This window comes from Clostridium psychrophilum, assembly GCF_018861705.1.
GTDB classification, from domain to species: Bacteria; Bacillota; Clostridia; order Clostridiales; family Clostridiaceae; genus Clostridium_AD; species Clostridium_AD psychrophilum.
Genome location: NZ_JAHLEC010000003.1, coordinates 1 through 105,016, shown reverse-complemented (window position 1 = coordinate 105,016; position 105,016 = coordinate 1). Strand labels below are relative to the sequence as shown.

Sequence of the window (105,016 nt, the reverse complement as noted above, 5' to 3'; positions counted from 1 at the left end):
AACAATTATACCAAAAGAGAGGGGGTCATTGTTTTTTATATTAAAAACAGTTATAACCCTTGCAATAGCAAGGTTTCAAATAAATAAAGCAAAGATAGTGTTTACACTATCAGAAATAGCAAGGGAGAAACAATATGAAATTTTTTATAGGTTCGTTAGTGGGTTCTGTTATAGGGTTTATAACCAATTGGTTAGCTATAAAAATGTTATTTAGACCACACAAAGAAATTAGACTTTTTAATATTAAAATACCATTTACACCTGGTCTTATTCCAAAGGAAAAGACTAGAATTGCTAAAAATATAGGAGAATCTGTTGGCCAACATATTTTAACAAAGGAAACAATTTGCAAGTCTTTATGTAGCGATGATATGAATAAACAATTGGATTCTTGGGTACAAGGGAAAGTAAACATTATTAGTAATAGTGAAAGTACTGTAGGAAATGAGATAAAAAAACTATTAGGTGATGAATATTGTAATATTATAGAAAACAATAGTAGCAATGTATCTAAATTAATTTTTGATTATATAAATGAAGAAGAAGTTAAAAAAGGAATTGCTAAATATGTTTATACAGAGATGATGCAAGTATTGAATACACGACCACAAATAATTTGTGAGAGTGATTTATATAATTCTATAAAAAATAAAGTTATGAGTGCAACTATTAATTATAAGAATTCTGACAATTTTTATAATAAAATTCAAATGATATTAAAAGAAAATATAGCTAAGTTAGTGGCTTTAGATAAAAAATTTGATGAAGTTATACCTAGACAAATAACTAACATTATTAAAGTATATGTTTATAGTAAAAAGTATAATATAGCAATGGGAATAAAAAAATTTTTGAAGGAAGAAAAAAACAGTCAGAAATTGAGACAAATTGTTGGTGAAATAATAGGTACTAAATTAAGCCCAATGATAGCTATGTTTATAACTGTAGATAGTATTTATGACAAAGTTGTAGTAGGTATAGATGGGTATTTAGATGATGAAAAAAATCATAATGACATTGCATTAACAGTTAATGAGATAATAGACAAGCTACTTGAAAATTCAATAAATGGAGTGATTTCTGAATTGCCAAAAGAAGGAATCGATGATAGCATAGAACCATTAATTAAATTTTTCACAACTAATGTTGTAGATGAAAAGCTTATTATAGATACATTTAATACTATTCAAGACAATTTTAGCGAGCATGTATCTGTTGAACAGATACTAAAGAAAACAGGTATAGACTATAAAAGCGCAATAGAAAAATTTATAAAGAGCAGGATAAATGCTATAGTGGAAAGCAAGTCTATGAAAATTAAAGTTGCAGAAATATTGTCTATAGTAAGTAATAAATTGCTAAATATAGAGATGAAATCAATATTTAAAGGAAATGGTAAAAAAGTATCTAAGTCAACTTCTAAGATAGTTAGAAAATTATACAATAGATTTATAGAAAACAGAGCATCTGACGTAATTGAAGTGTTAGATGTGTCAAAAATTGTTGAAGACAAAATTAACGAGTTTGATGTAGCATTTGGGGAGAAAATTATACTAGAAATCGCTAGTAAAGAGTTAAACGCTATAACTTGGCTGGGGGCACTGTTAGGTGCAATTATGGGCATCTTGTCGCCTATATTAGGTTCACTCTAGCACATAAAATTAAAATCAAAAGTTGCTTTCATATGAAAGTGACTTTTGATTTTTTTATATAGAATCTTCTATACAATTTTGCAAATAGTTTGGTATTTATGATATAATACCTAACAGATATTTAGAGTGGGCTTAAAAATTTATTAATAAATAAAAAAGGTGGTGAAAGCTGTTATTAAACTTTTAAGTTAATAGGTTTAATTGCAGTACATATTATGATATTTGATTCACATGCACATTATGATGATGAAGCGTTTGATAAAGATAGAGAAAAAGTACTAAATGGGTTAAATGATAAAGGGGTAATAGGTGTATTAAATTGTGGGGCGTCACTAGAAGGCGCAAGAATGTCAGTAGAATTATCAAGTAAATATGACTTTATATATTCGGCAGTAGGAGTTCACCCAGAATATGCAAACATTGTTAATGAGAAAACTATTAATGAACTAAGAGATTTAGCAAGTTACCCAAAGGTTAGGGCTATAGGTGAAATAGGACTCGATTATCACAATGATGAAAATCCAGATAGAGAGATTCAAATGAATGCTTTTAGACTTCAAATGGGGCTTGCAAAAGAGCTTAAATTACCAGTGGTTATACATGATAGGGATGCTCATAAAGATACTTTGGATATATTAAAGGAATTTCCAGAGGTGATAGGCACAGTTCATTGTTTCTCAGGAAGTGTTGAATTTGCAAGAGAGTGTTTAAAACTTGGATATTATATAGGTTTTACTGGGGTAATAACATTTAAGAATGCAAAAAAAACATCAGAGGTTGCAAAGATTGTACCAATGGATAGAATATTAGTAGAGACAGATTGCCCATATATGGCACCTGAGCCTAATAGAGGGAAAAGAAATCAATCAGATTACATTAAATATATTATAGAAAAAATATCGGAAGTTAAGGGTAAAAGTATAGAAGAAATTGAAAATTCAACAATATTTAATATAAAACATTTGCTAAAAATTAACAGATAGTGTAAGATGGTTAAAGATTCAACTTGTGTAATAATTTTACAAAAGAGTGTTTGTACTTAAATTTTAAGGACAAAGATATAATTTTAATGGTAAATATTAATTTTACCAAGTTACCCTCAAAACTGGGTTAGTTAAGTTATTTTTGAATTATAATTTTATGCACAATGATGCATTATCAACAAAATTAAGAGCAATAGGTTGTAGATTTGACATATTTATAGCTTCACGTTATAATACCAAAGTGCTCTTGACCAAGGGAGGGAATATTACAATGAAAAATGCAAAGAATAATTTGAAGAACTTTTTTTCAAATGGTCCAAAGACAGTTTTTGTAGTAATGCTTCTAATAACATGCATTACAGTGTCTATTTTTAATATGAAAAAGGCTATATCTGTTATCGTTGATGGTAAATCTATTAAAGTTACAACCTTAAACAGCAATGTTACTCAAATATTAAAAAGTAATAATATAGCTTTAGGGTCAAAAGATCAAATAACGGTGAAATTAGACAGTAAAGTAAAAGACGGAGACAAAATATATATAAAAAAAGCTGTAAATGTTAAAGTAACAGTTGATGGGAAAACTCGCAATATTCAAACTGCTGAAAAGACAGTGGAAGATATGTTAAAATCTGAAAAAATTGTATTAAGTGATAAAGACAAAATCACCCCATTAAAAAGTGATTCATTAAAATCAGGTCTCGTAGTAAATATAACAAGAGTAAGCACTAAGAAACGCACAGAGACTAAAGCGGTTAAGTTTGCAACTGAAATTAAGCGTAGTGGTGAATTGAAAAAAGGTGTCAAAAAAGTCAGTCAGAAGGGCAAAGCAGGCCAGAAGGTTATTACTTCGACAGTTGTCTATGAGAATGGCAAAGAGGTATCTAAAAAATTAGTTAGTGAAAAAGTTAATTTAAAGCCTGTTAAAGAAATCATAGTCTTAGGAACTTCGAATGTTTATACACCATCTCGTGGAGGAGATATTCGTTATACTAAGAAAATGAAGGTCAGGGCAACAGCATATACTGCTGATTTAAATTGCACTGGAAAAGGTCCAAATGACCCTGGGTTAGGTATAACTTGTACTGGGAAAAGAGCAGTAAGAAATCCAGGCGGTTATAGTACAATAGCTGTAGATCCTAGCGTTATTCCATTAGGGACAAAGCTTTATGTTGAGGGCTATGGTTATGCCACTGCAGATGATACAGGCGGAGCTATAAAGGGTAAGGTAATAGATCTTTATTATGATTCCAGTAATGAAAGCTGGGATTGGGGATCACGAAATGTGAATATTTATATTATGAATTAGGAGCATAAGCTCCTTTTTTTGTTTTGTAGTTCACTATTAATAAGTAAAATGGTATTATAGATGCAGGAATGCATTGAAAAACTAAGGGATATTCTGCTTTCTTATGTTTATAGAATAAAAGTAAGTGACTTAGTTAAGCAAAACACGGAGATAATACTTAATGAGTGTTATCTTTTATTGTGAGCAATTAGGAGGATAAAATGATTAAAGAGGTTATAGTGGTTGAGGGAAGAGACGACGTAACAGCAGTTAAGAGAGCAGTAGAAGCTGAGCTGATTTCTGTTGGGGGATTCGGAATTAATGAAAAGGTAATTAACAAGATAAGAGAAGCACAAAAGAGAAAAGGCGTTATAATATTTACTGACCCCGACTTTGCTGGAGAAAAAATAAGAAAAATTATATCTAAAAGAGTAGCTAATGTAAAGCATGCGTATATATCTCAAAAAGAAGGTACTAAAGATGGAGATATAGGTGTTGAAAATGCATCACCAGAAACAATACTAAGAGCACTTGGTGCTGCAAAATATGAAGTTCAAGAGAAAAGAAAAGAATTTGACATACATGACATGATATTTTTTAAGTTAACAGCAGACAGTAGAGCTAAGGAAAGGCGAGATGCACTAGGGAATGAACTAGGAATAGGCTATGGCAACTCAGCACAATTTATAACTAGGCTAAATAATTATGGAATTATAAAAGAAGAATTTATTAAAGCTATAGAAAAAATAAACAAGGAGATGAATTATGGCAGATTTGACGATTAGTGAAGTTATAAAAAAATATAAATTTAGGTATAAGAAAAGCTTAGGTCAAAACTTTTTAATAGATGATTCTGTGCTTGATGACGTCGTAGATGGAGCAGATGTTGGCGCAGAAGACTTTATTATTGAAATAGGGCCAGGTGTAGGTACATTAACTAGAGAACTTTTAAAGAGAGCTAAGAGAGTCTGTGCTATAGAACTAGATGATCAACTTTTACCGATATTAGAGGATGAACTTAAGGAATTTGATAATTTTGAGCTTATACATAAGGATGCATTAAAAGTAGATTATAATGAACTTATTGGGGAAGAAAAATCTGTGAAGTTGGTTGCCAATTTGCCATACTATTTAACAACTCCTATAATCGTTAATTTACTTACTAAGGGATATAATTTTAAATCTTTGACTATTATGATACAAAAGGAAGTTGCGCAGAGAATAGATTCACAGCCTAATTGCAAGGCATATGGAGCTTTTTCAATATTAGTTCAATACTATTGTGATACAGAAATTTTGCGCTTAGTTCCACCATCAGCATTTTTGCCAGAGCCTAAGGTAGAGTCCATGGTTATTAGATTGGATAGGTTAAGTGAACCTAAAGTTAAGGTGAAAGATGAAGCATTGTTTTTTGCTATAGTAAGAAAATCTTTTAATATGAGAAGAAAAATCTTGTGGAATTCGATAAAAGACATAGGTATTGACAAAGAGGAATTACAAAAATGTTTTGAGAGAGCAAATATTGATCCTAAAAGGAGAGGCGAAACTTTATCGCTTCAAGAATTCGCTAATCTTTCGGATGAAATAGGAAATGTAAAATAAATTTTCAGATGTTGTTCATTTTTTATTATATACTTCATATATTATAATGAATAAGTTTTATATGGAGGTAGAGGAAGGTGACACCTAAAAAAAATTATAGTAGGTACTTTATTATATTACAAGAAGATGAAAAAGGCTATTCATTAGACTCAGACAAAATACCATCGGGGTATGCAAAGCTTGAAATGAAAAACAGTAAATGTAAGATTTCATACTATGTGCAGAACCTAAGGAAAGAGAAACAACCTTATTACATGGTTTTGATATGTGGTAAAAAAGATGTTAACAAAATCATAAAAGTCGGTAAATTGAACATAGACGATCACGGTAGGGTAGACATCTTTTATGAGTATGATATGGACAATATAGCAGAAACTAATATTTCTGCTGAGAAAATTATTGGAGCTGGAATTGTTAAATTTCTTGATGCCAATGTAATTTCAATAATGAGTGGATTCTCAACAACAGATAAACCGAGTGATTGGAAGAACTATAAATTAGCCGATAGTAACAAGGACAAGAAAGAAACAAGATCAGAAGATGTAGTCAATGAATTTGATGAGTATGAACAAAGTATCGAATTAATTAAAGTAAAAGGTAATGAAGCAGCTGAGCATTTAGAAATACAAAAAGATGTACAAGAAAAAGAAGAGAAAAAAAGAGTTGAATCTAAAGATGTTAAATCTTTAGAAGATGTAAAGAATGCAGATAAAGAAGTAGATAACTCTTTAGAAAGTAAAAAAAATATAGATGAAGAAGATACTAAGCAAAGAGTTGAAGCTGAAAATATTGAAATACAAGAGTTGCCGGATGAGAATATAGAAAGTAAAAGCTCAGAAGATAATTATGATATTGATAGACATAAGAATAAAGAATGCAAACCGAATAAAAAGGAAAATAGCGACAGTAAAAAAGAATATCCAAAAGGTGATATGGGAAATTTCTTTAAAGCAGTAGCTAAAGATTTTGTAGAAGTGCCTAACTTTTCAAATGAAATTAAATGGTGTACGTGGTATAAAGTGCCTGTTCATGATTTAGAGAACATGTATGATTTAAGTGACTATAACAAATATACAATAGCCTATTATCCGATGATTTGTTATTATCCATATATTAGAAACTATAAATCTTTTATGTTAGGATATAAATGTGATTCTAATGGGTATATGAAATATATTGTTTATGGAATACCTGGAACAAAAGCTAAAGCGCATCAACCCTATGGAGGCAAAACTGGTTTTGTAACTTGGATTGCGGATAAAGACAATGATGAAATGGGTCATTGGTTGATGTTTTATGATTTTAAAAATTCTACAATAGTAGTACCTATAAAAAAATAATACAGTTAAAAATAAAATGTATGGCTATAAATTAGTCATACATTTTATTTTTTAATATTTTTATATTATATATCATATAGTATATTAATATTAATATCTGGAGGGGTACATTGAAGATTATATTTATAAACAGAAAGAAAGTTGGAATTTTAGTGATAATTGTTGGACTTATGATTACACTAGTAGGGATATCAAAACAATTTGATAACAAATTAAAAACCACCATTCTTGTAGAGAATAATATTAATTTGTTAGATAGTTATGTGGCTTTAAATGGAAACATAACGTATAAATTGCCAGCGGGATGGACATCAAAAGAAAAAACATTTGCTGGAGATGAAATTGTGTATCACAATGATTTTCAATCAGCGGATGCAATAATTCATGGTTTTGTAGAAGTCTGGACAGCTAAACAGGATTTAAAAGTATTTTTACAAAATAGTAAAAACATATCTCAAAAACAAAATGAAATTAAGAATTATAAAATAAATAGTTTTAATATCAATGGCAAAAAAACATATTTAGTACAATACTCTATAAATACAATAGGTAATAATTGGTACAAGGCATATGAATATTTTATTGATAATGGAAAACAGTTTTATAGATTTTCATTTTTTGTGCGAGAAGTTAATTTCAAAGAGACTTATGTAGCTATTTTTGAAAGTATAGTTGAAACATTAAAAATTAATTGAATTACTAAGTAATGTATGTTAGTTGTAAAGTATAAGGAAAAAATTATTATTAATGGCACCTTTTAAATTAATTCTATTTGCTTAATGTATTTTAAAGTATTATAATTTATTTTAGATATATTAGAGTAATAATTTACTACCATGTTATGAGCGAATAGATCGTTTATTATAGAACTTAAAGCTAAGAGGGGCAATTGCTCCTCTTAGCATTTTATTGTGGTAGGCGGCTTAAATAGAAGCTGTAAAAGGGCAATCATTATAAATAGGAGGATGGAAATGAAACCAGTATTATTTGAATTTTCTTTTGTAAAAATTTATGGGTATGGATTAATGATAGCTATTGGAATTATTGCAGCACTTTTTCTATTAACTTATAGAAGTAAGAAAGAACAGTATAATGAAGACGATATATGGAATATGTCTATACTAGTAATTATTTTTGGAATTCTAGGTGGAAAATTACTTTACATAATAACGGATATTAGGTACATAATAGAGCAACCATCAGTATTAAAAGACATTGGCAATGGTTTTGTCATTTATGGGGCTATTTTGGGTGGCATATTAGCTGTGTGGTTATATAGTATAAAAAAAGGTTGGAATACACTTAGTGTATGTGACTTGTTAGTTCCAAGCTTACCTTTGGCTCAAGGATTTGGTAGGATAGGGTGTTTTTTAGCAGGATGTTGTTACGGAAGAGTTACAACATTACCAATAGGAGTGGAATTCAATAATTCACCGTTTGCACCTGCAAATCTACATTTATACCCAACACAAATCTTTTCTTCAGTGTTTGATTTCATATTAGCAATTTTTTTACTTTGGTATAATAGAAAAGAAAGAAAAAAAGGCAGAGTATTTTCTCTTTACCTTATAATATATAGCATAGGAAGATTTTTAATAGAATATTTAAGAGGGGATCCTCGAGGGAATATATCTATATTCTCTACATCTCAATTTATTAGTTTATTTATAGTTATTATTGGAATTGGATTATTTAACATTGAAAAAATAAAAGCAAGGTTATCAAAATAATTTTAAAAATTATAATAGGGATAAGAAATATTAAAAGCAAAACTCAAAATTTCAATGTATTAAGGTGAATAGTAAAAGTGTTATATTAAATCATTTTCTGTATTGCTGTAACAAATATAGCACTTTTAATCATTTACTTATGTTTAAAAAAAATCTATCATTTTGTTATTGAGTATATTAGTAATAGTTCCAATATTTAAATTAATAGTATCTCCAGTTTTTGAATTTTTAGGTAAGCGACCTATACTTACGTCCACTGTAGTTCCATCTGAAAAATTTATAAAAGCTTCCGTACTATTCATATCTATTATTTTTCCAAACATTATAAAATCATCCTCTCATAAAATATAAGCTATCTTTACTTTAGTTTTAGCAAAGAACAATATTATATTCATAAGACTAATATTATTTTACAATACAAATAAAAAATACAGTAGTGGTATCATATGTAAAAATAAAAAACCTATCACAAATTGTGATAGGTTTTTTATTTTTTAAAATTTATACTATAGTAACGTTTGCGGCTTGAGGGCCTCTAGCACCAGTAGTAATTTCAAATTGAACTTGTTGTCCTTCTTCTAAAGATTTATATCCGTCTCCTTGAATAGCTGAGAAATGTACGAATACGTCCTCTTCTCCTTCTACTGATAAAAAACCAAACCCTTTTTCTGAATTAAACCATTTAACTGTACCTGTTTTCATATAACTTTCCTCCTGAATAAAAAAATTTGCAACATCTGTAACATAGCTATTATGATACTACACTTTGGTGTATTTTTAAATAGTTTTTCGAAAAAAAATTATATTTTAACGAAATTATATTACTTTATCTATGATAAACACCTAAAATCAGTTAATTTAAAAATGGCTTATTCTTAGACATAATTTAATATTTTAACAGAAAGCGATTCATTTATTATATCGTCAATAATTAAAGTATTATTATCTATTTTTGAGGCATTCTTCATATTCATAAGAAATGTTTCTACTCCATCTAAGGGAAGGAAAACTTTTGATGTTTTATAATGCATAGGGAAAATTATCTTGGGATTTATTTTCTTAGCTATTTCGGATGCTTCTTTTCCATCTATTGTATAATTACCACCTACTGGAATAAATAATATATCTACAGTTCCAATAGTTTCAATATCATTATTTGTAAGAGTATGACCTAAATCTCCTAAATGGCATAAGGAATATCCATCCATTTTATATAAGAATATTAGGTTATCACCACGTTTTTCACCCTTATTTTTGTCGTGATATGAAGGGATACCTTTTATGTATACATCGTTAAAATTAGACATACCCACCTTACTTATAATCTTACAGTTATCGTTTAAATTTTTAGTATAATTATGATCAAAATGATTATGGCTTATAGTAACAATATCAGGATTACCTTTATAAAGTTCATAGCCTACAGTAGTGTCAAATGGGTCTGTTAAAAGTTTTGTACCTTTAGAATCTTCAAAAAGAAAGCATGAATGCCCAAGCCAAGTTATTTGCATATAAATTCTCCTTCTATTAATAAATTATAAAAAATCACCTCAATAGTATTTATACAATTGAGGTGATTTATTCATAATTTACAATATTTAATTTAGAGTTTTATTATATGTCTAACAAATTCTTTTCATAGTTAGAATAATAAAGTCTAAGTTCTTGAATTTGTTCGTCTAACTGTATTTGTAATGTTGAAAGTTCTTCATAGTTTTCATTGTTAGAAGCTTCTTTTATTTTAGAAAATAGGCTAGTTTTAGAATAAGTGTCTTTCATAAGTGATTGTCTTAAATCACTTACTTTCTGCCAATTTGCTAAATCTAAATCTAAAGCTTTCTCAGCAGAATGAATCATTTTAAATTTCCTAATTTCTTGTGAATAATTGTTTAATAATCTATTGTTGATTTCAGTAACCCATCTAGATATTGTTGCCATTCTAAAACTATTTATTATACTAGTGGTGAATACACCATCAGCTTTAAGAATTTCAAGCTTTTTAGGATATTCATCTAATGCACGAATATTCTCAAAAACAGTTTTAGGAGCTTTTCCAAAATAATCTGCACGTTGTTTTTCTGTATAGAATTCAAATACATCTTCTTCACTTCTATAAGCTCTATCTTTTTCTAGATAATCTGCGTCATCACCTGGTTTCTTAGATAGTTCTTTCAAAAGGTCATCTTCTGATTTATTGTTTTTGATGGCATATACAATACCGTCGAGCATACCCATATACAAAGTAGATAAAGCTAGGTAAGTATTAGTATGTGGACATGGAGCTCTAAGTTCAAATCTTGTAGCAAGCGGATTGTCAAGATCTCTTATTAATGCAAGTAGTATAGATCTATTTCTTGATGGAACATCTACACTGTGACCAAGTGAAGTTACTATACAAATAGGAGCTTCAAATCCAACTTTTAATCTTTTTAAAGAATCATTTGTTGCAGAAACAAATGGGTTTATTACTTCATAATTTTTAAGTATACCCATTGCTGAAGCATAACCTAAAGTGCTTAAAAAATGATTGTTAGCTGAATTAAATATATTGACTCTCTTGCCATTTTTTAATTTTACAGCGAGACCTACATGAGTATGTTCACCGCTTCCAGCTACATCATGTACAGGTTTTGCTAAAAAGTTAACATCTAAACCATTAAGTCTGAATGTTTCTTTTACTAAATTTCTAATAAACATTTCGTTATCTGCGCATTGAACAGCATCTGAAAATTTCCAATCTATCTCAAGTTGTTCCATAATGTGAGTTAGAGAACCAGATTCACCTATTTTGGCTTTTACACCGCCAACTTCTTTATGGCCCATTTCAGGTTCGAAACCATACTCTTCCATTAGTAGAAGTGTTTGTTCGAGAGCTGTTCTAACATTACCTTTAGTTTTGCTCCAATATTGTTCTTTTAGTACTTGAGATGTAGATAGTTCTTCTATATCAGCCTTATCATTAGGTGTTTTTACCCAAAATTCTAATTCAGTAGCTGAAGTGAGTGATAACTTTTCAATATCTTTATATTCAAAATCAAAAGAACTTAAAGATGATGGATTTTCTTTGAATAAATTAAGAACAGTTGTTTTGAATGTTTTAACGGATCTTTTTAATATTGATCTTGAATCCACTGGAATATGATCATGTAATAATGTACATGGAATTTTTAAGGTACCTATTGGTAATTCTGTTTCAGGGTCAATGTTTTCATAATTGTAATCAATGTACCAATTACAATCAACATCTGCCATCATATCTAATTTAGCATTGTTTAAAGTAGCAATTCCTGGCAATACTACAGATGAACCATCAGTTTGAATAGCACCGTTCGCGAAACCGCTAATGTCATCTAAAAATATTTGTATTGGAATTCTTTCATCAGTGTCATTTCCTGATAAGTCGATACCTACAAGGGAAACAAATTTCACCTCAGAGTGCGCAAGTAAAATTTCTTTAATGTCTTTTTCAGAATGTTTTTCTTTAAGAATTGAATAAATTAATTTCTTCAAAATAATATTCCTCCTCTATAATATATATTTAAATTGCTAAAAAGCCACTTAAGTGACTTGATTGACCTCTTAAGATATAGAATGATTTTTTAGTGAAAGATTTGATCGTTATATACTTTTTTTAATAGTTGTAGAGAGCTTTTTTGCTTTTTACATAACTAAATTAGAGTTATAAATAAAATGATTTTATTACAAAAATGAATTCATGTCAATACAAAAGATCATGAATTTTAATTAATAACAAAATAATGATGGTATTTTGCAAGTTTAATATAAGTAATAATTCATTTGTTAAGACATATTTTAAATTAATTTGTATCTTTTTAATTCATTTTTAACTAATATTATATCACATATACTCATTAATAGGGGCTAAATGAGTAATCAAAGTAGTTAATGAAAATTTACTCTTATAGTAATTGCCAAATATTAAAATGTTTACCTTATAATATAAATTTTAAATTATAGATAGATATGGTTTTATAATAGTAGAGAAAAGAAAAACTAAAAAGAAATTGACAATAAAAATCCATTATAATATAATGGTAAGAAGTTCATATTGATTTATAATATATTTATATTATAAATCGATTATGACTAATAAAAAGCGTTGATTAGGAAAAGTATTTAAGCAAGTAACTTACAGAGAGTGGGATAAGGTGAGAACCCATAGCAAATGTTTAGAAAAAATCACCTAGGAGCCGAGAGCTGAAAATCAGTAAGCTTATCCGTATTTCTGCGTTAAAGAATAAAGTATAATTGTACTTGAATTTATATTAATCATGTAGGTGGCATAACGAATTTAACTTCGCCCTATTTAAGGGTGGAGTTTTTTATATTTTAAAAGAGAATTAAATTAATTGTTTAATAAATTTAATTCCCTTTTTAAAAGGAAAGTTCCTTGCATCTAATAGGTACTATTAATTGAAATAAGGAAAGGAGTTTTATTATGTACAAGAAAAATGATACTTCAAAAAGCTTTATGGATATAGAAAAGGATATACTAAAGCTTTGGAAAGAAAAAGATATTATACAAAAGAATTTTGACTTACATAAGGGAGGCAAGACCTTCACCTTTTATGATGGTCCACCAACGGCTAATGGTAAACCACATATAGGTCATGTTTTAACAAGAGTAATGAAGGATTTAATTCCAAGATATAAGGTAATGAAGGGGTACAATGTTCCTAGAAAAGCAGGGTGGGATACTCATGGACTACCAGTAGAACTTGAAATAGAGAAAAAACTTGGAATTAATGGAAAGCCTGGAATAGAAGCATACGGTGTGAAGAATTTTGTTAAAGAATGTAAGGCAAGTGTTTTTAGTTACGTTAATATGTGGAGAGAAATGTCTGAGAGAGTAGGATATTGGATAGACATGGATAACCCATATGTAACTTATCATAATGATTATATTGAGTCTGTTTGGTGGGCACTAAAGCAGATGTGGGATAAGGATTTGTTATATAAAGGTCATAAAGTAATGCCATATTGTCCTAGATGCGGAACTTCGTTATCATCTCATGAAGTAGCGCAAGGATATAAAGAAGTAAAAGAAATGTCAGCATACGTAAAGTTTAAAGTAAAAGGTGAAGATAAATTTTTACTTGTTTGGACTACAACTCCTTGGACACTTCCAAGTAACGTAGCTCTCGCAGTTAATAAAAAATTCAACTATGTTGAAGTAATTAATCAAGATGAGCATTTAATACTTTCTAAAGATTTGTTAACTAAATTAGAAGGTGAGTATGAAATTGTACGTGAATTTAAAGGTGAAGATCTTCTAGGACTTGAATATGAACAAATGTTTAATTTCTACACTCCAAAAGAAAAAGCTTTCTATATAGTTCATGGAGATTTTGTAACACTTTCAGATGGTACAGGGATAGTTCATATTGCACCAGCTTATGGTGAAGATGATAACTTACTTGGTAAGAAATATAATTTACCACTAGTTAATTTGGTCGATGTAGAAGGCAAGTTTGTTGATTGCGTTCTTCCATGGAAAGGCATTTTTGTTAAAGATGCTGATGCTAAAATATTAGAATACTTAAAAGAAAATAGTGTTTTATATAAAGAAGAAAAATTTACTCATTCATATCCACACTGTTGGAGATGTGATACACCACTTTTATATTATCCAAGAGAAAGCTGGTTTGTAAGAATGTCTTCAATGAGAGACAAACTTATAGAAAACAACAATAAGGTTAATTGGATGCCAGATAACGTAAGATCTGGAAGAATGGGAAAATTTCTTGAAGGAGTTATAGATTGGAGTATAAGTAGAACAAGATATTGGGGTACACCACTTCCAATTTGGGAATGTGAATGTGGACATAGAGAACTTATAGGAAGTATCGCAGAGCTTAATGAAAAGGGAATAGATGTACCAGAAGGAATCGAACTTCATAAACCATATATAGACAATGTTCATTTAAAGTGTCCAAAATGTGGTAAATCAATGACTAGAGTTGAAGAAGTTATAGATTGCTGGTTTGATTCAGGATCAATGCCATTTGCACAACATCATTATCCTTTTGAAAACAAAGAAAAATTTGAAGCTAATTTCCCAGCGCAATTTATTTCAGAAGCAGTAGATCAAACTAGAGGATGGTTTTATACATTACTTGCGATATCTACTACCGTATTTGATACTAATCCATTTGAAAACTGTATAGTACTTGGACATGTTTTAGATAAAAATGGACTTAAAATGTCTAAGCATAAAGGAAATGTACTAAGCCCATTTACAGTACTTGATAATGAAGGAGCGGATGCTCTAAGATGGTATTTCTACACTACTAGTGCACCATGGTTACCTTCAAGATTTTATGAGGGAGCAGTTATTGATTCACAAAGAAAGTTCATAGGAACGCTTTGGAATGTTTATTCATTTTATATTCTTTATGCTGATATAGATAATTTTGATCCAACAAAACATGAAGATTTTGTATCTGAAAACATTATGGATAAATGGATGATGTCAAAATTAAATTCCTTAGTTAAGGATATAGATGATCATTTAAGCAACTATAGAATAACTCAAGGTGCTCTTGAACTTGAAGATTTTATTGATAAGCTTTCTAACTGGTATGTAAGACGTAATAGATCAAGATATTGGGTACAGTCACTTACAGATGATAAAATAGGCGCATATATGACACTATATAAAGTTATTACAACTTTTACTAAAATAGCTGCACCATTTATACCATTTATAACAGAAGAGTTATATCAAAATCTAGTAGTTGCGTTTGATAAAAATGCACCTGAGAGTGTTCATTTATGTTCTTGGCCTGAATATAATGGAGACCTAGTTAACAAGGCTTTAGAAGAAGAAATGGATAAAGCTTATAAAATCGTTAAACTAGGAAGAAGTGCAAGAAATACTGCCAATATAAAGAACAGACAGCCACTTTCTAAAATGCTAGTTAGTTCTAAATCTCTTCCAGAATATTATGGGCATATAGTAAAAGAAGAACTTAATGTTAAAAAGGTAGAGCTAGGAGCTGATCTTTCTAAATATGTTAAATTTGAAATAAAACCTAATTTGCCAGTACTAGGGAAGCCATATGGCAGACTAATTCCTGGTATCAAAAAAGCAATAGGTGCTATGAATCAAATGGAACTCGCTCAAACTATAAATAAAGGTAACGTTGTTACTATAAATGTAGGTGGAACAGAAATAGAATTAGATAGCAAAAAATTACTTGTTACAATGCAAGGACTTGAGGGTTATACATTTGCTGGAGAAGGAGAAATTGGAGTTGTATTAATTACTCACATTACTCAGGAGCTTAAAGAAGAAGGAAACGTACGTGAAATCTTAAGTAAAATTCAAAATATGAGAAAAGAAAATGGGTTTGAAGTTGCTGATAAGATTAAGACATACGTAGCTGGAAACGAAATGCTTGAAAGTGTAATCTCTAAATTTGAGAAGCAAATTAAAAGAGATACCCTATCTATGGAGATTGTATACAATGAAAAAAGAGAATACAAGAACGTTAGAATAAACGGTGAAGATTTACAATTAGATTTAGTAAAATTATAATTAATGTTAAAATAGAAAGTATATGATATTAGTCATATACTTTTTATTTTAATGTAGTTATAAGAATTTTAGAATAAGATGAAATAATTGTAAAATAAGATTAAATAATTGTAAAATAAGATTAAATAATATATTATTTGGTGATAATAAAGAATACATAGTAAAAAAAAACATATATTTTTTATTTAATGCTTTATATATCAATGCACACTTGAAATTATAAGGTTTTATCAGTATAATGGTAAGATAAGAAAATAGTAGGAGTTGAGGAATATGGCTGCATCAATAAAAGACGTCGCGAGAGAAGCGGGAGTCTCTATTGCCACAGTATCTAGAGTCTTAAATGACATAGATGTGGTAAACGAAGACACTAAGAAAAAAGTAAAAGATGCTATAAAAAAATTGTCATATAGGCCAAATATAGTCGCTAGAAGTCTAAAAACACAAAAATCTAGCACAATAGGAATAATTATACCGGATATATCAAATGAATTTTATCCTGAAATAGTTAGAGGCTGTGAGGATGTAGCTAATATTTATAATTATAATATTATGCTTTGTAACGCAGATTTAGATGTAGAAAAAGAAATGGAATCTTTAAGAATTCTTAAAGAGAAAATGATAGATGGAGTTATATATATGAGTAATTCCATAGAAAGTAATGTTATAAGTCTAATAAAAGAACTAGAAATGCCGGTGGTTCTTGTAGAAACTACAGATGAGCAGGGAATATTCCCTAGTGTTGCCATAGATAATGTACAGGCAGCATCAGATGCAGTGGAATATTTGATAAATAAGGGTAACAAAAAAATTGCATATGTAGGTTCATCAATTGATAAAGTTAATGCATTATCTAAAAGGTATACTGGGTATGCTAAAGGGCTCTCAAAAATGGGAATAGATCTTGATGATGAATTAGTTTATCTTGGTGGAGTTAAAGCTAGAGATGGATATGAAGGCATTAATACAATACTTGATAAAGGTAAAAAAATAGATGCAGTATTCTGTAATAGTGATGAAATTGCTATGGGAGTAATAAATGCATTAAGAGATAAATCTATTAATGTACCTAGCGATGTTGATGTCATGGGCTTTGATGATATTTATTCAGCTTCAGTATTTTATCCTAAATTGACTACAGTAGCTCAACCGATGTATGATATGGGCTCTGTAAGTATGAGAATGCTTATTAAATCCATAAATAATATAGAGGGTGATGAGAAACATTTTGTATTACCTTATAGAATAGTAGAAAGAGATTCTTGTAAATAAATAAAAAGTCTTATTAAAACCATATAAGTTTTAATAAGACTTTTTACATTCCCCACTATTAGTTAAATCAAGCGGCATAATGTTATAATTGTCTAAGGGAACAAGCTGGAGGTAGAAAAGTTTTGAATATTAGTGAAAAAGTAGAAAAAATATTTTCATATTTGTTAAGTATTAAAAATATGAATCAAAAAACTATTAGAAATATTAATGAATATGAAAAAGTATATTGGCAAAAGGAACTCCAAAAAAATATTGGATGTACTTTTAATTATGATGATAATAATGATTATTGGTTAATTGTAGATGAGAGAGCAGAAAAATTATACAATCAGTTTCAAAAAATATATTTACGGTTAGAAAAAAATAGTGAAGATTTAGAGATAATTTGGTCAAATGGATTATTGACATGGGAAAAAGAAGAAAAAAAAATAGCTCATCCCATTTTTACTACTAAGATGGAAATAAAGTTTGATTCAACTAAAAAGAAATTTAGTTTAAAGCCATATAATAATCAAACGAATGTTGAACTTGAATTTTTAAATGAATATTTAGACGTAAACATAGATAGCTTAATAAATATTAGAAACAAAGCAAAAGACATGGCACTAGATGTAAGATATATTGAAATGGCTACGAAAATTTTTGAGGAGTTAGCAATTCTTTTAAAATCCCATAAGGAGGACTTTTATACTGGAGAACTTAGCGATGAGTCAGATATAAAATTTCAAGATAAAATACAATTTTATAATGCTCCTTGCATAATACTTCGCAAGGTAGACACAAGACTTTGGAATATGGAATTAAATGAAGTATTAACACAAATAAAAGCTGGATTTCCTATTCCTAAAACTATCGAAGCATTGGTTTCAGAAGAAGAAATAGTTCAAGATAGTAAAGATGCTCAGGAATGGTCAGAAGTAGGAGAAGATGTATTATTCCCATTACCTGCGAATGAGGAGCAGATGGAAATAACTAAAAAACTTGCTGAAAATTTTGGAATAGTTGTACAGGGACCTCCAGGTACAGGTAAAAGCCATACTATTGCTAACTTAATATGTCATCTTTTAGCACATGGAAAAAGAGTACTAGTGACAAGTCAAACAGACAGAGCATTAAGAGTTCTATCTAATAAAATACCAGAAGATGTTAGAGCACTGTGTATAAGCATACTAGGAAATGACACTAAGTCACTAGAGGAATTAGATGAATCTGTTAGGAAAATAACAGAAAATTTATCTATGGATACTAAAAAATTACGTACACAAATAAAATTATTGAAATATAAACATAATAATTGTATTGAAACGCAGAAAGATTTATATAAAGAATTAAAAAGAATTGAAGACAGAGAAAATGAAAAGGTAGAGTATGAGGGAAAAGAGTATTCCTTAATGTATATATCTAAATGGGTTAGAAAAAATGAAGCCAATCATTCTTGGATAGTGGACAAGCTTGATTTTAATGAGAAAAATCTTTTATCAAATAAGGAATTCAAAGAATTAGTTACATTATCAAGGGTGATTACAAAAGAGCAAATCCTTGAAATAGGTAATGTACAAAAGTATATAGGGGTACTGCCTGAGAAAGAAAATCTATGTGATAAAATATCAGAGTTAGTTGCATTAGAAAAGATGCAACATGTTTATGAAGACAATATTAAAGACTTAAATAATGTTAATTCTATAGATTATGGGAATAGAAGATTACTAAAACTTGTAGACAATGCTATAGAAAAATTTGAACTGTTAGAAAATAATTGGTTAGGAAATGTTATGACCAATTATTATTTGGATAACAATTCACAAGGGTTGTGGCAACAATTAGTATATAAAAGTAATGAATATATAAAAAATATAAGTAAATATAAACAAGATTTAAATATTCATAAGTTAGAGCTATCAAATGGCGTTGATATAAATAAATTTAAAAATGACTTTGATCTTGTTGCGAAGACAATTAGCGAGAAAGGTAAAATAGGAATCGTATTCAAGTTACTTCATGGAAATCTTAAATACATATTTGAGGACTCTAAAGTGGATTATGAGTTTATAAACAACGATAAGCAAGTACTAGTAGTTAATTTGTATATAAAGTTAACGCTTTTAGAAAGAGAACTTAAAGATATTTGGAACAATACAGTAAAAGATTATGGTGGGGAAATTACAGATGATTCCAAATCAAACTATATAAGTGAGATTTCTAGTGGAATTAGGGGCATTGAAACAGTTATTAATTGGGATAAAGATTTTAAAAATAATATAATTAACTTTTTACCAGACAATAATTTAAGTTGGCATAAAAAAGAATCATATGTTTACCTTAAAAATGGATTTGAGAGCTTAAGTCTTATAAATAAATATAATAAATTAAACTTGGAAATGGAAGCACTAGAGACAACGTTTAATAGCGTTGGGTGTTTAGGAGAACTACATAAAGCTATAAATTCAAGAAACATCAGTGCTATTGAAGGAGTTTATACAGAGATAGACAACCTAATGAGAGAATATGACAAGGTGCTAGAATTAACAAATCTAAGTAATAAATTAGAAAAATGTTGCCCAGAAACACTTAAAAATATGACAAATGACGAAAACAAGACAACAAGTAATTTAGAAGACTTAAATTGGGAAAAGGCATGGCAGTGGGAAAAATGGAATGGATTTTTGTGCAAGCTTGAAGAAGACGATGTAGAAGCATTAGAGAAAAGCATAACTCAGGAAAAAAATAAAGAAAAAACAATAATAAGTGAGCTTGTTTCTAAAAGAAGTTGGTTTAATCAAATAGAGCGGACTACAGAGTCTCAGAAAAGAAGTTTATTTACTTGGATGGAAGCTATAAAAAGGATAGGAAAAGGAACAGGGACTCAAGCAGTAAAATATAGAAAGATTGCACAAAAAGAAATGGAGAATTGTAAGGATGTAATTCCTGTATGGATTATGCCCATAAATAGAGTTATGGAGAATTTAAGACTCACAGATAATTTATTCGATGTTGTTATCGTAGATGAAAGCAGTCAAAGTGACATATCAGCTATAACGGTTTTAATGAGAGCTAAGAAGGCAATCATTGTAGGTGATGAAAAGCAAATAAGTCCAGAGGCTATTGGAAAAGACCATGTTGTTGTTGAAGCTTTAATAAATAAGTACTTGAGAGATATTCCACATGCAGAGTGGTTTGATTTAAAAACAAGCTTATACAATACGGCCTTAAGGGTATTCCCAAGTAGGTTATTACTGAAAGAACACTTTAGGTGTGTGCCAGAGATAATTGGGTTTAGTAATCAACTGTGTTATTCTAATGAAATAATCCCTTTAAGGAGAATAGATGCTAAGGAAAAAGTTGGACCAGCCATAGTAACATGTAAAGTTGCCAATGGACTTAAGGATGAAACTAAAGCTTTAAATGTAAATGAAGCAGAGAACGTTGTAGAGAAGATATTAGAGTGCTGTAATAATGAGAGGTATAATGGAATGACTATGGGTGTTATATCACTCCTAGGGGATATTCAAGCTGAATTAATACTAAACATGTTAGTAGAGAGACTTGGTATGGAGGAAATACTGAAAAGAAGACTAATATGTGGAGATGCTTATTCCTTCCAAGGGGATGAGCGAGATGTAATGTTTCTATCAATGGTTATTGCAAATAACGCTAAATTTACAGCCCTGACAAAGGGATCAGATATAAGAAGATTTAATGTAGCAGCAAGTCGTGCACGGAACCAAATGTGGCTATTTCATTCAGTTGATTTAGAAAATCTTAATAATAATTGTGTTAGGTATTCCCTATTAAAATATTGCCTTGAGGAAAATGAACCTGAGCAAGAAGTTAAATCTTCGGAACACTTATTATTAAATGATTTTGAAGAACAATTAAAAATGTGCATAAAAGAAAGTGGACATATGCTTACACCAAAAGTTAAGATAGGAAAGTATATTATAGATTTTGTTGTAGAAACGAATTTACAAATGTTATCTAGTGAAGGACATTATAAAAAAATAGCGGTTAAGTGTATAGGAATGTCAGAGGATGAAGATTACAATTGGCAAAAACAATATGAAATGCAAATGTGCCTTGAAAGGGTGGGATGGGAGTTTTATAAGATACGTGCCAGTGAATTCTATAGAAATCCTAGCTTAGTTATGGAAAGGTTGTTACAAAAATTAAACAAATAAAAATATGTAAAGAACTTATCTAGATGTAGTTTTTGTCATGGTATTAAGTATATACTTATCATAACAAGGATAATATTATAATAGGATAATATTATTATAATTTATTATTAAGAGGGTGAGAGGAATGACTAGCAAAGTGGAAAACATGATATGGTTGGTATGGAAAAATGATGAAGGTAAATCATTCAAAATAGGTGAATTAAGTAAGGAAACTGAAAAATATTATTTTGAGTATGATACCGAGGGTGTGAAAAAAGCAGAGGCATATGGATTCACTCCATTGCCATACTTCCCTAAGGTAGATGCAAAATATTTTAGAGAAGGCTTATTTCGCTCATTTTTAAAGCGATTACCAATGCATGGTAAAAGGGAAATTACTTCCGTTTTAAAGGAATATGAAATTGAAAAATATGATGATCTTGAACTACTAAAAAAGAGTGGAGGAAAAATGCCGACTGACAGCTTTGAATTTACAGCACCTTTTAGTGTAGATGGTATTGATTTAGCTAAGGAAGATAATACAGTAGATGAAGAAAAAAACAGGTTAGCTGAAAAAGACGATGTTTTAGCCAAGAAAGATGAGACAATATATGATAAAAGTAATGATTTAGATGACAAATAGTGCATGTAAATAAAAAGTGTGTAGAATGGAAAATATGTTTTTCATTCTACACACTTTTTATTTTTTGAAATATAATGATAAATATAGGTAATTATAAAAACTTATTGAGTTATATAAAAAACTCAATGTAATATAGCAACATTGTAAATTGTTTTCACAACATAGCCTTATGTTTCATAAAATAAAATGAGTAATAATTTGGGGTGGTATTTTGTTATATGTACTAATATTAGCAGGTGGAAAAGGAACAAGACTTTACCCATTATCTCGCGCACAAAACCCTAAGCAGTTTTTAAAAATTATTAATGATAAGAGCTTTTTAAGAAGCACTGTGGATAGAATCAAATGTTTAGTTAGCAATGCAAATATATATGTAGTTACTAATGAAGAGTATTTTGATAAAATTTGTGAGGAATTACCAGAAATCAGCAAATCAAATATATTTGTGGAACCTAGTAATAAAGAGACTGCTACATGTATAGGGCTATCTGCTGCTAAATTATTAAAACAGGATAAGGAAGCAACAATGATAGTGTTACCTTCTGATCATTATATAGAAAATGAAAAGGAGTTTAAAGAAACTGTGCTACAGGGAGTTGAAATTGCAAATAAAAAAAGAGGGCTAGTCACCATAGGTGTACAGCCCACAAGACCAGAAACTGGTTATGGCTATATAGAGATGGGAGATAGAGTAAATGCTGACATACCTACATTTAAAGTAGAACGATTTTTAGAAAAACCTAATGCTGAGGTAGCTAAGGATTTGTTGTTAAAAGGAAATTTTCTTTGGAACAGCGGTATGTTTGTATGGAGAGCAGATGTGTATTTGCGTGAGATGGATAAATATTTACCTAAGATGTATAAGCGTTTGATGACTATATATCAAGCATTAGAGACTGATGAAGAAAATGATGTAATAAAAGAACAATATAATGAAATAGATGGAATATCAGTGGATTTTGGAATAATGCAAAAAACTAGAAAGGCATTTGTTATAAAATGCGAGTTTGTGTGGGATGACATAGGAACATTTGCGGCGCTTTCAAGATTCTTAAGTAATTTACGTGGTAACAATGTTTTAGGTAATACATTTATGGAGGAGAGTGAAAATTGCTCAGTATTTGGTAAAGACAGGCTTATAATTGGATTTGGCATAAAAGATCTTATAATTGTTGATGCAGGGGATGTAATACTTGTAATGGACAAGAATAAGGATCAAGAAATTAAGCATTTGGTTAATGAACTTAAAGAAGACAGTGAAACAGAAAAATATATATAAATTCTAATTGGCCCCACCTGAAGGTGGGGTCTATTATTGTCATACGATTAAGTGTACAAAATCAAATTATTGGTTGCTTTTTATAAAAAGCTATCGCTCTTGTAGATGAGAAATTTTTCTATATTCAAGTTTTATGTTAGGTAGTGTTTACATAAGTTTGCCTGGTTTGTAATAGAATTACAAGTATCAGCGAATTTGCTTTTCCTCGCATATATAGCTGCAACTGTCGAAGGGGCATTAATTATAATACACATTATGTTGTACGCTTTTGAAAAAAATATTTTATTTTAAATTCAATATTAAGAGGAGAAATGAAATGATTTTTGATGTTTAACAATATCAAAACAGTTCTAATATTTTATAATTTCATATCCTACAACGGATAATGAAACTATTGCGTTATCTATATCTTTATCTTTAACAAGAATATAGTCTGTATCATATGTAGATACAGCAAACATACTTATTTTTTGCTGTGCCAATACATTACTAATTGAAGAAATAATGCCAATTAATGAAAAATTCAATGGCCCTTCTACCTTTAAAATTCTCCAATTACTTTCACACTTAATATTATTAGGAATACTATCTTGGGTACATACAATTGATAATTCATCCAATGTCTTTGTTATAGATAAAAAAGCGACATATATATTTAATTAATCATACTATAATTACAATAATTTATATATATTAATTATAATTTGTTTGTTAATATTGGATAAAAAAGCACGTTATATATTAGACATCAAAAAAATAGAATGTCGTGAAATATAGAATCTTCACGTCATTTTTAGATATTAACATCATTTCAATTGCAATAATTATTGTGAATAGGAGTAGAGCCACATTTCCGACAAAACAACTTGAAGAGCATTTTGCATTAGTAGACGAAAAATTAATTGAAATAAAAGATAAAATGCAAAAGAAATAAAAAGAGCATAAAGGAATTTTCAAAAAAATATTCAATAAATAATTAGGCTGTGTTTAAAATAATTGAGATTTATATTAATATTCTATATAATTAAGTAAGGACATACTTGTATTTTATTGTTTATCAAAAATTATTATATAAAATGGGGGAATGAGTATGACAGAACGGGAAAAAATGTTAGCTGGGGAATTGTATAATTGTGGTGATGAAGAGTTATTAAAACAATGGCATAAAGCTAAAAATTTAATAAGAATATATAATCAATTAAATTATGAATTGAAAGAAAAACAAGAAGAGATATTAAACGAACTTTTAGGTTCAAGAGGGGCAAATTTATGGATTACAGCTCCATTCTTTATTGATTATGGAAATAATATATATATCGGAAATAACTGTGAGATTAATATGAATTGTACTTTTTTAGATTGCAATAAAATTATTATTGGTAATAATGCACTTATTGCTCCTAATGTACAAATTTATACTGTTTTTCATCCAATAAATGCAACAGAAAGATTCACTTTAAATGAGAATGGTGCTTTTTCATTTTGTAAGTCATTAACTGCACCTGTTACTATAGGTGATAATGTTTGGATTGGTGGAGGGACTATTATTTTACCAGGTGTTACTATTGGAAATAATGTTACAGTTGGTGCAGGTAGTGTCGTAACTAAATCAATTCCAGATAATAAAGTAGCCTATGGAAATCCATGTAAAGTTATAAGAGATAACAATTAAAATAATATATGAGCATAATTTAAAGTTGAAGTTGATTCACATCCTTCGTGTAGGCATTGCAGTTCTTGTGAGTATATTAAATAGTAATATCACAAATGCAACTAATAATATTAAACAAGAAGTTACAACTAAAATAAATTCACAAGTAAATCTAGAACCAATTGTTAAAGAAAAAATGTTGAGTAAAATTAATAATTCAAATCGAAATTAAATATCAGGTTCAAAAGAAGATGTTGTTAATAATATTGATAATCAAGGCAAGATGATGCTAGCTAAGGTCCCTAACAATAAAAAATCAATGGTATTAGCTACCATAAACAAACAAAAAACCAAAGTTAAATATATAATAAACTTTAGTCAAGATATTAAAAATAAGGAACTAAGCAAGGCTTTTGATAATGCTTTCGCAGTTTCCTATTCTATAGTTTTTATATTATCCATAGGTGCATTATTTACTGATAGAAAGCCAACAGATAGTGAACAAACCATGGCATAATAATGTTATGTAACAAAATAGATTTTTCTAAAGGAAACCAAGAAACACTGAAAAATCTAAATGAAAAATAATTTTTAAACATATGGTTTGTTATCCCATTGTATTGCAAAAAACCATCGCTATAAATGTGACTATCTTGTATGATATGGGGTTTGGTATATTAATACATGGGATAAATAAAGAATGAAATAAGTCCTATTGCAGTTAGAAATTTTATTATATATTCTGTTTTAGTTACTGTACCTGCTTTTAATTTATCGTGAAATATAGACAGTAAAAGCAATGCTACTAATGCAATTATCATTACATATATTCCTGGAGGTATATATGGTATATTAAACATATCTATTCCTTCTTTCTAAATTTATAAATTAATTATATATATAAATACTATTCCCTTAAATACATTTTTTAGTTTTATATGATTAAAAAGAATGATTGAGAAAGAACATAAATCAAATAACGAACGTGCTTTTGGAAATCTAACAGAAGTATATGACAGATAGGTTATTATTGAGTGTGTTGCAGTTTACAATTTTTTCAAGGATAAGGGATTTACCGTAGACTGATTGGATTTGTTCTTATGGCTATTGGGTTAATATTCTCATTAATCCTGGTGCATTTATTATTACTGTCATTATAATAGGACCAAACATTGTAATTGATACAATTGCCAATACAGTTTTCTTAAATATTATATTCAAAGTTTACACCTCTTTTTTACATTAGGACCTCTACGAAATAAGGTAGAACCCTTTATATTTTGAATCTCTTAAATCTAATTAAGCTATTAATGGGAAGTTCACTTATTGAATACACTGAATTGTATTAAAAGCCACATTTAAGTAACGAAAATGGTCAGATTATTTTGTCTGACAAGGTGTCCGTTATTTGAATATGGTATATTTTTAGTCTATTAAATTTATATCAGCGTACAAATAAACACAAGCCAATGTAAGAAGTATATATTTTAATGCTTTTTCTTATAAATGTAACGTTTAATTATTTCAGTAGGTATAATGAGCAATATTATTGTTACGATATAATAAATTAATCTATTGTATTCTAATAAAACATTTGTCGTAAACATTAAGACTATTGCAAACCATATTAAAATAGTAAAAAATGATAATATATATTTATGCATGTTAATATCCACTCCCATATTTATAGTATTATACTCAAATTTTCCAGAAAATATATTTCCAATTAATATCATATCATTCTAAGTTTTATACTTGAACCCCAAAAGCATGAAACATCATTAAACAGACATAAACAGATGAAAATAACACAGATTATGTTGTATGGGTCTTAATTCTATTATTAACTAAGTAGCTAATAGATACCAATGGATATAAAAACATACTAATATATAATAAATATTGCGAATATGATGAAGTGATTACAATATGTGGGTGTAAATTTTTTAAGAGATATGTTAAATAAGAAAAATGTGATTTTCAGAATGTGATAACAAAATTGGAGGCTTTTTAGTATGGGAACTTTAGACGACATGTAAATAATTTTTTGTTATTAGGGTTAGTAGCTTTTTTTAATAGTGCTATTATTTATTTTATGTCTTCGCAAGATACTGTTGCTATTATAAGCTTTATTAACATAGTATTTGTGTTATTTGTAGCATGTACATCTGTTAAGGACAAGTTTTAGTCTAAATTTACAAACATTAAATGACGTGAAAGTCTATTAATACGAACTTTGGCTATAAATCATTCTAAAAAAGTATAAGGCATATAATATAAATTTTCGTTATATTGTATGCCTATTTATTTACATATAAAAATCAGTATAATATCAGATGGACAAATAAGCAAAAGCTAATCAAAAAAGCAAAATTATTACGATAGCTTATAATTTTTGGGTGCTGTTTTCGCATTATTTGTATAAGTATATTTTAATATTTTATGTGATTATTTTCATAAAAATTAGTTGGATGCTATTATTTTAAATTTAAGATCCTAAAGATACATTTTGTTTTTGACCTCTCCATCTTCAACTCGATCTTTAACAATAGCATTTACAAATTTTTTTCCATAAGGAAGGCAAAACTGTATGAAAGGACCAGTTAGAAGTGCTGATATTAATGTACCTATACCAAACACTCCACCTAATAGAAATCCTATTATTAAAAAACTAATATCTAATGTCATACGAATCCAACGATATTGGAAGTTAGTTTTATCTTTTATTATAAATGAAACAATATCATTTGGCGCCATACCTACTTTACTTGCTGAAAGTATAGAGAATCCAATGGAGATTAGAGCACAGCCGAATACAACTAAAAGCATTTTTAATACAATATTCAAAGATGTAATTGGGAAAAACGAAATAACTTTTACTCCGAGGTCAATAATGGGACCTACTCCAACCACACATATAATTGTTCCTATATTAATACGGCTTTTTTCAATTAAAAGTATTAGGCAAAATAATATAACCGAAATAATCATATTGGCATTCCCCGGTGTTTTATCTAATATAAAGGCTAATCCTTGAGTGAATAAAGTAAAGGGATCAGAACCGATATTAGTTTTTAAAAACAGGGCTACTCCGATTTGCATTATAATCATTCCTACAAAAAACAGAGCTAATCTTTTGAGTAGATTTAGTATTTTAATCATATTCAACTATATTCACATATCCTTTCTATATTCTCAATCCTTGTACGATTATATGAGCGTTGGTGTTATTTGTGAGGCCTAGTTAATTTTTTCAGTATTTTTGTTCTAAAGTTAATGACGAGCAATTAATTTCCTAATCTCATCAAAGAACACAATAGGTAAAGGAGTAATAATTAGAAATGCCCATTCTTTAATACCAATGGATGCAGTTTGAAAAATACCCTGTAAAAATGGCACATAGATAAGTGCAGTAATTACCACTATTTCAAAAGCAATTCCTTTCAATACTCTTTTGTTACTAAACAACCCAATTTTAAAAATAGATTGCTTTTCAGTACGGCAACATAGCACTGTGCCAATCTGGCAGAAAACAATAGCTGCAAGTGCCATTGTAGTAGCTTGTCTATAAACTAATCCAGAACTTGAAAGTAGCACATTTGGCCAACCATTTAGTTTGTTTACAAAGAAATATGCGCCCATTGATACAATCGACTCAAATAGACCATACCAACAAAATGCTAATATAATAGTTCTTTTATTCAATAATGTATCTTTTAGTGAACGAGGTGGACGATCCATTATACCTCGTTCTGGTAATTCGGTGCCAAGTCCAAGTGCTGGTAACATATCTGTCCAAAGATCAACTGATAGTATCTGCATTACGGTCAAAGGCAGTGGTATCAATCCCTTAGATAATAGAAATGCAACTGAAGGTACTGCTTCTTACATATTACTGTTAAAAATATAAAGAAGAAATTTTCTGATATTGCTGTACACTACGCGACCTAGTTCAATGGCTTTGACAATTTAAGCAAAATTATCATCTGTCAATATCATGTCAGCAGCTTCCTTGGCAACATCTGTACCGGAGATACCCATAGCTACACCAATATCTGCTTTTTTTAGTGCAGGTGAATCATTAACACCATCACCTGTAACAGCCACAATATGTCCCATTTTTTGTAACATACACACTACTCTGTATTTTTGTTCAGGTGCAACTCTGGCAAAAATAACTTCACTTTTCAATGCTTCTTTAAGCTGCGCATCTAGCATAGTTCCTAATTCTAAACCTGATATAATCCTAGGGTGTTCATCTTTAACAATACCAATATGTTTAGAAATACTCTCAGCAGTCAATCCGTAATCACCACTGTCAGTGTAGATTGATCAACTTGAAGATCGCTACTTGTCAGCACACGTGCATCAGCAGATATCTTGTCACCTTCTTCAATGTGCATAATATCTCCTGGTACTAGGTTTTCAGCAAATATTTGTTGTTCCTTATTGTCTTTGATGACTCTAACATATGAAGGAAGCATTTTTTTCAAAGCATCTGTAGCCTTGTTAGCACGATATTCCTGCCAGAAACTGAAAACACCATTTATAACATTAATTAGCCAAATAGCAATACCTAGTTCAGGCATCACAGCCATAAAAGCAACAATGCCACTTAACCATAATAAAATAGCCATTAAACTAATAAAGTTTGACAAGAAAATAATAATGGTGGGTGTTCCCTTTTTTTCAATGATAGCATTCTTACCATATTTCTTTTATTTGTCATTTGCTTCAGATGATGTCAACCCAGCCTCTCTTGTATTCATTGCTTTACATGCATCTACAATAGTAAGTTTATAAATATTATCATGCGATTTCATAAATAATTAGACTCCTTTTCTAAATTTATAATATTAAAACTTTATATACTTTTAACGAATAAGCAATTTTCCAATATATTATTTTGCTATTGGGAGTATGAAAATAGAATGTTATCCTCTCTATAATAATTAATACATCCCACATTATTGGTAATATCCTATATTATAGTTCTTATATTTTGAATTTTCTTGTAAAAATAGAAAAAAAACTATTTTTTTAAGCTATTACTTTAAAATAACTCACATTATAGGGCCTTTTAATGTATTGTATTACTCAGTTATTTAAATTATTTATATATAATTTAAAATATTCCAAATAATATAGATTGACTATATATCTAGCGTTCATATATTATTACATAATATATGAACTTTTATATTACATATTAATAACTTATAATAATGTAATATTATATTGCTATAATATCCCTTAGTAATTAAGCCATGTTTATTACATATATTAAGGCAACTATGTTGGTATAGGATAGTTATAAGGATACAATAAATAACGTGAAATTGAATTTTAGATATATTTTGTTATTTACGGACTTATTTGAGTTAAAAGTTATATTTTATTATATTTTTTAATATACATTATAGAAAATCAATAAAATAGGCGGTGTATTGGGTGTCAGTGAGCGAAATTAAGAAAGAAACTCCTAATAATATTAATGAGTTAGTTAAAATGGCAGATGATAAAGCTAATTGGAGAAAAAGACTTGAAGCAGTAAATGAGTTGAAAAATTGGAAATGCCAAAAATCTCGAGATGTATTAACAAGATTAGCAATGCATGATTTAGTATTTAAAGTTAAAGAAGAAGCTCTTCGTGCAACTCATTCATTAGGCATAACTAAGAATGGTAAACGTTTGAAACTAGGTAAACCCAAGGCACATTTAATCAAAGACATAAATAAAAAATTATATAATGTAGATAATGAATTAAAAGAAAGTTTTGAAATAACTAAGTTTAAAGAGAAATTTAAGCAACTTTATCCTGAACCATATGATGTATATGAGGGAGATAGAGGGAGTAGTTTTGATGAATGGATTTTAAATGTTTTAAAAAACAAACCCAAAAACAAGTCGCAAAACAAATAATTATTATCTAGAATATTTAACATAAAAGCATTTCATATGTTTATATAAGAAATGCCGTGAGATATTTATTTCACGACATTTCTTATTTACAGTTACTACAGCATTAACATTTATGTAAATTTATAAGCCATAAGCTAATGTTAATAAAATGTAGACTATTATAAAGGTAAATTATATAATGAAAATTATGAAAGTTTTGAGATTATAGGGGAATAGGCAATGGTGGGAATGGATATAAGATACATTTACAATCAAGAGTGGACAAAATGTAATTGCATTTAAACTGCATATTGTACTAAACAAACCACAGGAGGAGTTTTATGATATTTAAGTTGATTGATTCAAAACTTGAAATGGGAAAAGAAGATGGGGAAGCAACTCTAAGATATTGGATAAATATCTAATTATATTAAATGATTTTTATCGTTTAAGTTATTATTGCCAAGCACATAGATCCTAGTTTTTATTGCAGAGGAAGTTCTATGTAGTGTTACGGAAATGATATCTAATGAGCAACCTCTTTTATTTAAGTCACAGAGCAACTTATCTTCTAAATTAGTCCATTTAAGATTATTGTGGTTAAGCAATATATTACTGGAATCATATTGGATTTTGATTTTTAACCAAGTTGGCAATGAAGTAGTTATTGAAAACATTTCATTCTTTTTCATGTTATAACAGCTATAATAAGCTCCTATAATTTTCATATTAGCAGTAGTACTATTCCAAAGGGTATTATTGTTTTCTAGAAACTCCAAGAATGAATCGATAGATATCTGATATTTGAATATCTTTCCTACTGGAAATTTTCTAAAATGCAATCGGTCGTTAACCATATAGTGATATATAGTTCTAATTCTTATGTTGAGAATATCACTAATATACGGTGCTGTTAAAAAGCACCCATTACCTATGATTTGCTCTCTTAAATGTAACTGACATGCTTTTAATGAAACTGCAGTCATTGTTCTTTTTAGTTTTTTAGAAATGTTTTGAATGGTCATTAGGCCCCAATATTCTTTTAAAAAATTTATTTCAACTTCGGTCCATCGTTTTAATTTTGTACTCAATTCAAGATACTGAGCTCGTTTTGCTATACTTTGACGAGTTCTGTTTAAATGTTTTGTTAACTTTTCTAAGGGAAAAGAATTATAATTATTAAACATATAGGTATCTTCAATAATAGTCCATTTTCTTTTTAGATTATTGTTTGGGTCCTTACATATATTTAAGCCCATTCTGCCAGCTTTCCGTATAATACTATCATGACTTTTATCTAAGAACTCCATAATTTCTGGCAAAGATTTAATTTCCCAGTTATTTAATAAATAACTTTCATCTTTCGTTTTCCAACTCATTAAAATCAGCATCCCTTCAAATTTAGTTTGAAAACATATTAAACTTTATTTTAAACGTAATTTATATTGAATAGAATTACTATGGTTTAGGGTAACAAATAGCTTTTCGACGTCTAGCTACCATTAAATGAAGGGACCTTTAGAACAGCAAACTTATCTTTTGATAAGTTTGCTACCTTTCATAAAGGTTCTAAATAAAATTAAAATACTTTATAATCCCAATACTTATATTACTTAAAATGAAAATGAAAAAAAGTTCAATTAAGTATAGATTAACATTAAATTATATTTAATATTGTTAATTTAAGCAAATAGAACTAAATTAGAGTTTAAATGTTATTTATTATTTGCCATTGCATTTAATGCATCAGATAAAGTTGTAACTTCCATTAGATTAGAAGTAACCTCTTGAATTGCAGATGATTGTTGCTCTGTTGTTTCAAGTGTAGCATGAGAAGTCTCAATAGTCTTATCAACAGATTCTTGTATTTTAGTTGTAAGAGCTAATATTTCAACGGCAGTTTCTTTTGAGCTTTGGGATAAGGCCCTTATTTCAGTTGCAACGACACCAAAACCTCTACCAGCATACCCTGATCTAGCAGCTTCTATAGCTGCATTTAATCCGAGCATTTTTGTTTCATCAGCTATACTTTTTATAGAGTCCAATATTGCATTTATGTCTGTTGATATTTTTTTTACATTAGTGATTTCATCACTTAAATTATGTTGATTATTTGTTACAGTTACTGAAGAATCACTGAGTTCTTCCATAGTTGAGGATATCTGACTAAAGTTGTTAGTGAGGGTTTGAGACATAGTACTTAGTTTAAGTTTTTCATAGCCCGCTTGTGAAAGTGAATTTGCTACAATATACAACACTTCTGCAGCTGCTGATACTTTTTCTTCACTGGTTAAAACTATCTTATTAACTGCGTCAATATAACCTTCTTCATTAACACCAATCTCATTTGCTGTTTTTCTATATTTCTAGTCTTCTGGAGCTGAAGTTAAAATTTGTCCACCTAATATTGTACCTATTACAGGATTGCCTTCTTTATCTACAGTAACACTTGCCATAGCCATTGCAGTGGCAAGTGTTACTGAAAGGTTTGTAGTAAATTAATATCAACAACATCTTTAATTTCTAGGGCAGTTATATCTAATTCACCATTTGCTAATTTTTTAATCATATAAAATTCCTCCAATTAATTGTAAAAAATTCGAATAATATATAAAATATTTTTATCATATAATAAACAAAATCTATTTTTAAAGACGGTACTAGATATATCTACATTAAATGAAGTTATTTTAAAAAGAAATGACATAACTAAACAGACTCCAATATATTCTAAAGAAGTGTTAGCAATAAACAAGGCAGAAATTAATGCAGAAGATTTAAAACAGTTAGTGAATAAACTAGAAAACGCAGTGGACAAATTTAAAGTTTAATTTAATTAGTATATAAAAAATTAGTCATACACCATTTAATGTAGACGGAATATAACTGTGCATATATCTTAGTTATATTCTGTCTACATTAATATATTACAATATTTATTGTAAAGTATTGTAATATATTCAAATTTGTAGTATATTTATAAGGTAATAAAAGTAATAATTTTTATTACCTTAAAAGTAATAAAAGTATGACTAAGTAATACTAAAATATATATTTAAATAAGAGGAGGAGGGGGTATTATGATTAATCAGGTTCTTTTTTTAGGACAAGACCATGGATATTCAGCATTGAAAGATTCATCTAACAACTGCTTTGTAAGTAGCGTATTAGAAGGTAAAAAGTTAGCTGTAGCTTCAGATGAAATTATTGAAGTGAAGATTGGAGATAAATACTATACTATAACAAACCAAGGTAAAAAGTTGTCGGGCATAAACAAGGTAAGAGATCAAATTGATAGAGTGATAATAAAAGTATTAACATTAGCATCCATATATAAATCGTCATTCGAACATGTAGATAATGTACAGTGTAATCTATGTGTAGGATTACCGATTCAATATTATAACCAGCAATGTGAACCTTTTGAGCAATATATAAAAAGCGCTTGTGATAACCAAGTAGTTAGTGTTAATGGGGGAAAAGAGAAGCTTATAACTATAAACAATATAACAACTATTCCTCAAGCATCAGGTATGCCTTTTTTGTACGAGGAAGAGTTTAAAGACTTGCCTAACAGTGTCGTGATAGATTTTGGACATTACACTATAGATGTAAGTTTCTACAGTTTCATGGACCTTGAGGACGTATATGCATCTATGCCTAATGGTACAAAAGACATTTTTGGCAAACTTTCTAGACGCCTAAATGAAGAATTTGATATAAATATTAATGAAAAAGATATGGAAAGAATACTCCAAAAGGGGTACGTAAAAGATATGGATGGAGCAACACACGACTTGTCTGTATTAGATGCATTAAAAGATAACTACATTTACGATATAATTACTAGTCTTAAAGCTGAATACAGACAAATTGGACAAGCTGATAAAGTCTTTATAATCGGTGGTGGAGCAATCACATTTAAGGATTATATTAAAAAATATATTAAAAATGATGTTGTATTTGTAGAAAATCCTCGATTTGCAAATGCAAATTCATTTCATAAAGTTGCCCAATTATCATTCAATGATTAAGGTGAGGTGATAAAAAATGGATAATAACGTTACTTTTAAACGTGTAAAATCCATAGTTTTTGGTAAACAAGATGAGAACTTGTTTAATGAATTAAATAAGTCAGGATATCTTGATAAAAACTGGAATAGTAAAATAAAGGAGCTTATAAAATCAGATTTTTATGGTAGAAAAGAAAGGCTGGGTACTTTTACTAAAGAACAAGAGATTGGAATAGAAGATATTGTTAAAAAATATATAAAAAATAGCAAAATATCACCTAATGACAAGATTGTGAACGAAGGTGTTTGTGATAAAGACAATAAAGATAAAAGTAAAGAAGCACTTAAAGCGTTAAGTAATCTTAAAAGATTTAGAAAAAAATAAAAATTTAGATATAAAAATGTTAATTTTTAAAATTGATTATACAAAGTATTCCTATAAATAGAAGGAGTTTACTAAGAAAATTTAGTGGGCTCCTTTTATATATAAATATAATTATATCGCTATTTGTTTAAAGCATGATATAATTATATTCTTGACACACAGTATAAAAATTAAGTCGGTTATTGGCTATTTTTCCATTAAAGGTATTATTGAAAAAAATGGTGTGTACACGTTGTGAAATTGCAAATCATCTTTACAAAACTATTTTAAAGCTATATAATTAGCATTAAATTGAAATTTTAACATGCACAAGAATCATAAATTCTAAAATCATATGAAGTAACTAAAGGTCCAAATAAGCAGGATAAGAAGGAGGAAAAAATGAAAAAAGTTCAATCAACACAGAATAATGATCCTAAGTTAGCAACAAAAAAGTTTATGCTAAAGAATGAAGAACAACCTAAGTTGTTTAAAGATATATTTCCATATTCAGAAATTCCTAAGATCGTGTTTGGAAGTGAACAAATTCCAATGTCTATACCTGAGGATATTTGGATTACGGATACTACATTTAGAGATGGTCAGCAATCAATGGATACCTATACTGAAAAGCAGATAGTTAAAATATTTGACTATCTACACAGACTTGATAATAATTCTGGAATAATTAGACAAACTGAATTTTTCTTATATACTGAAAAGGATAGAAATGCTGTCAAGAAGTGTTTAGCAAGGGGATATAAATTCCCAGAGATAACTTCTTGGATAAGAGCGAACAAGGAAGATTTTAAGTTGGTGAAGGATATGGGACTCAAGGAAACAGGAATGCTTATGTCCTGTTCTGATTATCATATATTTAAAAAACTTAATAAAACAAGGCAAGAGGCAATGGATTTGTATGTTTCATTGGTTGAAGAAGCAATCGAAAATGGAATAACTCCAAGATGCCATCTTGAAGATATAACTAGAGCTGACTTTTTTGGATTTGTAATACCATTAGTACAAAGATTTATGGAAATTTCCAAAAAATCTGGTATTAAGATTAAAATCAGAGCTTGTGATACATTGGGACTTGGATTGCCATACTCAGGAACGGAGTTACCAAGGAGTGTACAACATATCATAAATGGATTGATAGTGTATGGCGGAGTTCCTTCAGAATATCTTGAGTGGCATGGACATAATGACTTTTATAATGTAGTTCCAAATGCTACAACAGCATGGCTTCATGGATGCGCTGCTATAAATACATCACTTTTTGGTATTGGCGAGAGAACAGGTAATTGTCCACTTGAGGCTATGATTATAGAGTATGGTCAATTAAGAGGAAATGTAAAGAATATGAATCTTAAGCTTATAAGTGAAATTGGTAAGTATTTTGAAGGCGAGTTTAAATATAGTATTCCACCTAAAACACCATTTGTAGGTAGTGAATTTAATGTAACTAGAGCTGGTATACATGCTGATGGAATATTAAAAGATGAAGAAATATACAATATATTTGATACTGAAAAAATATTAGGCAGACCAATAGTAGTTGCAGTTAATGAACACTCGGGGCATGCAGGTATAGCAGCCTGGGTCAATACTTACTTCAGATTAAAGGGAACGGATAAAATATCTAAAAAAGATAAAAGAATTAATATTATAAAAGATTGGGTAGATGAGCAATATGAGACTGGGAGAACTACTGTAATGAAAAGTGAAGAATTAGAATTGATTACAAAGAAGATTATTCCAGAGTTACATGTGAAAGTACAAGGCACTGAAGCTTGTTAATATAGTTTAGATATTGTAAGCTGTACTTATATATAAAATGGAGGGATATAATGGAATATACTGTTGCGCAAAAAATAATTAAAGCCCATTTAGTTAAGGGTGAAATGATAACTGATCATGAGATAGCAATTAAGATAGACCAAACTTTAACTCAAGATTCTACAGGTACAATGGCATATCTTCAATTTGAAGCTATGGGAATTGATAAGGTTAAGACTAAAAAATCTGTTGCATATATTGATCATAACATTTTACAAACTGGTCCTGAAAATGCAGATGATCATTTATATATTCAGACTGTTGCAAAAAAACATGGTATCTATTTTTCTAAACCGGGGAATGGCATTTGTCACCAGGTTCATTTAGAAAGATTTGGTGTTCCAGGTGAAACTTTACTTGGATCTGATAGTCATACGCCAACCGGTGGAGGAATAGGAATGCTTGCTATAGGAGCAGGAGGCCTTGATGTCGCTGTAGCTATGGGTGGAGGAGAATATTATATAACTATGCCTAAAATTGTTAAAGTGAATTTAACAGGAAAGCTTAGCCCTTGGGTTGCAGCTAAGGATATAATCCTTGAAGTATTAAGACGGTTAACAGTTAAAGGTGGAGTTAACAAAATATTTGAATATGCAGGTGATGGACTAAAAACTCTAAGTGTACCTGATAGAGCAACTATAACAAATATGGGCGCAGAGCTTGGAGCTACCACTTCATTATTTCCTAGTGATGAGACAACTCATAAATTCTTAAAAGCTCAACATAGAGAAAAAGATTATGTAGAGCTTAAAGCAGATAAGGGAGCAGTATATGATGAGGTAGTTGAAATAGATTTGGGTAAAATTGAACCTCTTGTTGCTTGTCCTCATAGTCCTGATAAAGTAGTTCTTGTTTCATCTTTAAAGGACATAAAGGTTGACCAAGTGTTAATAGGAAGTTGTACTAACTCATCTTATGTTGATATGATGAAAGTGTCGAAAATACTTTTAGGTAAAACGATACCTGAAGATATGTCACTTGCTATTGCACCAGGTTCAAAACAAGTTTTAAATATGTTATCTAAAAATGGTGGACTTGGAGATATGATTGATGCCGGTGCAAGAATACTAGAAAGTGCATGTGGACCATGTATAGGAATGGGTCAAGCACCTTCAACTGGAGCAGTATCACTTAGAACATTTAATAGAAACTTTAAAGGTAGATCTGGAACAGTTTCTGCAAGTGTCTATATTGTAAGCCCAGAAGTTGCTGTTGCATCAGCACTTACAGGATATATAACAGACCCAAGGGAACTTGGAGACGCTGTTAAAGTACCAATGCCTGAAGAATTTGTCATTAATGATAATTTAATAATAAGTCCAGCGCAGGACGGTAAAGATATAGTGGTAAAAAGAGGACCCAATATAAAGCCATTCCCTAAAGCAAAAGAATTAATAGGAAATGTTACAGGTAAAGTTCTAACAAAATTAGGGGATAATATTACAACAGATGATATAATGCCATCTAATGCTAAATTACTTCCATTTAGATCTAACATTCCATACCTTGCAGAGTTTTGTTTAACACCTAGCGATGCAGAATTCCCAGCTAAGGCTAAAAAATATGATGGTGGAATAATAGTTGCAGGTTCAAACTATGGACAAGGATCAAGTAGAGAGCATGCGGCACTTGCACCACTATACCTTGGTATTAAGGTTGTTCTTACTAAATCATTTGCTAGAATTCATAAGGCTAATTTAATTAATAATGCTATAATACCATTGGTATTTAAAGATGTTAAAGATTATGAAAATATAGATATGATGGATGAATTAGTTATTGAAGATGCTGCTGAGCAGATCAAAAAAGACACAGTAATTGTAAAGAATATAACAAAGGGATCAGAGTACATAACTCTACCTGAAGTAACAGATAGAGAAAAAGAAATGCTTATACATGGTGGATTAATAAATCTTATGAAAAACAATAGAAAAGGAGTGGTTTAGAACTATGATGCATAATATTACACTTATACCCGGCGACGGTATTGGACCAGAGGTAACAACATCTACCGTTAAAATATTAGAAAAAAGTGGAGTTAAAATAAATTGGGAAATAGTACGTATGGGTGCAGAAGTTATAGAGGAGTTTAATACTCCTATGCCTCCCTACGTTTTAGAGAGCATTAAAAAGAATAAGGTTGCACTTAAAGGACCTGTAACTACACCAGTTGGTAAAGGATTTAAAAGTGTTAATGTTACATTAAGACAGGAATTAAATCTATATGCAAATATTAGGCCTATAAGAACGTTTGAAGGCGTTCCTTCAAGATTTGAGAATGTAGATTTAATAATAGTTAGAGAAAACAGCGAGGATTTATATGCAGGTATAGAACATATGATTACTGATGATATTGCGGAGAGTATAAAGATAATAAGCAAAAAAGCTAGTGATAGAATAGTAGAATATGCTTTTAAAATTGCAAAAGAGCAAAATAGAAAAGAAGTTATAGCTGTTCATAAAGCAAATATTATGAAACTTTCTGATGGACTATTTTTAAGATGTGCAAGAGATGTAGCAGCACAACATAAAGACATTGCATTTGGGGATGTTATAGTTGATGCTATGAGTATGAAGCTTGTAATGAATCCGGAAAAATATGATGTACTTGTTATGCCTAATTTGTATGGAGATATACTCTCTGATATGGCAGCAGGTCTAGTTGGGGGGTTAGGACTAGTTCCAGGTGCTAACATTGGAGAAGAAGGCGCAGTTTTTGAACCAGCGCATGGATCCGCTCCAGATATAGCAGGAAAGAACATAGCAAACCCAACTGCTTGTATTCTATCTAGCGTAATGATGCTTAGATATATAGGAGAACTCGTGGCTGCAACTAAAATAGAGAAAGCTGTAGAAGCTGTTCTTAAAGAAGGAAAACATTTAACTTGTGATTTAGGTGGTAACACTGGAACAATCGAGTTCACGCAAGTTGTAATTGATAAAATGCAGGAACAAGCTAATTAATAGTTGTAAATTTTAATATTTATCAATAAATAACTCATGAGCAGATTGCTTATGAGTTATTTTTTTAGAAGGACTACATGTTAATATGATGTATAATATTTATAAGCAAGTTCGAAACATATATATGTATAGATGTGTATATTTGTAGATATATATGTAGATGTAGATAAATGTAGATATATATCTACATTTATCTACATTTGGTATAATGATTAGAATGGATAGTGAATTTTTGGATGATTAATGAAAGGATAAAGATTTATTATGAGAATAAATAAGCTTTTTAGCAATTATGGTATTTGTTCAAGAACTGATGTTAATAGACTTGTAGAGGAAAACAGGATAATGGTAAATGGAAAACAATGTATTCCAGGACAGTGGGTAGAAATAGAGGATAATATTCTTCTTGATAATAAAAATATTATAGCAAACGATAAAATATATATTGCATTAAATAAACCAGTAGGAATTACTTGCACCGCAGAAAAGTCAGTAAAAAGCAATATAATTGATTTCATGGATTACCCGGGATATATCTTCCCAGTCGGTAGATTGGATAAAAACTCTAAAGGATTAATATTGATGACAAATGATGGTGAATTGGCCAACAACATTTTAGAATCTAAAAATGAACATGAAAAAGAATATATAGTAACTGTAAACAAGCCTTTTAACGATTCCTTTATTAAAGTAATGTCAAAGGGCGTTGAAATTTGTGGAGTTGTAACAAGACCTTGTAAAGTTATTAGAGTTAGTGATGATACTTTTATAATTATATTAACTCAAGGATTAAATAAACAAATTCGTAGAATGAGCAAAGCTCTTGGATATACAGTTACGAGTTTAGAAAGAACAAGAATTATCAATATAAAGTTAAGTGAAATAGATGTTGGAACCTGGCGATACCTTACTGATATGGAGATAAAGCAATTAAAAAATAGCTAGATCAAATATGTTGTTTATATTTTCTCCATAATGTATCTATTAAGAAGTTTAACCAAAAAAAATAATGCTAATAATGATTTTAATTTTTTTAAACAAACAAATTTTAAATTCATTTCAATAGGGGTGACTTTATCACAATGAATGTGATATAATTAATATAATCGATTAAAAATAAACATGTGTTTTCTAGATGAAAATTGAGTTGTTAATAAAAAATTAGGGAAATATTAAGGTATACGTGATTTTTAATCCCTTATAAGGCAGATGAAAAAAATAGACTAGCATGCTGACTGGTTATTTTTTTGAAGATGCCTAAATAGAAGAAAGAGGTGTCCTATCATAAAAAACGAAAATAAAACAGAAACCACTAAAGTTGAAACCAAATCAAACAAATATCAGACGCTAGAAAATATCACTATTTTAAAATTAGTTAAAAAAGACGGAAATACAATTGATTGTAAAATAGATACAAATGATTTGCAAAAGGTATTGGAAAAAGGTCTTTGGTTTGCGGAATGGAATAAAGGTGCTAATAACTTCTTAGCGCAAAATTTGAGTAGTTATTATATTGAAGAAAAGAAATATAGAAGGAAACAAAGTTTACAATCATTTATTTTAGATGTTCATCCTAAAGCACCTGTAAGGCATATTAATGGAGATACTCTAGATAATAGAAGATGTAATATAGAAATATATGATCAAAATACAATTAATGATTATGAAAAATTAGATGAAAATACTGTTGCTGTAATATTAAGAGACAGATACGGTAAAGAGAAGACAAGAACTATAATAGATAAAGAAGATGTAAATAGAGTAATTAACAACAACCGTACTTGGGTTCTATTTAAGAAGGACAAAGAGCCTTATGCAATAGCAAATACTCCAGGTGGGAAAATTTATTTGAATAGATTTATAATGGGTACAACTGAAGATATGGTTACTCATCATATAAATCTTAATACATTAGACAATAGAAAAGCTAATTTAGAAAATAAAAATACTAATGTAGAAGATGTCAATGTAAGTGAAGAAACAGAAAATTAATAAAATTTTAAAAATCAGTATAGAGTAAACACTATACTGATTTTATTTTTTTGATATAGGAGTTGGAGTTATTTTAATTTGAAATTGATTTGTTTTACCCATAATATAAGCTAGTTTGATTATAGATCTCTCGTCTACTGTCATTTCTCTCTTAAACATTTTTTCCATTTGATTTATTAGCTTGGGAAAATCCGCTTTATAAGTTTGGGTATTGGACCTGTTTAACAATGTATGCTTATTTCGAATATATATATTAGGTTTCATTTTTTTACTATAAATTATTTTGAATATCTCGGCAGTATAGTAAGCATCGTTTAAAGCGTCATGAAACTTATTTTTAATAGGTATATTTAGCAATTCAGTTGCATTACTTAGCCCGATATTAATCCCTTTTTTGCAATTAAGTGAGGTTGATGCATATGATTGAATATTAATATATTCTTTGGGTACAAACAAGGCATCTAATTTATAATATTCTATATTTTGGAATAACTCTTTTATGTCAGTTGCACCCCATACGCAGAGTACACTGTTATCAGCTCCAATGAATTTTAAAAGAGCGTTATACATTTCTTTGAAAGATACACCGGCATCTAGGTCATTCATCGTAATTCCAGTAAGTTCTTTAACAAAGGGATTAAGAGCAGGATATACTTGAGGTTTTACTAAGACATTTAGAGTCTCAATCGTCTCTAAATCGTTATTTAGCTTTATAGCCCCAATTTGAATTATTTCAAAAGGACATTTGGGGTTTATTGTATTTTTAATTTCATTTGTAAAGTTGTATCCTTGGTTAAATTCTAAATCAAAAACTATATAATTCATTTAATTACCTCTAAACATATTTTATATTTCATATTATGTAGTATATCATTTAAGGCAACAAAAAACACATTCACTCTTATGCCTTAGCTATAAATAATTGAACATTGCATATAAAGTAGTCTATAATAAGTATGGTGATAATATAATATTATTTTTCAATCAATATTAGAGAAACTCTCTAATATTATTTATATTTTGAAAATTAATAATTTACATATAAATTAAAAGAAATAGATATGGCTCAGTAAATTAATTAACATATGAGAGGAAGTTATATATATGGGAAAAATATTAGTGCTTGCAGAGAAACCTTCTGTCGGTCGTGAACTTGCAAAAGTATTAAATTGTACCCAAGGTGGAAATGGGTATTTAATGGGATCAAAGTATATTGTAACCTGGGCATTAGGGCATCTTGTTACACTTGCAGATCCAGAGGCATATGATGAAAGATATAAAAGCTGGAGAATAGAAGATCTTCCTATGTTACCAAAGGATTTGAAATTGGTTGTTATTAAGGAAACGTCAAAGCAATATAAGATTGTACATGAATTGCTTAAAAGAAGTGACGTAGATGAGCTTGTTATTGCTACAGATGCTGGGCGTGAAGGCGAACTTGTTGCACGTTGGATTATTCAAAAGGCAGGATTTAGAAAGCCTTTAAAGAGGTTGTGGATTTCCTCGCAAACTGAAAAAGCAATAAAAGATGGATTTGCGAATCTTAAACCTGGTAGAGATTATGAAAACTTATTTTGGGCAGCTCAATCAAGAGCGCAAGCAGATTGGCTTATAGGACTCAACGTAACTAGAGCATTAACTTGTAAATATAATGCTCAATTATCAGCAGGAAGAGTTCAAACACCAACATTAGCGCTTATTGTTGAAAGAGAAAATGAAATAAAAAAATTCATTCCAAAGGATTATTGGACAGTAAACGGAAAGGTAAATGACTTTACAGTTCATTGGTCAAGTAAAAATGGAGACTCACGTACATTTGATAAGCAAAAGGCGGAAGATGTTGCAGCTAGGGTAAACAATCAAATGGGAACTGTAGTCGAATTAAATAAATCATCTAAAAAAGAGCTTCCACCACTTGCATATGATTTAACAGAGCTTCAAAGAGATGCAAATAGGAAGTTCGGATATTCTGCAAAGCAAACTCTTAATCAGATGCAGAGATTATATGAAAATCATAAGATATTATCTTATCCAAGAACAGATTCAAGGCATATTACTACTGATATAGTACCTACATTGATGGATAGATTAAAGAGCATAGCAATAGGACCATATGAGAAAGCTGCTAGAAACATAATAAAAGGTAGAATACATACTACAAGTAGACTTGTAGATAATAGCAAAGTGTCAGATCATCATGCTATAATTCCTACGGAGCAACATGTGGATTTATCAAGCTTAAACAAAGAAGAAAGAAATATTTATGATCTAGTCGTAAAAAGATTTTTGGAAGTATTAAGTCAGCCTTTCGAGTATGAGCAAACCACTGTAGTTATAAATGTTAAGGGTGAAAGCTTCTCGGCAAAAGGCAAAATAGTTAAATCAAAGGGTTGGAAAGAAATAAGCAGTTCAGGTGATAACCAGGAAAAGGATCAATCACTTCCACCTATTAATAAGGGGGATGCAGTTAAACTTACTGGAGTTAGGTCTGTGAATGAAAAAACAAAGCCACCTGCTAGATATAATGAAGCAACTCTACTTACTGCTATGGAGCATCCAGGAAAGAATATCGATGATAGAAGTTTAAGAGAGGCCATGGATAACACTTCAGGACTTGGAACTCCAGCAACTCGTGCTGATGTAATTGAAAAATTATTTAACACTTTCTATATGGAGAGAAAAGGTAAAGATATTCATCCAACCTCAAAGGGTATACAGTTAATTGGGTTAGTCCCACAAGAGTTAAAATCGCCTGAACTTACGGCTAAATGGGAGAAGCAACTTCAACTTATAGGCAAGGGAAAAGCTAACTCTATGAATTTTGTAAAAGATATGAGAGAATATGCATCAAAGCTTGTGAAAAACGTTGTAGCTTCTACGACGATATATAAGCATGATAATGTCGCAAGGGTAAAATGCCCCGATTGTGGTAAGTATTTGCTTGAGGTTAACGGTAAAAGGGGTAAAATGTTAGTCTGCTCGGATAGAGACTGTGGATATCGTAAGGGAGTTTCGCAGACTTCTAATGCACGTTGTCCTACTTGTCATAAAAAGATGGAGATTAGAGGCGATGGTGAAGGCAAAATATTTGTTTGCAGTTGTTGTGGTTATAGAGAAAAGCTTTCAGCCTTTACTAAACGTCGTGGGGCAGAAAAAAGTGTTTTAAATAAAAAAGATGTTAGTAGATTCTTAAATCAGCAGAATAAGAAAGATGAACCTGTTAATTCTGGAAATTCTGCTATGGCGGAGGCTTTTGCTAAGCTTAATTTAAAAAAGTAAGATAAAATATAGAAATCTTAATAAGACAAAAGATGACACTAAAGTTACAACTATAATCAATTACGACATAATATTACAAAATATCCAGCAATAAAAGATGCGAAAACCTCACTTAGATGATAACATGAGTATGCAAAGAGAAAAACTTGATTTGCATATTAAAATGAAGAAGGTGAGGTACAAAAGATGAAGAAAAATTTAAGAACATTAATATTGACTTTAGGTATTTTAGCAACAACAGGAATAGGTTCAACAGTGTATGCCCAAGATGTTAACACTGCTAATTACATTGTTAAGGGTAATACCATCAATTGCACTGCTAAGTCAGGAGAAACTATACAACAGATATGTGCTAAGTATGGGATTAAAGCTTCAAATTGTTTAGCTGTTAAATCTCAAGTCCCTTGCAAGGCAACGCCTGCAAAAGCAACACCTACAAAAGCAACACCTACAAAAGCAACGCCTGCAAAAGCAACACCTACAAAAGCAACACCTACAAAGACAGAAGCTACAAAAACAACGACTACTAAGGCAACAACAGCACCGGCTACGACAGCGAATAATAAATTAGAAAAAGAAGTAGTAACATTAGTTAATAAGGAAAGAGCAAAACAGGGACTAGCTCCATTAAAAGATAATTCACAGCTTTCAGGGGTAGCTAGAACTAAGTCTAGTGATATGGCAAAAAATAATTATTTTTCTCATACATCACCAACTTATGGTTCACCTTTTGACATGATGAAACAATTTGGCATAACATATACAGCAGCTGGTGAAAACATAGCTATGGGTCAGCAAACTGCTGCTTCAGTAATGACTTCTTGGATGAATTCTCCAGGACACAAAGCTAATATTTTAAGTAAAGATTTTACTGAAATAGGAGTTGGAGTAGCGAAAAATTCAGATGGAACTATTTATTGGACTCAACAATTCATAGGAAAATAAATAATTTAACATTAATTAATCTGTGTTTCTAGATATTGGATTTTACAATATAGAAACATAGATTTTTTTTGTTTACAAAACACCCTAAATGGATAATAATAGAAGGTGTATGTAAAAGGTTTGCATTAAGTTAACATAATATTATATAAAATTTATGTTACACTTAAATCTGTAATATTAGAAAGGATAGTGATTTGAGATGAAAGCAATTAGAAAAATTGAAAGGCAAATGAACGAGATAAAGGCGCAGGAACTCTTAAATCAATGTAAAGATGGTATGCTTTCTATATGTGAGAATGACAATTAAACTTATTTAATATCACTAAATTATGTATTTATAGCTATACATATATAAATTAAAAGGAAAAATTAAATTAATTAAAATTGAAATAGCTAGTTTTTGCAAAAAAAATTAGACTTTAAAAATATTATTGCATGTAAGATAAACTAAAATAAAATAGAACTTGTTATGGTATTTAAAGGGCTACAATAAGTTAGAAAGAGTGATTAAATGGAATTTTTAGAGAAATTAGAAAATGGAAGCACGAATATAAAAAGAATGGGAATTGTTAAAGCTCTATTTGTAATGTTTCTATCAATTTTATTGGAAGTGTTCGGACAAGTACCTGTAGAAATCACAAATTTGTTTTCAGGAAATTATGAAAAAATTGTTCCTTATGTAATTTTTGTTTTTGGAGTTTTGGTTAAATATTATGTTGTCATTATTTTAATAAAATGGCTTAGTAATGAATCAGAGGATAGTAATTTGAGTAATTATTTAAATTTAACAAGTTTTGCTTATGCAACGTTCATGATTATCGGATTTCGTATGATATTTGATAATAGTTTAAACTTGTGGATAAGTACAATATCTATGCCTCAATTTATTAATGAAGTATTTAATGGGGACACTGTATCGCCAATTATATCCATATTTAGTACCATTGTTATAGCACCTATTTATGAAGAAATTATTTTTAGAGGAATACTATTAAGGGGAATGGCAAGAAAAATAAGCCCTAATATAGCGCTTTTAGTATCTGCGTTATTGTTTGCCGTAGTACATATGAATATTGCTCAAGGTATAAATGCCTTTTTCCTAGGGATTGTTCTTGGACTTATTTATTTAAGATCAGGTTCAATTTATTTAAGCATATTTGCTCATTTTATAAACAACCTTATGGCTCTTTTGGTAACTTCATCATTTTCATCAATAGCAGTGAAATATCCTCTAGAAATTCATGGAATATTTTTAGCTATAGGAATGATATTTTTAGCTATAACTTGTTTTGGACATAACAAAAATAGAAGTAAAAATAGACTTAATATATATAAAGAATTTTTGAAAATGTGAATACTAATTGTTTAAATTAAAATTGTATAAATGAAATATATAATTTATGCATATAATAAATATTATTAATTAATCAATATTAAAAGCAAAAAAGTTGGGCAAAATTAATTATAAGTAGAAATTTATAGCTATTTCGTGAAATTTAAGAAAATTTTAAGGTAATATTAATCAATACTTAATAATAATAGAGTACAATAAATGTATTAATAAGGTTATATTAGATAGGAGTGACTATTATGCCGACTATAAATATGCTGTCATCTGCAGATAAGGTTAAAGGTCAAGGGGTAGGGTCAGCTTACTTAGAACAAGTAAATTTGGTCCAAAATGGATTAGATAAAGAATATAAAGTCGTAATAAACAAAAGAGCAAGAACTGAAATAATGCATTATCATACTATTGACTTAAAGCATTATTTAAGTATACCTTTCGCTAAAAGAAAAGGTGTAACAGTAGGTTATGTACATTTCTTGCCAGAAACTATAGAAGGAAGTATTAAGTTACCAAATTTTATTAAGAAAATTTTTTATAAATATATTATAAGTTTTTATAGAAATATGGATTACTTAGTTACGGTTAACCCTAACTTTATACCTAAACTTGAAGCATACGATATTCAAAAAAAGAAAATCACGTATATTCCCAATTATGTTTCAGATGAAAAATTTTATAATCTTTCAAATGAAGAAAAATATAATGCCAAGGAAAAATTAAAAATCGCAAAGGATGCTTTTGTTGTACTTGGAGTAGGACAAATACAAACAAGAAAAGGTGTCATTGATTTTATAAATATAGCAAAAAAACTTCCTGAGATACAATTTATTTGGGCTGGTGGGTTTTCATTTGGAAACATTACTGATGGATATAAGGAATTAAAAAAAGAAATGGATAATTCACCAAAAAATATATTATTTACAGGAATAGTTGAGAGAGATTTGATGAATGATATATATAACGTATCGGATGTTCTTTTCATGCCATCTTATAATGAGCTTTTCCCTATGTCAATATTAGAAGCAATGAATACCTATACTCCGATATTATTAAGAGATTTAGAACTTTATGAGGGTATATTATTTGATTATTATTTAAGAGAACATGACAATGAAGGTTTTGTGAAAGCTATATTAAAATTAAAGAATGATTCAAGTTATTATGATCAGGCTAAAGAAAAAGCAATAAGAGGACATAATTTCTACTCGAAAGACAGTGTACTGGGTATGTGGAAAACATTTTATAAAAAGGTATGGAGAATAAAGGGCAGGTAAATTAATGCAAGATTAAATTGGTAAAAGATATAGGAAAATTACAAATGCATATAAATGATAATCTGGATCGATTTCATGATAATATGGAGATAGTAAAATGCAATAAACGATTGTTAATTAGACCCGTTTTATATATAATATTTCAACTAACAATAATTTTTATTATCCCTTATTTTATTTATCTTAGTTTTGGTATGAGCTATGCCAACATAAAAAGCGTGATAGCTGGACAACATTTGTAATGATGTTAACAGCATTCATACCATTGCCTGGAGTAGTTGGTGAAGCAAAAGGCGCATTCTACATGTTTCTTAGCTTATTTTTTTCATCTAATAATATAATGGCTGCTATATTATTATGGAGATAAATTACATTTTGCTCATGTATAATCTTCGGCTTTTATGTGTTTATGAAAGAATAAGCAAAATAATTAATGTATATTAAATAAGAGAATTATAAAGAAAATTATAGTATTTAAAGGGGATTGATTATGAATATTGGAATTTTTACTGATGCTTATTATCCGCAAGTAAGCGGCGTAGTTACTTCAACAATGATACTAAGAAGTGAACTAATTAAACTTGGACACAATGTAACAATAGTTACAGTTACATTTCCGGATGTAGAGGAGCAGGAAGGCATTATTAGATTACCTAGTATACCATTCTTCTTTTTACCGTCTCAAAGAGTTGGAATGATATATTCACATAAAATCATGAATAAAATAAAAAAATTAGATTTAGATATTATACACACACAGACAGAATTTAGTATAGGAATATTTGGAAGAATTGTTGCGAAAAGGTTAGGTATTCCAGTGGTTCACACTTATCATACTATGTATGAGGATTATATTCATTATGTATCGCGTGGGATAATGCTTAAGCCTGCTTCTCAATTTGCAAAAAAGGTAAGTAAATTATATTGTAGAGACTGCAGTGCTATAATAGTACCTACAGTAAAGGTAAAAGAAGCATTGAAGCAATATGGTTTAAAAAGGCATATAGATGTAATACCTACAGGTGTTAATATTGAACCGTTTAAAAGAACTAACTATGATGAACAACTTATCAAAGATGAGAAGAAGTCTTATGGCATAAATGAAAATGAGCCAGTTGTATTGTTTATAGGGCGTGTTGCAAAAGAAAAAAGCATAGATGTAATTATTAATAGTATGAATAAGTTAATAAAGAAAATGCCAAATTGCAAATTGCTAATTGTAGGGGATGGACCTGAGCGTGAAAATTTAGAAGAATTAACTAATAATCTCGGGATTTCAAAATTTGTAGTATTTGCTGGGGAGAAACCTTGGGCGGACATAGGTAAATATTATCAAATGGGAGATGTATTTGTAGGTGCTTCACTAACTGAAACACAAGGGCTAACTTTTGCTGAAGCTATGGCTGCACAGATTCCTGTGGTAGCTAAATATGATAAAAATTTAGATGGTATAATTGAGGATAAAATTAATGGAAGGGTTTTCTATAAAGATGAAGAATTAGATGGAATATTATACAAGGTTTTGATGGATAAAGAAGAAAGTAAATCAATGGTAAAAAATGCTTACGATGGGATAGAACCATTATCGTCTAAGTGTTTTGGAGAAAGTGTTGAGAAAATCTATATGGAAGTTGAAAAGCAAAGCTATATGTTAGAAAATCAAAAAGTAACATAATATAATTTATAAGAAGAGAGTTGTAAAAACAATTATCTTCTTTTTATTTTAATTTTTTAAAAATATATTTATTTTATAATGTTTATTTGTTTGGTACAATTAAAGAAATGGAGTTGATTGAAATGAAAATACTATATTATGATTGTTTTTCAGGTATTAGTGGTGATATGAATTTAGGGGCATTAATAGATTTAGGTATAGATAAAGAATATTTAATAAATGAATTAGATAAGTTAAACCTAAGTGGGTATGAAATAGAAGTATCTAGAGGTATTAGAAAAGGCATTGAGGGTACTAAGGTAAATGTAGTTTTGCAAGCAATTCATCAAGAACATTCTCATTGCGATATTGAAGGTGCACATCATCATGAACATATTCATAGTCACGATGAAACAGAACATTCTCATGGGAGTGATGATCATAGTCATATTCATCATGAACATAGGAATCTTAAAGATATAAAGGAAATTATAGAGAAAAGCGATTTAAGTGATAAAGTAAAAGAACTAGGTATGAAAATGTTTATGAAGGTAGCCAGAGCTGAGGCAAAGGTTCATGGAAAACCACTAAATGAAATTCATTTTCATGAGGTAGGCGCTGTAGATTCAATTGTAGATATAGTAGGAGCTGCTATTTGTTTAAACTTTTTAGATGTTGAGAAAGTAATGAGTTCTTCTGTAGAACTTGGTGGTGGTTTTGTAAAGTGTGCACATGGACTTATACCAGTACCAGCACCTGCTACAGTTGAAATATTAAAGGGGATTCCTGTAAAACTTGGAGCTGTACCTTTTGAAACTACAACACCAACAGGGGCTGCAATTTTGGCAGCGAATGTTGATGAATTTAAAGATAACAATAATTTTATTATAAATAAGATAGGATATGGAATAGGAAATAGAGATACTGAAATTCCTAATGTTCTAAGAGTTATGTTGGTGGAGCAGGCAACCAATGAAGCAAAGCAAAAGGGCGAACTAAAAGAACAAAATAAAAATAAATATGATAATGAAATATTTGAGAATATTATTGAATGTAATATAGATGATATGAATTCAGAATTATATGAATATATTATCGACAAACTTTTTAACGAGGGAGCTTTGGATGTTTATTTAACTCCAATCATAATGAAAAAGGGAAGGCCGAGCATAAAAGTAAGTGTTTTATGTAATAGTGAAAGAATTGAAAATGTAAAAGAAATATTATTTAGAGAAACAACTACATTTGGGATAAGAAGTTTTAAAGTAAATAAGACGAAACTTGAAAGAAAATTTATTAAAGTAAATACTAGTTATGGTGAAGTTACAGTGAAAGAAGCTTACTATAAAGGTGAAAAAATAAAAAGTAAATTAGAGTATGAGGAATGCAAAAAAATAGCTCAAAGTACTGGAACTACTATAAATGATGTGTATAAGCAATTAAAGAAAGAAATATAAAATAATATGATAGATAAAAGGGTGGGAAATATATGAATTCAAATGAAACAAAAATATTTCTTAAAGCTATTAAGAATGGTGACATATCAATTGAAGATGGCATAGATAAATTAAAAGATTTTTCATATTCAGATTTAGGATTTGCAAAAATAGATAATCAGAGAGAACTCAGAGTTGGATATCCAGAGGTTATATATTGTGAAGGAAAAACAGTTGAGCAAATAAAAGACATTGTTAAATTGATGCTTACGAAAGACGTAAACATTCTTGGAACGAGGGCATCTAGAACAATGTATGAGGGTGTAAAGCAGGTATGCAAGGACGCTGAGTACAATGAACTTGCGAGGACGATTGTAATTAAGAAGAAAGAAGTAGAAAGTAGGAGTACATATATTGCATTAGTAACAGGGGGAACTTCTGATATACCAGTGGCGGAAGAGGCAGCAATAACTGCAGAAATTTTTGGAAACAAAGTTGAAAGAATTTATGATGTTGGGGTAGCGGGCATTCATAGGTTATTTGAAAACTTAGATGTTATAAGACGTGCTAGGGTAGTTATTACCGTAGCCGGAATGGAAGGTGCTTTAACAAGTGTTGTTGGAGGACTAGTGGATAAACCTGTTATAGCTGTTCCAACGAGTGTAGGATATGGAGCTAATTTTAAAGGGATTTCTGCACTACTAAGCATGCTAAATAGTTGTTCTAGTGGAGTTAGTGTCGTTAACATTGACAATGGATTTGGAGCAGGATATTTAGCAAGTATTATTAATAGGTTATAAATTTAACGACAGTTCACAAGTCGTTATACTACAGCGACCTAAGAGATTATTTAATATTAAAGAAGGCTTGCATATTAATTATGCAAGCCTTCTTTAGTCTAGGTGGATAGATTAGGAGGTAGCATTAGAATTGTATATGTGCTCATAGACTTTAAGAGTACTAAATGCAGTGTTTTGCCACGAAAAATTTTTAGCTCTTATTAAAGCTTTAGAACTAAGATCTGTTTTTAAGCTTTCATTGCTTAATAAATCACCTATGGCAATAGACATTTCCGAAATATCATATGGATTTATTAAAATCCCACTGTCGCCAACTACTTCAGGAATAGAGGTAAGCTTAGACGCTATTACAGGGGCACCACAGCTCATTGCTTCTAGAGGAGGTAGTCCAAAACCTTCATAAAGAGATGGATATATGAAAGCATCACAGCAGTTATAGAATATAGGTAAATGATCTTCGGGTACAAAACCTGTAAAAATTATATTAGATTCTATATTTAGTTTTTTCGCAAGTTTTACTAATTTTCGATCGGGATCTTTATAGTCACCCACAATTACTAAATCATATTTTTTATTTAAATCTTTATACACTTTAGAAAAGGCAGTTATAGCAGATGAGACATTCTTTCTTTCACTGAAACCTCCTAGGTATAGTATAAATGGATTTTTTAAATTATACGCTTTGTCTAGAAAATTTTTACAATGAAGCTTATCTAAAGGTATATATTTTTTATCAGCGGCCAAAGGTGTTACGAAAATTTTATTTTCATCTATTGGGAAAAATTTAAGAATATCTCTTTTTGAAAACTCGGATACGGTTATTATTCCATCCGAACCACCTATAATTAAAGGCATTTCTTTTAAAAATTTAAGCAAATAGCCTCTACCGACTGTCTCTGGCATAACGTATGGAATTAAATCATGTATAGTCACAACTTTTTTGCAACTTATTTCCTGGGAAAAACCTATACCATTTTGTGGCATATGGTATATGTCTATGTTTTCTTGTGAAATGTTTTCTGGAAAGTAGTAATCTTCAAAAAATCTTTGATGTTTTTTAGAAGTCATTACTACTTTACAGTTTTCTTTTTTTATATATTCATAATTGTTACCTGACCAAAAAACATGATAGTTATTTATAATATCTATGTTAAGTAAATTTTTAAGTACATTTTCTGTATAAGTCCCTATACCAGTTCCGCTATATAAATTGATGCCCCTAGCATCAATTGCAATCCTCATAGGTTTCACTCCTTAAAATTATTAGATAAACCCTATACTCATCAATGAAATTCATTAAAAGCACAATATATATTAATATATTATTTTAACCTAAAAAGTGTGCTATATCAGCAAATATAAATAATCACAAATTATTCGGAAATTTCATATATTGCAGTAGAACAATATTTTGGAGGTATAGATTTGGAAATCCAGGAATTAGAGGAGATAGTAAAGAATAATTATTTTCTTCGTATTAATAGTATTAAAAGAATAAAGAATGTTTGCAAAATAGATACTGAAAATGGAATGTATTGCTTGAAAATCATTAATTATGAGTTTAAGCATTTTTTATTTATTGTTGGCGTTATAGAGCATTTACAAAGTAATGGTTTTGAAAATATACCAGAAATTATTCCTACTAAATATAAAAAAAAGTATATAAGTTTTGAAAACAAGTATGCCTATCTAACACCATGGGTAGAGGCAAGGCAATGTGATTATGATAATCCAGAGGATATAAAATTATGTACAGCTAAACTGGCAGAGCTTCATAAAAAAAGTCTAAACTTTAAGGTTACCCCTAATATGAAGCCGAGAATTGCATGGCTAAAATGGATAGAAACTTTTAAAACCAGAGAAAATGAAATATTAGATTTTAAAAGAAGAATAAATGAAAAAAGTCATAAAACAGATTTTGATAATAACTATTTAAATATAATGCAGGGTGAGCTCGCAAGGAGCGACAAATCAATAGATAATCTGTGTAAAAGTGACTATATAGATAAGATGAAAGAGGAGATTAAACATAAGGGATTTTGTCATCATGATTATGCTCATCATAATGTATTGATGGAGAAAGGAGGAGCAATTAGTATTATTGATTTTGACTATTGTATTTTAGATACTCATTTACATGATTTAAGTAGTCTTTTAATAAGGAGAATGAAAAATGGCAAATGGAGTATTGAAAACGCACTATCTATAATGGATGAATATGATGTTACAAATTTAATATATAAAAGTGATATAGAGGTAATGGCAGCATTTATGGAATTCCCCCAGGAATATTGGCAAATAGGGATTCAATATTATTGGGAAAAAAAGAATTGGGGAGAAGAGTTTTTTTTAAAAAAGCTTGAAAAAATGCAAGAAGATGTAGCAGATAAACAAAATTTCATTGAAGAATTTAGAAAAATAAAATATGGGAGGTAATGTTATGGGAAAAAGTAAAAAGGATACAAGTAATGAGGATAGTGAAATAGAAATAATTGAGATGCAGGAATCATCAGTGGAAGATTATGATATGAAGGTTGATAATATGAAAGAGGAAGTTAAAAGGCTTAAAAAAATAAGAAGAAGGCAAAAGAAACTTAATGAATTAGAATTTCAACAAAGAGAAATTTTAAAGAAAATGGACAAAAATTGTAAGAAAAATAAATAATAAAGTAATAGATTTAATTTGAGGTGGTGTGAGTGGCAATAAGCATCTATAATGAATTTTCTGACTATATGGTGTTTAAAGGTATAAAAAAGGTAGATGTAATTGACTTTGGGTATAATGATATAACTGAAGAATTAATAATAAATCAATTTGGTGCTATTTATAATTTTCACAAAAAATCTTTAGGGTTTGATGGTTACCTTAGAAATAGATTAAATAACAATACAGGTAAAACAATAGAAGAATATAAAATTTCTATTAAGAAACTTAGTGGAGATATAAACAATATTAATAAATATGAACCTAAAAATGTTTACGAACAATTGATTATTAAATATGGAAATGGAGCCATTAGTAGAGGCCAAAAATGTATAAAAACTGTGTATGAATCAAATTATTTAGAGATTTTAACAAGAAGTATGAGGCGAGGGGAGATATGCCTCGGAAACACATTTTTTAAAAATATTAGGCAGAATGAAGCCATTGAAGTGGTTAGTTTTGAAAATTGTAGTTACAATATGGTGGAAATGGATTGTTTTTTTTTACTAAGTAAATTAAAGAGAAAAGGATTAAAACTTAATTTTAATAGATTAGTAGAGCAGTTTTGCTATATTGAGGAATTGGATAGGTCTAGCTTAAATTTTATTATAGCATTAATATCTTACCCTCATGAATTCATGAAATGTTGCAACAGATATAGATCAGGTAAAAGAATGTGGAATGAGGATAAGGTCCCTGAAAAAATTATAAAAGCATTAACGCAAGATGGAAATTCATTATTTTAGATTAGTTAAGTTATAATTTGAGAGGTGACAATATGTTAGATATTCGGTACAAAGATAGAGCTTATCTAAGCAAATATGACTTAGATGTAAATTTATTTAACGAATTTGATTTAGTTGTTTATGATGTTATTCCGGTAAGAAAAGTATTTATACTTAATACAGATAAAGGTGATAAGGTTTTAAAAAAAGTAAATTATAGTATAAAACAACTTGAATTTATTAATTACGGCATTGATTACATTAGAAATAATAATTTTAATAGAATTATTGAATTTGAAAAGACAAAATCTAATCTCATATATGTTCCTTGGAAAAATGACATATATTGTATAATGAGTTTAGTAGAGGGTAGAGAGTGTGAGTATAGCAACCCAGTGGATGTAATGCTTACTTCTAAAGCAATAGCAGAGATCCACAAAGCTTCACAAGGACTCATGTATGATGATACATTTAAAAATCTACTTGGGAAAAATGAGGAGAGAAATTTATGTGGTAAAATGATAGAAAATTTCAATAAAAAACTGAAGGAGCTTAAGTTTTTCAATAAAATAGCAACTTTAAATGAAAATAAAAATGAGTTTGATTATATATTTTTGCAGCATGTTAAGTATTATGAGAAAAATATAATACAAAGCTTAAATATACTTAAAGAATCAGAATATTACAATTTATGCAAAGAAAAAGAAAAAGTAGTATTTTGTCATCACGATTTGGCTCATCACAATATATTAATTAATAAGGAAAAAGTATATTTCCTAGATTTTGATTATGCAGTTATAGATTTAAAGTTGCATGACATTTGTAATTTCACGAATAAAGTTATCAAAGATTTTTGTTATGATATAGAAAAATGCCAAAGTATAATAAGCGAATATACAGCAGTAAACCATTTAGATAATAGGGAATTCAAGGTGTTATATGGAATGTTAAGTTTTCCAGAGGATTTTTACGGCATAGCTCGCGATTATTACACAAGAAAAAAACAGTGGAGTGAAGAAATATTTTTAAGTAGATTAAAAAAGAAGGTAGAATATAAAAAAGATAGAGAAGAGTTTTTGAAATCATTTAAAAATTATTATAACTGTTAAATTAATAAGCCCCCATAATGTTAAATACACTATGCGGGGCTTTAAGTTTGTAAAGTTAGAAGTAATGACACTTATTTGAGCTTTCCTAGTATATTTTGGTAAGCGACTAGTGTATCGGTGGCAGTATGTTCCCAAGTTAGTGAAGCAGATCTTTTTAATCCTTTTGTTATAAGAGATTGTCTTAAAGCATTATCGTTAAGCACATCATACATTTTTTCACTTAATTCATTAACATCATATGGATCAACAAGTAGCGTTGAGTCTTTAACAATCTCAGGTATTGAAGTAACATTTGAGGCAATTACAGGCACTCCACAAGCCATTGCTTCAATTGGAGGTAGGCCAAAACCTTCATAAAAAGAAGGATATACAAAAAGCTCACAAGCATTATACATGAAGGGAATATGGTTCATAGATATAAATCCTGGGAAGATTACTTTATCTTCAATATGCAGATCTTGTGCTCTTTTTTTATAAATATCGTATGATTTACCTTTACTTCCTGCAATTACTAATTTAATATCTTTTTTTAGTTTTTGTAAAAGCAAGCTAAAAGAATTGAGTAATCCAAGAATATTTTTTCTAGGACTAAATCCTCCGATATATAGAATATAGTCTCCAGTAATTGAGTAATTTTCTTCAATGATCGATTTACTAAGATTTTTGTCGTATGGTTTATAAATATCCTCACTAGCTAAATAGGTAACATATATTTTATCAGGTGGAAAGTTAAATGCTTTAACAATATCTTGTTTTGAATATTCTGATACAGTAATTATTCCGTCACATAAGGGAATAATATTAGGCAATTTTTCATTGAAAATTTTAAGATATTGTTCGCCAACAGTATCTGGCATTCTATATGGAATAACATCATGCAGCGTAATGACGAAAGGACAATCTTTGTTTGTTGGTAGGCCAATACCATTTTGAGGAACATGGTATATGTCCATAGACTTGTCTACTAATGGATTGGAAATATTTACTTCATTCCAAAAGTTATTCTGATTAACTTGTTTTATATTAGTTATATGAAAATTTTTTTTGAATGGTATGTCTAATTTACAATCATCTGGCACAAAAAGCAAATAATCATTATAATTATCAATTTTATTTAAAGAATGAATGAGTTGGTAAGAATAAGTGCCTATACCAGTTCCTCTGTACCATTTTGCAGCTCTAGCATCAATTCCAATTTTCATTTTAGGACTCCTTAAACACTAATTTAATATATAAATATATCAATATATTTTATTATATTAAAAGAAAGCATAAATGTTGTATAAAATATATAAGTATTTATTCTAAAATAAAATATTAGTAATATAAATTATAGGGGGGGTGATTAATATGATGAGGGAATTTGAAATTGAAAGACAATATGGTATTAAAATAGATAGTATACGTCCCAATAAGGGAGTGTATCTTTTGAAGACGAATGGCGGAACTAAGTGTATGAAAAAAATAAGCTATGGGACACAAAAACTTTTGTTTGTTTATGGGGCCAAAGAGCACCTGGCAAATAATGGATTTGACAAGGTTGATAGATATTTTTTAAATACTGAAGGAAATCCTTATGCATTAGTTAATGAAGATATATACACACTATCGACATGGATAGATGGCCGTGAATGTGATTTTAACAATGAAGAAGAATTGATTGAAGCTTCAAAACAATTAGCTTATATGCATATTGCATCAAAGGGGTATGATCCACCAGAAAATAGTAAGTTAAAAACAGATCTTGGAAGATGGCCTCATTTAATGGAAAAACGGATAAAATCATTCGATAAGATGCAAAGCATGATCAGAAAAAAGAAAAATAATAAAACAGATTTTGATATGAACTATATCAGAAGTGTGGAATCACAAAAGGAATTAGGGATAAGAGCTATGGCAATACTCGATGACTCTAGGTATTTTGATATATGTAGGCAAACAGAAGAAGAAAAAGGATTCTGCCACCATGATTATACTTATCATAATATTATTATTGATAAAAATAATGATACAAATATAATTGATTTTGATTATTGCAAAAGAGAAGTAAAAGCATACGATTTATCTAACTTTTTGATCAAAATGCTTAAAAATCAGGATTGGGACATAAAATATGCTGAAACAGTATTAGAAGCATATAGCAGTGTAAATCCTTTGTCAAAAGAAGAGTACAGACTTATATATGCATTTTTGGTGTTTCCACAACGTTATTGGAGACTCTGTAATAGATACTACTATAATGAAGTTACATGGATTCAAAATACCTTTAACAAGAAAATGGAGGAGTTAATTTCTGAAAAAGAAAAGTTTATGGTATTTATTGAAGATTATAAAAAAGTATTTAATCAGAGGTAGTAGAAATAGCAAAAGTTATTATGCCTATTAAAGTTATGTAGATATAATGTTTACATAACTTTTTTTCGTATTCACCTATTATATATATTCCCATAATATATATTATGAGTTTAAATATGGAGGTGGCATTATGAAAATAGGAGATGTTGTTGTTAGAAAATCTTATGGCGGAGACATTGCCTTTAAAATTATAGATATTGTTCCAGGGGATAATGATGTGTATTTACTTAAGGGAATAAATCTAAGAATAGAGGCAGACTCTCTAATTGGCGATTTGGAATTAGTAGCAGATGACGTAGTTTATGAAATAGATAAAGTATTTAATAAAAAGGTAAATGCATCAATTAAAAGAATATTAATGAATAGAAATGGTGGTGGCTACAGGGGCGATAGAGCAACAGCTATAGATTTTAAGGGCAAAATTAAAGAAATGCAGTCAAAACAAGAAAAATATAAAGACTTTAAAGATAAAGATATGATATTTGGAAGACCAGGTAAGATTTTACATGTTGATGGCGATGCTGAGTATCTTGAAGTTTGTTTAAAAACTTATAAGCAGCTATCCTTGGATGCTGTAGGCAGAGTAATATTAGAAAAAAATCAACCAAGTGAAATAGTGAGGTTAGTTAAAGAGGTAAAGCCAGATATAGTTGTAATTACGGGACATGATGGTATGGTAAAAGGAATAACTGATTATATTGACTTGGACAATTATAGAAACTCAAGGTACTTTGTAGAAGCTGTTATGGCTCTTAGAACATATAATAGTAATTATGATGATCTAGTTATATTTGCAGGGGCATGTCAATCTTGTTATGAGGCAATTTTAGATGCAGGTGCTAATTTTGCGAGTGCGCCTAATCGTGTATTAATCCATTGTTTAGATCCCGTCTTAGTTTCTGAAAAAATTGCATATACCAATATAGAAACTGTTGTAGCGATAGAGGATGTTATACAAAATACTATAACAGGACTTTCAGGTATTGGTGGATTACAAACTAGGGGTAAATATAGAGAAGGGTTCCCTAAATCTCAGTATATATAATTACAATAAATATTATTTAAGTTTATATTTTAAGTGTTAAATAGTTATGATATATCAAAGCTAAGCGAGATAAAGGCTCATAAACTAAATAAAAATCAGTTATATGTAGAATAATCTATTAAAATCAATTTTGTTAACAAAAAATAGATATTGACAACGCTGTTATAGTAGTGATAAAATGAATAGTTACTTGACAAAAAAATATATATGATGTATAATATGAAGTGTGGAAAGAGGTGTTTTCTTTGGAGAAAATAAATGTATTGACTTCAATAAAAGATGAGATTGAAAGTCATGTTGGCGAAAGAGTAACATTAAAAGCTAATGGTGGAAGAAGAAAAATTCTTATAGATAATGGAGTTATTGAAAAGACATATCCAAATATTTTTGTTATAAGACTTGAAAAAGACACCCACAGGACAGTGACATATAGTTATTCAGATGTTTTGACAAAAACGGTTCAAATAGTTTTTGCAGGATAAAGCGATACTGTTCTATAGTATCGTTTTTTATATTTATAAATTAACAGTAGGTCAAAGCGAGTAAATATTCTTATTATTTATTTCCCATTTGGCTCATATGGAATTAACAGAGCATATATTAATTAGAATGCAATTAGTTAGTAATAACAGTGCATTTTACATAATATATGTTTTTGTTTTTTATTTTTAAAATTATGCTGAATTTTGTAATACGAATTTGAAGATTAAATAACATATTATAGACTATATTTATATATATATTATGTAGCAGGTATTTTAGGAGGGTAACAACAAATAAAAGTTACCCCAATAGAAATACGAGGAGGTATAATATGGAAATTAATTTAATAAAAGAGAACATAGAATACGAACAACTTTTAGGAGAAAATACTGTGGATACAGTGGTGAAAGAAGAATTTGTAATACCTGATACTCATCCGGATGTTAAGGAAATTCTTATGTTAGATGTAAAAGCTTTTATAAATTCCAAAGAAATAATTGAGGATAAGGTATATATAGAAGGCCAGATTCAATATAATGTACTTTATATAACAAATAATCAACAACGAACGGATGTGGAAAATGTTATATATAGTTCTACGTTTTCCAATACAATAGATGTAACAGGCGCAATGCCTGAAATGCTGTGTGATACTGAGTGTCTTGTAGAGCATATGGAATGTAGAATAGTAAATGAGAGAAAAATATGTCTTGAAGGTATATTAAAATCAAAATGTGAAGTATATAAAAATTTTAGTTTTCAAGTAGTAAAGGATATAGATGCTGTTAAAGATGTTCAATATTTAAAAAATCCAACAAGTATAGATAAAGTGACAAGAAATTTTACAGGCGAGCTTATTGGGAAAGCTAATATAAAGGTTCCAATGGATAAACCAGAAATCGCTAAGATTGTAAAGTATGATATTAATATTCATAAAAAAGAAGTCAAATTGTATGATGGTAAAATTCAAATAAATGCTTATGCATTTATTAACATGATATACAAGGGCAAGGATAGTCGTGAACTAATTTATATTGAACATGAAGTTATGCTAAACAAAGAATTGGATCTTGATGATGTAAATCCTTATATGGATAATTATACTTCGTTTAAGGTAGATGCTATGGAGTATGACATTAAAGAAGATGATTTAGGAGAAAAAAGAATTATAGATGTAGAATTTATGATAAAAACTAATACGAGAGCTATGCACAAAGAAGAAGTAGATATGATTGAGGATGTATATTCGCCAACAACTAAACTTGAAATGGATAAAAAAGATTTCGATCTTAACGTAATGCAAGGACAATTATTAACAGAAACGTTAGTTAAGGGCGACATAGAATTAGATAGTAATATGGCAAAACCTACTAAGGTTATTATGAGCAATGCTAGTGTTTGTATAACTGATAAAAGGGTAATTGAGGATAAGGTTATAGTCGAGGGTGTAATGAATGTAACGGTATTATATAGGAGTGATGATGAACAAAAATACTTATCTGCGGTTACAGAGGAAATACCTTTCACCTGTGGAGTTGATATATTAGGTGCTAAAATTAATATGAGTAGCATGTGCAAAGTAGCACTCGAGAATATAAATGTAGATATTGAAGCAGGAAATATGGCAGTTAGGGCCGTAGTAAAAGTATACGCACGTGTAAATTATATGGTGAAAAAGAGATTTTTAGTTGATGTTTATCCGGTAGAGGGGGAAGCACCTGAAAAAAAAGCTAGTATTACTATTTATGTAGTTCAAGTTGCAGATACCTTATGGAAAATTGCTAAAAAGTATAATACTACAATACAAGAAATCGCAAGAGTTAATCAAATTGAAGATACTAATGTTATAAAAGTTTCACAAAAACTTATTATACCAGGAAGAATAGTTATATAAGTTGAATGTTTGAACTATTAGAAAACTAAAAAATTATTTAAGATAATAAAACTTCTATGTGTTATAAAACAACATGTAGGAGTTTTATTATTTTATGAGCTTTATTTTAAATTATATGTAGCAATATTAAATTTATTGTAATATACTATTTTTAATAAGAACATTTCATAACAAAAGGGTCGACTTATAAAAGCCGTAAGGTTTATAAGCCAGACTAAACAACTATTAATTAAGCCGATTTTGTGAATCAAGCCACCCTATGTGGATTAAGCCACTCTAAGTGGATTAAAACATGTTAGGGGCTAAAGACACGTTAATGGATTATTAATAAAGAGTTGGAGGACAATCATGTTAGTAAAAGCTTATGGAAAAATAAATATATCTTTAGATGTGATAGGTAAAAGAGAAGATGGGTATCATTTATTAAAAATGATTATGCAAAGTGTAGATTTATATGATTCTCTGTCCTTTCAAAAATGTAATAAGGGTATTAATTTAAGTTGTAATAAACCATACATACCCGTAGACGACAAAAATTTAGTATATAAAGCTACGAAATTATTTATGGAAACTTATGATATTAAGGAAGGGGTAAATATATATCTTAAAAAGAATATCCCTGTGGCGGCTGGTATGGCAGGAGGAAGTGCAGATGCTGCAGCAGTTTTCAAAACGCTTAAAGAAGTATTTAATGTGCAAGTAGATGATGATGAACTTATGAACTTAGGTGTTAAAATAGGCGCAGACGTTCCTTTTTGCATTAAGGGGGGAACTGCTTTGTGTGAAGGCATTGGGGAAATTATTACACCATTAAAACCTTTCAAAAATAATATTTTAGTATTAGTTAAACCTAATTTTGGAGTATCAACTAAGGAAGTTTTTAAAAATCTAGACATTAGTAAGATTTTTAAACATCCAGATACTGAAATGTTAATAAAAGCTATAGAACAAGAAAAGTTACAGGATGTATGTAATAATATGAAAAATCTACTTGAAAATGTTACGCTAAGAAAATACCCAGTTCTCAAGAGAATAAAAGAAGATATGGTTAAAATGGGAGCGATGGGATCAATGATGAGTGGAAGTGGACCAACAATATTCGCCTTCTTCGATGACATGTTAAAAGCTCAATTATGTTATGATAAATTTAAAATCCAATATAAAGAAGTATATATAACTAGAACAATTTAAGCATAATCATATAACAAAATATAAGAACGTGTAGGAACCTTTAGGTTTTTTGCACGTTTTTATATTTATTATCATGCATTTATGTGAATATTTTTTATGAGTGTCGTAAAAGCTAACTAAAGAAAAGCACAATTAATTATATAGGGTGTAATGATTTTAGAACATAATTTTATTAGAAACCATAAAAACATTTTGAAGAGTGGGAGAGTCAACTGAATACAATTACATAATATGGTAACAATATTAATATGAATTATTGTATCTGGGGGGTAAACATGAAAAAATTTATATTAACAAGTATTGTTATAATAACTATAATTTCCATGGCTTTAAATGGGACTAATTCACCTGCAAAAGCCAGCCAAAGCGATATTTCGGCTAAACTTATAAGGTTTCATGTGATAGCTAACAGTGACGATAAAATAGATCAAAATTTAAAACTAAAAGTAAGAGATTCAGTATTAAAATATATATCACCAAAACTTAAAAATTGCACGAGTATAGGACAATCAAGAAGTATTTTAAATAAAGAAAATAAAAACATTAAAAAAATTGCAGAAACTGTAATAAAGCAAAATGGGTATAAATATTACGTAACTACAGCACTTTCAAAAGAAAATTTTCCAGTTAAAACATATGGGAATATCACTTTGCCTCAAGGTAAATATGAGGCATATAGAATAATAATTGGAACGGGAAAAGGACAAAATTGGTGGTGTGTTATGTTCCCACCATTATGTTTTGTAGACATTACCAAAGGAGATGTAGCTTACCAAAAAACTGAGAAAGAGATGAAGACTGTATTATCAAATAATGAGTATAATACAGTTGATAATACTGTAAGTAGTAAAAAAATAATTGTAAAATTTAAACTAGAAGAAATTATAAACAATATATTTAGTTGAAATAACAGAAGACTATTATGAAAATATTAGTTAATAACTGTTAACTACTTGTATAACTACCAGGAGGGAAATATATGAAAATGCTAAAGAAAAGAATTTTGTATACAAGTATTGTAGCTATAATTGTCGTATTTTCAACTACATTTGCTATATTAATGTTTTTGGAGAGGTTAGATTATAGAAACTATCTTCAAGGGCAATATAGTAAAAATATGTATGACCTTGTTAGCTCGGTACAAAATATAAGGGTAGATTTAGGAAAGTCAGCTATTGTTGGTTCTAGGGAGCAAAGTATAATAGCTTTTGAAGAGATATTTAGATATTCGGCTACGGCAAATGATAAATTGCATTCATTACCAATTGATCAAGAGGTAGTTGGTAACACTAGTAAATTTCTAACTCAAGTTGGTGATTATTGTTATTCTTTAGCAAAGGCATCATCAGAAGGTAAGGAACTCAGCAATAAGGAATATGATGTAATTGATAACTTAGAGGCACAATCATACACCCTCCAGGAACAATTAAATGGAGTGCTTTCTTCAATAAATGAAGGCGATATAAAATGGGGCGAAATCAGAAAAAATGGTAGTGGGGTATTTGCTAAAGCAGGCGGTGATCTTGTAACTGAAAAATTTAATGGCATACAAAAGCAAATAGTTCAATATCCTGCATTAATATATGATGGACCATTCTCTGATAATATATTAGCAATAAAGCCTAAGATATTGTCTCAAAAGGAAATAAGTGAGAAACAAGCAATTAAAGTAATAAATAAAACATTTGGATCAGATAAAATTGCAAGCATTGAGAATAAATCGCAAAATGGGAAGACTACAATACCTGCATACACATTTTATATAACATTTAAGGGAAGAGATAAAAGTAATGGTGAAACAGTAATAGAGGTAAGCAAAAATGGAGGCCAAATAGTATACCTATTAGATAATAAGCCTATAGGAAAAACAACTTTGGATATTAAGAAGGCAGTAGATGTAGGAAACAAGTTTATTAGTAAAATGGGATATAAAAATATGAAACCTACATATACGTTAAATTATAATAATACAGCTGTAGTAAGTTATGTATATAAACAAGGCGAAGTATCAATTTATCCAGATCAAGTTAAACTTAAGATTGCATTAGATGACGGCAGCATTATAGGGATTGAGTCAGACAAATATTTAATGTCACATGTTGAGAACAGGAAGATAGCGGCTCCAAAGATTACTGCAGCAAAAGCTCAAGAAAAAGTTGGAAAAAGATTAAAAATCAGTAAAGTTAGTTTAGCAATTATACCTATGGACAGTAATAAAGAAGTTTTGTGCTATGAATTTTTAGGATCTTATAAGGAAAAGAATTTTATAGTATATATTGATGCTAGTACTGGGTATGAGCAAAGAATAATAGAAATAGTTGACACTCCTAATGGAAAATTGACTATTTAATTAATATAGTAAAAAAGGATATATGTTCATATAAGAACATATATCCTTTTTCATGTTGAGTTATTTTTACAATATCAAATATTGAGAGCATACAAGTTACATTGTAAAAATTTAAATACAAAATAATAGATAAAGATGATATAATATGATATAATATTAAAAAAAAATTAGTGTGGATCATATTAAAACACATAGTATATTTATGGTTTTATTATTAAAAAAATAGTTATTATAGTTATAAGGAGAGGGCGTCAATGAAAAAGAAAATAGCAATATTATTTGGTGGACAGTCCACAGAACATGAAGTTTCCAGAGCATCAGCTTCATCAGTATTAAAAAATATTGATCAAACAAAATATGATATATATCCTATAGGAATAACAAAAGATGGTTTATGGTTTGAATACACTGGAGAAATTGATAATATAGAGAACGGAGAATGGGAAAAGGATGAATATTTTAAAAGACCAGAGGGTCAGAAAGTAATATTTAATAAAGAGGTAGATGTAGTATTTCCCGTTCTACATGGCTTATTTGGAGAAGATGGAACTATTCAAGGCATGTGTAAAATATCTAATATACCATGTGTTGGGGCTGGAGTAATGTCTTCTTCTGTTTGTATGGATAAAATATATACAAAATATTTGTTAGAAAAATTCAATGTAAAACAAGCGGATTATGTGGTAATAAATGCGCATGAGTATAAAGAAAATAAAGGTTTGTTAATAGAAAGAATAGAAAAAGAATTGGGCTATGATGTATTCATTAAGCCATCTAATGGCGGTTCTTCTGTAGGGATAACAAAAGCACATAATAAAAGCGAGTTAATAACTGGGGTAGAAGAAGCTTTAAAGTATGATAGAAAGGTTTTAGTTGAAAAGGCTATAAATGCAAGAGAAATTGAGGTTGCTATTCTTGGTAATGATTATCCACAGGCTTCTATACCAGGAGAAATAATACCAGCAAAAGAATTTTATGATTATGAAGCTAAATATAAAAGTGAAGCATCTAAACTATTGATACCCGCAGCTTTATCTTATGATAAGTTACAGATAGTTAAAGAAGAAGCTATAAGAATTTATAGAATACTCGATTGTGCTGGAATGGCGAGAATAGATTTCTTAGTGGATAAGGAAACAGAAGATGTTTATTTGAATGAAGTTAATACTATACCGGGGTTTACTAAAATAAGCATGTACCCTAAAATGTGGGAAGCTTCAGGTAAAACGTATGTTATGCTTATAGATGAACTTATTGATTTAGCAATAGATAGAAATAATGGATAGTAGTTGTATCAAGATATATTAAAGTACAATGAAGAGAGGAGAAGCTTTATGACAACAGCTTTGGCTATGATTTCTGGAGGCCTTGATAGTACTTTAGCAGCAAAGATTGTAAAGGATCAAGGCATAGAAGTCATCGGGATATGCTTTAAATCTAATTTTTTTGGTGAGAAAAATGCATTGAAAATGGTAAAAAAAATAGATATACCATTAAAAGTTGTAGATTTTTCAGATGAACATTTTAAAATGGTAAAGGATCCGAAACATGGGTATGGTAAAAACATGAATCCTTGTATTGACTGCCATGCTATGATGATGCGGTATTGTGGACAATTATTAGAAAAATATCATGCTGACTTTATTATAACAGGAGAAGTTTTAAACCAAAGACCTATGTCTCAAAACAGATCAGCTTTAGACATAGTTAAAAATGAATCGGGTATAGGGGATAAAATTTTAAGACCATTATGTGCTAAAAATCTTAATCCTACCCAAATGGAGATAGATGGTTTAATAGATAGAGAAATGCTTATGGATATAAAAGGAAGAAACAGAAAAGTTCAGATGGAGTTAGCAGAAAAATTCGGTATTCTTGATTATCCGTCACCGGCTGGTGGATGTAAACTTACTGAACCTAACTATTCTTTGAGACTTAGAGATATTTTAGAGCAGAAGAAAAATCCATCTAAGAAAGATTTAGAATTACTTAAAATTGGAAGACATTTTAGAATATCTAAAGATGCTAAAATAGTATCTACAAGAACAGAAAAAGAAGGGGAGTTATTAGAAAAGCTTTTAACTCAACAAGATTTAATGTTTGAGGCTAAGGATTACAATGGAACAACAGTTGTTATAATTGGGAATCCAACGGAAACAGATATTGATCTTGCAGCAAAAATCACAGGAAGATATTGCAAAGGAATGGATGAGAAGGTTGTAACTATAAGTTATGGCGGATATGGTCGGTCTGAAGGCAAATATATAGACATAAAACCTGCATCAGATGAAGAGATAAACAATTATATTTTAAAATAGTGAGGTGCAAGTGAATGAATAAAAACGCGATAATTTCAGTAGTTAGCAAACAATCTGATAGTGAAGAAGATGGTGATTCAATTGAGGTTGTAACACCTGGCAAGTTTTATAAAAAAGATAATTGTTATTATGCAGTGTACGAAGAATCAGAAATTTCAGGAATGAAGGGAACTACTACTACATTAAAAATTGATGCAGAAAAGTTTACACTTATAAGGATTGGAACTACTAATACCGAAATGAATTTCAAAAAATATGTAAGGGATTTAACTTTATATAATACACCACATGGAGCATTAGATCTTGCAGTAGATACCAAGGAATTAAAGATGAATGTTAATGATGATGGTGGAGATGTATTTATAGATTATGATATGATAATAGGAAATCAACAAATTTTAAGTACAACATTACAGATAAACATTAAAGCATAATAAAAGCTATGTTCTTTATAGAACATAGCTTTTATTATGCTTTAATGTTTTATATTATAATTATAATTTTGGTATATGGATAGTTTTTATAAATAATTGTCAATAATCTAATTAACTAAACAATACATAGAAAATAGGAGCGGTTTAGCGAAATTTCAGAAAAAAAGTTTCCCATTTCTATAAATGGGAGGATAACAATTAAGAATTGTTATCTACTCCAGAGAAGTATAAAGGGGTAAATATCCTTCTGAAGTCGTTATACTACAGCTCCGAAGGAGATGATTTAATGTTAAAGTTAAATACTATTGATTACAATAAAATAATAGACGCTATTTGTTACGTAAAAGGTATGGGAAGGCATGAATCACTAAAAATATCGAAAAATAGAGAGTGTAGATATGTTTTATTTTTATTGTTGAAAAAATATAAGTTTGGAGATGTAGAGAGTATTTATAAGAAATTTCTAATATTGAATAAAAGAACTGCTAATTATGGCTTTAAAAAAGCAGAAGAACAATTTTTTATTAATAAGGAATTCAGAGAAATGTATTTTGAAATAGAAAGAGTATTAGGTGAGGGTAAATAAAAATGATGTTAAAAATTAAAAGATTAGTCATAAAAAAATAAAAAACAAAAAAACAAAAAAACACTGGTTAATGACAAAAAAGTGTGATAAGATATTAATATTGTTTTAAAAAAAACCTATACCATTATATTTATAGGGTAATTTCTATTATAAGATTGTCAAGAACATTTGTCAAGTATTAAAAAAAATATTAATATAAACTTTTTTTAATTTTACATAGGTATATAATATTAAAAAGATAAAACAATAACAATTTACAATGAGCAATAAAACATAGGAGGAATAATGATGAGTACTAAGTATATATTTGTCACTGGCGGTGTAGTTTCATCTCTAGGAAAAGGAATAACAGCAGCTTCACTAGGAAGGCTTTTGAAAAATAGAGGGCTAAAGATTTCAATTCAAAAATTTGACCCTTATATAAATGTTGATCCAGGGACAATGAGCCCATATCAGCATGGTGAAGTTTTTGTTACAGATGATGGTGCAGAAACGGATTTAGATTTAGGACATTATGAAAGATTTATTGACGAAAACTTAAGTAAGAGTAGTAACGTAACTACAGGAAAAGTGTATTGGTCCGTTATATCAAAAGAAAGAAGAGGAGATTTCCTTGGTGGTACAGTACAAGTAATACCACATATAACTAATGAAATAAAGGAAAGAGTATATAGAGTATCTAAAGAAAAAGATGTGGATGTTGTTATAACTGAGATTGGGGGAACTATTGGAGATATTGAGTCTTTACCTTTTTTAGAAGCTATAAGACAGGTGAAATATGAAGTAGGGCAAGAAAATGTTTGTTTTATCCATGTTACATTAGTACCATATTTAAGAAAAGCGGGAGAGCTTAAAACAAAACCTACTCAACATTCTGTAAAAGAACTAAGAAGTATAGGTATTCAGCCAGACATAATAGTATGCCGATCTGAAAAGGAAATATCTGATGATTTAAAGGCTAAAATTGCCATGTTCTGTAATTTAGATGAAGACTCTGTAATTCAAAATTTGGATGCTGAAAATTTGTATGAAGTACCACTTATGCTTCACAAAGAGGGATTAGACACTCTAGCATGCAAAAAATTAAAATTAGATTGTCATGAAATAGATAATAGTGCGTGGAGTGATATGGTAGATAGATTAAAGAACCTGTCTGGAAATGTAAAAATAGCACTAGTTGGAAAATATGTAGAACTTCATGATGCATATATTTCAGTTGTTGAGGCACTTAGTCACGGAGGTCTTGCAAATGATACTAATGTAGAAATTAAATGGGTAAATGCTTCTGATGTAACTTCGGAAAATGCAAGTGAAGTATTAGGAGATGTTCAAGGTATATTAGTTCCAGGAGGCTTTGGAGATAGGGGAATTGAAGGAAAAATCCAGGCAACAAAATATGCTAGGGAGAATAAAGTTCCATTCTTCGGAATATGTCTTGGCATGCAGTGTGCTGTTATAGAATATGCAAGAAATGTAGTAGGACTTAAAGATGCTAATAGTTCAGAAATTAATCCACAGACACAGTTCCCAGTAATAGATTTAATGCCAGATCAAAAGGATTTAGATGAAAAGGGCGGAACTATGAGACTTGGGTTATACCCATGCAAGTTAGCGAAAGATTCAAATTCCTATGAAGCTTATGCAGATGAAGTTATATATGAAAGACATAGACATAGATATGAATTTAATAACGAGTACAGGAAAGCAATAACTGATGCGGGACTTACACTTACAGGAACAAGCCCCGATGATAAATTAGTTGAAATAGTAGAAATTAAAGATCATCCTTGGTTTGTTGGGGTTCAGTTTCACCCAGAACTTAAGTCTAGACCTAATAACCCACACGTATTATTTAAAGACTTTATTAAGGCATCAATAGAACATAATAAATAATACAATTGAAAGGCTACTCTAATTGGAGTAGCTTTTTTTCGTTAACTTTCTTTATAAGAAAGTTAAAAGTTATCACAATACTCATAAAAATCAAATGAAAATAGAAGGAATTTAATAAAATTTATAGAATTTAATAATTAAATACTGTAGTGAAATTAAATGGTAATAAACTATGGAGGTGAAGTAATTGATATTTGATACTAATATTGCTATGGCTTTAAAGAATTCAAGTGGTGAGTATAAAATTTATGAATTTACAATATTTGAAATAGAGAATATTAAAATTATATTTCCCTCTGTAAATGTTAAAATTCATAAAGGTAATGAAATATTAATTGTGGTTAAATGTCCGCTATGTGGTGAGAAACATTCTTATTATTATAATGTTAAGGAACTTTTAAAAAGGAATATGGTCATAGGTGGATGTGAGCAAGTTGCATTACCTATTTTTCTTATTGGTAAAAATCAAAAGGTTATAGATAAAGTAAATGAATATAGGCAGACAATAGAGAAAATTTATGCACTAATTTAGAGAAAATAGTAAATAGTTATTTGAAGGCTTCCATAGGTTTTAATATAGTGGATTAAAAATGTTAAATAGGATATAATTACAATAATATATCATTTCAAGAAAATTCATTGAATAGTATAATCGTTTTGAAATTCACATGATATTTATTAAATAGATATTATATATGAAATACCCTTCGGAGGTGCAGATTTTGACAAATAAAGATTTTGAAAATATGACAGTGGTCGAGCTTCGAGAACATTCCAAAGAGCTTGGCATTAAAAATATATCTAAACTTAAAAAAAGTGAACTAATTGAGGCAATAAAGAAGGTAACACCAGCTTCTATGCAAAAAGATGGAGTTACTTTAAGAGAAAAAATCAGTCCTAAAAACTCTTCTACGATTGCAGATAGTACTATAGAAAATTCGAAAAAGCAAGTCGAGATTAAACCAATTCAAAAGCCAGAAATAATCAAAAATGAAAATATTGATACAGGTTTTAAAAATAAAAATGAAAATAAAAAAGAAAATATTGACACAGGTTTCAAAAACCAAAATGAAAATAAAAAAGAAAATATTGATACGGGTTTTAAAAATCAAAACGAAAATAAAAAAGAAAAATTGCAAGAAATGATAAATGAATCAGGCTCAGCAAGAGGAGTACTTGAAATAATTGAAAATAATAGTTATGGATTTCTTAGAGGAAACAATTATTTGTCTGGTCCAGACGATATTTATGTTTCACCATCTCAAATCAGAAGGTTTAATTTAAAAACAGGTGATGAAGTAGAAGGTAAGGTTAGAATACCTAAGGAAGGCGAAAAATTTAAAGCCCTTTTGTATGTACAAGGAGTAAATGGAGAAAATCCTGACAGAGCTGTAGGTAGAAAACCATTTGAAAGATTAACCCCAATATATCCTACACAGAGATTGACACTAGAAACTAATGCAGCTGACTTATCTTCAAGAATGATGGATATTATTTCTCCTATAGGTAAAGGTCAAAGAGGCATTATTGTAGCACAGCCAAAAGCAGGAAAAACGACACTTCTTAAAAAAATTGCTAATAGTATCTCTATAAATCACCCAGAAGTAAAATTAATTGTTGTTTTAATAGATGAAAGACCGGAAGAAGTTACAGATATGCAGAGGTCAATTAAAGGTGAAGTTATTTATTCTACCTTTGATGAAGAACCAGATCATCATACAAAAGTAGCTTACATGGTAATTGAAAGAGCTAAAAGAATGGTTGAACAAGGTCAAGATGTAGTTATTCTATTAGATAGTCTAACTAGGCTTGCTAGAGCTTACAATTTAACTATAACACCTTCTGGAAGAACTTTATCTGGAGGACTTGATCCTAGTGCACTTTTAATGCCAAAGAAATTTTTTGGTGCTGCTAGAAATATTGAAGAGGGTGGAAGCCTAACTATACTTGCTACTGCTTTGGTAGAAACAGGGAGTAGAATGGATGATATGATTTTTGAAGAATTTAAGGGCACAGGAAATATGGAAGTCCACTTAGATAGAAAACTTCAAGAGAGAAGAATATTCCCAGCAATAGATATATACAAATCTGGAACAAGAAGAGAAGATTTGTTACTTACTAAGATTGAAATGGATACTATATATAATTTAAGAAAGATAATGTATAGAGAGGGTAATGCACTTGGTGTAACAGAGAAACTTCTAAATCTATTGGCTACAACTAAGAGTAATAAAGATTTTTTAGAAATGATAAACAAAAACTTTGAATTAGTAGCTAGATAATATAAATTAAAGCAGGCTTTATAAATTATTTTAGCGACATTTTATATCATTAGATGTCGTTAATTGAATTACTTAGATATGTTATAAAAATTTATTTACATAAATAAAAAATGGAAAAGATAATTAAATCTTTTCCATTAATATATTATTCTACATCTTCTTTTTTTATGTTAAATTTCTTCATGAATCTATCAACTCTTCCACCGGCATCAATATTCTTTTGCTTCCCAGTGTAGAATGGATGGCAATTAGAACATACGTCTACTTTAAGTTCTTTTGAAGTAGATCCTGTAATAAAAGTGTTTCCACATGCGCATTTAACAACTGTATCATGATGGTATTCTGGATGTATTCCTTTTTGCATATTTTTCACCTCTTTTAAATAAATATGTATCCGTATTGTCAACATTTAAATTTTATCATATAATTAATAACTAAGTCAATGAAAAAAAAAATTTTTTTGCTTTAATATGCTTTAATATATAGTATATATTTGATAAGATATATATGATAATTTTTTTATTTAAATCAACAAATGGAGGTAAATATATGTATGGACCAAAAGATCATGGATGGGTTGAAGTTATTATAGGACCTATGTATAGTGGAAAATCAGAGGAACTTCTACGTAGGATAAGAAGGACAAAAATAGCAAAACAAAAGGTACAAGTTTTTAAACCCGAAATTGACAATAGATATAGCAAGAGAAATGTTGTGTCTCATTGTGGAAGCAAAGTGGAAGCATTCCCAGTTAAGGATAGTGCTCAGATACTAGAACTATTAGATACGGATACACAGGTTGTTGCTATTGACGAGGTACAGTTTTTTGATAAAGGAATAATTGATGTAATTACAATACTCGCTGATGATAATAAAAGAGTAATATGTGCTGGATTGGATATGGATTTCAAGGGTGAACCTTTTGGACCTATACCTGCACTTCTCGCTATTGCTGAATTTATAGATAAAATTGCAGCTATTTGTGTAGTGTGTGGTAATCCTGCAACTAGAACTCAACGTTTAATAAATGGAAAACCAGCAAGATATGAGGATCCTATTGTTTTGATCGGAGATACAGAATCTTATGAAGCCCGATGCAGAAAATGTCATATTGTGCCTAGAGAAGGAGTATAAAATGTCTAAGAATATAAATGTTGGAGGCCAGGCAGTTATTGAAGGCGTTATGATGCGAGGAAGTAATGGAATTGCCACTGCGGTGCGAACTGAGCAAGGAGAAATAGTAGTTGAAAAAAACATTTATACATCATATACTAAAAAAAATAAAATATTTGGGCTTCCAATAATAAGAGGCTTTATTTCTTTAATCGAATCCTTAATTATAGGAGTAAAAACTTTGAATTATTCTGCCTCTTTCTTTGAAGATGAAGATGAGGATGAACCTTCGAAATTCGACAAATGGATAAGAAAAATATTTAAAGAAAAAAGTAATGATGTGATTATGGGAGTATCGCTTGTGATGTCACTAGCTATATCTATAGGTATATTTTTTATTTTACCTACAATAGTTGCTAACTTCTTCAGCGGAATAGGTGCAACCCCAATGGGTATGAACATTGTAGAAGGAATTATTAGGGTGGTACTATTTTTATTATATGTGTATCTAATAGGAAAAATGGAAGACATTAAGAGGGTATATGAATATCACGGCGCGGAACATAAAACTATATTTTGTTATGAAAGTGGTACTGAATTAACACCAGAGAATGCAGCTAAATTTGGAAGATTACATCCAAGATGTGGCACGAATTTTTTGTTCTTAGTTATGATAGTTAGTATAATAATGTTCTCATTTACTGGTTGGCATTCAATTGGTGAGAGAATAATGTATAGAATAGTATTACTTCCTTTGATTTCAGGTGTAAGTTATGAAATTATTAAATGGATGGGTAAAAGTGAGAGTATATTTGCTAAAATCCTTTCTTACCCAGGACTTAAGTTGCAGAATCTAACTACAAGAGAACCAGATTTATCTCAACTAGAGGTGGCAATAAGAGCCCTTAAAGTAGCAGAGGGAATTACAGATTAACTTAGCCATAATATAAATATATTTATTTATGGTAAATATGAATGAAGACAATAATGAATGAAGGTGGGTAAAAAATTAATATAGGGGAAATACTTATAGAGGCATATGGAATTCTAAAAAAAGTTAAAATCGAAAGCTATTTATTGGATTCACAACTTTTATTAAGCCAGGTTTTAAAAAAAGATAAATTGTTTATAATGATAAATAGGGATTTTAATATTACTAAACAACAGGAAAATGAGTTTTTAAAATTAATTCAGATTAGAAAAGATAAAATGCCTATAAAATATATTCTCGGGGAATGCGAATTTATGGGTATGAATTTTATAGTAAAACCAGGAGTTTTAATACCGAGACCTGATACAGAAATTTTAGTTGAGGAAGTAATTAAGTATATAAAAGAAAAAGGATACACTTATATATGCGACGTTTGTTGCGGGAGTGGAGCGATTGGCATTGCCATAGCTGAATTTAATAAAAGCACGAAGGTAGTGCTATATGATATTTCAAAAGAGGCTTTAGATGTATCAGAATTAAATATAAAAAGATTCAATTTATCTGCTAGGGTTAATGAGGAACTTAGTGACTTATTACAAGTAGCGATTAGTAAAAACAAGAAATTTGAGGTGATAGTTTCTAATCCTCCTTATATAAAAAAATCGGTTATACCTACATTAATGGATGATGTAAAGAATTACGAACCACTCATAGCTCTTAACGGAGGAGAAGATGGTTTGGACTTTTATAGAAGAATTGCAGAGGAAAGTTTACATGTATTAGAAAAGGGAGGACTTCTGGCTTTTGAAATAGGATATGATCAAAGAAAAGAAGTTGTAAATATTCTTTTAGAAGCGGGATATAAAATAATAGAATGTATTAAAGATCTATCGGGAAATGATAGGGTGATTAAGGCCACATTAGTTGATAAACAAGCCACCTTGGTGGTTGAGCCCATTACTTTAGAATGATTATTAGTTGAGCACAGTTTGTATTCTACATCTGATTGTGATATAATTATATAATGGGAAAATATATATACGGAGTGATAAAATAATGTTAGAGATGCTTGATTTTACAGTAAATAAATATGATGAACTTTCAATGAAAATTGGTGATCCATTGGTTATAGCTAATCAAAAGGAATGGAGAAAGCTATGCAAAGAACATGCAGATTTGGAAATAATTGTTACAAAATATAGAATATACAAAAAAGCAAAATTGGACTTAGATGCAAATAAAGAAATGCTAAAAGAAGAATCAGACAAAGAAATGAAAGATATGATTCAAGAAGAAATTAAGGATTTAACTAAAACTAAAGAAACCGTGCAGGAAGAATTAAGAATTTTACTTTTGCCTAAAGACCCAAATGATGAAAAAAATGTATTTATAGAAATCAGAGCGGGTGCAGGTGGAGATGAAGCGGCATTGTTCGCAGCAAATTTATTTAGAATGTATACAAGATATGCAGAACGTAATAAATGGAAAGTTGAAGTAATGAGTGCAAATGAAACAGATATTGGTGGATTTAAAGAAGTAGTATTTATGGTAAAAGGTGAATCAACATATAGTAAGTTTAAATATGAAAGTGGAGTGCACAGAGTTCAAAGAGTTCCTGACACCGAATCAAGTGGAAGAATTCATACATCTACAGCAACAGTTGCAGTACTCCCAGAGGTTGAAGATGTAGATATTGAAGTTAATGCTAATGACCTTAGAATAGATGTATTTAGAGCGTCTGGTAACGGAGGACAATGCGTTAACACAACAGATTCAGCAGTAAGGATGACACATATACCTACAGGACTTGTAGTTTCTTGTCAAGATGAGAAATCTCAACTAAAAAACAAAGAAAAAGCTCTGAAGATATTAAAATCGAGATTATATGATAAGGCTGAAGCTGAAAGATCAGCGGGAATAGCTAAAAATAGAAGAAGCCAAGTAGGAACAGGAGATAGAAGTGAGCGAATAAGAACTTATAACTATCCTCAAGGAAGAGTGACGGATCACAGAATAGGATTAACTTTGTATAAATTGGATTCTTTTCTTGATGGAGATATAGATGAAATGATGAATAGCTTAATAACTGCTGACCAAGCAGAAAAGATGAAGGCTATGGGTAATAATGATAACGAATAATTTGCTTGTGTACATAATAGCAAAAATATTATTATAAATGAAGGGTATAACTATGAATATAAATAAGGCCATTAGAAAGCAAAAAAAAACTTATAAACGGTTTGTGCTATCAATGGGCTTTATTTTTGTTATATTGCCAATTATATTAGATGTATCAAAGGTAATAAATGTATTCTTTATAATATATTTATTTCTCATGGAACTTATGATTATTTTTGTAATACTTTATAGACTTAACGACGAGTATATTGATTTTAAGATAGATGGGTATAAAATCAGCATATGGTGTGGAATTGCAAGAACTAAATTTATGGTAATATGCAAAAAAGTTAGAGCAGTTCATGTTGAAGGTCAAGATAAAAATATGAAAATAATTATTATAATAAAATCTAAATTTAGAAATAAAAAAATTTATCCTATAGAAATTAATTTTTTAAAAAAATACCCTTATGTTGCCCAAATGTATAAAAATATTAAAATACTTAATCCAGAAGAAACTTATTCTTATTTTATAATTGATAATGGTGGATTTAAAAAATATATGTTGCTTGATGAATTATATAAGTTTTGTGAACGAGCAGTATTTTCTGATAATGCTATAGATAAAATTAAAGAATATAGAGATTGCGGTATAAACCCCCACGCTCATAAATAAAATAGACTATAGAAATAGAAAAATTAAGCACATTTCTATAGAAGCGGGGGCATGAATTTGAAAAGCAGTATTATTATAATAATTATATTTTCAGGGGTAATGGCTTTAATTGGCACAATGTTAGGTGCAATATTAGGCGTAACTATGAATAAACCTTCAAGAAGATTTCTAGGAAATATTATAGGATTTGCATCGGGACTTATGCTTTCTATAGTAGTGTTTGAACTTATCCCAGATGCTATAAATAAGATGGGTATTATTGGAGCTTTAATGTTTTTGATTTTAGGAATTATTATTGTTGTAATAATAGATAGAAGTAGTAATTTAAGTAGTAATGTAAATTCACAACATACGAAAGTAGCATTTATGGTTGCTGTAGGAATAATGATTCATAATTTCCCAGAAGGTTTAGTAATGGGATTCGGATTTGCTAATGGTGATAATCTAGGACTTAAAATGAGCATGATAATTGCAATACATGATATACCGGAGGGACTAGCTGTTGCGGCTCCGCTCATGCTTTCGGGAATAAAGAGTAATAAAATATTGTTTTATGCGTTTCTAACGGCGCTTCCTACTGCAATTGGGGCCTGGATAGGAATTTATATTGGAAGCATATCTGTAGTAGTATTAGGTAGCGCTTTAGCATTTGCGTCTGGTGTTATGCTATATGTAATTCATGGAGAAATGATTCCAGAGTCTAAAAAACTTTGGCCAGGAATAACCAGCACATTAGGAATCCTTTTAGGAATGATAGTTGGTTTACTAATGATTAATGTCATATAACTATTTCGAAAACTAATTATGGTTTTTAAGATGGTTAGTAAAGTTTTGATTAAGAGGTGTAAAAATGAATACAAAAATTGTGAAAATAGATGAAAATAATATTGACCAAAATATGATTAATGATGCAGGGACTGTTATAAAACAAGGTGGATTAGTTGCTTTCCCTACAGAAACAGTTTATGGACTTGGGGCAAATGCCTTAGATAAAATCGCTGTGGAAAAGATATTCAAGGCTAAGGGGAGACCACAAGATAATCCTCTTATAGTTCATGTAGCTAGCTTAAACATAGAACATTTAGTTAAAGAAATACCAGATATAGCTAAAGAAATTATGAATAAATACTGGCCTGGCCCAATAACACTTATTTTTAATAAGTCAGATTTAATTCCAAGTATTACAAGTGCAGGACTTGATACTGTAGGCATAAGGATGCCATCAAACATCATTGCGAAAAAGCTTATTGAGGCATCAGGAACACCAATTGCAGCTCCATCTGCAAATATATCAGGTAGACCTAGTCCTACTGAAGTAGAAAGTTGTATTGAGGACCTGTTTGGAAAGATTGACTATATTCTAGGAGGAAATAAAAGCAAGGTAGGTGTTGAGTCAACAATAGTAGATTGTACTTGTACTCCACTGTGTATACTTAGACCAGGGGTAATAACTGTTGAGATGTTAAGAGAAATAGACCCAAATATATATATTGATAAAAGTATAATGTCTAAACCAAAAGATGATTTTAAACCTAAGGCACCTGGAATGAAATATAGGCATTATGCACCAAAATCTCCAGTAAAAATTATTTCAGGAGATTTAGAAAAAACAGTTGCAAAAATCAATGAGATAGTGCAAACTAATATGGGTAATAAAAAAATAGGGATTATAGCAACAGATGAAACTAAAAGTAAGTATCCTTATGGTACGGTTGTATCTTTAGGCAACAGAAATAAGCTTGAGGATGTTGCAAGTAATCTATTTGAAGTTCTAAGAGGATTTGATTCCATAGATGTAGATTTGATATTATCAGAAGCTTTTGAAGAAAAAGGCATAGGTGTTGCCATAATGAATAGGCTTAAGAAATCTGCAGGTTTTGATATAATTAAAGTATAGGTTTTATAAGAAACTATTCTAGAAGATTACAGGGAGGATTACTATGGATATATTATATGTTTGTAACAAAAGAATGCGAAGAAGTGTTATGATAGAAGCTATTTTTACTCAAATATGTAGTATAGACAATATAAACCGACCGGTTAGGAATATTTCTTTATTTATAAAAAAAATTATTCGATTAAATAATAATGTGTTATTGATTGATAATATAAGGAAGATAATAGCATTTAAATAGTTTATTTAAATGACGTTATCTTCTTTTTTTGCAATATTACAAATAACATAGCATTTTATGGAGGTGTTTTGACAATGAAAATAGCATTAGGCTGTGACCATGGTGGATTAAATTTAAAAAAAGAGATAATTAAGCATCTGGAGAGTAAAAACATTGAGGTAAAAGATTTTGGCACTTATACTGAAGAGTCTTGCGATTATCCAGTTTATGCATTAAAGGTTGCAGAAGAGGTAGTGGCAAAAAATTTTGAGCTAGGTATATTGATATGTGGCACAGGCATAGGAGTAAGCATTTCTGCTAATAAGGTGCCTGGGATAAGAGCTGCACTATGCAGCGATACTTTTAGCGCTCATGCAACTCGAGAGCATAATAATGCTAATATACTTGCTCTAGGTGCACGAGTTGTTGGTACTGGATTAGCTCTTGATATAGTAGATACTTTTCTAAACGCTAAATTTCAAGGAGACAGACATCAAAGAAGAATTGATAAAATAGCTGATATTGAAAAAAAATATTCTAAATAAACATAAAATAATTGGAGGAAATAAATATGAGTAAAGTAACACAAATCACACATCCACTTATACAACACAAATTGGCATACATAAGAGACAAAAACACAGGCTCAAAGCATTTTAGAGAGTTAGTTGAAGAAGTTGCTATGCTTATGGCATATGAAGTTACGCGTAATATACAAGTAGAAGAAGTAGAAATTGAAACTCCTATTTGTACTACTAAATGTAAGGTTTTAGCTGGAAAGAAAATGGCTATAGTGCCAATACTTAGAGCAGGACTTGGAATGGTTGATGGAGTGCTTAACCTTATACCAGCAGCTAAGGTTGGACATATAGGAATGTATAGAGATGAGGGAACATTGCAACCAGTTGAATATTTTTGTAAATTACCTCAGGACATCAGTGAAAGAGATGTAATTATTACAGATCCTATGATTGCTACAGGAGGTTCTGCAATAGATGCAATATCAGCTCTTAAGAAAAGAGGGGCTAAAAATATAAGAATAATGTGTCTTATAGCTGCACCAGAAGGAATTAAGGCTGTTACGGCTGCCCATCCAGATGTAGATATATATGTAGCATCAATTGATGAAAAATTAAATGAACAAGGATATATCGTGCCAGGTCTTGGAGATGCTGGGGATAGATTATTCGGAACTAAATAATAAGTCGAGTCTATTTTAATAATAAACAAACAAAAAGCAACTTACAGAAATATCTGTAAGTTGCTTTTTATTTGTTTACATATTATTTAAAGTATCTAGTAAGTAAACCCGTAAATGCACGACCATGACGTGCTTCATCTTTACACATTTCATGGACTGTATCATGGATTGCATCATAATTAAGTTTTTTAGCTAAAGTAGCTAAATCTTTTTTACCTTGACAAGCACCATGTTCAGCATCAATTCTCATTTCAAGATTTTTCTTAGTATCACCGGTTACTACTTCACCAAGCATTTCAGCAAATTTTGAAGCATGATCAGCTTCCTCAAATGCTATTCTCTTATAAGCTTCGGCAACTTCTGGGAATCCTTCTCTATCTGCTTGACGGCTCATTGCTAAATACATACCAACTTCACTACATTCTCCAGTGAAATTAGCTCTTAAACCTTCAATAACTTCTGCGTCTACGCCTTTAGCAACTCCAACCTTATGTTCATCTGCCCATGACATATCATTATCAGTTTTTTCTACAAACTTATCACTTTTAGCTCCACAAACTGGACAAACAGCAGGTGCAGAATCACCTTCATATATATATCCACATACTGTACAAACAAATTTTTTCATTTTTATTTCCCCCTTGTATTTTGTTGGTTAGATAACAATTATAAAATATTATCTACCTTAGTAGTTATCGTAAGTTAATCAGACTTATTAAGTAATCATAATATAAAATAATTATTTAGACACAAGATTATTAACATTTTAAATCATATGCATATGTTCATGTGTTAGTATATTATATACTTAATTTGCTAAACTAATATAAAATTTATATTTAACCTTTGCTACAAGTATAACTATACATCAACGGATAACAATTATCAAGTAAAATTAAATATCTTTTAATAAAATGGTTCGAGTATATTCGACAATTGGATTAGCTTAATATATTATAAACACCATCTAAATCTTTTATATTGACTAAGTTTTTATTGAATTCTATTAAACCGTCGCTTTTCATATTAACGAATTCTCTTGAAAGTGAGGGCCTTTGAACACCTAAATGATCAGCAAGATTTTTTCTAGACATTGGAAGAATAAGATTTAATGTTTTTTGAATTTCATATAGGGATAGTAAATAATTACATATTTTTTGCCTTAAAGTTTCAAAAGAAAGTTCTTTAATTTTTGTATTTAATAAAAGAATTTTGCTGGATAATAATTCCATAAAATTATTTAAAACTTTAGGATAAGAACTACACATAGCTATAATATCTTTTTTTAAAATATAAAGAATAGTTGAATCTTTATAAGAGACTATGGTAGCTGGGTAAACATTTGTCTCCGAAAAGGCTATTGCTTCTCCGAATATGTTCCCAGTATTTAAATTTGCTAGTGTTACAATTTTCCCACTGGCATAATGCTTCTGAACTTCTAGTTCGCCTTGAATAACAATTCCTAAAGAGTTACAGATATCACCCTCAAGTGCTACTATGTAGGCATGACAATTGACATGACTTTCACAATTGTCTTTTATGGAATAGTTTATATTTATAATTAGATTTTGAAGTTCTTGCGAGGTTAAGCCTTTAAATAAAATACATTGTTTTAAATGATCTACGAGTTTATCCATCAAATCACTCCAGAATTTTTATTTTGGTAACGTGAGTTACATACTATCATTAGTAAGTTTAATATAATTAGTATATACAGTCAATTAAAAAACAAAATTACATCATTAATATATATTAAAATTTTAGGAGGCGTTAGTATGAAAAGGAATATTATAAGTATTGATAAAGACAAATGCAATGGTTGTGGATTGTGCATAAGTGCTTGTCATGAAGGGGCTATAGAGCTAGCTAATGGAATAGCAAAGTTAGTAAGTGATGAATATTGTGATGGATTAGGGGACTGTCTGCCACAGTGTCCTACGGATGCTATTAAAATAGTTGAAAGAGATGCTGCAAATTATGATGTAAAGGCTGTCGAAATTAAAAAAAGTAAAATTAATAAGAAAGAAAATTTGCCTTGCGGATGTCCTGGCACAATGGAAAAGTCTATAAATAGAAATACAAACACTAATATAGGTCGGGTATCAAATGAAACAAATGGTGAAGTAGTGAATTCTCAATTAAATCAATGGCCTGTGCAGTTAAAACTTGTTAACTCAAGTGCTGGTTTTTTAAAAGGGGCAGATATATTAATTGCTGCAGATTGCACAGCTTATGCTTATGGAAATTTTCATAAGGAGTTTATTAAAGGAAGAGTCACATTAATAGGTTGTCCAAAGCTTGATGATAATGACTATTATAGAGATAAAATTTCAGACATATTAAGCAAGAATAATATTAAGAGTATTACAGTAGTCAGAATGGAAGTACCTTGTTGCACGGGTATTGTTAATTCCGTAAAGGAAGCTATGCTCAAGGCGAAAGTTATAGTTCCATATAAAGAAATAACTATTAGTATAAATGGAGTAATAATGTAGTTTATATGTATATAAACTTAAAATTGTATTTCCCAATGTTTAATTTTAAAAAGTATATACCTAAAATGTATATGCTTTTTTTACTTTAAAGTAAAATAACATGTATAGTAAATTAAACACTTTAACTATTTAATATTTTAGTGTAAAATGACAGTGATTGATTATTAGATTATAAGTTTAGTTTTTGATTTTTATCTACATAATTAAAATATATTTATATGAGGTTATAATCATGGAAAGAATTGATAAAAACAATTATTATCTAGATATATGCAAAACAATATCTGAACGAGGAACTTGTCTACGTAGAAATTTTGCTGCTATAATAGTAAAAGATGATGAAATTATATCTACTGGATATTCAGGAGCACCTAGAGGAAGGAAGAATTGCTGCGATTTAGGTGTTTGTAAAAGAGAAGAATTAAAAGTTCCAAGAGGGACACGATATGAGCTTTGCAGGTCAGTACATGCAGAGCAAAATGCAATTATATCCGCTCGTAGACATGATATGCTAGGTGCAACATTGTATTTGTTTGGGAGAGAGGTAAGCACTGGTGAATTAGTTATAAATGCATCACCATGCTCTTTATGCAAGAGGTTTATAATTAATTCTGGCATAGAGAAGGTTATTATTAGAGATAATAAGACACAATATAGAACTGTATATGTAAACGAATGGATAGAAAATGATGATTCACTTCAAGGTGATGGTGGATATTAATTATGAATTTATGAAATTGTGGTTGTTTATTAATTTCACATATTCTAGACTATATTTATCAAATAAAACACTATTTTGTGAAAGAAAGGTTTTTTTATGAGTAACAATTATATTCTAGCGATAATTACAGCTTTAATTTCTATTATAAGCACACCTCTAGTTAGAAAACTGGCAATAAAGGTTAATGCTATTGATGTTCCTAAAGAAGCAAGGAGAGTTAATACTAGACCTATTCCGGTTTTGGGAGGACTAGCTATATACATAGCTTTTGTTATAGGAACAATTTTATATAATGGTATTTTAACAACATCACAAATTGGTATAATTATTGGCGCAACTATTATTGTAATTGGTGGCATAATTGATGATATTAAGGATTTACGGCCTAAATACAAACTTATAATACAGGTTTTAGCTGCTGTATGTCTTATAGTCTCAGGGGTGAAAATAACGGTCATAACTAATCCTTTTGTGGAATTATACCCCTATTTAAGTATGGGGTGGATTAACATCCCATTGACAATAATATGGATTGTAGGTGTTACAAACGCTTTTAATTTGATAGATGGGTTAGACGGTTTAGCAGCAGGCATAGCGTTTATATCTTCGGTTACTTTGATGATAGTGTCTATACTTAATGGAAGACTTGAAGCGGCATTTTTAACGGCCGTTTTAAGTGGAGCAATATTAGGCTTTTTACCATATAATTTTAACCCAGCATCTATATTTATGGGAGACACGGGTTCACAGCTATTGGGCTTTCTTTTGGCAGCAATTTCAATTGAAGGAGCTATTAAATCTGCAACAGCATTTGTAATAGCGGTGCCAATTTTGGCCTTTGGACTACCTATATATGACACGCTATTCGCTATGATTAGAAGAAAGGTTAATGGAAAATCTATAATGCAAGCGGACAGGGGTCATCTACATCATCGACTTTTGGATATGGGCCTCAGTCAAAAGCAGGTAGTTGTTATTATGTATCTTATAAGTGCTGTTCTCGGTGGTATAGCAATTATAGCTATGCAAATTAGTACTCAAAGAGCATATTTTTTGTTAACATTAGTAATAATTATAATAGTTCTGGTAGCTTGGAAATATGGGATTTTCAGTCATAAAGAGTAATATATATTTTTTTACAATACAATTTTAAATAATATATGTGATAAATAAGGGTATAACAGGAGGTTATCTGATGGAAAACATTAAGGTTATGGTAATATTCGGTACAAGACCTGAGGCTATAAAAATGGCACCGTTAATTAAAGAATTAGAAAAAAATTCTAAGATAGATTGTACAGTATGTGTAACGGCACAACATAGAGAAATATTGGACCAAGTATTGAAAATATTTAGTATTATTCCACGGTATGATTTAAACATAATGAAAACAAAACAAAGTTTAACAGGTATAACATGTTCTGTTCTTGAGGGGCTTGAAAAAATATTTGATAAGGAAAGACCAGATATAGTGTTAGTACATGGAGATACAACAACAACTTTTGCTGCTTCTCTTGCAGCTTTTTATAAAAAAATACCTGTAGGGCATGTAGAAGCAGGACTTAGAAGTTATAATAAGTACTCTCCTTATCCAGAAGAGATTAATAGAAAATTAACTAGCGGGTTAACAGACTTACATTTTGCTCCTACGACTATTTCTAAAGATAATTTGCTAAGAGAAGGAGTAAAGAATAACGCTATTTTTGTTACAGGAAATACAGTTATAGATGCTATGAAATATACAATTGAAGAGAACTACGTTTTTAAAAATGCTGAGTTAAATAGTATAGAGTATAATAATAAGAAAGTTATAATGGTTACTGCTCATAGAAGAGAAAATTGGGGAACTGGGATAGAGAATATATGTAAAGCTTTGAAAATCATTGCACGAGAAAATCAAGATGTAGAAGTATTATATTTAGTTCATCCAAATCCAGTTGTGAAAGATATGGTTAATAGCATTTTAAAAAATGTTGACAGAATTCACTTGCTTGAACCTATAGATACTAAGGAAATTCATAATTTAATGAAAAAATGTTACATTGTAATGACCGATTCAGGAGGAATACAAGAAGAAGCTCCGCATTTAGGTAAACCAGTATTAGTGCTTAGGGATGTTACAGAGAGAGTCGAGGCAGAAAAGGCTGGCACAGTGAAACTAGTTGGAACGGATATAGATAAGATCGTTGTTAACGCTAATAATCTTTTGAGAGATACAATTAAGTATAATCAAATGAGCAGGTCCATTAATCCTTATGGAGATGGTAATGCCTCTGCCAAAATAGTAGATGCACTAATAACTTATTTTAATAAAAATGATTTATAAACACAAATGAAAAAGATTATAACAATATGGTTATAATCTTTTGTTCTTATTAAGATAAGAACTTAACATAATTTTTATATAAGTATTAAAGTATGAAAATACAATTTTTATACTTGTTTTTTTTGCTTTTTAAAAGTAAAATAATATAAAACAACCTTTGTGAAAGTTAAAGCAATGATATGAATTAGTAACTATGGTGGAATTAGATCTGGTATTTATGGCATTGAATGTTATCACACTTAACAATTTTGAATATTTTCTTTTGCCAATGGTAAGAATAATTTTGAAGTTAATAAAAGTTTTAGATGTTTAATCTTGTAGTATAATATCAGCAATATTGCGAACGTTCACAACTCGATTAGAAATGGAATAGTTAACTAATATATTAAAAAATTAGTCCATAGGTATTATAATATCTTAAATATAAGCTATACTTAGAAATTACGCTACTTTAATGACAAAATGATTATATAGTGTCTTATATTCTATAAAAAAGGCGAATATGGTATTTTATTTATCAAAACTAGTGGACTATACTTATATTATTGTTAAATGATGAGGAGAAGGAAAAAATGGATAGTGATTTTAAAAAAATGTTTAAAAAAATTGCTTTATATGATTTTTTTGTTTCTTTTGTTTTTATAATTCTGATTTTTTTTATAGGCAAGTTATATGTATTATTTTTCTTAATAGGGTTAATAATAGCATTATTCAATTTTTATATCAATGGTATTACTGTAGCATATTCTCTTGATAATAAAAATATTAAGAATAGTTGGATAATAGTAGCAGGATCTCTTATAAGAGTTTTATTGGTGAGTGTTATTGGGTTTGTGATAGGCAGACACAATATGTTCAATATAATTGCATATATATTCGGGTATAGTTCACAATTTATATCTCTAGTATATTATGGAATAAAAAATAAAAACATTGAAGGGAAGTGATATAATGGAAAAAATAGTGCCGTTATTTCATATTAAATTCTTCGGTTACAGTATTGGAATTGTAGAAAGTATATTTGCTCAGTGGTGCATAATAGCACTAGTAGCTATACTATGTATATGTTTTACAAGAAACTTAAAGACAATTCCGAATAAAAAACAGAATATAATGGAAATGATTATGGACCTTATTAACAATCTCGTTAGAGACAATATGGGAGAACAATATATGCAATTTGTACCTTATATAGGGACAATAGTAATATTCTTAAGTGCTCTAAATCTCACGGGACTGATAGGCGTTACACCACCTACAGTAGATTATAGTGTAACATTAGCATTAGCATTAATAACATTTTTTATTGTTCAATGGTATGCTATTAAAACAATAGGCCTAGGTCACTATTTTAAAGGATTTGTTGAACCGTATGCATTCATATTACCTATTAATCTAATAGAAAGAATTATGTTACCTGTATCATTAAGTTTTCGATTATTTGGAAACATGACTGCAGGAGTTATAATTCTAGATTTGGCATATAGTAGTTTAGGTAGTTTGAGTGGATTCGCCCAATTAATTCTACCAATACCGATACATTTTTATTTCGATTTATTCGATGGACTTATCCAAATGGTTATTTTTGCTATGTTAACTATGGTTAATATAAAAGTTATAGCAGAACATTAAATTCAGTTTTCTAAAATTCAGTTTTCTAAAATTAAGGAGGAATATATTATGGCTTTGGATTCAACAACAATAATTTCAGGAGCATCAGCAATAGGTGCAGGTATAGCAGCATTAGGATGTATAGGTGGAGGTATTGGAACAGGTAATGCAACTGCTAAAGCAGTAGAGGGAGTAGCAAGACAACCAGAAGCTAAAGGGTCTATAATTAGTACACTAGTTATAGGTGCTGCATTTTCAGAAGCTACGGCTATTTATGCATTTCTAATAGCATTAATTTTAGCATTTAAGTAATATGGTATATATCAAAATGAAAAATTTTGAAATTAGGCCTGAAGGGGGCTTTAATAGATTATGAATTTGAACTTACAAGTATCTACAATTATATTCACTATCATAAATTTTATTATATTGTTATTTATCTTAAAGCATTTTTTCTATCATCCATTAAATAAAATAATGGATGATAGAAAAAATGGAATAAATACATCTATTAAAAATGCTAAAGACAATGAAAAAAAAGCAGAAATTTCAAGAAAAGAAAAAGATCGTTTATTACATGAATCAAAAACAACAGGAAGAGAAATAGTAGAAGAATACAAGGTTAAAGCTCAAAAAGTTTCTCAGGAAATAATTGACAAAGCAAAAAAAGAGTCAATTGTACTAATGGAAAGATCAAAAGTTGAAATTCAAAGAGAAAAAGAAAAAGCAGAAAGTGAAGTTAAAAAGCAAGTCATAGACTTATCTTTAATATTATCTGAAAAAGCCCTTGAACAGCATATAGATGAAAAAGAACATAGAAGATTAATTGAGGACTTTATCGTTAAGGTAGGTAGCTAAAATGTATGAATACTTATATAAAAGATATGCATTAGCGCTTTATGAAGTAGCAGAAGATAAAGGCAAAGTAGAAGAATATTTAGATGACTTGCGAGAAATTGTTTCACTCATGAAAAATGATGTTGATTTCCTAAGTGTTATTAAACATCCTAAAATAAGTTCTAGTAAAAAAATGGAAATATTCACTAATATTTTCAAGGACAAAATTGATGATGGGCTTTTATCTTTTTTGCTTATAATTATACAGAAAAATAGAATACTATTCCTTGAAGAAGATCTTAAACAAATGGAGAAAATTCACTTAAAGCGTACTAATACTTTATTAGCTGAAGTTAAAACAGTGATACCTCTTGAGGAGACGGAGAGAGAAAACTTGAGAGTGAAATTATCTAAAATCTATGATAAAAAGATTGTTTTTGATGAAAAATTAGATAAAAAAGTTATAGGCGGAGTATATATAAGAATCGATGACGATGTTATCGATGGTACAGTACAAAGTAAATTAGAAGAAATGAAAAAATTAATGTTTAAATAGGAATAGAGGTGAGTTTATGAATATAAAACCAGAAGAAATAACATCTATAATAAAGAAAGAAATTGAAGGTTATAAAAAGACAATTGAAACTGTTGATTCAGGAACAATAATTCAAATAGGTGATGGAATAGCTAGAGTTTATGGATTAGACGAATGCATGGAAAATGAACTTTTGGAGTTCCCTAATGGAATATTTGGTATGGCACTAAATTTAGAACAAGACAACGTAGGTTGTGTACTTTTAGGGTCAGAAGAGGAAATTAAAGAAGGGGACATAGTAAAGAGAACTGGAAGAGTAGTAGAAGTCCCTGTAGGTGATGCTTTAATAGGAAGAGTTGTAAATGCACTTGGTGTACCAATAGATGGTAAAGGCCCAGTTAAGACAACTGAGACAAGACCAGTTGAGGTAATTGCACCTGGAATAATTAAAAGACAATCCGTTAAGGAACCACTTCAAACTGGAATTAAGGCAATAGACTCTATGGTACCAATTGGAAGAGGACAAAGAGAACTTATAATTGGAGATAGGCAAACAGGTAAAACTGCTTTAACAACAGATACTATTATTAATCAAAAGGGTAAAGATGTTATATGTATATATGTTGCAATTGGTCAAAAGCAATCTACTGTTGCACATATCGTTAACACTTTATCTGAAATGGGAGCAATGGATTATACAATAGTCGTAGCGTCGACTGCTTCGCATTCAGCTCCACTTCAGTATTTAGCACCTTATGCAGGATGTTCAATGGGAGAATTTTTCATGCATAATGGTAAGAATGTGCTGATAGTGTACGATGATTTATCAAAACATGCGGTAGCTTATAGAGCTATGTCATTATTACTTCGTAGACCACCAGGCAGAGAAGCATATCCCGGTGATATATTTTATATTCATTCAAGATTACTTGAGCGTGCAGCAAAGCTTTCAGATGAATTAGGTGGAGGATCATTAACTGCTCTTCCAATAATAGAAACTCTTGCAGGCGATGTTACATCATACATACCAACAAATGTTATTTCTATAACAGATGGACAAATATTTCTTGAAACTGAATTATTTCATTCAGGGCAAAGACCAGCAATTAATGCTGGAATATCTGTATCAAGAGTTGGTGGAAATGCTCAAATAAAAGCTATGAAACAAGTTACAGGAACTTTAAGGCTAGATCTCGCTCAATATAGGGAGCTTGCGGCTTTTGCTCAATTTGGAACAGATCTTGATAAAGATGCAAAAATGAGGCTTGAAAAAGGTAAAAGATTAATGGAGATATTAAGGCAAGATCAATATGCGCCAGTACCAGTTGAAAAACAAGTTATGATTTTCTTTGCTGGAACAGGTAACCATCTTGCAGATATTCCAGTACGTCAAATAACAAGATTTGAAACCGAATTTTTGGAGTTTATGGACACACATCATGGAGAAATAGGTAAAAATATACTTACGAATAAGGCTTTAGATGATAAATTAAAACAACAATTACTTGAAGCAATAGATGAGTTTAAAAAAACATTTTCAATAGATGATGATAAAGAAGAAGTTCCAAAAGAAGATAATAAAAAAGAAATTTCAAAGGATGATAATAAAGAAAAAGTTTAAATTAAAGAAGTTAATTATAGAATTATAGTACCTTTACGCTATAAGTAAGTTACATTGATAATATGTTATCAGGGCCAATTAACCTTGATAATATTTCATCAAGGTTAAAGAGAGGTGAAATATGGCAGGTGCAGGGCTTGTTGCAATTAAACGAAGAATAAGATCTATAACAAATACTACAAAAATAACAAAGGCAATGGGATTAGTTTCAACATCGAAATATCAAAAAATAAGAAAACTAGTTGATACTAATAATAATTATGTATTTAAACTTGAGAAAATTATGAAACAAGTTACAGATAATTATGAAGAAGATAATATTTATATAAAAGGAAACAAAAGTAGTAAAAAAATGTATATTGTTTTAACTTCTGATACTGGTCTTTGCGGTGGCTTCAATTGGGCAATAATAAATGAACTGATGAGTAACTTAAAAGGCAATAAGGAAGAATATAAAATAATTGTAGTAGGCCATAAAGGAAGAGTTATATTTAAAAAACTTAATATTGAAACTGTGGCTGAATACGTTGATATTCTAGATGTGCCTACTCAAAAAGAAGCTACTATTATTATTAATCATGCACTTAATATGTATAGTAATGAAGAGATAGGTGAAGTTCATATTGTTTATAAAAAACTTATTTCAGCAATGAGAAATGAAGTCAGAATTGAAAAGGTACTTCCTCTAAATTTTGATGATGAAGAGAATAGCAACAAACAAGAAATTGATAATAAAGAGTATGTAAATATTGAGTCGATAGATGATAATGCAATGTATCAAATAACTTCATTATATTTAGGTAACAAAATGCTAAATTCAATGTTGCATTCAAAAGCAAGCGAGCATAAATCTAGAATGGAATCTATGGGTTCAGCTACTGACAATGCGAACGATATACTTGATAAACTTAATTTGCAATATAATAGAAGCAGACAATATGCAATTACACAAGAAATTTCAGAAATAGTCGGAGGAGCGGAGGCTCAAAAGTAGAAAGGAGAAAAATAATGGCAGGACATATAGGTAAAGTTGTTCAAATAATAGGACCTGTTATAGACATAAAATTTGACTCAGACAGTCTTCCTAATATTTATAATAGTATTGAAATTCAGATGGATGACAGAGTTATTGTTGCTGAGGTAGAGCAGCATATCGGCGATGATGTTGTAAGAGCTATAGCTATGGAAGGTACAGAAGGCTTAAGACGAGGACTAGATGCTGTTGATACAGAAAACCCAATAATGGTACCAGTTGGTGATGTGGTTCTTGGAAGGCTATTTAATGTTCTTGGAAAGCCTGTGGATGAACTTGGTGAAGTTAAGGTAGAGAAATATATGCCAATTCATAGGGCTGCTCCAACTTTTGCAGAACAATCTGTTGTACCTGAAGTGTTCGAAACAGGTATCAAGGTAATAGACTTGATTGCACCATATCAAAAGGGCGGAAAAATTGGTCTTTTAGGTGGCGCAGGAGTTGGTAAAACAGTTCTTATACAAGAACTTATGAATAATATTGCAAAGGTACATAATGGTCTTTCAGTATTTACTGGAGTTGGAGAGAGAACTAGAGAAGGTAATGATCTTTATAATGAAATGAAGGAGTCAGGAGTTATTTCTAAAACTGCTTTGGTTTTTGGACAAATGAATGAGCCACCTGGCGCTAGGATGAGAGTTGCGTTAACTGGTCTTACAATGTGCGAAAACTTTAGAGATCAAGGTAAAGATGTTTTATTGTTTATAGATAACATATTTAGATTTACACAAGCAGGGTCTGAAGTATCTGCATTGCTTGGAAGAATACCAAGTGCTGTTGGATATCAGCCAACACTTGCTACGGAAATGGGACAATTACAAGAGAGAATCACTTCTACAAAGCAAGGTTCAATTACATCTGTTCAGGCAGTTTATGTACCAGCGGATGATTTTACAGATCCTGCTCCAGCAACAACATTTACACATCTTGATGGGACTATAGTACTTTCAAGAGGAATAGTTGAACTTGGAATTTATCCTGCAGTAGACCCATTAGAGTCGACGTCAACAATGCTTGATCCAAGGATAGTGGGTAAGGAACATTATGATGTTACTATAAGGGTTAAACATATACTTGAAAGATATAAAGAACTTCAAGATATTATTGCAATACTTGGTATGGATGAATTATCTGAAGAAGATAAATTAGTAGTAACAAGAGCTCGTAAGGTACAGAGATTTTTATCTCAGCCATTTACAGTAGCAGAGCAGTTTACTGGAATGAAAGGTAAATTTGTGCCAGTAAAGGAAACCGTGCGTGGATTTAAAGAAATTCTCGAAGGAAAACATGATGATTTACCAGAAGCTGCATTTATGTTTGTTGGTACTATAGAAGAAGCAGTAGAGAAAGCGAAGGCTTTAGATAAACAATAATGTACTTTCTAAAGTAACTAGCCATTATGTTACTTATTTCGTTTGAGCTAATTAGTAGAAACTATTAATTAATCTTTAAGAATATGTACATAGAAAGGTCGGTGTTTTTATATGGAAAATCATATAAAACTTACTATGATTACTCCTGAAAAGGAGTTTTATAGTGGTGATATTTTGAGCTTAAACACACAGAGTGATGAAGGTGTATTTGGTATCCTTGCGAACCATGTGCCTATAATATCGCAATTAAAACCAACAGTAACTACATTTACTGATGTTAATGGTAAAAAATTAAAGGCTTTTACATCAATGGGTGTTTTGAGAGTACTTAAAGGTGAAGTAGAAATGTTATGCAACGCTTGTGAGTGGCCAGAGGATATAGATGCTGAGAGAGCAAAACGATCTGAAGAAAGAGCACAAAAAAGATTAAAGACTGATGACAAAGTCAATTTTAACAGAGCGGAGAGTTCCCTTTTAAGGTCAGTTATGAGGCTTAAAACGAAAGGGTAGAAACTATAAATGGAGATATTAATTTATCTTCATTTTTTTTATGTCCAAAATTATTTTAAGCACAATTCTATCAATAAATTATATATTAATAATATAAAGAATAGATTTATTAAATATCAATTCTTTGAATGCCCCCCACCCTACCTGTATTTTTAATAATAGAGCCCTCTTCACACTTGTGGTGGGGGCGATTTTATTAATAATATGTTTATAAAAAGTCATTATTTATAGAATAAAAAAATAAATTATGGTCAACAATTTAGTTAGAGGGTAGGGGGATTAAAATGAGAAGAAAAAGTATAGCACTTTTATGTATAGCATTAAGTATCATTATTTTACAAATCAATGTTAAATTGTCGAATGCGCAGGAAAAAATTAATTTGTTTGATGAAATATTATCTCAAACAAGCAGTAGAGCCGTAGAATATGGATTGAAAACATGTTTCAGTACAGGAGAAAATGGTGAAGAAATTTGTAATTATTTAATTAAAAGCTTAGGACTTAATAATAAAAGCATAAAACTTACGTTGTCTAAAAATGTTAATTCTTATTGTATTAATTTTTCTGGTAACAATATGGAGGGATATATTGAAAGTTTAAAAAACTGCGATAGCAATAATAATATCACGATAAACGTAAGCAGAATAAGCAATAAAAATGGGCTGGTATCCCTTAAAAATAAAGTTAGTTCTAGTATTGGATATAGAGGTAAAAATATTAAGTACTATCAGTATTTGAAGGCTAAAGTTTTAGAGAATAGTTCAGGTGTTAAGATAAAGGATGATTATAATCTTAATAAAAGAATAATAAATATCCTAAAATCTCACGGTACTAAAAATATAGAGACAGTTGCTATAAACAATGGGTTAAGCACTGTAGCATATACTAAAGAATATGACGCGAAAATAACCAATAACAAGTTAATTGATTTTAATTATGCTGTTTGTGATTATTCATCTGGAAGGTACATTATCATAGGTACACCAGAAATAATAACAACTTATTAAAAATTAACAATATAATGGAGGAAAAGTATGAATAAATTAGTTATAAAGGGTGGGAAAAAATTAGCAGGTGAAGTGAATATTAGTGCAGCTAAAAATTCAGTTCTTCCTATATTAGCAGCAACAATATTAAACGGTAATAGTTGCACAATCAAAAACGCTCCTATGCTTGAGGATGTATTTGTAATATGTGATGTGCTAAAATCTCTTAAAGCAGATGTTAATATAGATAAAATAAACAATATTATAAAAATAAACACAGCAAATATATTTGATAATGGAGCTAATGATGAATTAGTAAGAAAAATGAGAGCATCTTTTCTAATAATGGGTCCTATGCTTGGAAGATTTGGGAATTTTAAAATATCTCTACCAGGTGGGTGTAACATTGGAACTAGGCCTATTGATCTTCATTTAAAAGGACTATCGGCTTTAGGTGCTGAGGTAATAGTAGGTCATGGATACGTGCAGGCAAAAGCGAAGAAACTAGTAGGCAGCAACATATATTTAGACTATCCATCAGTGGGGGCTACAGAAAATATAATGATGGCGGCAACTCTCGCAGAAGGAGAAACAATAATAGGAAATGCTGCAGAAGAGCCGGAAGTTGTTGATTTGGCAAAATTTCTAAGAGCTATGGGTGCACAAATTGAAGGAGAAGGAACAGATACTATAAAAATATTAGGAGTTAACGATTTTAAAGAAGTTATTTATCAACCAATTTACGACAGAATTGAGGCAGGTACATTTATGATAACTGCTGCAATAACTAAAAGCTTGATTAAAATTAATGGTATTGATGAAATTCATTCAAAACCAACAATAGCGAAACTTACTGAAATGGGTGTAGCAATAGAAATTAACGAAAATAGTATAATAGTTGATGGTAGGAAAAAGTTAAACCCAATAGATATAAAAACCATGCCATTTCCGGGGTTTCCTACAGATATGCAAGCTCAGATGATGAGCTTATTATGTACAGTAAAAGGTACAAGTATTATTACAGAGACTATCTTTGAGAATAGATTTATGCATGCGGTTGAACTAAAGAGGATGGGAGCGAATATAAAAATAGATGGTAGAAGTGCTGTAATTGAAGGTATAGACACTTTTACAGGTTCGAATGTAACAGCTACGGATTTAAGAGCTGGAGCAGCATTAATACTTGCAGGGCTTACTGCAGATGGTACAACTACAATAAGTGATATATATCATATTGACAGAGGTTATGTGTCAATTGAAGAAAAATTGAAGGGGATAGGCGCAGATATACAAAGAGTTAATTTTAATAATAAATAATGAAACTTAAATTATCAAAATCTTTAATATGAAATTTAAAGAATTGGGATATATAAGTTATTACTATATTCCAGTTTTTACATAAGGCACCTAAAAAAACAAGATATAAATTTCTTGTTTTTTTAGGTGCCTTTTATTAGTATTTTCTTTTAATAATTTAAAAGGTACTATTTTCTATGTTTTTTTAGTATATATATAGTAAAACTTGTGTTATAACGAGGTGAAAAAATGAGAAAAGTTTTTATTACAGTACATCTGAAGAATTTTTTTCTGATAGTAATTGCATTTGTAGGATTTATTGTAATTACTTCTGTTTTAATAGTGGGGGTAGGAAATAATGATACCATAAATATGAACAAGAATATGAATAAGAATAAGAATAAGAATGCGGTAATCAAGTCAGAGGAGAATAAAAATATTATTAAATTTGATTCGCTTCCCAAAGTTACTAAAATTAAGATATTAATAACCAAAACGAATAAAATAAAGGAACTTAATTTGGAGGTATATGTAACTGGAGTTGTAGCATCTGAGATGCCAGCTGAGTTTAAAACAGAAGCATTAAAAGCTCAAGCAGTGGCAGCTAGGACCTATGCTTTAGCCCATGTTAAAGAAGTGGGTGGCTTACCATGTAAAAATGGTAATGGCGCTGATTTATGCGATACTGTTCAGTGCCAAGTTTATAAGAATAAAGATGAATGTATAAAAGTGTGGGGTAAAGAAAAAGGACAAGAATATTGGAATAAAATTAATTCTGCAGTTAAGGCTACATCAGGTCAAGTTCTAACATACAATAATCAATTAGTTATGGAACCATATTATTTCGCGACCAGTAGTGGCAAAACGGAAAATTCAGAGGACGTATTTAGCACTAGTATACCTTATTTAAGAAGTGTGGATAGTCCAGGAGAAGAAAAAGTAAAAAATGCTACTAGTAGTAAACTTTTTAAGTATAAAGAGTTAAGTAAAATTATAAATAATAATTACAATAGCGCCAATGTAACTTCAAGTAATATAAGAAATCAAATAATGGTAGTTAATAGAACTCAGGCAGGCAGTGTTAAAAATATTAAAGTAGGAAGTATAACAATGACAGGAAGTAAATTTAGGACTATGTTAAATTTAAAATCTTCAAATTTTAAAATTAATTTTAAACTAAATGGGATAGAAGTGGATTGTAGTGGTTATGGTCATGATGTAGGAATGAGCCAAAATGGTGCAAATGTTATGGCTAAGGGTGGGAAAAGTTATGTGGATATATTGACTCATTATTATCAAGGTACAGCTATTTCTAAATAAAAAGGTACATGAGTAGGCTACTTATTCTCTAAAATAAGGGATAAGCAGCCTTATTTGTTTTTAAAATAAAAGTAGAAAATAGGCACATATAATAAGGTTATACTTTATATTTTAGACTACATAATATAAAAAATAATAAATATTATCATAATAAGAAAAAAGTGTAAATAAAATTGAAAAAATATGTATGTTTTAATACATTATGGACAAAAATACAAATGGAGGTGTTTGTATGGATAAAAACGCAAACAATAAAGCATTAAACTTTTTTAAGAAGGAGGGTTTCTACGTAATTTTATTTGTTTGTTTATGTATAGTAGCTACAGTAGCATCAATAACAGCAAATAACAATAAAAAAATTGCGAGTAATCAGCAAGTGGCATTAAAAGAACAAGCAAATACAGCAAGCATATTAAAGAAGCAACAAAAGGAATATGAGGGTGCTCTACAGGTGAAAAAAGAAAATTTAGCTAAAGATAAGGCACTCAAGGCAGTACCTAATACTAAAGAAGTAGCAACAACTTCAGTTTCTAAAACAATAACTGCTCAATTCGTAAAACCTGTGGCTAACGGATTGCTCGCAAGGGGATATTCAAAAGACATAGATTCAGTAGTGTGGAAGACTGATGGAAGCTATAGAACAAACTTAGGTATCGACATTCAAGCAAAGACAGGCGCAGCAGTTGTAGCTGTAATGGATGGAATAGTTAAGGCAGTTGGTACGGATGTAGATGGTCAAAATGGTTACATGGTAGAAATAGATCACCAAAATGGATTTGTTACTAAATATACTAGTTTAGATAAAAAAATGCTAGTAAAAAAAGGTGATAAAGTAACTAAAGAACAACCAATTGGTACAGTAGCAAATACAAGCTTAAATTCATATAAAGAAGACTATGGATCTCATTTACATTTTGAAGTTTTACAAAACAGTAAGAACATTGATCCTGCTAAATATGTTAAATATGATAAATATCAACCTAAAGTAACTAAAGCTGCTACAGTAACTAAAACAACAAAAGCAGCTAAGGTAACTAATGCAACAAAAGCAATCAATAAATAACCAATAACCATCTCAATTAGCCATTTTTCATAAATATATTGAATGATGACTAGTTGAAATGGAATTTAAAAGCAAGGTATTGCATATTTATAAATATAGAAGGGTTTAGGAGGTAACACTTTGAAAGACTATATTGAAGATAGAGTATTAGAAGTTGCAAAGTATATTATTGAATCAAAAGCCACAATAAGAAGAACCGCCAAAGTTTTTGGTGTTAGCAAAAGTACTATACACAAGGATATGACGGAAAGACTACCTACATTAAATCCCCAAATTGCTAGTGAAGCAAAAACAATTTTAGATTTAAATAAAGCGCAGAGACATATCAGGGGTGGAGATGCAACTAGACTTAAATACAAGGCAATAGAAGGGTAAAATCACTTCAAATAAAAAACTATTAAAAATAATAACTATAAAAAAGGTTTTTTTTATGGCTTTATAGAATAGAGTTTAGTATAATTAAATTAAAGAATATACTAAAGAGCAGGAGTGAATTTTAAATGTTTTTTTTTAGAATAGGAACAAATATGGGAATAGACTTGGGTACAGCTACAGTACTTGTATATATCAAGGGTAAAGGTGTTATTTTAAAGGAACCATCTGTTGTTGCCATAGACAGAAATAACAATAGAGTATTGGCAGTCGGAGAAGAAGCTAGACAAATGATAGGAAGAACGCCAGGAAACATTGTGGCAATACGTCCTATGAGGGACGGTGTTATTTCAGATTATGATATAACTGAAAGAATGTTAAAGCATTTTATAAAGAAGGCTTGTGGGAAGAAACGGTTATCTGCTCCCAAAGTTGTTATATGTGTCCCTTGCGAAGCAACGGAAGTAGAAAGAAGAGCAGTAGAAGATGCAGCTAGAAATGCAGGTGCTAAAAAGGTTCAACTTATAGAAGAACCACTAGCAGCGGCAATTGGTGCTGGCCTTGATATTGCCAAAGCAAGTGGTAATATGGTTATTGATATTGGTGGAGGGACTACTGATATTGCAGTTATTTCTTTAGGAGGCATGGTTGTACGTGAGTCAATTAAGATAGCTGGAGACAGGTTTGATGATGATATCATCAAATACATCAGGAAGAAACACAAATTAATGATTGGTGAGAGAACTGCAGAAAATTTAAAAATTAACATAGGTTGTGCGCATATTCAAGAAGAAAGGGTGAGCATGGAGATAAGAGGAAGAGATTTAATTACAGGTCTTCCTAAAAATCTAGAAGTATCATCTGAAGAAATGAGAGAAGCGTTAAAAGAAGCGGTATCTTTAATAGCAGCATGTGCGCATTCCGTGTTAGAGAAAACACCACCAGAGCTTTCAGCAGATATATCTGATAAAGGCATAGTTATGACCGGTGGAGGTTCATTGTTAAAAGGATTAGACAAACTTATACAAGAGGTTACTAAAGTACCAGTGTATTTGGCTGAAGATCCAATTTCATGTGTAGTACTCGGAACAGGAAAAGTGCTAGATTATGTGGATAAATTAGATGATTCCTTTAATGGAGGAGAAAGCTATTTAACTGATTAAAAAGTATATACAATCTATAAAAATAAGCAATACAATTATAACTTTAATTGTATTGCTTATTTTTGTATTATAAGTTCTAAAAAACTTAAGATTGCCGCTAACTAATTTAGGCGAATTATCTATATAATGTTAAACAGTACTTAGATTATCTTCTTTAACAGTAAGTGAATATAAATAGTATGAATGCAAAAGTGATCTGCATAAAACATTAGCAATATCCATAACTAAACTAAGTCTTATATTTCTGTTAGTAAATAATTCACTATCATCACTGGAGTCTACGATGCCTATTAATGATACATTACCTACTTTAGGAAGAGTTTTACCAACACCTTTGCCAGGATGTATTGGATAATTTCTAGCTTGGAGTTCGCCAATGCTTGAACTGTCTCCTAAACATGCGTCTACACCGATTATAGTGCAATTTGGATGTAGTGAATTTATTTCAGATAATTTACTATCAATGTTTAAAGCATGAATTGGGTTGCTTATAGTACCATATACAGGTAATGGAAAGGAACTATTTTCTAAAAAAGTGCCAACTAAAGGTCCTAGACAATCACCTATACAGCGGTCCGTTCCTATGCAAACAATTAAAGTATTTTTGTCAATATAGTCTTTTAGAAAATTAGAAATTGTATAGTAAGCTAAAGGATCTTTATAATGTGTTTTTGTCTTATTCAAGTAATATACCTCCTTAATTGCGCTGGAAGAAAATAATTACAAACTATTTTCCTATAAATAATTTATATGAATAAATTCTGTGTATTATTATGATAAAAGAATAAAATAATAAAATAATGTTAATTGTTAAAATTAAGTCATATTAATCAATTAGGAGATTTTTTCACATCTCGGAATAGAAGAATTTTTATGAAGTATAATAAACTATGTTAGTGCTTAATATTGAGTAAATATGAGAATGATATAGTACTATAGAGAAGAAATACTTTAGTTACAATATTTGGACTTGAAATTAATTAATTATAGTTGTATAATAATTCTTGTTGACACGGTAAATCGATGGAAAATAAAATATGCTGGCATGGCTCAATTGGTAGAGCAGCTGACTTGTAATCAGCAGGTTGTAGGTTCAAGTCCTATTGCCAGCTCCATATATGGAGGAGTTCCCGAGTGGCCAAAGGGGGCAGACTGTAAATCTGTTACGTAATGTTTCGATGGTTCGAATCCATCCTCCTCCACCATTTATTATGTGTTACAATAAGTTTCGGGAGCATAGCTCAGCTGGGAGAGCATCTGCCTTACAAGCAGAGGGTCACAGGTTCGAACCCTGTTGTTCCCACCATAACAATGAATTAAAAAATAAAATATGCTGGCATGGCTCAATTGGTAGAGCAGCTGACTTGTAATCAGCAGGTTGTAGGTTCAAGTCCTATTGCCAGCTCCATACATGGAGGAGTTCCCGAGTGGCCAAAGGGGGCAGACTGTAAATCTGTTACGTAATGTTTCGATGGTTCGAATCCATCCTCCTCCACCAAAAGACATCTTTAGATGTCTTTTTTGATTTCATATTTAAAACATATAGGTCTTATTGACATCAATTAACGTATATGTTAGTATAAATAAAACTTAATATTAATAACTCTTATCAAGAGAGGTGGAGGGAAAAAGGCCCTGTGAAACCCGGCAACCGGTGTAGTACACCATGGTGCCAATTCCTGCAGTTATAGTCTGCGAGATAAGTTAGATGGTTAAAATACCTCTTCTTATTTTGGAAGAGGTTTTATTTATTTAGAATAAATATTTAGAACATTAGGAAGGAGAATTGCAATGAAAAAATTATTTACATCAGAATCCGTTACTGAAGGACATCCAGATAAAATTTGTGACCAAATTTCAGATGCTGTACTTGATGCTATTTTAGAACAAGATCCTTATGCTAGAGTTGCTTGTGAAACAGCGGTTACTACAGGGATGGTTTTAGTTATGGGAGAAATAACAACCAGTTGTTATGTAGATGTTCCCAAAGTTGTTAGAAGTACCATTGAAGGAATAGGTTATACTAGAGCGAAGTTTGGCTTTGACGCTAGTACATGTGCTGTAATTACATCTATTAATGAACAATCAAAAGATATAGCTATGGGAGTAGACGAGGCTTTAGAATCTAAAAAAGGTGAAAGTTCAAAAGAGGATTCAATAGGTGCTGGAGATCAAGGTATGATGTTCGGGTTCGCTACTAATGAGACCCCAGAGTACATGCCATTACCAATTTCTATGGCTCATAGATTAGCAAGAAGATTAAGTGAAGTAAGAAAGAATGGTACATTAGATTATTTAAGACCAGATGGTAAAACTCAAGTTACTGTAGAGTATGATGACAATAAACCAGTTAGAATTGATACTATTGTTATTTCAAGCCAACATGGGAAAGATGTAACTCATGACCAAATTGAAAAAGATTTAATAGAAAACGTAATAAAACCTATAGTTCCAAGTGTGTTGTTAGATGAGAACACTAAATATTATATAAATCCTACTGGCAGATTTGTAATCGGAGGACCACAAGGTGATTCTGGTTTAACTGGCAGAAAAATAATAGTTGATACTTACGGAGGATCCGGTAGACATGGTGGTGGATGTTTCTCTGGTAAAGATCCAACGAAAGTAGATAGATCGGCTGCTTATGCTGCAAGATGGGTTGCTAAAAATTTAGTAGCTGCAGGAGTTGCAGACAAGTTAGAAATAGAACTTGCATATGCCATAGGTGTGGCTAAACCAGTATCTATAGAAGCAGAAACATTTGGAACAGGAAAAATTTCTGATGATAAAATTGTTGCTATAGTTGAAAAAGTATTTGATTTAAGACCTGCTGTAATTATAAGAGAATTGGATCTTAGAAAACCAATTTACAAACAAGTAGCAGCTTATGGACATTTTGGAAGAGCTGATTTAGATCTTTCATGGGAAAAATTAGATAAGGTTGAAGAAATAAAAAAATATATGTAACAAAAATGGGGATAACAATTAATAATTGTTATCCCTATTTTTATAATTAATAAATAATTTCTTCGGAAATATACTAAAGAAATGTTGCGACAATAAATTATATAATGTTTGTAATTGTTATGGAATATTAATTAGTATTTTGATAAAACTTAAGATAGACCAGCTAGTTAAAGTCAAGTGTAAATTTGCGAAAGTAGTTGTTAATTTCATTGCATAACAAAAAGACCATTGCATAACACGAACAATGGTAAATTTAGTAATTATTTAGGACTAACTTAAGCTACTTCTCTAGAATGGTTTT

96 protein-coding genes, 5 tRNA genes, 3 pseudogenes, 1 riboswitch and 1 other annotated feature are annotated in these 105,016 nt (G+C 29.9%); of the genes and pseudogenes, 85 read left to right on the top strand and 19 right to left on the bottom strand.

Annotated elements, in window-relative coordinates:
• Window positions 1–134 precede the first annotated feature (134 nt).
• From KPL38_RS02020 to KPL38_RS01985, 8 genes are all read left to right on the top strand, one after another.
• Window positions 135–1,652: a DUF445 family protein gene (locus tag KPL38_RS02020; protein ID WP_216286230.1), complete on the top strand. Its 1,518-nt coding sequence runs from the start codon at window positions 135–137 to the stop codon at window positions 1,650–1,652.
• A gap of 215 nt (window positions 1,653–1,867) precedes the next feature.
• Window positions 1,868–2,635 carry a TatD family hydrolase gene (locus KPL38_RS02015; RefSeq protein ID WP_216286228.1) on the top strand — a complete coding sequence of 256 codons (768 nt, stop codon included), beginning with the start codon at window positions 1,868–1,870 and terminating at the stop codon, window positions 2,633–2,635.
• Between the two features lie 271 nt (window positions 2,636–2,906).
• Entirely contained in the window at window positions 2,907–3,944 is a 1,038-nt protein-coding gene (locus KPL38_RS02010; RefSeq protein ID WP_216286226.1) for a resuscitation-promoting factor, read from the top strand.
• Between the two features lie 200 nt (window positions 3,945–4,144).
• On the top strand, window positions 4,145–4,708 hold the full coding sequence (gene rnmV, locus KPL38_RS02005) for a ribonuclease M5 (RefSeq protein WP_216286224.1): 564 nt from the start codon (window positions 4,145–4,147) through the stop codon (window positions 4,706–4,708).
• Window positions 4,689–5,525 carry a 16S rRNA (adenine(1518)-N(6)/adenine(1519)-N(6))-dimethyltransferase RsmA gene (gene rsmA / locus KPL38_RS02000; RefSeq protein WP_216286222.1) on the top strand — a complete coding sequence of 279 codons (837 nt, stop codon included), beginning with the start codon at window positions 4,689–4,691 and terminating at the stop codon, window positions 5,523–5,525. The genes rnmV and rsmA overlap by 20 nt, the downstream gene beginning before the upstream one ends.
• Window positions 5,526–5,602: 77 nt before the next feature.
• Entirely contained in the window at window positions 5,603–6,865 is a 1,263-nt protein-coding gene (locus tag KPL38_RS01995) for a DUF7922 domain-containing protein (protein WP_216286220.1), read from the top strand.
• Between the two features lie 110 nt (window positions 6,866–6,975).
• The gene (locus tag KPL38_RS01990; RefSeq protein WP_216286218.1) at window positions 6,976–7,560 is read left to right on the top strand and encodes a hypothetical protein; all 585 of its coding nucleotides are present in this window, start codon (window positions 6,976–6,978) and stop codon (window positions 7,558–7,560) included.
• A 276-nt stretch (window positions 7,561–7,836) separates the two neighbouring features.
• The gene (locus tag KPL38_RS01985; RefSeq protein WP_216286216.1) at window positions 7,837–8,595 is read left to right on the top strand and encodes a prolipoprotein diacylglyceryl transferase; all 759 of its coding nucleotides are present in this window, start codon (window positions 7,837–7,839) and stop codon (window positions 8,593–8,595) included.
• Between the two features lie 143 nt (window positions 8,596–8,738).
• On the opposite strand, the gene KPL38_RS01980 is transcribed toward KPL38_RS01985, so the two are convergent.
• From KPL38_RS01980 to KPL38_RS01965, 4 genes are all read right to left on the bottom strand, one after another.
• Window positions 8,739–8,918, bottom strand: coding sequence for a DUF3006 domain-containing protein (locus tag KPL38_RS01980; RefSeq protein ID WP_216286214.1), 180 nt, complete (start codon window positions 8,916–8,918; stop codon window positions 8,739–8,741).
• A 178-nt stretch (window positions 8,919–9,096) separates the two neighbouring features.
• Entirely contained in the window at window positions 9,097–9,297 is a 201-nt protein-coding gene (locus KPL38_RS01975) for a cold-shock protein (RefSeq protein ID WP_216286204.1), read from the bottom strand.
• A 173-nt stretch (window positions 9,298–9,470) separates the two neighbouring features.
• The gene (locus KPL38_RS01970; RefSeq protein ID WP_216286202.1) at window positions 9,471–10,106 is read right to left on the bottom strand and encodes an MBL fold metallo-hydrolase; all 636 of its coding nucleotides are present in this window, start codon (window positions 10,104–10,106) and stop codon (window positions 9,471–9,473) included.
• A 103-nt stretch (window positions 10,107–10,209) separates the two neighbouring features.
• The gene (locus KPL38_RS01965) at window positions 10,210–12,108 is read right to left on the bottom strand and encodes a type I glutamate--ammonia ligase (protein WP_216286251.1); all 1,899 of its coding nucleotides are present in this window, start codon (window positions 12,106–12,108) and stop codon (window positions 10,210–10,212) included.
• A 598-nt stretch (window positions 12,109–12,706) separates the two neighbouring features.
• Window positions 12,707–12,924, top strand: a binding site (T-box leader).
• Window positions 12,925–13,054: 130 nt separating this feature from the next.
• On the opposite strand from KPL38_RS01965, the gene ileS reads away from it, so the two are divergent.
• The 5 genes from ileS to KPL38_RS01940 all read left to right on the top strand — a co-directional run bounded on the left by ileS (window position 13,055) and on the right by KPL38_RS01940 (window position 23,504).
• Window positions 13,055–16,156, top strand: coding sequence for an isoleucine--tRNA ligase (ileS, locus tag KPL38_RS01960; protein ID WP_216286201.1), 3,102 nt, complete (start codon window positions 13,055–13,057; stop codon window positions 16,154–16,156).
• Between the two features lie 273 nt (window positions 16,157–16,429).
• Window positions 16,430–17,428 carry a LacI family DNA-binding transcriptional regulator gene (locus KPL38_RS01955; RefSeq protein WP_216286192.1) on the top strand — a complete coding sequence of 333 codons (999 nt, stop codon included), beginning with the start codon at window positions 16,430–16,432 and terminating at the stop codon, window positions 17,426–17,428.
• A 122-nt stretch (window positions 17,429–17,550) separates the two neighbouring features.
• Window positions 17,551–21,603, top strand: coding sequence for an AAA domain-containing protein (locus KPL38_RS01950; RefSeq protein ID WP_216286190.1), 4,053 nt, complete (start codon window positions 17,551–17,553; stop codon window positions 21,601–21,603).
• 124 nt (window positions 21,604–21,727) lie between these two features.
• The gene (locus KPL38_RS01945) at window positions 21,728–22,225 is read left to right on the top strand and encodes a hypothetical protein (RefSeq protein ID WP_216286188.1); all 498 of its coding nucleotides are present in this window, start codon (window positions 21,728–21,730) and stop codon (window positions 22,223–22,225) included.
• Between the two features lie 211 nt (window positions 22,226–22,436).
• Window positions 22,437–23,504, top strand: coding sequence for a mannose-1-phosphate guanylyltransferase (locus KPL38_RS01940; RefSeq protein ID WP_216286187.1), 1,068 nt, complete (start codon window positions 22,437–22,439; stop codon window positions 23,502–23,504).
• A gap of 350 nt (window positions 23,505–23,854) precedes the next feature.
• On the opposite strand, the pseudogene KPL38_RS01935 reads toward KPL38_RS01940, so the two are convergent.
• Window positions 23,855–24,145, bottom strand: a pseudogene (locus tag KPL38_RS01935) (ACT domain-containing protein); the annotation flags it as partial.
• A 449-nt stretch (window positions 24,146–24,594) separates the two neighbouring features.
• Between KPL38_RS01935 and KPL38_RS01930 the strand changes: the two are divergent.
• The 3 genes from KPL38_RS01930 to KPL38_RS01920 all read left to right on the top strand — a co-directional run bounded on the left by KPL38_RS01930 (window position 24,595) and on the right by KPL38_RS01920 (window position 25,672).
• The gene (locus KPL38_RS01930) at window positions 24,595–25,176 is read left to right on the top strand and encodes a sugar O-acetyltransferase (RefSeq protein WP_216286185.1); all 582 of its coding nucleotides are present in this window, start codon (window positions 24,595–24,597) and stop codon (window positions 25,174–25,176) included.
• Between the two features lie 67 nt (window positions 25,177–25,243).
• Window positions 25,244–25,387: a hypothetical protein gene (locus KPL38_RS01925; protein ID WP_216286178.1), complete on the top strand. Its 144-nt coding sequence runs from the start codon at window positions 25,244–25,246 to the stop codon at window positions 25,385–25,387.
• A gap of 51 nt (window positions 25,388–25,438) precedes the next feature.
• Entirely contained in the window at window positions 25,439–25,672 is a 234-nt protein-coding gene (locus tag KPL38_RS01920; protein ID WP_216286176.1) for a hypothetical protein, read from the top strand.
• A 160-nt stretch (window positions 25,673–25,832) separates the two neighbouring features.
• On the opposite strand, the gene KPL38_RS01915 is transcribed toward KPL38_RS01920, so the two are convergent.
• The 5 genes from KPL38_RS01915 to KPL38_RS19495 form a co-directional block, all read right to left on the bottom strand.
• Window positions 25,833–26,015 (bottom strand): hypothetical protein, encoded by a 183-nt coding sequence (locus tag KPL38_RS01915; RefSeq protein ID WP_216286174.1) that lies wholly within the window; start codon window positions 26,013–26,015, stop codon window positions 25,833–25,835.
• Between the two features lie 1,636 nt (window positions 26,016–27,651).
• On the bottom strand, window positions 27,652–28,317 hold the full coding sequence (locus tag KPL38_RS01910) for a YczE/YyaS/YitT family protein (protein WP_216286172.1): 666 nt from the start codon (window positions 28,315–28,317) through the stop codon (window positions 27,652–27,654).
• A gap of 111 nt (window positions 28,318–28,428) precedes the next feature.
• Entirely contained in the window at window positions 28,429–29,001 is a 573-nt protein-coding gene (locus KPL38_RS19505) for a cation transporting ATPase C-terminal domain-containing protein (RefSeq protein WP_246577767.1), read from the bottom strand.
• A 123-nt stretch (window positions 29,002–29,124) separates the two neighbouring features.
• Window positions 29,125–29,457 carry an HAD-IC family P-type ATPase gene (locus KPL38_RS19500; RefSeq protein ID WP_246577766.1) on the bottom strand — a complete coding sequence of 111 codons (333 nt, stop codon included), beginning with the start codon at window positions 29,455–29,457 and terminating at the stop codon, window positions 29,125–29,127.
• Window positions 29,454–29,792, bottom strand: coding sequence for a P-type ATPase actuator domain-containing protein (locus KPL38_RS19495; RefSeq protein WP_246577765.1), 339 nt, complete (start codon window positions 29,790–29,792; stop codon window positions 29,454–29,456). Before KPL38_RS19495 ends, KPL38_RS19500 begins: the two co-directional genes overlap by 4 nt.
• Before the next feature lie 814 nt (window positions 29,793–30,606).
• On the opposite strand from KPL38_RS19495, the gene KPL38_RS01900 reads away from it, so the two are divergent.
• Window positions 30,607–31,077: a HEAT repeat domain-containing protein gene (locus tag KPL38_RS01900; protein WP_216286170.1), complete on the top strand. Its 471-nt coding sequence runs from the start codon at window positions 30,607–30,609 to the stop codon at window positions 31,075–31,077.
• A 404-nt stretch (window positions 31,078–31,481) separates the two neighbouring features.
• Here the strand turns inward: KPL38_RS01900 and KPL38_RS01895 are convergent, their stop codons facing one another.
• Both KPL38_RS01895 and KPL38_RS01890 read right to left on the bottom strand, forming a co-directional pair.
• Window positions 31,482–32,435 (bottom strand): hypothetical protein, encoded by a 954-nt coding sequence (locus tag KPL38_RS01895; RefSeq protein ID WP_216286168.1) that lies wholly within the window; start codon window positions 32,433–32,435, stop codon window positions 31,482–31,484.
• Between the two features lie 336 nt (window positions 32,436–32,771).
• Window positions 32,772–33,625 (bottom strand): annotated as a pseudogene (locus tag KPL38_RS01890) (methyl-accepting chemotaxis protein).
• Window positions 33,626–34,136: 511 nt separating this feature from the next.
• On the opposite strand from KPL38_RS01890, the gene KPL38_RS01885 reads away from it, so the two are divergent.
• The 7 genes from KPL38_RS01885 (at window position 34,137) to KPL38_RS01855 (ending at window position 42,228) form a co-directional block, all read left to right on the top strand.
• Window positions 34,137–35,090, top strand: a complete 954-nt coding sequence (locus KPL38_RS01885) for a ParM/StbA family protein (protein ID WP_216286166.1) — start codon at window positions 34,137–34,139, stop codon at window positions 35,088–35,090.
• A 16-nt stretch (window positions 35,091–35,106) separates the two neighbouring features.
• Window positions 35,107–35,454, top strand: a complete 348-nt coding sequence (locus tag KPL38_RS01880) for a hypothetical protein (RefSeq protein WP_216286164.1) — start codon at window positions 35,107–35,109, stop codon at window positions 35,452–35,454.
• 438 nt (window positions 35,455–35,892) lie between these two features.
• Window positions 35,893–37,233 carry a hydroxymethylglutaryl-CoA lyase-like TIM-barrel protein gene (locus KPL38_RS01875; protein ID WP_216286247.1) on the top strand — a complete coding sequence of 447 codons (1,341 nt, stop codon included), beginning with the start codon at window positions 35,893–35,895 and terminating at the stop codon, window positions 37,231–37,233.
• A 50-nt stretch (window positions 37,234–37,283) separates the two neighbouring features.
• Window positions 37,284–39,218 (top strand): aconitate hydratase, encoded by a 1,935-nt coding sequence (locus KPL38_RS01870; protein ID WP_216286162.1) that lies wholly within the window; start codon window positions 37,284–37,286, stop codon window positions 39,216–39,218.
• A gap of 4 nt (window positions 39,219–39,222) precedes the next feature.
• On the top strand, window positions 39,223–40,236 hold the full coding sequence (locus tag KPL38_RS01865; protein ID WP_216286161.1) for an isocitrate/isopropylmalate dehydrogenase family protein: 1,014 nt from the start codon (window positions 39,223–39,225) through the stop codon (window positions 40,234–40,236).
• Window positions 40,237–40,500: 264 nt separating this feature from the next.
• Complete coding sequence (locus KPL38_RS01860) at window positions 40,501–41,181, top strand: pseudouridine synthase (protein ID WP_216286159.1); 681 nt, start codon at window positions 40,501–40,503, stop codon at window positions 41,179–41,181.
• A gap of 477 nt (window positions 41,182–41,658) precedes the next feature.
• Window positions 41,659–42,228 (top strand): hypothetical protein, encoded by a 570-nt coding sequence (locus KPL38_RS01855; protein WP_246577764.1) that lies wholly within the window; start codon window positions 41,659–41,661, stop codon window positions 42,226–42,228.
• A gap of 42 nt (window positions 42,229–42,270) precedes the next feature.
• On the opposite strand, the gene KPL38_RS01850 is transcribed toward KPL38_RS01855, so the two are convergent.
• Window positions 42,271–43,053 carry a 3'-5' exonuclease gene (locus KPL38_RS01850; protein ID WP_216286157.1) on the bottom strand — a complete coding sequence of 261 codons (783 nt, stop codon included), beginning with the start codon at window positions 43,051–43,053 and terminating at the stop codon, window positions 42,271–42,273.
• Window positions 43,054–43,332: 279 nt separating this feature from the next.
• On the opposite strand from KPL38_RS01850, the gene KPL38_RS01845 reads away from it, so the two are divergent.
• From KPL38_RS01845 to larB, 8 genes are all read left to right on the top strand, one after another.
• Window positions 43,333–45,507: a DNA topoisomerase III gene (locus KPL38_RS01845; protein ID WP_216286156.1), complete on the top strand. Its 2,175-nt coding sequence runs from the start codon at window positions 43,333–43,335 to the stop codon at window positions 45,505–45,507.
• Between the two features lie 186 nt (window positions 45,508–45,693).
• Entirely contained in the window at window positions 45,694–46,452 is a 759-nt protein-coding gene (locus tag KPL38_RS01840; protein ID WP_216286153.1) for a CAP domain-containing protein, read from the top strand.
• A 511-nt stretch (window positions 46,453–46,963) separates the two neighbouring features.
• Window positions 46,964–47,806: a CPBP family intramembrane glutamic endopeptidase gene (locus KPL38_RS01835; RefSeq protein WP_216286151.1), complete on the top strand. Its 843-nt coding sequence runs from the start codon at window positions 46,964–46,966 to the stop codon at window positions 47,804–47,806.
• Between the two features lie 236 nt (window positions 47,807–48,042).
• Window positions 48,043–49,074 carry a glycosyltransferase family 4 protein gene (locus KPL38_RS01830; RefSeq protein ID WP_216286149.1) on the top strand — a complete coding sequence of 344 codons (1,032 nt, stop codon included), beginning with the start codon at window positions 48,043–48,045 and terminating at the stop codon, window positions 49,072–49,074.
• A 241-nt stretch (window positions 49,075–49,315) separates the two neighbouring features.
• Complete coding sequence (locus KPL38_RS19925; RefSeq protein ID WP_281419312.1) at window positions 49,316–49,441, top strand: hypothetical protein; 126 nt, start codon at window positions 49,316–49,318, stop codon at window positions 49,439–49,441.
• A gap of 123 nt (window positions 49,442–49,564) precedes the next feature.
• Window positions 49,565–50,749 carry a glycosyltransferase family 4 protein gene (locus KPL38_RS01825; RefSeq protein ID WP_216286147.1) on the top strand — a complete coding sequence of 395 codons (1,185 nt, stop codon included), beginning with the start codon at window positions 49,565–49,567 and terminating at the stop codon, window positions 50,747–50,749.
• A 122-nt stretch (window positions 50,750–50,871) separates the two neighbouring features.
• Window positions 50,872–52,185: a nickel pincer cofactor biosynthesis protein LarC gene (gene larC / locus KPL38_RS01820; RefSeq protein ID WP_216286145.1), complete on the top strand. Its 1,314-nt coding sequence runs from the start codon at window positions 50,872–50,874 to the stop codon at window positions 52,183–52,185.
• Window positions 52,186–52,217: 32 nt separating this feature from the next.
• Complete coding sequence (larB, locus tag KPL38_RS01815; RefSeq protein ID WP_216286143.1) at window positions 52,218–52,964, top strand: nickel pincer cofactor biosynthesis protein LarB; 747 nt, start codon at window positions 52,218–52,220, stop codon at window positions 52,962–52,964.
• Window positions 52,965–53,075: 111 nt separating this feature from the next.
• Here larB and KPL38_RS01810 read toward each other — a convergent pair whose 3' ends face one another.
• Window positions 53,076–54,206: a glycosyltransferase family 4 protein gene (locus tag KPL38_RS01810; protein WP_216286141.1), complete on the bottom strand. Its 1,131-nt coding sequence runs from the start codon at window positions 54,204–54,206 to the stop codon at window positions 53,076–53,078.
• A gap of 183 nt (window positions 54,207–54,389) precedes the next feature.
• On the opposite strand from KPL38_RS01810, the gene KPL38_RS01805 reads away from it, so the two are divergent.
• From KPL38_RS01805 to KPL38_RS01790, 4 genes are read left to right on the top strand one after another with little or no spacing between them, the layout of a single operon-like run.
• Window positions 54,390–55,400 carry a CotS family spore coat protein gene (locus tag KPL38_RS01805; protein WP_216286138.1) on the top strand — a complete coding sequence of 337 codons (1,011 nt, stop codon included), beginning with the start codon at window positions 54,390–54,392 and terminating at the stop codon, window positions 55,398–55,400.
• 4 nt (window positions 55,401–55,404) lie between these two features.
• The gene (locus tag KPL38_RS01800; RefSeq protein WP_216286254.1) at window positions 55,405–55,629 is read left to right on the top strand and encodes a hypothetical protein; all 225 of its coding nucleotides are present in this window, start codon (window positions 55,405–55,407) and stop codon (window positions 55,627–55,629) included.
• 32 nt (window positions 55,630–55,661) lie between these two features.
• The gene (locus KPL38_RS01795) at window positions 55,662–56,414 is read left to right on the top strand and encodes a protein kinase family protein (RefSeq protein ID WP_216286136.1); all 753 of its coding nucleotides are present in this window, start codon (window positions 55,662–55,664) and stop codon (window positions 56,412–56,414) included.
• 32 nt (window positions 56,415–56,446) lie between these two features.
• The gene (locus KPL38_RS01790) at window positions 56,447–57,502 is read left to right on the top strand and encodes a CotS family spore coat protein (protein WP_216286134.1); all 1,056 of its coding nucleotides are present in this window, start codon (window positions 56,447–56,449) and stop codon (window positions 57,500–57,502) included.
• Between the two features lie 71 nt (window positions 57,503–57,573).
• On the opposite strand, the gene KPL38_RS01785 is transcribed toward KPL38_RS01790, so the two are convergent.
• The gene (locus KPL38_RS01785; RefSeq protein WP_216286132.1) at window positions 57,574–58,704 is read right to left on the bottom strand and encodes a glycosyltransferase family 4 protein; all 1,131 of its coding nucleotides are present in this window, start codon (window positions 58,702–58,704) and stop codon (window positions 57,574–57,576) included.
• 148 nt (window positions 58,705–58,852) lie between these two features.
• Here KPL38_RS01785 and KPL38_RS01780 point away from each other — a divergent pair, with 148 nt between their 5' ends.
• The 14 genes from KPL38_RS01780 (at window position 58,853) to rho (ending at window position 74,333) form a co-directional block, all read left to right on the top strand.
• The gene (locus tag KPL38_RS01780) at window positions 58,853–59,857 is read left to right on the top strand and encodes a CotS family spore coat protein (RefSeq protein ID WP_216286124.1); all 1,005 of its coding nucleotides are present in this window, start codon (window positions 58,853–58,855) and stop codon (window positions 59,855–59,857) included.
• 130 nt (window positions 59,858–59,987) lie between these two features.
• A complete protein-coding gene (gene yabG / locus KPL38_RS01775) occupies window positions 59,988–60,902 on the top strand; it encodes a sporulation peptidase YabG (protein ID WP_216286122.1) in 915 nt (304 codons plus the stop codon).
• A gap of 245 nt (window positions 60,903–61,147) precedes the next feature.
• Complete coding sequence (locus KPL38_RS01770; RefSeq protein WP_216286120.1) at window positions 61,148–61,384, top strand: Veg family protein; 237 nt, start codon at window positions 61,148–61,150, stop codon at window positions 61,382–61,384.
• A gap of 332 nt (window positions 61,385–61,716) precedes the next feature.
• Window positions 61,717–63,279 carry a DUF3794 and LysM peptidoglycan-binding domain-containing protein gene (locus KPL38_RS01765; RefSeq protein ID WP_216286118.1) on the top strand — a complete coding sequence of 521 codons (1,563 nt, stop codon included), beginning with the start codon at window positions 61,717–61,719 and terminating at the stop codon, window positions 63,277–63,279.
• 348 nt (window positions 63,280–63,627) lie between these two features.
• A complete protein-coding gene (gene ispE, locus KPL38_RS01760; protein ID WP_216286116.1) occupies window positions 63,628–64,470 on the top strand; it encodes a 4-(cytidine 5'-diphospho)-2-C-methyl-D-erythritol kinase in 843 nt (280 codons plus the stop codon).
• Between the two features lie 275 nt (window positions 64,471–64,745).
• Window positions 64,746–65,375, top strand: coding sequence for a stage II sporulation protein R (spoIIR, locus tag KPL38_RS01755; protein ID WP_216286115.1), 630 nt, complete (start codon window positions 64,746–64,748; stop codon window positions 65,373–65,375).
• Window positions 65,376–65,449: 74 nt separating this feature from the next.
• Window positions 65,450–66,820 (top strand): germination protein YpeB, encoded by a 1,371-nt coding sequence (gene ypeB / locus KPL38_RS01750; protein WP_216286107.1) that lies wholly within the window; start codon window positions 65,450–65,452, stop codon window positions 66,818–66,820.
• Window positions 66,821–67,074: 254 nt separating this feature from the next.
• Window positions 67,075–68,106 carry a D-alanine--D-alanine ligase family protein gene (locus KPL38_RS01745; protein WP_216286099.1) on the top strand — a complete coding sequence of 344 codons (1,032 nt, stop codon included), beginning with the start codon at window positions 67,075–67,077 and terminating at the stop codon, window positions 68,104–68,106.
• A gap of 48 nt (window positions 68,107–68,154) precedes the next feature.
• Window positions 68,155–69,138: a tRNA 4-thiouridine(8) synthase ThiI gene (locus KPL38_RS01740; protein WP_216286097.1), complete on the top strand. Its 984-nt coding sequence runs from the start codon at window positions 68,155–68,157 to the stop codon at window positions 69,136–69,138.
• Between the two features lie 14 nt (window positions 69,139–69,152).
• Window positions 69,153–69,572, top strand: coding sequence for a YwiB family protein (locus tag KPL38_RS01735; RefSeq protein WP_216286095.1), 420 nt, complete (start codon window positions 69,153–69,155; stop codon window positions 69,570–69,572).
• Between the two features lie 286 nt (window positions 69,573–69,858).
• Window positions 69,859–70,158 carry a ribose-5-phosphate isomerase gene (locus tag KPL38_RS01730; protein WP_216286093.1) on the top strand — a complete coding sequence of 100 codons (300 nt, stop codon included), beginning with the start codon at window positions 69,859–69,861 and terminating at the stop codon, window positions 70,156–70,158.
• A 288-nt stretch (window positions 70,159–70,446) separates the two neighbouring features.
• Window positions 70,447–72,051: a CTP synthase gene (pyrG, locus tag KPL38_RS01725; RefSeq protein ID WP_216286091.1), complete on the top strand. Its 1,605-nt coding sequence runs from the start codon at window positions 70,447–70,449 to the stop codon at window positions 72,049–72,051.
• 187 nt (window positions 72,052–72,238) lie between these two features.
• On the top strand, window positions 72,239–72,583 hold the full coding sequence (locus tag KPL38_RS01720) for a hypothetical protein (RefSeq protein WP_216286089.1): 345 nt from the start codon (window positions 72,239–72,241) through the stop codon (window positions 72,581–72,583).
• 190 nt (window positions 72,584–72,773) lie between these two features.
• Window positions 72,774–74,333 carry a transcription termination factor Rho gene (gene rho / locus KPL38_RS01715; protein WP_216286088.1) on the top strand — a complete coding sequence of 520 codons (1,560 nt, stop codon included), beginning with the start codon at window positions 72,774–72,776 and terminating at the stop codon, window positions 74,331–74,333.
• Window positions 74,334–74,478: 145 nt separating this feature from the next.
• On the opposite strand, the gene rpmE is transcribed toward rho, so the two are convergent.
• Window positions 74,479–74,697 carry a 50S ribosomal protein L31 gene (gene rpmE / locus KPL38_RS01710; protein WP_216286086.1) on the bottom strand — a complete coding sequence of 73 codons (219 nt, stop codon included), beginning with the start codon at window positions 74,695–74,697 and terminating at the stop codon, window positions 74,479–74,481.
• 185 nt (window positions 74,698–74,882) lie between these two features.
• On the opposite strand from rpmE, the gene KPL38_RS01705 reads away from it, so the two are divergent.
• The 10 genes from KPL38_RS01705 (at window position 74,883) to upp (ending at window position 82,486) form a co-directional block, all read left to right on the top strand.
• A complete protein-coding gene (locus tag KPL38_RS01705; protein ID WP_216286084.1) occupies window positions 74,883–75,467 on the top strand; it encodes a thymidine kinase in 585 nt (194 codons plus the stop codon).
• Window position 75,468: 1 nt separating this feature from the next.
• Window positions 75,469–76,380, top strand: coding sequence for a DUF1385 domain-containing protein (locus KPL38_RS01700; RefSeq protein ID WP_216286081.1), 912 nt, complete (start codon window positions 75,469–75,471; stop codon window positions 76,378–76,380).
• A 74-nt stretch (window positions 76,381–76,454) separates the two neighbouring features.
• Complete coding sequence (prmC, locus tag KPL38_RS01695) at window positions 76,455–77,348, top strand: peptide chain release factor N(5)-glutamine methyltransferase (RefSeq protein WP_216286238.1); 894 nt, start codon at window positions 76,455–76,457, stop codon at window positions 77,346–77,348.
• Window positions 77,349–77,433: 85 nt separating this feature from the next.
• The gene (prfA, locus tag KPL38_RS01690; protein ID WP_246577762.1) at window positions 77,434–78,516 is read left to right on the top strand and encodes a peptide chain release factor 1; all 1,083 of its coding nucleotides are present in this window, start codon (window positions 77,434–77,436) and stop codon (window positions 78,514–78,516) included.
• 52 nt (window positions 78,517–78,568) lie between these two features.
• The gene (locus tag KPL38_RS01685) at window positions 78,569–79,171 is read left to right on the top strand and encodes a hypothetical protein (protein WP_216286080.1); all 603 of its coding nucleotides are present in this window, start codon (window positions 78,569–78,571) and stop codon (window positions 79,169–79,171) included.
• Between the two features lie 51 nt (window positions 79,172–79,222).
• On the top strand, window positions 79,223–79,957 hold the full coding sequence (locus KPL38_RS01680; RefSeq protein WP_216286072.1) for a ZIP family metal transporter: 735 nt from the start codon (window positions 79,223–79,225) through the stop codon (window positions 79,955–79,957).
• Window positions 79,958–80,021: 64 nt separating this feature from the next.
• A complete protein-coding gene (locus KPL38_RS01675) occupies window positions 80,022–81,068 on the top strand; it encodes an L-threonylcarbamoyladenylate synthase (protein ID WP_216286070.1) in 1,047 nt (348 codons plus the stop codon).
• Window positions 81,069–81,111: 43 nt separating this feature from the next.
• On the top strand, window positions 81,112–81,306 hold the full coding sequence (locus KPL38_RS01670; RefSeq protein ID WP_216286061.1) for a hypothetical protein: 195 nt from the start codon (window positions 81,112–81,114) through the stop codon (window positions 81,304–81,306).
• A 74-nt stretch (window positions 81,307–81,380) separates the two neighbouring features.
• On the top strand, window positions 81,381–81,830 hold the full coding sequence (gene rpiB / locus KPL38_RS01665; protein ID WP_216286059.1) for a ribose 5-phosphate isomerase B: 450 nt from the start codon (window positions 81,381–81,383) through the stop codon (window positions 81,828–81,830).
• Window positions 81,831–81,856: 26 nt separating this feature from the next.
• Entirely contained in the window at window positions 81,857–82,486 is a 630-nt protein-coding gene (gene upp, locus KPL38_RS01660; protein WP_216286057.1) for a uracil phosphoribosyltransferase, read from the top strand.
• A gap of 82 nt (window positions 82,487–82,568) precedes the next feature.
• On the opposite strand, the gene KPL38_RS01655 is transcribed toward upp, so the two are convergent.
• Both KPL38_RS01655 and KPL38_RS01650 read right to left on the bottom strand, forming a co-directional pair.
• On the bottom strand, window positions 82,569–83,114 hold the full coding sequence (locus KPL38_RS01655; protein WP_216286043.1) for an NADH peroxidase: 546 nt from the start codon (window positions 83,112–83,114) through the stop codon (window positions 82,569–82,571).
• A gap of 313 nt (window positions 83,115–83,427) precedes the next feature.
• Entirely contained in the window at window positions 83,428–84,123 is a 696-nt protein-coding gene (locus KPL38_RS01650; protein ID WP_216286041.1) for a Crp/Fnr family transcriptional regulator, read from the bottom strand.
• Between the two features lie 138 nt (window positions 84,124–84,261).
• Here KPL38_RS01650 and KPL38_RS01645 point away from each other — a divergent pair, with 138 nt between their 5' ends.
• The 19 genes and pseudogenes from KPL38_RS01645 to KPL38_RS01555 all read left to right on the top strand — a co-directional run bounded on the left by KPL38_RS01645 (window position 84,262) and on the right by KPL38_RS01555 (window position 101,748).
• Window positions 84,262–84,981, top strand: a complete 720-nt coding sequence (locus KPL38_RS01645) for an ATP-binding protein (protein WP_216286039.1) — start codon at window positions 84,262–84,264, stop codon at window positions 84,979–84,981.
• Between the two features lie 232 nt (window positions 84,982–85,213).
• On the top strand, window positions 85,214–85,702 hold the full coding sequence (locus tag KPL38_RS01640; RefSeq protein WP_216286037.1) for a deoxycytidylate deaminase: 489 nt from the start codon (window positions 85,214–85,216) through the stop codon (window positions 85,700–85,702).
• Between the two features lie 96 nt (window positions 85,703–85,798).
• Window positions 85,799–86,827, top strand: a complete 1,029-nt coding sequence (locus KPL38_RS01635; RefSeq protein ID WP_216286035.1) for a glycosyltransferase family 4 protein — start codon at window positions 85,799–85,801, stop codon at window positions 86,825–86,827.
• 70 nt (window positions 86,828–86,897) lie between these two features.
• Window positions 86,898–88,028, top strand: a complete 1,131-nt coding sequence (wecB, locus tag KPL38_RS01630; protein ID WP_216286033.1) for a non-hydrolyzing UDP-N-acetylglucosamine 2-epimerase — start codon at window positions 86,898–86,900, stop codon at window positions 88,026–88,028.
• Between the two features lie 572 nt (window positions 88,029–88,600).
• A complete protein-coding gene (locus KPL38_RS01625) occupies window positions 88,601–88,975 on the top strand; it encodes an ATP synthase subunit I (protein WP_216286031.1) in 375 nt (124 codons plus the stop codon).
• Window positions 88,976–88,979: 4 nt separating this feature from the next.
• Window positions 88,980–89,660, top strand: a complete 681-nt coding sequence (locus tag KPL38_RS01620) for a F0F1 ATP synthase subunit A (protein WP_216286021.1) — start codon at window positions 88,980–88,982, stop codon at window positions 89,658–89,660.
• Between the two features lie 48 nt (window positions 89,661–89,708).
• On the top strand, window positions 89,709–89,951 hold the full coding sequence (atpE, locus tag KPL38_RS01615; protein ID WP_216286019.1) for an ATP synthase F0 subunit C: 243 nt from the start codon (window positions 89,709–89,711) through the stop codon (window positions 89,949–89,951).
• A gap of 66 nt (window positions 89,952–90,017) precedes the next feature.
• Entirely contained in the window at window positions 90,018–90,497 is a 480-nt protein-coding gene (locus KPL38_RS01610; protein ID WP_216286232.1) for a F0F1 ATP synthase subunit B, read from the top strand.
• A gap of 1 nt (window position 90,498) precedes the next feature.
• Complete coding sequence (locus KPL38_RS01605) at window positions 90,499–91,032, top strand: F0F1 ATP synthase subunit delta (protein ID WP_216286017.1); 534 nt, start codon at window positions 90,499–90,501, stop codon at window positions 91,030–91,032.
• A 16-nt stretch (window positions 91,033–91,048) separates the two neighbouring features.
• Window positions 91,049–92,548, top strand: a pseudogene (gene atpA, locus KPL38_RS01600) (F0F1 ATP synthase subunit alpha); the annotation flags it as partial.
• 205 nt (window positions 92,549–92,753) lie between these two features.
• On the top strand, window positions 92,754–93,626 hold the full coding sequence (gene atpG / locus KPL38_RS01595) for an ATP synthase F1 subunit gamma (protein WP_216286006.1): 873 nt from the start codon (window positions 92,754–92,756) through the stop codon (window positions 93,624–93,626).
• A gap of 14 nt (window positions 93,627–93,640) precedes the next feature.
• Window positions 93,641–95,038: a F0F1 ATP synthase subunit beta gene (gene atpD / locus KPL38_RS01590; RefSeq protein WP_216286004.1), complete on the top strand. Its 1,398-nt coding sequence runs from the start codon at window positions 93,641–93,643 to the stop codon at window positions 95,036–95,038.
• Between the two features lie 111 nt (window positions 95,039–95,149).
• Window positions 95,150–95,548, top strand: coding sequence for an ATP synthase F1 subunit epsilon (gene atpC, locus KPL38_RS01585; RefSeq protein WP_216286002.1), 399 nt, complete (start codon window positions 95,150–95,152; stop codon window positions 95,546–95,548).
• Window positions 95,549–95,832: 284 nt separating this feature from the next.
• Window positions 95,833–96,555 carry a YwmB family TATA-box binding protein gene (locus KPL38_RS01580; RefSeq protein ID WP_216286001.1) on the top strand — a complete coding sequence of 241 codons (723 nt, stop codon included), beginning with the start codon at window positions 95,833–95,835 and terminating at the stop codon, window positions 96,553–96,555.
• A gap of 27 nt (window positions 96,556–96,582) precedes the next feature.
• On the top strand, window positions 96,583–97,851 hold the full coding sequence (gene murA, locus KPL38_RS01575) for a UDP-N-acetylglucosamine 1-carboxyvinyltransferase (RefSeq protein WP_216285999.1): 1,269 nt from the start codon (window positions 96,583–96,585) through the stop codon (window positions 97,849–97,851).
• A 228-nt stretch (window positions 97,852–98,079) separates the two neighbouring features.
• Window positions 98,080–99,150, top strand: a complete 1,071-nt coding sequence (gene spoIID / locus KPL38_RS01570; protein WP_216285990.1) for a stage II sporulation protein D — start codon at window positions 98,080–98,082, stop codon at window positions 99,148–99,150.
• 232 nt (window positions 99,151–99,382) lie between these two features.
• Complete coding sequence (locus tag KPL38_RS01565) at window positions 99,383–100,213, top strand: M23 family metallopeptidase (protein WP_216285988.1); 831 nt, start codon at window positions 99,383–99,385, stop codon at window positions 100,211–100,213.
• Window positions 100,214–100,333: 120 nt separating this feature from the next.
• Window positions 100,334–100,588: a sporulation transcriptional regulator SpoIIID gene (spoIIID, locus tag KPL38_RS01560; RefSeq protein ID WP_216285986.1), complete on the top strand. Its 255-nt coding sequence runs from the start codon at window positions 100,334–100,336 to the stop codon at window positions 100,586–100,588.
• A gap of 125 nt (window positions 100,589–100,713) precedes the next feature.
• The gene (locus KPL38_RS01555) at window positions 100,714–101,748 is read left to right on the top strand and encodes a rod shape-determining protein (protein ID WP_216285983.1); all 1,035 of its coding nucleotides are present in this window, start codon (window positions 100,714–100,716) and stop codon (window positions 101,746–101,748) included.
• 129 nt (window positions 101,749–101,877) lie between these two features.
• On the opposite strand, the gene yyaC is transcribed toward KPL38_RS01555, so the two are convergent.
• Window positions 101,878–102,432, bottom strand: a complete 555-nt coding sequence (gene yyaC / locus KPL38_RS01550; RefSeq protein WP_216285982.1) for a spore protease YyaC — start codon at window positions 102,430–102,432, stop codon at window positions 101,878–101,880.
• Between the two features lie 355 nt (window positions 102,433–102,787).
• Here yyaC and KPL38_RS01545 point away from each other — a divergent pair.
• From KPL38_RS01545 to metK, 6 genes are all read left to right on the top strand, one after another.
• Window positions 102,788–102,863: transfer RNA gene (locus KPL38_RS01545), tRNA-Thr, on the top strand.
• 5 nt (window positions 102,864–102,868) lie between these two features.
• Window positions 102,869–102,953 (top strand) — tRNA-Tyr (locus KPL38_RS01540).
• 25 nt (window positions 102,954–102,978) lie between these two features.
• A tRNA-Val gene (locus tag KPL38_RS01535) sits at window positions 102,979–103,054 on the top strand.
• Between the two features lie 26 nt (window positions 103,055–103,080).
• Window positions 103,081–103,156: transfer RNA gene (locus tag KPL38_RS01530), tRNA-Thr, on the top strand.
• Between the two features lie 5 nt (window positions 103,157–103,161).
• A tRNA-Tyr gene (locus KPL38_RS01525) sits at window positions 103,162–103,246 on the top strand.
• 105 nt (window positions 103,247–103,351) lie between these two features.
• A riboswitch (SAM riboswitch) is annotated at window positions 103,352–103,454 on the top strand.
• Window positions 103,455–103,539: 85 nt separating this feature from the next.
• The gene (gene metK, locus KPL38_RS01520) at window positions 103,540–104,715 is read left to right on the top strand and encodes a methionine adenosyltransferase (protein WP_216285980.1); all 1,176 of its coding nucleotides are present in this window, start codon (window positions 103,540–103,542) and stop codon (window positions 104,713–104,715) included.
• Window positions 104,716–105,016: the final 301 nt, after the last annotated feature.

Bases quoted from the DNA above. Each gene is read 5' to 3' on its own strand.
- KPL38_RS02020 (WP_216286230.1), top strand. From the start codon at position 135: ATGAAATTTTTTATAGGTTCGTTAGTGGGTTCTGTTATAGGGTTTATA.
- KPL38_RS02015 (WP_216286228.1), top strand. From the start codon at position 1,868: ATGATATTTGATTCACATGCACATTATGATGATGAAGCGTTTGATAAA.
- KPL38_RS02010 (WP_216286226.1), top strand. From the start codon at position 2,907: ATGAAAAATGCAAAGAATAATTTGAAGAACTTTTTTTCAAATGGTCCA.
- rnmV (WP_216286224.1), top strand. From the start codon at position 4,145: ATGATTAAAGAGGTTATAGTGGTTGAGGGAAGAGACGACGTAACAGCA.
- rsmA (WP_216286222.1), top strand. From the start codon at position 4,689: ATGGCAGATTTGACGATTAGTGAAGTTATAAAAAAATATAAATTTAGG.
- KPL38_RS01985 (WP_216286216.1), top strand. From the start codon at position 7,837: ATGAAACCAGTATTATTTGAATTTTCTTTTGTAAAAATTTATGGGTAT.
- KPL38_RS01980 (WP_216286214.1), bottom strand. From the start codon at position 8,918: ATGTTTGGAAAAATAATAGATATGAATAGTACGGAAGCTTTTATAAAT.
- KPL38_RS01975 (WP_216286204.1), bottom strand. From the start codon at position 9,297: ATGAAAACAGGTACAGTTAAATGGTTTAATTCAGAAAAAGGGTTTGGT.
- KPL38_RS01970 (WP_216286202.1), bottom strand. From the start codon at position 10,106: ATGCAAATAACTTGGCTTGGGCATTCATGCTTTCTTTTTGAAGATTCT.
- ileS (WP_216286201.1), top strand. From the start codon at position 13,055: ATGTACAAGAAAAATGATACTTCAAAAAGCTTTATGGATATAGAAAAG.
- KPL38_RS01955 (WP_216286192.1), top strand. From the start codon at position 16,430: ATGGCTGCATCAATAAAAGACGTCGCGAGAGAAGCGGGAGTCTCTATT.
- KPL38_RS01945 (WP_216286188.1), top strand. From the start codon at position 21,728: ATGACTAGCAAAGTGGAAAACATGATATGGTTGGTATGGAAAAATGAT.
- KPL38_RS01930 (WP_216286185.1), top strand. From the start codon at position 24,595: ATGACAGAACGGGAAAAAATGTTAGCTGGGGAATTGTATAATTGTGGT.
- KPL38_RS01920 (WP_216286176.1), top strand. From the start codon at position 25,439: ATGATGCTAGCTAAGGTCCCTAACAATAAAAAATCAATGGTATTAGCT.
- KPL38_RS01915 (WP_216286174.1), bottom strand. From the start codon at position 26,015: ATGTTTAATATACCATATATACCTCCAGGAATATATGTAATGATAATT.
- KPL38_RS01910 (WP_216286172.1), bottom strand. From the start codon at position 28,317: ATGATTAAAATACTAAATCTACTCAAAAGATTAGCTCTGTTTTTTGTA.
- KPL38_RS19495 (WP_246577765.1), bottom strand. From the start codon at position 29,792: ATGGCTATTTTATTATGGTTAAGTGGCATTGTTGCTTTTATGGCTGTG.
- KPL38_RS01895 (WP_216286168.1), bottom strand. From the start codon at position 32,435: ATGAGTTGGAAAACGAAAGATGAAAGTTATTTATTAAATAACTGGGAA.
- KPL38_RS01885 (WP_216286166.1), top strand. From the start codon at position 34,137: ATGATTAATCAGGTTCTTTTTTTAGGACAAGACCATGGATATTCAGCA.
- KPL38_RS01880 (WP_216286164.1), top strand. From the start codon at position 35,107: ATGGATAATAACGTTACTTTTAAACGTGTAAAATCCATAGTTTTTGGT.
- KPL38_RS01875 (WP_216286247.1), top strand. From the start codon at position 35,893: ATGCTAAAGAATGAAGAACAACCTAAGTTGTTTAAAGATATATTTCCA.
- KPL38_RS01870 (WP_216286162.1), top strand. From the start codon at position 37,284: ATGGAATATACTGTTGCGCAAAAAATAATTAAAGCCCATTTAGTTAAG.
- KPL38_RS01865 (WP_216286161.1), top strand. From the start codon at position 39,223: ATGATGCATAATATTACACTTATACCCGGCGACGGTATTGGACCAGAG.
- KPL38_RS01860 (WP_216286159.1), top strand. From the start codon at position 40,501: ATGAGAATAAATAAGCTTTTTAGCAATTATGGTATTTGTTCAAGAACT.
- KPL38_RS01850 (WP_216286157.1), bottom strand. From the start codon at position 43,053: ATGAATTATATAGTTTTTGATTTAGAATTTAACCAAGGATACAACTTT.
- KPL38_RS01845 (WP_216286156.1), top strand. From the start codon at position 43,333: ATGGGAAAAATATTAGTGCTTGCAGAGAAACCTTCTGTCGGTCGTGAA.
- KPL38_RS01840 (WP_216286153.1), top strand. From the start codon at position 45,694: ATGAAGAAAAATTTAAGAACATTAATATTGACTTTAGGTATTTTAGCA.
- KPL38_RS01835 (WP_216286151.1), top strand. From the start codon at position 46,964: ATGGAATTTTTAGAGAAATTAGAAAATGGAAGCACGAATATAAAAAGA.
- KPL38_RS01830 (WP_216286149.1), top strand. From the start codon at position 48,043: ATGCCGACTATAAATATGCTGTCATCTGCAGATAAGGTTAAAGGTCAA.
- KPL38_RS19925 (WP_281419312.1), top strand. From the start codon at position 49,316: ATGATGTTAACAGCATTCATACCATTGCCTGGAGTAGTTGGTGAAGCA.
- KPL38_RS01825 (WP_216286147.1), top strand. From the start codon at position 49,565: ATGAATATTGGAATTTTTACTGATGCTTATTATCCGCAAGTAAGCGGC.
- larC (WP_216286145.1), top strand. From the start codon at position 50,872: ATGAAAATACTATATTATGATTGTTTTTCAGGTATTAGTGGTGATATG.
- larB (WP_216286143.1), top strand. From the start codon at position 52,218: ATGAATTCAAATGAAACAAAAATATTTCTTAAAGCTATTAAGAATGGT.
- KPL38_RS01810 (WP_216286141.1), bottom strand. From the start codon at position 54,206: ATGAGGATTGCAATTGATGCTAGGGGCATCAATTTATATAGCGGAACT.
- KPL38_RS01800 (WP_216286254.1), top strand. From the start codon at position 55,405: ATGGGAAAAAGTAAAAAGGATACAAGTAATGAGGATAGTGAAATAGAA.
- KPL38_RS01790 (WP_216286134.1), top strand. From the start codon at position 56,447: ATGTTAGATATTCGGTACAAAGATAGAGCTTATCTAAGCAAATATGAC.
- KPL38_RS01785 (WP_216286132.1), bottom strand. From the start codon at position 58,704: ATGAAAATTGGAATTGATGCTAGAGCTGCAAAATGGTACAGAGGAACT.
- KPL38_RS01780 (WP_216286124.1), top strand. From the start codon at position 58,853: ATGATGAGGGAATTTGAAATTGAAAGACAATATGGTATTAAAATAGAT.
- yabG (WP_216286122.1), top strand. From the start codon at position 59,988: ATGAAAATAGGAGATGTTGTTGTTAGAAAATCTTATGGCGGAGACATT.
- KPL38_RS01765 (WP_216286118.1), top strand. From the start codon at position 61,717: ATGGAAATTAATTTAATAAAAGAGAACATAGAATACGAACAACTTTTA.
- ispE (WP_216286116.1), top strand. From the start codon at position 63,628: ATGTTAGTAAAAGCTTATGGAAAAATAAATATATCTTTAGATGTGATA.
- spoIIR (WP_216286115.1), top strand. From the start codon at position 64,746: ATGAAAAAATTTATATTAACAAGTATTGTTATAATAACTATAATTTCC.
- ypeB (WP_216286107.1), top strand. From the start codon at position 65,450: ATGAAAATGCTAAAGAAAAGAATTTTGTATACAAGTATTGTAGCTATA.
- KPL38_RS01745 (WP_216286099.1), top strand. From the start codon at position 67,075: ATGAAAAAGAAAATAGCAATATTATTTGGTGGACAGTCCACAGAACAT.
- KPL38_RS01740 (WP_216286097.1), top strand. From the start codon at position 68,155: ATGACAACAGCTTTGGCTATGATTTCTGGAGGCCTTGATAGTACTTTA.
- KPL38_RS01735 (WP_216286095.1), top strand. From the start codon at position 69,153: ATGAATAAAAACGCGATAATTTCAGTAGTTAGCAAACAATCTGATAGT.
- KPL38_RS01730 (WP_216286093.1), top strand. From the start codon at position 69,859: ATGTTAAAGTTAAATACTATTGATTACAATAAAATAATAGACGCTATT.
- pyrG (WP_216286091.1), top strand. From the start codon at position 70,447: ATGAGTACTAAGTATATATTTGTCACTGGCGGTGTAGTTTCATCTCTA.
- rpmE (WP_216286086.1), bottom strand. From the start codon at position 74,697: ATGCAAAAAGGAATACATCCAGAATACCATCATGATACAGTTGTTAAA.
- KPL38_RS01705 (WP_216286084.1), top strand. From the start codon at position 74,883: ATGTATGGACCAAAAGATCATGGATGGGTTGAAGTTATTATAGGACCT.
- KPL38_RS01700 (WP_216286081.1), top strand. From the start codon at position 75,469: ATGTCTAAGAATATAAATGTTGGAGGCCAGGCAGTTATTGAAGGCGTT.
- prfA (WP_246577762.1), top strand. From the start codon at position 77,434: ATGTTAGAGATGCTTGATTTTACAGTAAATAAATATGATGAACTTTCA.
- KPL38_RS01685 (WP_216286080.1), top strand. From the start codon at position 78,569: ATGAATATAAATAAGGCCATTAGAAAGCAAAAAAAAACTTATAAACGG.
- KPL38_RS01680 (WP_216286072.1), top strand. From the start codon at position 79,223: ATGAATTTGAAAAGCAGTATTATTATAATAATTATATTTTCAGGGGTA.
- KPL38_RS01675 (WP_216286070.1), top strand. From the start codon at position 80,022: ATGAATACAAAAATTGTGAAAATAGATGAAAATAATATTGACCAAAAT.
- KPL38_RS01670 (WP_216286061.1), top strand. From the start codon at position 81,112: ATGGATATATTATATGTTTGTAACAAAAGAATGCGAAGAAGTGTTATG.
- rpiB (WP_216286059.1), top strand. From the start codon at position 81,381: ATGAAAATAGCATTAGGCTGTGACCATGGTGGATTAAATTTAAAAAAA.
- upp (WP_216286057.1), top strand. From the start codon at position 81,857: ATGAGTAAAGTAACACAAATCACACATCCACTTATACAACACAAATTG.
- KPL38_RS01655 (WP_216286043.1), bottom strand. From the start codon at position 83,114: ATGAAAAAATTTGTTTGTACAGTATGTGGATATATATATGAAGGTGAT.
- KPL38_RS01650 (WP_216286041.1), bottom strand. From the start codon at position 84,123: ATGGATAAACTCGTAGATCATTTAAAACAATGTATTTTATTTAAAGGC.
- KPL38_RS01645 (WP_216286039.1), top strand. From the start codon at position 84,262: ATGAAAAGGAATATTATAAGTATTGATAAAGACAAATGCAATGGTTGT.
- KPL38_RS01640 (WP_216286037.1), top strand. From the start codon at position 85,214: ATGGAAAGAATTGATAAAAACAATTATTATCTAGATATATGCAAAACA.
- KPL38_RS01635 (WP_216286035.1), top strand. From the start codon at position 85,799: ATGAGTAACAATTATATTCTAGCGATAATTACAGCTTTAATTTCTATT.
- wecB (WP_216286033.1), top strand. From the start codon at position 86,898: ATGGAAAACATTAAGGTTATGGTAATATTCGGTACAAGACCTGAGGCT.
- KPL38_RS01625 (WP_216286031.1), top strand. From the start codon at position 88,601: ATGGATAGTGATTTTAAAAAAATGTTTAAAAAAATTGCTTTATATGAT.
- KPL38_RS01620 (WP_216286021.1), top strand. From the start codon at position 88,980: ATGGAAAAAATAGTGCCGTTATTTCATATTAAATTCTTCGGTTACAGT.
- atpE (WP_216286019.1), top strand. From the start codon at position 89,709: ATGGCTTTGGATTCAACAACAATAATTTCAGGAGCATCAGCAATAGGT.
- KPL38_RS01605 (WP_216286017.1), top strand. From the start codon at position 90,499: ATGTATGAATACTTATATAAAAGATATGCATTAGCGCTTTATGAAGTA.
- atpG (WP_216286006.1), top strand. From the start codon at position 92,754: ATGGCAGGTGCAGGGCTTGTTGCAATTAAACGAAGAATAAGATCTATA.
- atpD (WP_216286004.1), top strand. From the start codon at position 93,641: ATGGCAGGACATATAGGTAAAGTTGTTCAAATAATAGGACCTGTTATA.
- atpC (WP_216286002.1), top strand. From the start codon at position 95,150: ATGGAAAATCATATAAAACTTACTATGATTACTCCTGAAAAGGAGTTT.
- KPL38_RS01580 (WP_216286001.1), top strand. From the start codon at position 95,833: ATGAGAAGAAAAAGTATAGCACTTTTATGTATAGCATTAAGTATCATT.
- murA (WP_216285999.1), top strand. From the start codon at position 96,583: ATGAATAAATTAGTTATAAAGGGTGGGAAAAAATTAGCAGGTGAAGTG.
- spoIID (WP_216285990.1), top strand. From the start codon at position 98,080: ATGAGAAAAGTTTTTATTACAGTACATCTGAAGAATTTTTTTCTGATA.
- KPL38_RS01565 (WP_216285988.1), top strand. From the start codon at position 99,383: ATGGATAAAAACGCAAACAATAAAGCATTAAACTTTTTTAAGAAGGAG.
- KPL38_RS01555 (WP_216285983.1), top strand. From the start codon at position 100,714: ATGTTTTTTTTTAGAATAGGAACAAATATGGGAATAGACTTGGGTACA.
- metK (WP_216285980.1), top strand. From the start codon at position 103,540: ATGAAAAAATTATTTACATCAGAATCCGTTACTGAAGGACATCCAGAT.